The 112,813-nt window shown below is 65.9% G+C and carries 100 protein-coding genes, 6 tRNA genes and 3 pseudogenes (2 of these 109 only partly in view); 62 read left to right on the top strand and 47 right to left on the bottom strand.

Features of this window, described 5'->3' with window-relative positions; all coding sequences use genetic code 11:
* From H7A87_RS11350 to cysS, 3 genes are all read right to left on the bottom strand, one after another.
* Positions 1-695: the 5' portion of an MFS transporter gene (locus tag H7A87_RS11350; RefSeq protein ID WP_104586172.1), read on the bottom strand. It extends 556 nt beyond the left edge of the window; only the first 695 of its 1,251 coding nucleotides appear in the window; its start codon is at positions 693-695; its stop codon lies off the left edge, out of view.
* Positions 692-1,129 carry a SufE family protein gene (locus H7A87_RS11345; protein ID WP_016903219.1) on the bottom strand — a complete coding sequence of 146 codons (438 nt, stop codon included), beginning with the start codon at positions 1,127-1,129 and terminating at the stop codon, positions 692-694. Before H7A87_RS11345 ends, H7A87_RS11350 begins: the two co-directional genes overlap by 4 nt.
* Before the next feature lie 298 nt (positions 1,130-1,427).
* Positions 1,428-2,852, bottom strand: coding sequence for a cysteine--tRNA ligase (gene cysS, locus H7A87_RS11340; protein ID WP_180496637.1), 1,425 nt, complete (start codon positions 2,850-2,852; stop codon positions 1,428-1,430).
* Between the two features lie 186 nt (positions 2,853-3,038).
* On the opposite strand from cysS, the gene H7A87_RS11335 reads away from it, so the two are divergent.
* The 13 genes from H7A87_RS11335 (at position 3,039) to H7A87_RS11275 (ending at position 15,333) form a co-directional block, all read left to right on the top strand.
* A complete protein-coding gene (locus H7A87_RS11335) occupies positions 3,039-3,530 on the top strand; it encodes a hypothetical protein (protein WP_180497017.1) in 492 nt (163 codons plus the stop codon).
* Positions 3,531-3,842: 312 nt separating this feature from the next.
* Entirely contained in the window at positions 3,843-4,862 is a 1,020-nt protein-coding gene (locus tag H7A87_RS11330) for an N-acetylornithine carbamoyltransferase (RefSeq protein WP_119128678.1), read from the top strand.
* The gene (locus tag H7A87_RS11325) at positions 4,859-5,329 is read left to right on the top strand and encodes an OsmC family protein (protein ID WP_119128679.1); all 471 of its coding nucleotides are present in this window, start codon (positions 4,859-4,861) and stop codon (positions 5,327-5,329) included. The genes H7A87_RS11330 and H7A87_RS11325 overlap by 4 nt, the downstream gene beginning before the upstream one ends.
* A gap of 35 nt (positions 5,330-5,364) precedes the next feature.
* Positions 5,365-6,558, top strand: coding sequence for an argininosuccinate synthase (locus H7A87_RS11320; protein ID WP_119128680.1), 1,194 nt, complete (start codon positions 5,365-5,367; stop codon positions 6,556-6,558).
* Positions 6,559-6,754: 196 nt separating this feature from the next.
* Positions 6,755-7,855 (top strand): acetylornithine deacetylase, encoded by a 1,101-nt coding sequence (locus H7A87_RS11315; RefSeq protein ID WP_119128681.1) that lies wholly within the window; start codon positions 6,755-6,757, stop codon positions 7,853-7,855.
* Between the two features lie 48 nt (positions 7,856-7,903).
* Positions 7,904-9,247, top strand: coding sequence for an acetylglutamate kinase (locus H7A87_RS11310; protein WP_119128682.1), 1,344 nt, complete (start codon positions 7,904-7,906; stop codon positions 9,245-9,247).
* Between the two features lie 5 nt (positions 9,248-9,252).
* Positions 9,253-9,864, top strand: a complete 612-nt coding sequence (locus tag H7A87_RS11305; protein WP_119128864.1) for a GNAT family N-acetyltransferase — start codon at positions 9,253-9,255, stop codon at positions 9,862-9,864.
* Positions 9,861-10,811 carry an N-acetyl-gamma-glutamyl-phosphate reductase gene (gene argC / locus H7A87_RS11300; RefSeq protein WP_119128683.1) on the top strand — a complete coding sequence of 317 codons (951 nt, stop codon included), beginning with the start codon at positions 9,861-9,863 and terminating at the stop codon, positions 10,809-10,811. The genes H7A87_RS11305 and argC overlap by 4 nt, the downstream gene beginning before the upstream one ends.
* A 77-nt stretch (positions 10,812-10,888) precedes the next feature.
* Positions 10,889-12,184: an argininosuccinate lyase gene (locus H7A87_RS11295; protein ID WP_119128684.1), complete on the top strand. Its 1,296-nt coding sequence runs from the start codon at positions 10,889-10,891 to the stop codon at positions 12,182-12,184.
* Positions 12,184-12,537 carry a cupin domain-containing protein gene (locus H7A87_RS11290; protein WP_180496635.1) on the top strand — a complete coding sequence of 118 codons (354 nt, stop codon included), beginning with the start codon at positions 12,184-12,186 and terminating at the stop codon, positions 12,535-12,537. Before H7A87_RS11295 ends, H7A87_RS11290 begins: the two co-directional genes overlap by 1 nt.
* Entirely contained in the window at positions 12,537-12,797 is a 261-nt protein-coding gene (locus H7A87_RS11285) for a YciI family protein (RefSeq protein ID WP_115676911.1), read from the top strand. The genes H7A87_RS11290 and H7A87_RS11285 overlap by 1 nt, the downstream gene beginning before the upstream one ends.
* Before the next feature lie 13 nt (positions 12,798-12,810).
* Positions 12,811-13,965, top strand: coding sequence for a glutamate 5-kinase (gene proB, locus H7A87_RS11280; RefSeq protein ID WP_119128685.1), 1,155 nt, complete (start codon positions 12,811-12,813; stop codon positions 13,963-13,965).
* A gap of 123 nt (positions 13,966-14,088) precedes the next feature.
* On the top strand, positions 14,089-15,333 hold the full coding sequence (locus tag H7A87_RS11275) for a glutamate-5-semialdehyde dehydrogenase (protein ID WP_119128686.1): 1,245 nt from the start codon (positions 14,089-14,091) through the stop codon (positions 15,331-15,333).
* Between the two features lie 70 nt (positions 15,334-15,403).
* On the opposite strand, the gene H7A87_RS11270 is transcribed toward H7A87_RS11275, so the two are convergent.
* Complete coding sequence (locus H7A87_RS11270) at positions 15,404-15,904, bottom strand: hypothetical protein (protein ID WP_232087845.1); 501 nt, start codon at positions 15,902-15,904, stop codon at positions 15,404-15,406.
* Between the two features lie 37 nt (positions 15,905-15,941).
* Here H7A87_RS11270 and H7A87_RS11265 point away from each other — a divergent pair, with 37 nt between their 5' ends.
* Positions 15,942-16,331: a hypothetical protein gene (locus tag H7A87_RS11265; protein ID WP_147421086.1), complete on the top strand. Its 390-nt coding sequence runs from the start codon at positions 15,942-15,944 to the stop codon at positions 16,329-16,331.
* 236 nt (positions 16,332-16,567) lie between these two features.
* A complete protein-coding gene (locus H7A87_RS11260) occupies positions 16,568-18,481 on the top strand; it encodes a CocE/NonD family hydrolase (protein ID WP_119128688.1) in 1,914 nt (637 codons plus the stop codon).
* Here H7A87_RS11260 and H7A87_RS11255 read toward each other — a convergent pair.
* The 5 genes from H7A87_RS11255 to H7A87_RS11235 all read right to left on the bottom strand — a co-directional run bounded on the left by H7A87_RS11255 (position 18,462) and on the right by H7A87_RS11235 (position 22,953).
* The gene (locus H7A87_RS11255) at positions 18,462-19,688 is read right to left on the bottom strand and encodes an MFS transporter (protein WP_164740047.1); all 1,227 of its coding nucleotides are present in this window, start codon (positions 19,686-19,688) and stop codon (positions 18,462-18,464) included. The two genes, H7A87_RS11260 and H7A87_RS11255, sit on opposite strands and share 20 nt — an antisense overlap.
* Positions 19,689-19,811: 123 nt before the next feature.
* Positions 19,812-19,888: transfer RNA gene (locus H7A87_RS11250), tRNA-Pro, on the bottom strand.
* A gap of 61 nt (positions 19,889-19,949) precedes the next feature.
* The gene (gene cydX, locus H7A87_RS11245; RefSeq protein WP_016903201.1) at positions 19,950-20,060 is read right to left on the bottom strand and encodes a cytochrome bd-I oxidase subunit CydX; all 111 of its coding nucleotides are present in this window, start codon (positions 20,058-20,060) and stop codon (positions 19,950-19,952) included.
* Between the two features lie 103 nt (positions 20,061-20,163).
* Positions 20,164-21,315 carry a cytochrome d ubiquinol oxidase subunit II gene (cydB, locus tag H7A87_RS11240; protein ID WP_119128690.1) on the bottom strand — a complete coding sequence of 384 codons (1,152 nt, stop codon included), beginning with the start codon at positions 21,313-21,315 and terminating at the stop codon, positions 20,164-20,166.
* 15 nt (positions 21,316-21,330) lie between these two features.
* Positions 21,331-22,953, bottom strand: a complete 1,623-nt coding sequence (locus H7A87_RS11235; RefSeq protein ID WP_104586081.1) for a cytochrome ubiquinol oxidase subunit I — start codon at positions 22,951-22,953, stop codon at positions 21,331-21,333.
* 109 nt (positions 22,954-23,062) lie between these two features.
* Here H7A87_RS11235 and cydD point away from each other — a divergent pair, with 109 nt between their 5' ends.
* The 3 genes from cydD to H7A87_RS11220 all read left to right on the top strand — a co-directional run bounded on the left by cydD (position 23,063) and on the right by H7A87_RS11220 (position 27,351).
* Positions 23,063-24,847 carry a thiol reductant ABC exporter subunit CydD gene (gene cydD / locus H7A87_RS11230; RefSeq protein WP_104649006.1) on the top strand — a complete coding sequence of 595 codons (1,785 nt, stop codon included), beginning with the start codon at positions 23,063-23,065 and terminating at the stop codon, positions 24,845-24,847.
* Positions 24,844-26,520 carry a thiol reductant ABC exporter subunit CydC gene (gene cydC, locus H7A87_RS11225; protein WP_115676918.1) on the top strand — a complete coding sequence of 559 codons (1,677 nt, stop codon included), beginning with the start codon at positions 24,844-24,846 and terminating at the stop codon, positions 26,518-26,520. The genes cydD and cydC overlap by 4 nt, the downstream gene beginning before the upstream one ends.
* 63 nt (positions 26,521-26,583) lie before the next feature.
* A complete protein-coding gene (locus H7A87_RS11220) occupies positions 26,584-27,351 on the top strand; it encodes a hypothetical protein (RefSeq protein WP_126941834.1) in 768 nt (255 codons plus the stop codon).
* Between the two features lie 66 nt (positions 27,352-27,417).
* Here the strand turns inward: H7A87_RS11220 and H7A87_RS11215 are convergent, their stop codons facing one another.
* The 11 genes from H7A87_RS11215 to ccmA all read right to left on the bottom strand — a co-directional run bounded on the left by H7A87_RS11215 (position 27,418) and on the right by ccmA (position 36,978).
* Positions 27,418-27,858, bottom strand: a complete 441-nt coding sequence (locus H7A87_RS11215) for a DUF1294 domain-containing protein (protein ID WP_232087844.1) — start codon at positions 27,856-27,858, stop codon at positions 27,418-27,420.
* Complete coding sequence (locus H7A87_RS11210) at positions 27,852-29,054, bottom strand: homoserine O-acetyltransferase (RefSeq protein ID WP_119128692.1); 1,203 nt, start codon at positions 29,052-29,054, stop codon at positions 27,852-27,854. The genes H7A87_RS11215 and H7A87_RS11210 overlap by 7 nt, the downstream gene beginning before the upstream one ends.
* 949 nt (positions 29,055-30,003) lie before the next feature.
* On the bottom strand, positions 30,004-31,026 hold the full coding sequence (locus H7A87_RS11205; RefSeq protein WP_180496633.1) for a tetratricopeptide repeat protein: 1,023 nt from the start codon (positions 31,024-31,026) through the stop codon (positions 30,004-30,006).
* On the bottom strand, positions 31,026-31,460 hold the full coding sequence (locus tag H7A87_RS11200) for a cytochrome c-type biogenesis protein (RefSeq protein ID WP_166762114.1): 435 nt from the start codon (positions 31,458-31,460) through the stop codon (positions 31,026-31,028). The genes H7A87_RS11205 and H7A87_RS11200 overlap by 1 nt, the downstream gene beginning before the upstream one ends.
* Complete coding sequence (locus H7A87_RS11195; protein ID WP_104582503.1) at positions 31,457-32,059, bottom strand: DsbE family thiol:disulfide interchange protein; 603 nt, start codon at positions 32,057-32,059, stop codon at positions 31,457-31,459. Before H7A87_RS11195 ends, H7A87_RS11200 begins: the two co-directional genes overlap by 4 nt.
* Entirely contained in the window at positions 32,052-33,989 is a 1,938-nt protein-coding gene (locus tag H7A87_RS11190) for a heme lyase CcmF/NrfE family subunit (RefSeq protein WP_119128695.1), read from the bottom strand. The genes H7A87_RS11195 and H7A87_RS11190 overlap by 8 nt, the downstream gene beginning before the upstream one ends.
* A 171-nt stretch (positions 33,990-34,160) precedes the next feature.
* Positions 34,161-34,631 (bottom strand): cytochrome c maturation protein CcmE, encoded by a 471-nt coding sequence (gene ccmE, locus H7A87_RS11185; protein WP_104582505.1) that lies wholly within the window; start codon positions 34,629-34,631, stop codon positions 34,161-34,163.
* Positions 34,628-34,798 carry a heme exporter protein CcmD gene (gene ccmD, locus H7A87_RS11180; RefSeq protein WP_119128696.1) on the bottom strand — a complete coding sequence of 57 codons (171 nt, stop codon included), beginning with the start codon at positions 34,796-34,798 and terminating at the stop codon, positions 34,628-34,630. Before ccmD ends, ccmE begins: the two co-directional genes overlap by 4 nt.
* Positions 34,795-35,547, bottom strand: coding sequence for a heme ABC transporter permease CcmC (gene ccmC / locus H7A87_RS11175; RefSeq protein ID WP_104648998.1), 753 nt, complete (start codon positions 35,545-35,547; stop codon positions 34,795-34,797). Before ccmC ends, ccmD begins: the two co-directional genes overlap by 4 nt.
* Positions 35,548-35,641: 94 nt before the next feature.
* The gene (gene ccmB, locus H7A87_RS11170) at positions 35,642-36,337 is read right to left on the bottom strand and encodes a heme exporter protein CcmB (RefSeq protein ID WP_006452115.1); all 696 of its coding nucleotides are present in this window, start codon (positions 36,335-36,337) and stop codon (positions 35,642-35,644) included.
* Positions 36,334-36,978 carry a heme ABC exporter ATP-binding protein CcmA gene (gene ccmA / locus H7A87_RS11165; protein WP_104582508.1) on the bottom strand — a complete coding sequence of 215 codons (645 nt, stop codon included), beginning with the start codon at positions 36,976-36,978 and terminating at the stop codon, positions 36,334-36,336. Before ccmA ends, ccmB begins: the two co-directional genes overlap by 4 nt.
* A 245-nt stretch (positions 36,979-37,223) precedes the next feature.
* Here ccmA and H7A87_RS11160 point away from each other — a divergent pair, with 245 nt between their 5' ends.
* Together H7A87_RS11160 and H7A87_RS11155 are read left to right on the top strand one after the other, a co-directional pair.
* Positions 37,224-38,372: a pyridoxal phosphate-dependent aminotransferase gene (locus H7A87_RS11160; protein ID WP_119128697.1), complete on the top strand. Its 1,149-nt coding sequence runs from the start codon at positions 37,224-37,226 to the stop codon at positions 38,370-38,372.
* Positions 38,373-38,520: 148 nt separating this feature from the next.
* Complete coding sequence (locus H7A87_RS11155) at positions 38,521-39,321, top strand: amidohydrolase (protein ID WP_119128698.1); 801 nt, start codon at positions 38,521-38,523, stop codon at positions 39,319-39,321.
* 85 nt (positions 39,322-39,406) lie between these two features.
* Here H7A87_RS11155 and H7A87_RS11150 read toward each other — a convergent pair whose 3' ends face one another.
* Complete coding sequence (locus tag H7A87_RS11150; protein ID WP_119128699.1) at positions 39,407-40,177, bottom strand: glutaminyl-peptide cyclotransferase; 771 nt, start codon at positions 40,175-40,177, stop codon at positions 39,407-39,409.
* A 163-nt stretch (positions 40,178-40,340) separates the two neighbouring features.
* Between H7A87_RS11150 and H7A87_RS11145 the strand changes: the two genes are divergently transcribed.
* On the top strand, positions 40,341-40,778 hold the full coding sequence (locus H7A87_RS11145) for a hypothetical protein (protein WP_119128700.1): 438 nt from the start codon (positions 40,341-40,343) through the stop codon (positions 40,776-40,778).
* A 171-nt stretch (positions 40,779-40,949) separates the two neighbouring features.
* Here H7A87_RS11145 and H7A87_RS11140 read toward each other — a convergent pair whose 3' ends face one another.
* Genes H7A87_RS11140 through H7A87_RS11130 form a run of 3 tightly spaced genes read right to left on the bottom strand, consistent with a single transcriptional unit; the run spans position 40,950 to position 44,665 of the window.
* Positions 40,950-42,587 carry a pseudouridine synthase gene (locus H7A87_RS11140; protein WP_119128701.1) on the bottom strand — a complete coding sequence of 546 codons (1,638 nt, stop codon included), beginning with the start codon at positions 42,585-42,587 and terminating at the stop codon, positions 40,950-40,952.
* Positions 42,580-43,782 (bottom strand): SMC-Scp complex subunit ScpB, encoded by a 1,203-nt coding sequence (scpB, locus tag H7A87_RS11135; RefSeq protein ID WP_232087843.1) that lies wholly within the window; start codon positions 43,780-43,782, stop codon positions 42,580-42,582. Before scpB ends, H7A87_RS11140 begins: the two co-directional genes overlap by 8 nt.
* Positions 43,760-44,665 carry a ScpA family protein gene (locus H7A87_RS11130; RefSeq protein ID WP_104582515.1) on the bottom strand — a complete coding sequence of 302 codons (906 nt, stop codon included), beginning with the start codon at positions 44,663-44,665 and terminating at the stop codon, positions 43,760-43,762. Before H7A87_RS11130 ends, scpB begins: the two co-directional genes overlap by 23 nt.
* Before the next feature lie 351 nt (positions 44,666-45,016).
* On the opposite strand from H7A87_RS11130, the gene H7A87_RS11125 reads away from it, so the two are divergent.
* The 10 genes from H7A87_RS11125 to H7A87_RS11080 all read left to right on the top strand — a co-directional run bounded on the left by H7A87_RS11125 (position 45,017) and on the right by H7A87_RS11080 (position 59,213).
* Positions 45,017-45,316, top strand: coding sequence for a YciI family protein (locus tag H7A87_RS11125; protein WP_119128703.1), 300 nt, complete (start codon positions 45,017-45,019; stop codon positions 45,314-45,316).
* A complete protein-coding gene (locus H7A87_RS11120; protein WP_104648990.1) occupies positions 45,313-45,582 on the top strand; it encodes a BolA family protein in 270 nt (89 codons plus the stop codon). Before H7A87_RS11125 ends, H7A87_RS11120 begins: the two co-directional genes overlap by 4 nt.
* A gap of 563 nt (positions 45,583-46,145) precedes the next feature.
* Positions 46,146-47,168, top strand: coding sequence for a LacI family DNA-binding transcriptional regulator (locus tag H7A87_RS11115; protein WP_104648989.1), 1,023 nt, complete (start codon positions 46,146-46,148; stop codon positions 47,166-47,168).
* 119 nt (positions 47,169-47,287) lie between these two features.
* Positions 47,288-50,266: a TonB-dependent receptor gene (locus tag H7A87_RS11110; protein ID WP_104582519.1), complete on the top strand. Its 2,979-nt coding sequence runs from the start codon at positions 47,288-47,290 to the stop codon at positions 50,264-50,266.
* A 101-nt stretch (positions 50,267-50,367) separates the two neighbouring features.
* Positions 50,368-52,005 (top strand): glucoamylase family protein, encoded by a 1,638-nt coding sequence (locus H7A87_RS11105; protein ID WP_119128704.1) that lies wholly within the window; start codon positions 50,368-50,370, stop codon positions 52,003-52,005.
* A gap of 3 nt (positions 52,006-52,008) precedes the next feature.
* Positions 52,009-53,361 carry a sugar ABC transporter substrate-binding protein gene (locus H7A87_RS11100; RefSeq protein ID WP_119128705.1) on the top strand — a complete coding sequence of 451 codons (1,353 nt, stop codon included), beginning with the start codon at positions 52,009-52,011 and terminating at the stop codon, positions 53,359-53,361.
* Positions 53,358-54,242, top strand: a complete 885-nt coding sequence (locus H7A87_RS11095) for a sugar ABC transporter permease (RefSeq protein ID WP_024940601.1) — start codon at positions 53,358-53,360, stop codon at positions 54,240-54,242. The genes H7A87_RS11100 and H7A87_RS11095 overlap by 4 nt, the downstream gene beginning before the upstream one ends.
* The gene (locus H7A87_RS11090) at positions 54,239-55,075 is read left to right on the top strand and encodes a carbohydrate ABC transporter permease (RefSeq protein ID WP_104582522.1); all 837 of its coding nucleotides are present in this window, start codon (positions 54,239-54,241) and stop codon (positions 55,073-55,075) included. The genes H7A87_RS11095 and H7A87_RS11090 overlap by 4 nt, the downstream gene beginning before the upstream one ends.
* A 26-nt stretch (positions 55,076-55,101) precedes the next feature.
* On the top strand, positions 55,102-58,239 hold the full coding sequence (locus H7A87_RS11085; protein ID WP_180496631.1) for a discoidin domain-containing protein: 3,138 nt from the start codon (positions 55,102-55,104) through the stop codon (positions 58,237-58,239).
* 62 nt (positions 58,240-58,301) lie between these two features.
* Positions 58,302-59,213, top strand: coding sequence for an endonuclease/exonuclease/phosphatase family protein (locus H7A87_RS11080; protein ID WP_180497016.1), 912 nt, complete (start codon positions 58,302-58,304; stop codon positions 59,211-59,213).
* 115 nt (positions 59,214-59,328) lie between these two features.
* On the opposite strand, the gene H7A87_RS11075 is transcribed toward H7A87_RS11080, so the two are convergent.
* From H7A87_RS11075 to ykgO, 6 genes and pseudogenes are all read right to left on the bottom strand, one after another.
* A complete protein-coding gene (locus H7A87_RS11075) occupies positions 59,329-60,549 on the bottom strand; it encodes a TraB/GumN family protein (protein ID WP_180496629.1) in 1,221 nt (406 codons plus the stop codon).
* Between the two features lie 4 nt (positions 60,550-60,553).
* Positions 60,554-60,790 (bottom strand): annotated as a pseudogene (locus H7A87_RS11070) (phosphinothricin acetyltransferase); the annotation flags it as partial.
* 40 nt (positions 60,791-60,830) lie between these two features.
* A complete protein-coding gene (locus tag H7A87_RS11065; RefSeq protein ID WP_104582525.1) occupies positions 60,831-61,715 on the bottom strand; it encodes a carbon-nitrogen hydrolase in 885 nt (294 codons plus the stop codon).
* An 80-nt stretch (positions 61,716-61,795) separates the two neighbouring features.
* Positions 61,796-62,830, bottom strand: coding sequence for an agmatine deiminase family protein (locus H7A87_RS11060; protein WP_119128707.1), 1,035 nt, complete (start codon positions 62,828-62,830; stop codon positions 61,796-61,798).
* 261 nt (positions 62,831-63,091) lie between these two features.
* Positions 63,092-63,421: a hypothetical protein gene (locus tag H7A87_RS11055; RefSeq protein ID WP_119128708.1), complete on the bottom strand. Its 330-nt coding sequence runs from the start codon at positions 63,419-63,421 to the stop codon at positions 63,092-63,094.
* Between the two features lie 241 nt (positions 63,422-63,662).
* Positions 63,663-63,788: a type B 50S ribosomal protein L36 gene (gene ykgO, locus H7A87_RS11050; protein WP_005913193.1), complete on the bottom strand. Its 126-nt coding sequence runs from the start codon at positions 63,786-63,788 to the stop codon at positions 63,663-63,665.
* Between the two features lie 172 nt (positions 63,789-63,960).
* Here ykgO and cmk point away from each other — a divergent pair, with 172 nt between their 5' ends.
* The 9 genes and pseudogenes from cmk to H7A87_RS20840 form a co-directional block, all read left to right on the top strand.
* A complete protein-coding gene (gene cmk / locus H7A87_RS11045) occupies positions 63,961-64,644 on the top strand; it encodes a (d)CMP kinase (protein WP_104582528.1) in 684 nt (227 codons plus the stop codon).
* Positions 64,645-64,827: 183 nt separating this feature from the next.
* Positions 64,828-66,513, top strand: coding sequence for a 30S ribosomal protein S1 (rpsA, locus tag H7A87_RS11040; RefSeq protein WP_016903550.1), 1,686 nt, complete (start codon positions 64,828-64,830; stop codon positions 66,511-66,513).
* 87 nt (positions 66,514-66,600) lie between these two features.
* Entirely contained in the window at positions 66,601-66,912 is a 312-nt protein-coding gene (locus H7A87_RS11035; protein WP_104582529.1) for an integration host factor subunit beta, read from the top strand.
* 66 nt (positions 66,913-66,978) lie between these two features.
* The gene (locus H7A87_RS11030) at positions 66,979-67,284 is read left to right on the top strand and encodes a LapA family protein (RefSeq protein WP_104533506.1); all 306 of its coding nucleotides are present in this window, start codon (positions 66,979-66,981) and stop codon (positions 67,282-67,284) included.
* A gap of 6 nt (positions 67,285-67,290) precedes the next feature.
* Positions 67,291-68,469 (top strand): lipopolysaccharide assembly protein LapB, encoded by a 1,179-nt coding sequence (lapB, locus tag H7A87_RS11025; RefSeq protein ID WP_104582530.1) that lies wholly within the window; start codon positions 67,291-67,293, stop codon positions 68,467-68,469.
* The gene (locus H7A87_RS11020) at positions 68,469-69,446 is read left to right on the top strand and encodes a glycosyltransferase family 4 protein (RefSeq protein ID WP_119128709.1); all 978 of its coding nucleotides are present in this window, start codon (positions 68,469-68,471) and stop codon (positions 69,444-69,446) included. Before lapB ends, H7A87_RS11020 begins: the two co-directional genes overlap by 1 nt.
* Positions 69,447-69,459: 13 nt before the next feature.
* Positions 69,460-71,367, top strand: coding sequence for a nucleoside-diphosphate sugar epimerase/dehydratase (locus tag H7A87_RS11015; protein WP_164739802.1), 1,908 nt, complete (start codon positions 69,460-69,462; stop codon positions 71,365-71,367).
* On the top strand, positions 71,367-72,260 hold the full coding sequence (gene galU, locus H7A87_RS11010; RefSeq protein WP_016903544.1) for a UTP--glucose-1-phosphate uridylyltransferase GalU: 894 nt from the start codon (positions 71,367-71,369) through the stop codon (positions 72,258-72,260). Before H7A87_RS11015 ends, galU begins: the two co-directional genes overlap by 1 nt.
* 104 nt (positions 72,261-72,364) lie before the next feature.
* Positions 72,365-72,544 (top strand): annotated as a pseudogene (locus tag H7A87_RS20840) (hypothetical protein); the annotation flags it as partial.
* A gap of 81 nt (positions 72,545-72,625) precedes the next feature.
* On the opposite strand, the gene H7A87_RS11005 reads toward H7A87_RS20840, so the two are convergent.
* Positions 72,626-72,946, bottom strand: coding sequence for a DUF1244 domain-containing protein (locus H7A87_RS11005; protein WP_104582532.1), 321 nt, complete (start codon positions 72,944-72,946; stop codon positions 72,626-72,628).
* A gap of 49 nt (positions 72,947-72,995) precedes the next feature.
* Between H7A87_RS11005 and folD the strand changes: the two genes are divergently transcribed.
* The 3 genes from folD to guaA all read left to right on the top strand — a co-directional run bounded on the left by folD (position 72,996) and on the right by guaA (position 77,127).
* Positions 72,996-73,880, top strand: a complete 885-nt coding sequence (gene folD / locus H7A87_RS11000) for a bifunctional methylenetetrahydrofolate dehydrogenase/methenyltetrahydrofolate cyclohydrolase FolD (protein ID WP_104582533.1) — start codon at positions 72,996-72,998, stop codon at positions 73,878-73,880.
* A 92-nt stretch (positions 73,881-73,972) separates the two neighbouring features.
* Positions 73,973-75,430, top strand: coding sequence for an IMP dehydrogenase (guaB, locus tag H7A87_RS10995; protein ID WP_016903541.1), 1,458 nt, complete (start codon positions 73,973-73,975; stop codon positions 75,428-75,430).
* Positions 75,431-75,561: 131 nt separating this feature from the next.
* Positions 75,562-77,127, top strand: a complete 1,566-nt coding sequence (guaA, locus tag H7A87_RS10990) for a glutamine-hydrolyzing GMP synthase (protein ID WP_119128710.1) — start codon at positions 75,562-75,564, stop codon at positions 77,125-77,127.
* Between the two features lie 168 nt (positions 77,128-77,295).
* Here the strand turns inward: guaA and H7A87_RS10985 are convergent, their stop codons facing one another.
* The 4 genes from H7A87_RS10985 to H7A87_RS10970 form a co-directional block, all read right to left on the bottom strand.
* Positions 77,296-77,937 (bottom strand): hypothetical protein, encoded by a 642-nt coding sequence (locus tag H7A87_RS10985; protein WP_115676937.1) that lies wholly within the window; start codon positions 77,935-77,937, stop codon positions 77,296-77,298.
* 44 nt (positions 77,938-77,981) lie between these two features.
* Complete coding sequence (locus H7A87_RS10980; RefSeq protein WP_104582536.1) at positions 77,982-79,109, bottom strand: Cache 3/Cache 2 fusion domain-containing protein; 1,128 nt, start codon at positions 79,107-79,109, stop codon at positions 77,982-77,984.
* Positions 79,110-79,456: 347 nt separating this feature from the next.
* Positions 79,457-80,281 carry an alpha/beta hydrolase gene (locus H7A87_RS10975; RefSeq protein WP_119128711.1) on the bottom strand — a complete coding sequence of 275 codons (825 nt, stop codon included), beginning with the start codon at positions 80,279-80,281 and terminating at the stop codon, positions 79,457-79,459.
* 226 nt (positions 80,282-80,507) lie between these two features.
* Positions 80,508-81,854, bottom strand: coding sequence for an Nramp family divalent metal transporter (locus H7A87_RS10970; protein WP_119128712.1), 1,347 nt, complete (start codon positions 81,852-81,854; stop codon positions 80,508-80,510).
* A 143-nt stretch (positions 81,855-81,997) separates the two neighbouring features.
* On the opposite strand from H7A87_RS10970, the gene mntR reads away from it, so the two are divergent.
* The 3 genes from mntR (at position 81,998) to orn (ending at position 83,632) form a co-directional block, all read left to right on the top strand.
* Positions 81,998-82,465: a manganese-binding transcriptional regulator MntR gene (gene mntR / locus H7A87_RS10965; RefSeq protein WP_024939187.1), complete on the top strand. Its 468-nt coding sequence runs from the start codon at positions 81,998-82,000 to the stop codon at positions 82,463-82,465.
* 2 nt (positions 82,466-82,467) lie between these two features.
* A complete protein-coding gene (tadA, locus tag H7A87_RS10960; protein WP_119128713.1) occupies positions 82,468-82,977 on the top strand; it encodes a tRNA adenosine(34) deaminase TadA in 510 nt (169 codons plus the stop codon).
* 70 nt (positions 82,978-83,047) lie between these two features.
* A complete protein-coding gene (orn, locus tag H7A87_RS10955) occupies positions 83,048-83,632 on the top strand; it encodes an oligoribonuclease (protein ID WP_104582713.1) in 585 nt (194 codons plus the stop codon).
* A gap of 191 nt (positions 83,633-83,823) precedes the next feature.
* Here the strand turns inward: orn and H7A87_RS10950 are convergent, their stop codons facing one another.
* Positions 83,824-84,786, bottom strand: coding sequence for a mechanosensitive ion channel family protein (locus H7A87_RS10950; RefSeq protein ID WP_119128714.1), 963 nt, complete (start codon positions 84,784-84,786; stop codon positions 83,824-83,826).
* Positions 84,786-87,164, bottom strand: coding sequence for a phosphoenolpyruvate synthase (ppsA, locus tag H7A87_RS10945; protein ID WP_119128715.1), 2,379 nt, complete (start codon positions 87,162-87,164; stop codon positions 84,786-84,788). The genes H7A87_RS10950 and ppsA overlap by 1 nt, the downstream gene beginning before the upstream one ends.
* A gap of 142 nt (positions 87,165-87,306) precedes the next feature.
* Here ppsA and H7A87_RS10940 point away from each other — a divergent pair, with 142 nt between their 5' ends.
* The 3 genes from H7A87_RS10940 to H7A87_RS10930 all read left to right on the top strand — a co-directional run bounded on the left by H7A87_RS10940 (position 87,307) and on the right by H7A87_RS10930 (position 89,390).
* Entirely contained in the window at positions 87,307-88,128 is an 822-nt protein-coding gene (locus tag H7A87_RS10940) for a pyruvate, water dikinase regulatory protein (RefSeq protein WP_024939184.1), read from the top strand.
* A 199-nt stretch (positions 88,129-88,327) separates the two neighbouring features.
* Positions 88,328-88,837 (top strand): DUF1249 domain-containing protein, encoded by a 510-nt coding sequence (locus H7A87_RS10935; protein WP_119128716.1) that lies wholly within the window; start codon positions 88,328-88,330, stop codon positions 88,835-88,837.
* Between the two features lie 64 nt (positions 88,838-88,901).
* Positions 88,902-89,390 carry an 8-oxo-dGTP diphosphatase gene (locus tag H7A87_RS10930; RefSeq protein WP_104582543.1) on the top strand — a complete coding sequence of 163 codons (489 nt, stop codon included), beginning with the start codon at positions 88,902-88,904 and terminating at the stop codon, positions 89,388-89,390.
* Positions 89,391-89,712: 322 nt separating this feature from the next.
* Here H7A87_RS10930 and H7A87_RS10925 read toward each other — a convergent pair whose 3' ends face one another.
* A complete protein-coding gene (locus tag H7A87_RS10925; protein WP_119128868.1) occupies positions 89,713-90,474 on the bottom strand; it encodes a 3-hydroxybutyrate dehydrogenase in 762 nt (253 codons plus the stop codon).
* 82 nt (positions 90,475-90,556) lie between these two features.
* Between H7A87_RS10925 and H7A87_RS10920 the strand changes: the two genes are divergently transcribed.
* From H7A87_RS10920 to H7A87_RS10900, 5 genes are all read left to right on the top strand, one after another.
* Positions 90,557-91,219, top strand: a complete 663-nt coding sequence (locus H7A87_RS10920) for a CDP-alcohol phosphatidyltransferase family protein (RefSeq protein WP_180497015.1) — start codon at positions 90,557-90,559, stop codon at positions 91,217-91,219.
* Positions 91,220-91,273: 54 nt separating this feature from the next.
* A complete protein-coding gene (gene phaE / locus H7A87_RS10915) occupies positions 91,274-92,440 on the top strand; it encodes a class III poly(R)-hydroxyalkanoic acid synthase subunit PhaE (RefSeq protein ID WP_119128869.1) in 1,167 nt (388 codons plus the stop codon).
* The gene (locus H7A87_RS10910; protein WP_119128717.1) at positions 92,437-93,513 is read left to right on the top strand and encodes a class III poly(R)-hydroxyalkanoic acid synthase subunit PhaC; all 1,077 of its coding nucleotides are present in this window, start codon (positions 92,437-92,439) and stop codon (positions 93,511-93,513) included. Before phaE ends, H7A87_RS10910 begins: the two co-directional genes overlap by 4 nt.
* Before the next feature lie 103 nt (positions 93,514-93,616).
* Entirely contained in the window at positions 93,617-93,817 is a 201-nt protein-coding gene (locus H7A87_RS10905; RefSeq protein WP_016904409.1) for a PspC domain-containing protein, read from the top strand.
* Complete coding sequence (locus H7A87_RS10900) at positions 93,814-94,302, top strand: hypothetical protein (RefSeq protein WP_180497014.1); 489 nt, start codon at positions 93,814-93,816, stop codon at positions 94,300-94,302. Before H7A87_RS10905 ends, H7A87_RS10900 begins: the two co-directional genes overlap by 4 nt.
* On the opposite strand, the pseudogene H7A87_RS10895 reads toward H7A87_RS10900, so the two are convergent.
* Positions 94,260-95,422: pseudogene (locus tag H7A87_RS10895) on the bottom strand (FAD-dependent oxidoreductase). The gene H7A87_RS10900 and the pseudogene H7A87_RS10895 sit on opposite strands and share 43 nt — an antisense overlap.
* 240 nt (positions 95,423-95,662) lie before the next feature.
* On the opposite strand from H7A87_RS10895, the gene H7A87_RS10890 reads away from it, so the two are divergent.
* Positions 95,663-95,890 carry a hypothetical protein gene (locus H7A87_RS10890; protein WP_016904406.1) on the top strand — a complete coding sequence of 76 codons (228 nt, stop codon included), beginning with the start codon at positions 95,663-95,665 and terminating at the stop codon, positions 95,888-95,890.
* Between the two features lie 257 nt (positions 95,891-96,147).
* Entirely contained in the window at positions 96,148-98,514 is a 2,367-nt protein-coding gene (locus H7A87_RS10885; RefSeq protein ID WP_119128719.1) for a Tex family protein, read from the top strand.
* Between the two features lie 389 nt (positions 98,515-98,903).
* On the opposite strand, the gene H7A87_RS10880 is transcribed toward H7A87_RS10885, so the two are convergent.
* Positions 98,904-102,674 carry a PAS domain S-box protein gene (locus H7A87_RS10880; RefSeq protein ID WP_119128720.1) on the bottom strand — a complete coding sequence of 1,257 codons (3,771 nt, stop codon included), beginning with the start codon at positions 102,672-102,674 and terminating at the stop codon, positions 98,904-98,906.
* Positions 102,675-102,861: 187 nt separating this feature from the next.
* Entirely contained in the window at positions 102,862-103,242 is a 381-nt protein-coding gene (locus tag H7A87_RS10875; RefSeq protein ID WP_104582548.1) for a response regulator, read from the bottom strand.
* 139 nt (positions 103,243-103,381) lie between these two features.
* On the opposite strand from H7A87_RS10875, the gene H7A87_RS10870 reads away from it, so the two are divergent.
* Together H7A87_RS10870 and H7A87_RS10865 are read left to right on the top strand one after the other, a co-directional pair.
* Positions 103,382-103,468 (top strand) — tRNA-Leu (locus H7A87_RS10870).
* Between the two features lie 333 nt (positions 103,469-103,801).
* Positions 103,802-103,978, top strand: a complete 177-nt coding sequence (locus tag H7A87_RS10865) for a hypothetical protein (protein WP_104582549.1) — start codon at positions 103,802-103,804, stop codon at positions 103,976-103,978.
* Positions 103,979-104,233: 255 nt separating this feature from the next.
* Here H7A87_RS10865 and H7A87_RS10860 read toward each other — a convergent pair.
* A tRNA-Glu gene (locus H7A87_RS10860) sits at positions 104,234-104,309 on the bottom strand.
* 49 nt (positions 104,310-104,358) lie between these two features.
* Positions 104,359-104,434, bottom strand: a tRNA-Ala gene (locus H7A87_RS10855).
* On the opposite strand from H7A87_RS10855, the gene H7A87_RS10850 reads away from it, so the two are divergent.
* Positions 104,402-104,830 carry a hypothetical protein gene (locus H7A87_RS10850; RefSeq protein WP_119128721.1) on the top strand — a complete coding sequence of 143 codons (429 nt, stop codon included), beginning with the start codon at positions 104,402-104,404 and terminating at the stop codon, positions 104,828-104,830. The genes H7A87_RS10855 and H7A87_RS10850 overlap by 33 nt on opposite strands.
* 103 nt (positions 104,831-104,933) lie before the next feature.
* Here H7A87_RS10850 and H7A87_RS10845 read toward each other — a convergent pair.
* The 4 genes from H7A87_RS10845 to H7A87_RS10830 form a co-directional block, all read right to left on the bottom strand.
* Positions 104,934-105,009 (bottom strand) — tRNA-Glu (locus tag H7A87_RS10845).
* A 46-nt stretch (positions 105,010-105,055) separates the two neighbouring features.
* Positions 105,056-105,131: transfer RNA gene (locus H7A87_RS10840), tRNA-Ala, on the bottom strand.
* Positions 105,132-105,235: 104 nt separating this feature from the next.
* Positions 105,236-105,697, bottom strand: a complete 462-nt coding sequence (locus H7A87_RS10835) for a cytochrome c (protein WP_164739041.1) — start codon at positions 105,695-105,697, stop codon at positions 105,236-105,238.
* An 8-nt stretch (positions 105,698-105,705) separates the two neighbouring features.
* On the bottom strand, positions 105,706-106,098 hold the full coding sequence (locus tag H7A87_RS10830) for a cytochrome c (protein ID WP_119128722.1): 393 nt from the start codon (positions 106,096-106,098) through the stop codon (positions 105,706-105,708).
* A 204-nt stretch (positions 106,099-106,302) separates the two neighbouring features.
* On the opposite strand from H7A87_RS10830, the gene H7A87_RS10825 reads away from it, so the two are divergent.
* The 3 genes in view from H7A87_RS10825 to H7A87_RS10815 are tightly spaced (each overlapping or abutting the next) and all read left to right on the top strand, a layout consistent with a single transcriptional unit that may run on beyond the window.
* A complete protein-coding gene (locus H7A87_RS10825; RefSeq protein WP_164739042.1) occupies positions 106,303-107,436 on the top strand; it encodes an efflux RND transporter periplasmic adaptor subunit in 1,134 nt (377 codons plus the stop codon).
* Complete coding sequence (locus H7A87_RS10820; RefSeq protein WP_119128723.1) at positions 107,433-110,942, top strand: efflux RND transporter permease subunit; 3,510 nt, start codon at positions 107,433-107,435, stop codon at positions 110,940-110,942. Before H7A87_RS10825 ends, H7A87_RS10820 begins: the two co-directional genes overlap by 4 nt.
* Positions 110,939-112,813, top strand: the 5' portion of a protein-coding gene (locus H7A87_RS10815) for an efflux RND transporter permease subunit (RefSeq protein WP_115676950.1). 1,212 nt of this gene lie beyond the right edge of the window; only the first 1,875 of its 3,087 coding nucleotides appear in the window; its start codon is at positions 110,939-110,941; the stop codon falls past the right edge of the window. Before H7A87_RS10820 ends, H7A87_RS10815 begins: the two co-directional genes overlap by 4 nt.

The raw sequence follows: 112,813 nt of genomic DNA, 5'->3' as shown, positions 1-112,813 counted from the left end.
AGCATGATCTGGTTGGACAGCACGAACTGCGCCCCTTCGGCGATGCTGCGGAAGATCGGCGCGCGCGGGCCTGTGTTGACCGGCTCGCTGACCCGCAACAGCGCCAGTGCCAGGATCGCCACCAACGCCACGCTGGCGGCCACGCCATAGGCCAACCCCTTGCCGCCCCAGCCGACCAGCACGCCGCCCAGCGCCGGGCCGATCACCATGCCGGCCTGGAAGGTGACGCTGCCGATGCTGGCGCCACGGGCGAAGGCCTCGCGCGGCAGCGCACGTGCGAACAGCGCGTTATAGACCGGCGACAGGAACGAGCGTGCCGCACCGGTCAGTGCGATGGCTGCATAGATCGGCCACACGCCTTGCACCGGCAGCCAGCCATGGGTGATGGCCAGCAACAGCAGCGCGGTGGCGACCAGGCCCAGCACCGCGATCGTGCCCAGGCGGCGGCGCGGCAGGTGATCGACCAGATAGCCGGCAAACGGCGCGATGCAGAAGAACGGCAGGATCTCCGCCAGGCCGATCAAGCCGAGCGAGAGCGGATTGCGGGTGATCTCGTAGATATGCCAGCCGACCGTGACCGCGACGATCTGGTACGACAGCATCGCCGCCACGCGATACAGCAGCACCAGGCCGAAGCCGGGGTGGGCGAGCAGCGTACGCAGCGAGGCGGCGGGCGAGGGCGTCGGCGTACTCACTGCTGCGCGCGGGCGGTGTCGCGGATGAAGGCCAGCATGGCCGCCACGCCGTTGCTGCGGGTCGGCGACAGATGCTTGGCCAGCCCGATTCCGGCGATGTAGTCCGGCTCGGTGGCCAGGATCTCCTGCGCGCTACGCCCGGAGTACACGCGCAAGGCCAGATAGATCAGCCCGGACACGATCGCCGAGTCGCTGACGGCGTGGAAGTCCAGCCGCTCGGCATTGCCCTCCGGCACGATCCACACCATCGACTGGCAGCCATGCAGGCGGTGTTCTTCGGTCTTCCACTGTTCGGGGAAGCTGGGCAGCTTGCGGCCCAGGTCGATCAGGTACTGGTAGCGCTCGGACCAGTCGCCGAAGAAGGAGAACTCCTCGGCGATGGCGGCCTGTGCGTCGACGGCGGTGGGTTCGAGCGGGAAGGGGGTGGTGGTCATCAAAAATCCAGAGTCGGTCGGTGATCGCGCTGCCCGGCGACACCGCAAGGGTGCCCCTCTCCCGCCGGGGCGAGAAGGCGCGGTTTGCGCGCCATGGGCGCGCGTGCCTTGGAGCGCCCGCGCCGCCAGCACGGGCCGGGGCGCGGAGCGGGGGTTGGGGGTGAGGGTAGGGGTGACGCCTCGCTGGAATTCGATGCGGGTGGCGTCGCCCTTACCTCAAGGAAGATGCATGTGGCTTCGCTCGCAGCCTCATCCGCCCCGGCGGGGCACCTTCTCCCGACGGGAGAAGGAAAGAGGGTCATGCGCGCTTCCAACGCACGCCTTGCGGGGTGTCTTCCAGCACGATGCCTTCGTCGGCCAGCTGCGTACGGATGGCATCGGCGCGGGCAAAATCCCTGGCCTTCTTCGCGGCATTGCGTTCTTCGACCAGCGCAGTGATGCGCGCATCGTCGCCGGCGTCGGTGCCGCGCGAGAACCAGGCGGCCGGATCCTGCTGCAGCAATCCCAGTGCCAGGCCTGCGCCGAGCAGCCGGGACTTCAGCGCGGACAGCGCGGCAACACCTGCCGGTGCGTCGCCGCCCTGCGCGAGTTGGGTGCGCAGCGCGCGGGCCTCGGAGGCGATGCTGGCGATGACCGACAGCGCAAGCGGGGTGTTGAGGTCGTCGTCGAGCGCGGCCTCCACCTCGTCGGGAATCGCGGCCGGCGGCGCGGGGGCGATCCCTGCGGCGTGCTCGGCCGCGGCCAGGTCGCGCACGGTGCCGTACAGCCGATCCAGCGTGTTCTTGGCCTGTTCGATCAAACCATCGGACCAGTCCAGCGGCTGCCGGTAATGCGCGCTCAGCAGCGCGTAGCGCAGCGCCTCGGGCGGGTGCCTGGCGATCAGGTCGTGCACGGTCTCGATGTTGCCCAGCGACTTGCTCATCTTGGCGCCGCTGAAATTGAGCATGCCGTTGTGCAGCCAGAAGCGGGCGAAGGTGGCGCCGCCATGCGCACATTCGCTCTGCGCAATCTCGTTCTCGTGATGCGGGAACTGCAGGTCCACGCCACCGGCATGGATGTCGATGGTCGGGCCCAGGTGCGCGGCGGCCATCGCCGAGCATTCGATATGCCAGCCCGGGCGGCCGCGGCCCCAGGGCGAGTCCCAGCCGGGCAGCTCGTCGCTGGACGGCTTCCACAGCACGAAGTCGCCCGGGTCGCGCTTGTACGGCGCCACGTCCACGCGCGCGCCGGCCAGCATCTCGTCCGGATCGCGGCGCGAGAGCTTGCCGTAGTGCGCGAAGCTGGCCACCGCGAACAGCACATGGCCCTCGGCGGCATAGGCATGCCCATTGGTGATCAGCTGCTCGATCATCGCCACGATCTGCGGGATATGCGCGGTGGCTTCCGGTTCGATGTCCGGCGGCAGCACGCCGAGCGCGGCCATGTCCTGGCGATAGATCGCCGCGAAGCGGTCGGTGATGGTCGAGATCGGCACGCCCTGCGCCTGCGCAGCGGCATTGATCTTGTCGTCCACGTCGGTGATGTTGCGCGCGTAGCGCAGCGCCCCGAAGCGCCGCCGCAGCAGTGCGGCCAGCACATCGAACACGACCGGGCCGCGGGCGTTGCCGATATGCGCGTAGTTGTAGACGGTGGGGCCGCACACATACAGGGTGGGGCTGGACGGATCGAGCGGTGCGAACGGCTCGACCCGCCGCGTCAGGTTGTTGTGCAGGCGCAGGCTCATCGGCATCTGGAAAAGGATAACCGGGCGATTCTAGCCGGTCGCGGCGGGATGGCGAACCAGCCGTCTGCCTTCCATGATGCCGGTGACCGGATGGGCTGCGTTCAGCCCAAGGGGTCGCAAGCTCCATACACTTACGTATTGCTTCGCTCCGCCCCCCTGGTACTGATGCGACCTTCCCCGTTCTTCCTGCTGCTGTGTGTGTTCGCCGGGCAGGCACCGTCAGCGCATGCGGCAGAGACCGATCCCAAGAACAGGGTGGTGGTGATCGAGAACGTGAAGCTGGATTACGCGCAGGTGCTCAACGTCGAGCCGGTCTACCAGACCTTGCGTGCCACCCGCATCGAGGAGCAGTGCGAGGCCGAGCCGGTCGCGCCGGCGGTGCCGGCCGAGGACGAAGGCCGCATCAACCGGATGGTGGATTCGGTCAAGGAGATGTTCTCGCGGCGCCCCGAGCCGGCCGCCGTGCCGATGGCAGTGCCACCGACCAGCACGCGGCGCAACTGCCGGGTGGTGGAAGTGCCGCGCGAGTTCCGGCGGCCGATCGCCTTCGACGTGGACTACGTCTACAAGGGCACCAAGTACCGCTCGCGGCTGCCAGAGGACCCGGGCAACCGGCTGCGCATCCGTGTGTCGGTCACCCCCTACATCCCCGACGCCATCGTCGCGCCGCCGCGTTGAGCTGCGCAGCGGTTGCGCCGTACCCGCATGCATGCGAGGATTCGCGCCCTATGCACGCAAACGCCTTTCAGCACGACACCAGCGCCGCCCGGATGGCCTCCGGCATGACCTCGCGTGCCCGCCGACCGGAATCCCACATTTTCGCTGGGTAACCGGAGCGTTTGGCTGTTCCGCTGTTGAAAACCCAGCCCTGAGGCTGGGTTTTTTCGTTTTGACGTCACAAAAGTTTCAACCGCAAGAAACGCGCATGTCGCGCACCCCGTCGCTCCTGGCGGACCACGCAGCAGAAGCACGCAGCACAAGGACCGATCGATGTCACTGAAGCACTTCTTGAACACCCAGGACTGGAGCCGCGCCGAACTGGACGCGCTGTTGACCCAGGCCGCGTTGTTCAAACGCAACAAGCTGGGAAGCGAGCTGAAGGGCAAGTCGATCGCGCTGGTGTTCTTCAACCCGTCCATGCGCACGCGGACCAGCTTCGAGCTGGGCGCGTTCCAGCTGGGCGGGCATGCAGTGGTGCTGCAGCCGGGCAAGGATGCCTGGCCGATCGAGTTCAATCTGGGCACGGTGATGGATGGCGACACCGAGGAGCACATCGCCGAAGTGGCGCGCGTGCTGGGCCGCTATGTCGACCTGATCGGCGTGCGCGCGTTCCCGAAGTTCGTCGACTGGTCCAAGGACCGCGAGGACCAGGTGCTCAGGAGCTTCGCCAAGTACTCGCCGGTGCCGGTGATCAACATGGAGACGATCACCCACCCGTGCCAGGAGCTGGCGCACGCGCTGGCCTTGCAGGAACACTTCGGCACCCAGGATCTGCGCGGCAAGAAGTACGTGCTGACCTGGACCTATCACCCCAAGCCGTTGAACACCGCGGTGGCCAATTCCGCGCTGACCATCGCCACCCGCATGGGCATGGACGTGACCCTGCTGTGCCCGACGCCGGACTACATCCTGGACGAGCGCTACATGGACTGGGCGGCGCAGAACGTGGCCGAAAGCGGCGGCTCGCTACAGGTCAGCCACGACATCGACAGCGCCTATGCCGGCGCCGACGTGGTGTATGCCAAGAGCTGGGGCGCACTGCCGTTCTTCGGTAACTGGGAGCCGGAAAAGCCGATCCGCGACCAGTACCAGCACTTCATCGTCGACGAACGCAAGATGGCGCTGACCAACAACGGCGTGTTCTCGCACTGCCTGCCGCTGCGTCGCAACGTCAAGGCCACCGACGCGGTGATGGATTCGCCCAACTGCATCGCCATCGACGAGGCCGAGAACCGCCTGCATGTCCAGAAGGCGATCATGGCGGCGCTGGTCGGCCAAGGCCGGGCATGAGCGGCCACACCCATCACTACACCGCGCAGGTTACCTGGACCGGCGATCGCGGCGAGGGCACTGGGAGCTACCGCGGCTATGGCCGCGAGCACGAGATCGCCATCGCCGGCAAGCCGACGCTGGCCGGTTCGGCCGACCCGGCGTTCCGCGGCGACGCCTCGCGGCACAACCCCGAGGATCTGCTCGTGGCCTCGCTGTCGGCCTGCCACATGCTCTGGTACCTGCATCTGGCCGCCGAGGCCGGCGTGGTGGTGCGCGGCTACGTCGACGAGGCCGGCGGCACGATGCTGACCGACGCCGGCGGCGGCCAGTTCCGCGAGGTGGTGCTGCATCCGGTCGTCACGATTTCCGCCGGTGATCCGGCGGCCGCGCAGGCGCTGCACCATGCCGCGCACGCGGCCTGTTTCATCGCCCGTTCGGTCAACTTCCCGGTGCGCTGCGAGCCGCGCGTCGTGGTTGTCGAGTAGGTTCCCTTTTCTACCTTCCCCCCAGGATCTTCGTCATGAGCAGCAAAGATATCGTTCTCGCCTTCTCCGGCGGCCTCGACACCAGCTTCTGCATTCCGTATCTGCAGGCGCAGGGCTATGCGGTGCACACCGTGTTCGCCGATACCGGCGGCGTGGATGCGGAGGAACGCGACTTCATCGAGAAGCGCGCCGCCGAGCTGGGCGCGGCCAGCCATGTCACCGTCGATGGCGGTCCGGCCATCTGGCAGGGCTTCGTCAAGCCGTTCGTGTGGGCCGGCGAGGGCTACCAGGGCCAGTACCCGTTGCTGGTGTCCGACCGTTACCTGATCGTCGATGCCGCGCTCAAGCGCGCCGGGGAACTGGGCACGCGCAGCATCGCCCACGGCTGCACCGGCATGGGCAACGACCAGGTGCGCTTCGATCTGGCGGTCAAGGCGCTGGGCGACTACCAGATCGTGGCGCCGATCCGCGAGATCCAGAAGGAGCACACCCAGACCCGCGCCTACGAGCAGAAGTATCTGGAAGAGCGCGGCTTCGGCGTGCGCGCCAAGCAGCAGGCCTACACCATCAACGAGAACCTGCTCGGGCTGACCATGTCCGGCGGCGAGATCGACCGTTGGGAAGCGCCGGGTGAAGGTGCGCGTGGCTGGTGCGCGCCGCGCAGCGAGTGGCCGGTCGAAGCGCTGACCGTCACCCTGACGTTCGTCGAAGGCGAGGCGGTCGCGCTCAACGGCAAGACGCTGCCCGGCGAGCAGATCCTGGCCCAGCTCAACAAGCTGTTTGCACCCTACGGCGTGGGCCGTGGCGTGTATACCGGCGACACCGTGATCGGTTTGAAGGGCCGCATCGTCTTCGAAGCACCGGGTCTGATCTCGCTGCTGACCGCGCACCGCGCGCTGGAAGATGCGGTGCTGACCAAGCAGCAGAACCGCTTCAAGCCGGATGTGGCGCGCAAGTGGGTGGAGCTGGTGTACGAAGGCTTCTATCACGATCCGCTCAAGACCGACATCGAGGCGTTTTTGAAGTCGTCGCAGTCCAAGGTCAACGGCGAGGTCACGCTGGAAACCCGCGGTGGCCGCGTCGATGCGGTGGCGGTGCGTTCGCCGCATCTGCTCAACACCAAGGGCGCGACCTACGCGCAGTCGGCCGACTGGGGCGTGGAAGAGGCGGAAGGCTTCATCAAGCTGTTCGGGATGAGCTCGACGCTGTACGCCCAGGTGAATCGCTGAGGCGACCGCTCCGCAGGCAGCCGGCATCTTGCTTCTCCCGCGTGCGGGAGAAGCTGGCGCATCGCGCCGGATGAGGGCGACCTGCCGCATGCCCCCATCCGCCCTGTCGGGCACCTTCCCCCGCAGGCGGGGGATGGGCCAGAGGGGCGTTAGAAAGACCGACCACCCTCTGGCCGACGCAATCAAGACGCGATCAATGACCACACTGCTCGACAACACACTGACGCATCTGCAAAAGCTGGTGTCCTTCGACACCCGCAACCCGCCGCGGGCGATCGCTGCCGAGGGCGGCATCTTCGATTATCTGCGCGCGCAGCTGCCCGGGTTCCAGGTCGAGGTGATCGACCACGGTGCGGGTGCGGTGAGCCTGTATGCGGTGCGCGGTGCGCCCAAGTACCTGTTCAACGTGCATCTGGATACGGTGCCGGATTCGCCGCACTGGAGTGCCGATCCGCACGTGATGCGGCGTACCGACGATCGCGTGATCGGTCTGGGCGTCTGCGACATCAAGGGGGCGGCAGCGGCGCTGGTGGCGGCGGCCAATGCCGGGCAGGGCGATGCGGCATTCCTGTTTTCCTCCGACGAGGAAGCCAACGACCCGCGCTGCATCGCCGCGTTCCTGGCGCGCGGCGTGCCGTATGAGGCGGTGCTGGTCGCCGAGCCGACCATGAGCGAGGCGGTGCTGGCGCATCGCGGGATCAGCTCGGTGCTGATGCGCTTTGCCGGGCGTGCCGGGCATGCGTCGGGCAAGCAGGATCCATCCGCCAGTGCGCTGCACCAGGCGATGCGCTGGGGCGGCAGGGCACTGGAGCATATCGAGTCGCTGGCGCATGCGCGCTTCGGCGGCCTGACCGGCCTGCGTTTCAACATCGGCCGCGTCGAGGGTGGCATCAAGGCCAACATGATCGCCCCGGCAGCCGAGCTGCGTTTCGGCTTTCGTCCGCTGCCGTCGATGGACGTGGACGGCTTGCTGGCCACGTTTGCTGGCTTCGCCGATCCTGCGGCAGCGCAGTTCGAAGAAACCTTTCGCGGGCCGAGCCTGCCGTCGGGTGACATCGCGCGTGCAGAAGAGCGCCGCCTGGCCGCACGCGATGTCGCCGATGCGCTGGACCTGCCGATCGGCAATGCAGTGGATTTCTGGACCGAGGCCTCGCTGTTCTCGGCCGGTGGCTATACCGCACTGGTGTACGGACCGGGCGACATCGCCCAGGCGCACACCGCCGACGAGTTCGTGACGCTTGCGCAGTTGCAGCGTTACGCCGAGTCGGTCCATCGCATCATCAACGGCTGCAACTGAAGCCGCGTTCCGCGCCTGGCGCGGCCATTCCTCTCTTCGATCACGGCAATGTCCCTCTCCGCACAGCCCCACAAACAGACCCGTCAGACCATCGTGCGCCTGCTTTCGAGCATGGCCAGCGCCAAGGAAATCAGCCAGTACCTCAAGCGTTTCTCGCAGCTGGATGCCAAACGCTTTGCGGTGGTCAAGGTGGGCGGCGCGGTGCTGCGCGACGACCTGGACGCGCTGACCTCCTCGCTGTCGTTCCTGCAGGAAGTGGGCCTGACCCCGATCGTGCTGCATGGCGCCGGCCCGCAGCTGGATGCGGAGCTGTCTGCAGCGGGCATCGAAAAACAGACCGTCAACGGCTTGCGGGTGACTTCGCCGGAAGCGCTGGCGATCGTGCGCAAGGTGTTCCAGGCCTCCAACCTCAAGCTGGTCGAAGCGCTGCAGCAGAATGGCGCGCGTGCGACCTCGATCACCGGCGGCGTGTTCGAAGCGCAGTATCTGGATCGCGACACCTATGGCCTGGTCGGCGAGGTCAAGGCGGTGAACCTGGCGCCGATCGAAGCCAGCCTGCAGGCCGGCTCGATTCCGGTCATCACCAGCCTGGGCGAGACGCCGAGCGGGCAGATCCTTAACATCAACGCGGATTTTGCCGCCAATGAACTGGTGCAGGAGCTGCAGCCATACAAGATCATCTTCCTCACCGGCACCGGCGGTCTGCTGGATGCCGATGGCAAGGTGATCGATTCGATCAACCTGTCCACCGAGTTCGATCACCTGATGCAGCAGCCGTGGATCAACGGCGGGATGCGGGTCAAGATCGAACAGATCAAGGACCTGCTCGATCGCCTGCCGCTGGAATCGTCGGTATCGATCACCCGGCCGGCGGATCTGGCCAAGGAGCTGTTCACGCACAAGGGCTCGGGCACGCTGGTGCGGCGCGGCGAGCGCGTGTTGCGCGCGACCTCCTGGGACGAACTGGACCTGCCACGGCTCAAGACCCTGATCGAATCCAGCTTCGGCCGCACGCTGGTGCCCGAGTACTTCAGCAACACCAGGTTGCTGCGTGCCTATGTCAGCGAGAACTATCGCGCGGCGGTGATCCTCACCGATGAGGGCATGCTGGGTGCAAGTGCGTTGATCTACCTGGACAAGTTCGCGGTGCTCGACGATGCGCAGGGCGAAGGCCTGGGCCGTGCGGTGTGGAACGTGATGCGCGAGGAGACTCCGCAGCTGTTCTGGCGCTCGCGGCACAACAACCAGGTCAACATCTTCTACTACGCCGAGTCCGACGGCTGCATCAAGCAGGAGAAGTGGAAGGTGTTCTGGTACGGGCTGGAGAGCTTCGAGCAGATCCAGCATTGCGTGGCGCATTGCGCGACGCGCCAGCCGACGCTGCTGGGCTGAGTACGATGGCGCCCGTCGCATTGCCATCGCTTTGGCGCGAGCTGCCCACGTTGCGCGGGCAACACGCAACACTGGAACCATTGCAGGCTGCGCATGCCGATGGTCTGCGCGCTGCGCTGGGCGATGGGGCCTTGTCGCGGCTGTGGTACACCGGCGTGCCGGCACCGGCGCAGGTGGACGACTACGTGGGCGCGGCCTTGGATGCGCAAGCCGACGGGCGGGTGCTGCCTTACGTGGTGCGCGATGCGGCCGGCGAGGTCGTCGGCTGCACACGCTATTACGGGCTGGATGCGACAGTGCCCAAGCTGTCGATCGGCTACACCTGGTACGCGCCGCGCGTGCAGCGCAGCGGCGTCAATACCGACACCAAGCGGATGCTGCTGCAGCACGCCTTCGAGACGCTGGGCTGCCTGAGCGTGGTGTTCGAGACCAGCTGGTTCAATCACACCTCGCGCGCGGCGATTGCGCGGCTTGGTGCAAAGCAGGACGGCGTGCTGCGCAATTACACCCGTCACCCTGACGGCACACCGCGCGATACCGTGCTGTTCTCCATCATCGATACGGAATGGGCCGGGGTCAAACGCCACCTGCAGTTCCGCCTGGAAGCAAACGCATGACTGTTCAAGCAACGACCATCGGCATCGTCGGTGCCCGCGGGCATACCGGATCGGAATTGATCAAGCTGGTGGTGGCACACCCGCATCTGCAGCTGCTGTTCGTGTCCTCGCGCGAACTGGCCGGGCAGCCGGTGGCCGACCACAACGCTGCGTATCGTGGCGAATTGCGCTACGAGAGCCTGGATGCCGACGCGGTGGCCGCCAAGGCCGCCGACGTGGTGATCCTGGCATTGCCCAACGGCAAGGCCGAACCCTTCGTCGCGGCGATCGATGCGGCCAGGCCGCAGACACTGCTGATCGATCTGTCGGCCGATTACCGCTTCGATCCGGCCTGGTATTACGGGCTGCCCGAGCTGACGCGCGGCAGCTACGCCGGGCAGAAGCGCATCAGCAACCCGGGTTGCTATGCCACCGCGATGCAGCTGACGATCGCGCCCTTGCTCGACCAACTGGCCGGCCCGCCGCAGTGTTTCGGCGTGTCCGGCTATTCCGGTGCGGGCACCACGCCGTCGGACAAGAACAACCCCGAGCTGCTGGCCGATAACCTGATGCCGTATGCGCTGACCAACCACATGCATGAGCGCGAAGTCTCTGCGCAGCTCGGGGTGCCGGTGGAGTTCATGCCGCATGTGGCGCCGCATTTCCGTGGTATCACCATGACCGTCAACCTGTGGCTGCAGCAAGCGCTGACACGCGAGCAGATCCAGGCGCGCTACACGCAGCGTTACGCCGACGAGCCGCTGATCGAGATCGTCGATGAAGCGCCGTGGGTCAGCCGCATTGCCGGCAGGCATGGCGTGCAGATCGGCGGCGTGACGCTGGCGCCGGGCAACAAGCGGGTGGTGGTGGTGGCCACGCTGGACAACCTGCTCAAGGGCGCGGCGACACAGGCGATGCAGAATCTCAACCTGGCGTTGGGCTGGGACGAATTGACCGCGATTGGCTGATGATGCGAGTCCCTCGCAAGAGCCCGCACCTCCATGTGCGTTGATTTAACTGGACGACTTACTCGAGACGCTTTCCGATGACCAATCTGTTGTGGCAAAAACCCGGCGTGGCGGTGGACGCCAAGATCCAGAGTTTCCTGGCCGGCGACGACGTCATCCTGGACCGCGAGTTCTTCCTGTACGACATCGCCGCCAGCAAGGCGCATGCGCAGGGGCTGCAGCACATCGGCATCCTGTCGCTGCAGGAGCTGGGCGGGCTGAGCGAGCAACTGGATCTGCTGGCTGCCGATTTCCGCAGCGGCGCGTTCGTGCTGGACGAGCGCTACGAGGACTGCCATTCGGCGATCGAAGCGCGCCTGACCGAGCGGCTGGGCGATGCCGGTCGCAAGATCCACACCGGGCGCAGCCGTAACGACCAGATCCTGGTCGCCACCCGCCTGTGGTTGAAGGGCAAGCTGCAGCGCGTGGCCGAGCTTGGCGCGGAGATCGCCAAGGTGGCGCTGGATCGCGCGCAGGCAGAAGCCGCGTTGCCGGTGCCGGGCTATACGCATATCCAGCGCGCGGTGGTGTCTTCGGCCGGCATGTGGTGGGCAGGCTGGGCCGAGGCCTTTATCGACAATGCGGTGCGTGCGGCCGACACCCTGCGTCTGGTGGACAGCAATCCGCTCGGTACCGCGGCCGGTTACGGTGTCAACCTGCCGCTGGACCGTGCACACACCACTGCCGAGCTGGGCTTTGCACGGCTGCAGGTGTCGCCGATCTATGCGCAGCTCTCGCGTGGCAAGTACGAACTGGCCGCGCTCGAGGCGCTTGGCAGCGCAACGCTGGACCTGCGCCGGATTGCCTGGGACCTGTCGTTGTTCACCAGCGGCGAGTTCGCCTTCGTCGCGCTGCCGGCGCAGTACACCACCGGCAGCTCGATCATGCCGAACAAGCGCAACCCCGACGTGATCGAGCTGATGCGCGCCACCCACGCCAGCGTGGCCGCCGCGCGCACCGAGATCGAACAGCTGCTGTCGCTGCCGTCGGGCTATCACCGCGACCTGCAGAGCAGCAAGGGCGCCATCGTGCACGGCTTCGGGCGCGGCATGGCGGCGCTGGAACTGCTGCCGGCCCTGCTGGCCAACCTGGAATGGCGCCCGGACAAGCTGCGTGCGGCGATCGATTCGGGCATGTACGCCACCGACGTGGCGGTGGAAGCGGCCGTTGCCGGTGTGCCGTTCCGCGAGGCCTACAAGGCCGCGGCGGAATCGGCCGATACCGCCGGGCAGGGCCGCACGCCGGAAGGCAGCCTGGCCGCGCGCGTCTCGCCAGGCGCCGCCGCGGACCTGCAGCTGGACGTGCTGCGTGCCCGCTGGGAGGCGCTGGTCTGATGGCCGTGATCAGTACCGACAGCGCAGAACATTATCCCTGGGGCGAGGCCAGCGATGGCTGGCACCTGCTGCGCGACCCCAACCTGAGCGTGCTGGAAGAACGCATGCCGCCGGGCGCTGCCGAACTGCGCCATCGGCACAGCCGCGCACGGCATTTCTTCTATGTGCTGGCCGGCGAGGTGATGCTGCAGCTGGACGGCGAGCAGCATGTGCTGCGCGCGGGTCAGGGCCTGCATGTGCCGCCCGGTTCCACCCACCAGATGCACAACCTGTCCGAGAGGGAAGCGCGCTTTCTGGTGATTTCCACGCCGTTCGGCCGTAGCGAAGCAGCACCCGACAAGGAGGCCGGCTGATGGCGACGCGCTATCTGGTATTGGCGATGCGCAAGCCGGATTTCCCGGCCGATGTGGTGCAGCCGCATCGTGCATTTCTCGACACGCTTCGCGCGGCCGGGCAGCTGGAGCTGACCGGCGGCTTCAGCGATGGCAGTGGTGGCGCCTACGTGCTGGTCAACGTGGACAGCCTGCAGCAGGCGCAGCAGATCGTGGCACGTGATCCGCTGGTACTGCGCGATGCCTCCACGCTGACCGTCCATGAGTGGAACACGCACTGAGCAGATCGTCGCCATGAGCACGCCCATCGCCACTGCTGCGTCGTTTACCGAGCAGGCGCTGCCGCCGTGGCGACGCGCAGTGCTCAAGGTCGGCAGCAGCCTGCTGGCCGCCGATGGCGGTGGCTTGTCGCCACGATTCGCATTGGGCCTGGCGCAATTCGTGTCGGCCAATCTGGCGGCCGGGCGCGAGCTGGTGATCGTGTCGTCGGGCGCGGTGGCAGCCGGCCGCGCGATCCTGCCGAAGGCTGCCGAGGCCGGTGCGCCGATCGCCGCGCGCCAGGCGCTGGCTGCGCTCGGGCAGGCGCAGTTGATCGCGCTCTGGCAGCGCTTTTTCGAGCGCCCGGTGGCGCAGGTGTTGCTCACCCACGACGACCTGCGTAACCGCCGCCGCTATCTCAATGCACGCGCCACCCTGGGCGAGTTGTTGCGGCTGGGCGCGTTGCCGGTGATCAACGAAAACGACACCGTGTCGGTGGACGAGCTCAAGCTGGGCGACAACGACAACCTGGCCGCGATCGTCGCCGCCCTGGTCGATGCCGATGCCTTGTTCATCGCCACCGATATCGACGGGCTGTACAGCGCCGACCCGCGCAGCAATCCGCTGGCGCGGCCGCTCGACGAGGTGCCCGAGCTCACTGCCGAGGTGCTGGCGATGGCCGGCGGCAGCGGCAGCAGCGTGGGCACCGGCGGCATGCGCACCAAGCTGGAGGCCGCTGCCAAGGCCGGTGCGGCCGGCATCGAAACCTATCTGTTCAACGGCCGCAATGGCGATGTGGTGCGCGCCCTGGCGCAGGATCGCCTGCATGGCACGCGGATCCATGCCGCGCGCACGCGCATTGCCGCCCGCAAGTACTGGCTGCGCCACGCACCGGTGGAGGCGGGCGCGATCCTGATCGATGCCGGTGCCGCCGCCGCGCTGACCGACAAGGGCGCCTCGCTGCTGCCGGGCGGGGTGGCCAGTGCGCACGGCGACTTCCGGCGTGGCGACATGGTGGAGATCCGCCTGCGCGACGACGCCGGCGAGCGCTGCCTGGCACGCGGCGTCAGCCAGTATTCGGCCGTGGATATCCGCCGCATCGCGCGCCGCCACTCGCGCGAGATCGATAGCGTGCTCGGGTATAGCTATGGCGAGAACGTGGTGCATCGCGATGATCTGGTGCTTTTGTAGCGGGGAATCGGGAATCGGGAATCGCAAGAGCGTTTCCAGCCAACTTTCCCGCTGCCGATTCTGTCGCAGTAAAGTGATGGCGCGTGCTTTTACCATTCCTGATTCCCCACTCCCGATTCCACAATGACCATCAAATCCCTCGCCCTGCAATGCCGTGATGCGGCGCAAGTACTGTCGCAACTTTCCGCGCAGGCCAAGCAGGCCTTGTTGGAGGCGATGGCTGCCGCGCTGGAAGCTGATGCCGCATCGATCCTTGCCGCCAACGCGCGCGATCTTGAAGCCGCCCGCGCCAAGGGCACCGGCACGGCCATGCTCGACCGGCTGGCGCTGGACGACAGGCGCCTGGCCGGCATCGCCGCGGCCTTGCGCGAGGTTGCGCAATTGCCCGATCCGGTTGGGCAGGTCACGCGCGAGGATGTTCGCCCCAATGGCATCGTCGTGCAGAAGGTGCGCGTGCCGCTGGGGGTGATCGCGATGATCTACGAAGCACGCCCGAATGTGACTGCCGATGCGGCCGCGCTGTGCATCAAGGCCGGCAACGGCGTGATCCTGCGGGGCGGTTCGGAAGCGATCCACTCCAATACCGCGATTGCGCGCGCCCTGCAGCGCGCCTTGCGCGAGGCCGGCGTGCCGGAAGCGGCGCTGACGCTGGTCGAGGATCTACGCCGCGAGACCATGCTGGAGCTGCTGCAACTCAGCGATATCGTCGATCTGGCGATTCCGCGTGGTGGCGAAGGACTGATCCGCTTCGTCGCCGAGTATGCGCGCGTGCCGGTGATCAAGCATTACAAGGGCGTATGCCATCTGTTCGTGGATGCGTCGGCGGACGTGGATCTGGCCGTGCGCTTGCTGGTCGATGGCAAGGCCAGCCGGCCATCGGCCTGCAATGCGCTGGAGACCTTGCTGGTGCATGCCGACATCGCCGCGCGTTTCCTGCCGGCGGCCGCGCAGGCCCTGCGCGACCGTAACGTGGAGGTGCGTGGCGATGCGGCAACGCGCGCACTGTTGCCGGATATTGGCGCCGCCAGCGACGAGGATTACGCCGCCGAATTCCTCGACCTGATCCTGGCCATCCGCGTGGTGCCGGATCTGGACACCGCGCTGGCGCATATCCGCCAGTACGGCTCGGACCACACCGAGGTGATCGCCACGCGGGACGCCGCCAATGCCGAGCAGTTCGTGCAGTCGCTGCGCTCGGCCGTGGTGATGGTCAATGCGTCCTCGCGCTTCTCCGACGGCGGCGAGCTCGGCCTGGGTGCGGAGATCGGCATCTCCACCACGCGCCTGCATTCCTACGGCCCGATGGGCCTGGAAGCGCTCACCGTGGAGCGCTTCGTGGTGCGTGGCGAAGGCCAGGTACGCCATTGAAGTGGCATGCGTTGCCGGCTCAGTCCTGTGGCGCTGTGCATTGCAGCGCCACTGGCCGACATCGACTCGATCACGTGGCCCGCTTTTCTCCTCCAAGCACCGTGCTCATCCATTCATCGCTTGTTGGGGGAACGAAGCCAGTTCCTGACAGCCACACCTGTTTCCCGGCGCGGTCCCACTTTTCCATCTTTTCTTTGAATTCGGCGGGATAGTCGTTTGCCCTGCAGGCGATATTGCACCAGGGGTCGCAGACATAGATGTCCGCGTCCCAATCTGTCATGTCCGAAGGCAAGGTGCCTGCGCGCGGCACTGGGCCGACGATCGCGGCGGTGTGCGCTGTTCCATTGAAGAAAGCAAGGCGTGCGATCTGGTTGTGATCTTGCTGCAAATAGTGGACGGCCAGGGTAGCCAGCTCACCGCAGTTGTGCGCGTTCCCATCCATGGCCGCCGACACCACGTCCTCTTCCAGGTTATCCACCTGCTGTCGCATCCGGGCGATCTCTGCAGTCGCATTGTGGATTCGAACGGCCTCCTCAAAGCCAGCGTTTCTCTTTTTGTTGCTCGATTTCAAGCGGGGCGCCTTGTAGTACTCGGCCCTGACGGACTGCATGACCTCGCTGACAGCCCTAAGGCTCGGCGAGAGGGAGCGCTGTCTTGAAGACGATCTGCTCGCACTCCTGCGATGGCTCGCGCTGCTCAGTCCTGCCAGCACGCCACCTGTGTGGGCGGGGCTGTTGACACGCTGCGAAGTGCTGCCCGCTGGCGGCTGCTGGGCCGGAGAACTTTCGGTATATGTGAATCTTCCCGACTGGACACGATCGACGGAACCGCAAATACCCATGGATGAGCACCTGATTGGTAAAGGCCGCTCCATCATGTGCGGGAACATTCCTTTCGAAAAATGGAAGCGCGAAGCGATCGACTTGCGTGCGAATCGTGGATATCAGCATCGCCTCCAGCACGCGATGCGCGAGCAATGGAAAATAATTCGCTGCTGATCGTTGGGTGTGATCGCGCGCGACTTGGCGGCAGTGATGCGCTGGTCATTGTTCTCGCCAGGCCTTCGCGGCCGCCAGCTGAGCGATACATGGACTCCGTTGGTTCAGATGCCGGGGCCGCGCCTTGCGGTTGGCCCGCGTGTTCCCATCCCGCCAACCACGACCTTTGACACTCCCCCGGCAGGCCGCGTCCTGCCTACAGTCGAGGACTGCCCCCGCACGTTCCGGAGTCGTCGATGCGCCGTTTTGCCGCCTGCCTGCTCGCCACCGCCATTGCCGCCGCCACCGGCGGCGCGCTGGCGCAAACCTCGCCGATGACGCCGGACATCACCGGCAAGCCGTTCGTGGCCAGCGACGCCGCCAACGACTACATCAAGCGCGAGGTCATGATCCCGATGCGCGACGGGGTCAAGCTGCATACGGTGATCGTGCTGCCCAAGGGCGCACGCAACGCACCGATGGTGCTGACGCGCACCCCGTACAACGCCAGCGGGCGCACCGAGCGCATGGCCTCGCCGCATATGAAGGACCTGCTCGCACAGGGCGATGACGTGTTCGTGGAAGGCGGCTATATCCGCGTGATCCAGGACGTGCGCGGCAAGTACGGCTCGGAAGGCGATTACGTGATGACCCGGCCGCTGCGCGGTGCGCTCAATCCCAGCGAGGTGGACCATGCCACCGATGCCTGGGACACCATCGACTGGCTGGTGAAGAACGTGAAGGAGTCCAACGGCAAGGTCGGCATGATCGGCTCGTCCTACGAAGGTTTCACCGTGGTGATGGCGTTGACCAACCCGCATCCGGCGCTCAAGGTCGCAGTGCCGGAAAGCCCGATGATCGACGGCTGGATGGGCGACGACTGGTTCAACTATGGTGCGTTCCGCCAGGTCAACTTCGACTATTTCACCGGCCAGCTCACCCAGCGCGGCAAGGGCATCGGCATCGCGCGCCAGGGCCATGACGACTACAGCAACCTGCTGCGTGCCGGCTCGGCGGGGGATTTCGCCAAGGCCGCCGGCCTGGAGCAGCTGCCGTGGTGGCACAAGCTCACCGAACACGCCGCCTACGACACGTTCTGGCAGGAGCAGGCGCTGGACAAGGTGATGGCGCGCACGCCGCTCAAGGTGCCGACCATGTGGCTGCAGGGGCTGTGGGACCAGGAGGACATGTGGGGCGCGATCCATAGCTACGCGGCGATGGAGCCGCGCGACAAGGGCAATACGCTCAACTACCTGGTGATGGGCCCGTGGCGGCACAGCCAGGTCAACTACGACGGCAGCGCGCTGGGCGCATTGAATTTCGACGGCGATACCGCGCGCCAGTTCCGTCACGACGTGCTGCGCCCGTTCTTCGACCAATACCTGGTCGATGGCGCGCCCAAGGCGAGCACGCCGCCGGTGTTCATCTACAACACCGGAGAGAATCACTGGGACCGTCTGCAGGCCTGGCCGCGCAGCTGCGCCAAGGGCTGTGCCGCGGCCAGCAAACCGCTGTACCTGCAGGCCGGCGGCAAGCTGTCGTTCCAGCGGCCGGCGGCGGGGCAGCCGGGCTTCGAGGAGTACGTGGCCGACCCGGCCAAGCCGGTGCCGTTCGTGCCGCGCCCGGTGGACTTCGGCGATCGCAGCATGTGGACCACCTGGCTGGTGCAGGACCAGCGCTTCGTCGACGGCCGCCCGGACGTGCTGACCTTCGTCACCGAGCCGCTGACCGAACCCCTGCAGATCGCCGGCGCACCGGAAGTGCACCTGCAGGCCTCCACCAGCGGCAGCGACAGCGACTGGGTGGTGAAACTGATCGATGTCTATCCGGACGAGATGGCGTCCAGTCCGAAGATGGGCGGTTACGAATTGCCGGTGTCGCTGGCGATCTTCCGCGGCCGCTATCGCGAGAGTTTCAGCACGCCCAAGCCGCTGGCGTCCAATCAGCCGCTGGCGTTCCAGTTCGGCCTGCCGACTGCCAACCACACCTTCCAGCCGGGGCACCGGGTGATGGTGCAGGTGCAGTCCAGCCTGTTTCCGCTGTACGACCGCAACCCGCAGACCTACGTGGACAACATCTTCTTCGCCAGGCCCGGCGATTATCAAAAGGCCACCCAGCGCGTCTACGTGACTCCGGAGCAGCCCAGCTACATCAGTCTGCCGGTACGTTGACCACGCCGGCGCCGCGCGGCGCCGGTGCCCAGACGTCTTCCAGCAGCTGCGGGCGGCAGGCCACCCAGGCTGCCGCCAGTTGCAGCAGGATGCAGATCACCAGGAAGGCGAATGGCGAGGTCCAGCCGCCGTGGTGGGCGTGCAGCCAGCCGAACAGGAACGGTCCCAGGCAGCTCATCGCATAGCCCATGCCCTGCGAAAACCCGGACAGGGCGGCCGAGCCGGCCGCGGTGCGGCTACGCTGGTTGACCAGCACCAATGCCAGCGGAAACGTGCTCGGCCCCAGGCCGAGCAGGGTCACCCACAGGATCGGCGCGGCCAATGGCGCCCACCACAGCCCGGCGAACGCGACCAGATGGCAGGCCGCGCACAGCAGCACGATCGGAAACGGGTTGCGCATGCGCACTGCCAGCGCCGGCATGGTCAAGGCACCGACCATGCCCAGTGCGGCGAACAACGCCACCATGGTGCCGCCGAACGCGGGCGAGGCGCCGGCTTCGCGCAGCAGGGTCGGCAACCAGGTGAACATCGAATAGGTGACCAGCGAGGTCATGCCGAAGGTCACCGCCATGCTCCAGCCCAGGGCGGTGCGTGCCACGCGGCCCTCGGCTTCGGGCGTGGGCGTGACCGGTGCCGGTCCGGTCGCGCGGAGACGGCGGTGGTTGGTGTGCACCATGGCCCAGGCCACCAGTGCCAGCAGCGCCGGCAACACCCACACCACCATCGAGCTGCGCCAGCCCAGCGCATCGGCCACCGGTACCGCCAGCAGTGCCGGCAGCAGGGTGCCGACCTGCAGCACGGTGATGTAGAGCGTGCTGACGCCGCCGACGCGATCGCCGAAATAGCGCTTCACCAGCGGCGGCAGCACCACGTTGCCCATGCCCATGCCGGCCAGCGCCACCAGCGATCCGATGAACAGTCCGGTGGTCTGCGGCAACAGCGGGCGCAACACCAGGCCGAGGGTGGCCAATGCCATCGACAGCAGCGCCGTGCGCAGCAGGCCGAAGCGGCGCAGCAACGCCGGCGTGGCGACCCCGGTGAGCGCGAATGCCGCGGTCGGCAACATGCCGAGCGCGCCCATGGTGGGCGCGCCGAATGCGTACTCGTCGGCAATGCGTTCCAGCAGCGGCGTCAACGAGGTCACCGCGGTCCGCAGATTGAACGCGGACAACAAAATGGCAGCCAGCACCAGGCCGCGACCACGCAACCGGGCGGACGGGGAGGCAGCGGCAATGACAACAGACATGACAGACCATCCGCACTGCGCACCTGCATGCGCCAGCGCCTGAAAACACAAAACCGGCACGAGGCCGGTTTTGTGTTTTGAAACTGGTCGGGGAGACAGGATTCGAACCTGCGACCTCTACGTCCCGAACGTAGCGCTCTACCAGACTGAGCTACACCCCGAAGGAGCCGCGTATGTTACATAGGGAATGCCAGATCGGCAAGCATCTATCGAAAATATTTTTTACCGATGCGGCTGGCCACGCTCGGGCTCGCGTGCTTCGAACCACATGCCGTTGAGCACCGCAGCCAGTGCGGCCAGACCGGTGCCGAGGATCCAGGCGAAATACCACATTGTCATTCTCCTTGAGTCGTTGAAATGCGTGAGACGTTGAAATACGTGAGACGTTGAAGGCCCGCCGCGGGCGCCATGTGCGCAGCAGCGCAGCGGGGCTTGCTCAGTAGGCGTTTGGATTGGCCGACAGTTCGTCGGCGGTGACCTTGCCCTTGAGCACGCGATAGACCCAGCTCGTATAGGCCAGCACGATCGGCATGAACAGCGTGGTCGCCAGCAGCATGATCCACAGCGTCAGGCGGCTGCTGGAGGCATCCCACAGCGTCAGGCTTGCGCTCGGTGCGGTGGACGAGGGCAGCAGGAACGGGAACAACGCAAAGCCGACGGTGAAGACGATGCCGACGATGGCGCAACCCGACGCGATGAATGCCAGGCCGCCGCGACGTACGCGCAACAGCAGCGCATTCATCGCAAGCCCGATCAGGCCGACCAGCGGTGCGATCAAGGTGGCCGGCATGCTGCTGTAGTTGTGCAGCCAGCCGCCGGCCGCGGTGAGTGCGGCGGTCTTGGCCAGTGGATTGGTCGGCGCATCGGTGGCCAGCACAGAGGCCACTGCATACCCCGGCAGACCCAGCGCCACCCACGCACCGGCGGCCGCAAACAACGCCACCGCGCCGAGCGCGGCGATGCTGCCGAAACGCGCGGCGCGCGCGGCGACCGGTCCGTCGGTCTTGAGCACCAGCATCGCTGCGCCGTGCGCCATCAGCATGGCCACGCTGAGCAGGCCGGCGAGCAGCGCGAACGGTGTCAGCAGTCCGAACAGGTTGCCGGTGTAGAAGATGCGCATGCTGTCGTCGAAGTGGAACGGCACACCGAGCAGCACGTTGCCGACCGCCACGCCCATGATCAGCGCCGGAATGCAGCCGCCGACGAACAACGCCCAGTCCCAGTTGTTGCGCCAGCGCTGATCGACCAGCTTGCCGCGGAACTTGAAGCCGACCGGGCGCAGGATCAGTGCGAACAGGATCAGGAACATCGCCAGGTAGAACCCGGAAAAACTCACCGCATACAGCGGCGGGAATGCGGCGAAGATCGCGCCGCCGCCCAGGATCAGCCACACCTGGTTGCCTTCCCAGACCGGGCCGATGGTGTTGATCACCAGCCGCCGTTCGGCATCGTTGCGGGCAACCAGCGGCAGCAAGGTGCTGACGCCCAGGTCGAAGCCGCCCATCACCGCGTAGCCGGACAGCAATACGCCAAGCAACAGCCACCAGATCACGCGCAGTGTGGTGTAGTCGAGCAAGATGAAATCCATGGTGTCTCTCCTGGCTTACGGTGCGCCGCCGGCCAGCGCGCCGGTGCTCAGTGGGGCGTTGGGTGAGGACGCGTGGGGCGAGTCGTTGTGCGGTGCCGGGGTGCGGTGCGTCGGCGGGAACAGCGCATCCGGGCCCTTGCGGATCGTCTTCAGCGACAGCTTGATCGCGATCACCAGCAGCGTGGTGTACAGCGCGGTGAAGCCGACCAGGGTCAACACGATCTCGTACAGGTCCAGTCCCGAGGCGGCATAGAAGGTCGGCAATACGCCTTCCACCGCCCACGGCTGGCGGCCGTATTCGGCCACGAACCAGCCGCACTCGATCGCGATCCACGGCAGCGGCAAGGTCCACAGCGCCACCGTCAGGAACCAGCGTTTGTCCTGGAAGTTGTGCTTGCAGGCGAACCAGAACGCGATGGCGAAGAACGCAATCAGGTAGATGCCGATGGCGGCCATGATGCGGAAGGTCCAGAACAACGGCAGTACCCGCGGCACCGTGTCCATGGCGGCCTGGGCGATCTGCTGCGGCGTGGCATTGCCGATGTCGTCGCGATAGCGCTTGAGCAGCAGGCCGTGGCCCAGATCCTGCCAATGCGCATTGAAGACCTGGCGTGCCTGGGCATCGTCCTTGTTGGCACGGATGCGCTCCAGTGCGCCGTAGGCGATCTGGCCCCCGCGGATACGGTGTTCGGCACGGCCGACCAGTTCCAGGATGCCGGGGATCGGCTGGTCCAGCGAACGTGTGGCGATCAACCCCATCAGATACGGAATCTTGATCGCGTAGTCGTTGCGATGGGTCTGCTGGTTGGGAATGCCGAACGCGGTGAAGTCGGCCGGCGCGGCTTCGGTCTCCCACATGGCCTCGATCGCGGCCAGCTTCATCTTCTGATGTTCGTTGGCGGCATAGCCGCTCTCATCGCCGAGCACCACCACCGACAGCGACGACAACAGGCCGAACGCGGCAGCCACCGCGAACGAACGTCGTGCCATCTCCACATGCTTGCCGCGCAGCAGGTAGAACGCGCTGATGGACATCACGAACACCGCACCTAGCACGTAGCCGGCGCTGACGGTGTGCACGAACTTGGCCTGCGCCACCGGGTTGAACAGCACCGCCATGAAATCGACCACTTCCATGCGCATGGTGTCCGGGTTGAACACTGCGCCGGTCGGGTTCTGCATCCAGCCGTTGGCGATCAGGATCCACAACGCGGAGAAGTTGCTGCCGAGTGCCACCAGCCAGGTGGTGGCCAGATGCTGCACCTTGCTCAGCCGGTTCCAGCCGAGAAAGAACAGGCCCAGGAAGGTCGCTTCCAGGAAGAACGCCATCAGGCCCTCGATCGCCAGCGGTGCGCCGAAGATGTCGCCGACGTAATGGCTGTAGTACGACCAGTTCATGCCGAACTCGAACTCCATCACGATGCCGGTACCCACGCCCATGGCGAAGTTGATGCCGAACAGCACGCCCCAGAACATGGTCATGCGCCGCCAGATCTCCTTGCCGGTCATCACATAGACGCTCTCCATGATGCCGAGCAGGAACGACAGGCCCATGGTCAGCGGCGGAAAGATGAAGTGGTACATCGCGGTGACTGCGAACTGCAGCCGCGACAGTTCAACAACTGTCGAGTCGATCATGGCGGGTGGGCCTGGTTGGGTGTCGATGAAGGAATGCAGCCGATCATCTGCGCTTGCCGCGACATGCGCGTTGATCCAGATCAATGCCGCGGCGGACGGGTGCGGCACAATGCGCAGCCCGGAGCGGGAGGTGGCGCCTTACAATCGCCTGCAACACGATGTCTTCCCAGAGAGCGATGTGAGCCAGCCCAGCGTGCGAGCCAGCGAAACGCCAGCCCAGCGCCGCCAACGCGGCCGGTGGCTGGATGCACTGGCAGCCCCGGCCACGCGTGCGCGGCGCCTGGCCGGCGTGGCGGTGGCGGTGTCCGGCGTGCTGCTGCTGGCGCAGGCGGCGGCGATCGCCTGGTTGCTGCAGGCCGTGCTGGTGCAGCATCTGGCGCTGACGCAGCTGCGCGACGTGGGCGCGGGACTGGTCTGTGCGCTGGTGGGGCGGGCGATGCTCAATGCCTGGGCGCAGTCGCTGACCGGCGAGGTGGCCGATGTGGCCAAGCGCGAGCTGCGCGCCCGCATCGCGCGGCGCCTGGTGCAGCACGGGCCGGTGTGGTTGCGCCGGCAACGCAGCGGCGAACTGGGCGAGCTGAGCCTGGCGCACACCGATGCGTTGGAGGGCTACTTCGTCGGCTACCAGCTCGCGCGCACCGAAATGACGCTGGTGCCGCCGCTGATCCTGCTCGCGGTGTTCTCGGTCGATTGGGTGGTGGGCCTGGTGTTGCTGCTGACCGCGCCGCTGATTCCGTTTTTCATGATGCTGGTGGGCTGGGGCGCCGAAGCCGCCGGGCGCGAGCAGTTGGGCGAACTGGCACGCATGGGCGGGCACTTCGCCGATCGCCTCAAAGGCTTGGGCTTGCTGCGCGTGTATGGCCGCGGCGACGCCGAGTTGAGCGGCATTGCCGCCGCGGCAGAAGGCGTGCGCGAGCGCTCGCTCAAGGTGCTGCGCATCGCCTTCCTGTCGTCCACGGTGCTGGAGTTCTTCGCCTCGGTGAGCGTGGCGATCGTGGCGCTGTACTTCGGCCTGACCTATCTGGGCATGTTGAATCTGCACGGCTTGCCGACGCTGGGCGCGGGCATGTTCTGCCTGCTGCTGGCGCCGGAATTCTTTGCGCCATTGCGGCGGCTGGCCGCGCATTACCACGACCGCGCCAATGCCTTGGCGGCGGTGGCCGAAGCCGAGCGTCTGCTGGAAGGATTCGAGCCACCGTCGGCAACGGTGCGGGTGCCGGTGCCCCCGTTGCGCGTGATGGAACCTGCCCAAGCGCAGGCCCCGTTGCTGCAGGCGCATGATCTTGCGCTGCGGCCGCCGGGCGCGCCACACAGCGTGGTCGCGCATTTTTCGCTGACCTTGCAGCCTGGCCAGCGCGTGGCGGTGATCGGTGCCAGCGGTAGCGGCAAGAGCACCTTGCTCGAGGGGCTGGCCGGCTGGCTTGCGCCGGAGGCAGGCAGCGTGGTGCTGCGTCCGGATGCCCGCATCGGCTATGCCACGCAGCGGCCGTACCTGTTTCACGGCAGCATCGCCGACAACCTGCGCCTGGCCGACCCACAGGCCGGCGCGGCGCGCCTGCATGCGGTGGCCGATGCCGCGCAGGTGCTGCGCTTTGCTGCGCAGTTGCCTGCGGGCCTGGACACGGTGATCGGCGAACGCGGTTTCGGGCTGTCCGGCGGCGAGGCGCGACGCGTGGCCCTGGCACGGCTGTTGCTGCGTGAGCCGGACCTGTTGCTGCTGGACGAACCCACCGCCTTTCTCGACCCGGACACCGAAGCGGAGTTGCTGCGCACGCTGGGTGTGTTCGCACGCGGCCGCGCGGTGGTGGTGGCCACGCACAGCGCTGCGGTGATGCAGTGGGCCGATACGGTGATCGACCTGCGCGGCGCCACCGTGGTATCGGAGCAGCCATGAACCCCGCACAGCCCGATCGTCTGCGCACCGTGTTTCGCCGGCATGCCTGGCGCCTGCTGCTGTCGGCCCTGCTGGTACTGGTCACCATGCTGGCCGGCGTGGGCCTGCTCGGCCTGTCCGGCAGCTTTCTGACCGCCGCTGCCCTGGCCGGTGTCGCGGGCATGGGCGCCGGTTTCAATTTCTTCTCGCCTTCGGCCGGCATCCGTGCGCTGACCTTCGCTCGCATCTTTTCGCGCTATGGCGAAAAATTGATCGGCCACGACGCCACGCTGCGCATCGCCCGCGATCTGCGCGTATGGTTCTTCCGCCGCGCGTTGCCGCTCGCGCCGGGGCGCCTGTCGGCCACGCGCACCGGCGATCTGCTGGCGCGGCTGATGTCCGACATCGGCGAGGTCGATGGCGTGAGCGTGCGCGCGCTGGCACCGTTGAGCGCATTGCTCGGCATCTGGCTTGCCGGTGTGGTTGCCGCGGCGCTGATCCACCCGCCGGCTGGCCTGTTGCTGGTGGTGCTTGGCGTGGTCATCGGTGGTGTGGTGCCGTGGCAGGTGGCGCGCGGCGGGGCGCAGCGCGAACAGCTGCGCGCCCGGCAACGCACGGCATTGCGCACGCATGCATTCGAGGGCCTGGAAGGTGCGGCCGATCTCGCCGCGGTGGATGCGCAAGGTGCCTGGCTGCATCAGGTCGATGCGGCGGCGGCGGCAGTGGTCGACGGCGATCGCCTGCAGCGCCGCCGGCTGATCGGCGGCAATCTGCTACATGCAATCTGCGGCGGTCTCGGCCTGGCCGGCATGCTGTGGCTGGCACTGGGCGCGGCCGAACGCGGATCGATTGCGGCGGGCATGGCGGCCGGGCTGGTGTTCCTGACCATGGCGCTGCTGGAAGTCTGGGCCGGCGCCGGGCTCGCCTTGCAGGCGCTGCAGAGCGCACGCGTTGCAGCCAGGCGCCTGCAGTCCATCGTCGATCAGGCGCCATCGGTGCTCGATCCCCCGCAGCCGGTGGAGGTGCCACGCAGCGGCACGCTGCAGCTGGATCAGGTCGGCTTTGCATGGCCGGGCAGCGCACGTCCGGTGCTGCAGGCGCTCGATCTGACGCTGGCGCCCGGCGAACGCATCGCCATCAGCGGCGACAGCGGCAGCGGCAAGAGCACCTTGTCCGCAGTGCTGCTGCGGCTGTGGGACCCGCAGGCCGGGCAGGTGCGCTACGCCGGTATCGACCTGCGCCACGTGGCGCAGACGCACTGGCATCGCCGCATCGCCTGGCTGCCGCAGAATGCCCCGGTGTTTGCCGGCACGGTGCGCGATAACCTGGCCATCGGCGATGCGGACGCAAGCGATGCGGCGATGTGGAGCGTGCTGGACCAGGTGCGTCTGCGCGCCTGGGCCAGCGCGCAGAACGGCCTGGACACCTGGGTCGGTGAAAACGGCGCCACGCTCTCGGCCGGCCAGGCGCGCCGGCTGGCGCTGGCGCGAGCCTTGCTGCGCGATGCAGCGATCCTGTTGCTGGACGAACCCACCGACGGCCTGGACGTGGATACCGCGCACGCCTTGCTGCTGGATCTATCGGCGGCACTGGGCGAACGCAGCCTGGTGATGATCACCCACGACAGCGTGCCCGAGGGTGTAGTGCAGCGGCGCTACCGCATGCGCGCCGGTGCACTGGAGCCGTTGGTCTAGGGGTCCTTGCACAGGCGGCTGCCATCAGCGAGGATCGGGTAACCACTTCGACAGGAATCGATGATGCAGCACATGCAAGGATGGATGAAGGCAGTGCTCTGTGCGGCTGCGTGCATGACGCAGGCCGCAGTGGCCGAGGTCTCCAAGCCTTCGGCGTTCATGACACAGGTCAGGGTCGAGGTCGGTCCCGATGGTTCCATCGTTTCGGCGCAGGCCGATCAAGGCCTGCACGAAAAAGTGCGGGAATCCATCGAGCGTCGCGTAAGCGCCTGGAGGTTCGCACCGCCAACCGAGCAAGGCAGGCCGGTCTCGGCGGTCACTTATGTGCAGGTCGCAGCATGTCTGGTGTCGAAACAGGATGCAGTCGGTCTGGCGATCGCCAATGCGGGCAATGGTCCTTACCGGCCGCCGCGTGTTGAGTTCCAGCCCAGATCGGCGCCACCTCCGGGCCTGCTGTCCGCCACGGCGTTGCAGCTGACAATTGACTACAACGTGCTGGCGAACGGGCGCGCAACGTTCGAGCAGGTGCACATCAACAGCCCGACCGACGCACGCGGAGCGCGCTGGTTGGAGGGAATGGCTGCGCAATGGGTCAAGGCGCAGCGTTTCAAACCCGAGCAGTTGAACAATGTGCCGGTGTCCACCCGCATGCAGACGAATATCACGCTGTCGGGCGGCCCGACCACTAAGCGCGATCTCGACAACCAGCGCTCGTTGGAGTTGCCGCGGCAGGCATTGTCGCGGGAATGCCTCCAGGCGCTTGGAGACACCGTAGACCAGACCGTGGTGGTGGACTCGCCGGTAAAGCTGCTGTCCAGGGGCGAGTCGTAGCCCGCTGACCAAAGCACCGCGCATGCATGCGGGCAACGCTCGGTCGCAGTGAGTGCGTGCGTTGCCTCAACCAGGCAATGTGTCCAACGCAGCCATCATCGTGGGGTGTTGCCATGCCCAACACAAGGCAGCGACGTTCACCACGACGGTGATCCAGAACCGTAGCTGGAAGGCCGCCTTGCTGGATTTGTGCCGGAACAGTTGCTGCGCCAGCAACGCGCCCGGCCAGCCGCCGAGCAGCGCGATGAGGTGCAGGGTCGCTTCCGGTGTGCGTTGCCCGCCGCGTTGGGCCGCGCGCTTGTCGCGCCAGTAGGCGAGCATCGCCACGATGCTGGTGGCCGCGTACCACAGCGCCAGCAGCATTGGCAGGCGACCTGCAAACGCCATCGCGGCCATGCCGACCAGAAACAGCAGCGCCAGCGTCTTGCGCGGCAGGCCATGCGGGTGCGACGGGCCACGCGGGTGCGACGAGCCACGCCGCCGTTGCGCAGGTCTGGAAATCAGCAAGCGTCCAGGAAGTTGCGTACCGCCGGCCCGAAGCGCGCGAAGTCGACCAGGAAGGCATCGTGGCCTTGTGGCGAATCCAGCCCGATGAAGCGTGCATCGGCACCGCCGGCGCGCAGGCCTTCGGCGATCTGTTCTTGTTGCTGCACCGGGAACAGGATGTCGGTATTGGCACCGATCGCCAGCGCACGCGCGATGCGGATCTGCGCCAGGCCGGCCAGTACCGTGGCGTCGGTCGAGGCGCCCATGTCCGGCTTGGCGGCGACAGCAGCGCCGCCAGCTTGCGTGCCATCAGAACGTGTGTCGATGGCCGGTGTGTCATCGACATACTCGGCCAGGTCGAACCAGTCCATCGAGCGGCTCAGATACAGATAGCAGTTGGGATCGAAGAAGCGCACGAAGCGGCGCGCATGGCCTTCCAGATAACTTTCGACCTGGAATTCCAGCCCGAACGGATCATCGGCAGCTTGCTCGGAATCCAGCCGCACCCGGCCAAAACGGCCGTCCCATTCCAGCGCCGAGCGATAGGTGATCACGCCAAGCTTGCGCGCCATGCGCATGCCCGATTCCGGGTAACGGGTATCGTCGTAATGGCCGCCGTTCCAGTGCGGATCCAGACGGATGGCTTCGCGCTGCAGCGAGCGGATCGCGATCGAGAACGGCAATGCCTGCGCACTGCCGGAGATATTGATATGGCTGCGCGCGATACCCGGGTGCCGCAGCAGCAACGCCAACGCGGTCATGCCGCCCATCGAATTACCGATCAGGCAGGCGAGTTGTGCGATGCCCAATGCGCGCACCACGTCGGCGGCGGCATCGGCCACATCTTCGATCGACAATTCCGGGAAGCTCAGGCGATACGGCGCGCCGGTGGCAGGGTTGATCGATGCCGGACCGGTCGAGCCCTTGCAGCTGCCCAGGGAATTGACGCAGACCACGAACCAGCGCCCGGTATCGATCGGCTTGCCTGGCCCCAGCATCGCCTCCCACCAGCCCGGCTCGGCATTGGCCTGATTTGCCGCAGCATGGGCGTTCGGCGACAGGCCGGTGACGATCAACACCGCGTTGCTGCGATCGGCTGCCAGCGTGCCCCAGGTTTCGTAGGCCACGTGCGCCTGGTGCAACACGCCGCCGCGCTTCATCGGAAACGGCGAGGGCAGCGCGTGGAACAGCGTGCCGGGAGGTATGAATTCGGTCATGCGGCAATTCTATCTGCCATGGCATGCGCCGGGGTGCAGGATGGGAATGGGGAATGGGGAATGGGGAATGGGGAGTCGGGAGTCGGGAGTCGGGAGTCGGTTTGAGGCCTTGCGCTGTGCGATGCCATTCTCCAGAGCGGCGGACCTGTGGCCTGGCTGCAAGGCCCTTGCCCGCCCACCATCGCAGGACACGCCGCAAGTACGTCCATGTAGGCTCCGGCGCGGCATCCATGCCGCTCAGGGTCCCGCGACGGTGAGCGGGCAAGGACCAGTCGAGACGGTCGGTGTGCATGGTTTTCAATAAAGCAGCCGACCAACTGTCTGGTGCGGTGAGGGCGCCGCGCCCTCGACACTGCGAGTTTTGCTGCAGGGCCCTTGCCCGCCCACCATCGCAGGACACGCTGCAAGTACGTCCGTGTAGGCTCTGGCGCGGCATCCATGCCGCTCAAGGTCCCGCGACGGTGAGCGGGCAAGGACCAGTCGAGATGGTCGGTACGCATAGGTAAGAGCAGCGCCTGATGCGCCTTGTTCGATCGTGAAGCATCGTGTCCACGTCTGATGCGCACCGCGAGACAAACAGCTCTTCAAACAAAGAGCCGATCAATTGTCTGGTGCGGTGTCCTTGCCGGTTGCGGGACCGTGTGGCGGCATGGATGCCGCCACCGAGCCCCCAGGGACGGGTTCACGGCGTGTCCCGCAAGCGGTGAGGGCATCGCGCCCTCTACGCTGCGGGTTTGCTGCAAGGCCCTTGCCCGCCCACCCTCGCGGGACACGCCGCAAGTACGTCCTTGTAGGCTCTGGCGCGGCATCCATGCCGCTCAAGGTCCCGCGACGGTGAGCGGGCAAGGACCAGTCGAGATGGTCGGTGTGCGTGGGTTTCAACGGTGCAATCGACGCACTCCGGTGCAGTGTCATCGTTGATTGCGTCGCAACGACATGCGGCGAGCAATCAGCGGCCGATCACCAATTCCACTGGCGCGGCGGCGGGCAGTTCCACCATCACCGGCGCGCTCTCGACATCATCGGCCTGGCGCATTGCATTGCCGCTGCGCGACAGTCGGGCCAGCACCTGCACGGTGTCCAGCGACGACAGCGTGCGCGTCGGCATCGGGCTGTCGCCATCGTCCAGGGTGATGGTCAACGGCAGCTCGCTCAGCGTGTGTCTTTCCACTGCTACCGGCATCGGGGTGTCTGCAGCGCGTGCGATGACGAAGACGCTGGTATCGCCGGGCATTTCGGCGCGTTTGGCGAACTCTGCATCCAGCGTCACCCGCACCTTGATGCGTTTTCCGCTGGCTGCATTGGTGGTAGAGGTGGCAGGCGCCGCCGGTGCCTTGATCGGCGCCAGCCTGGCTTCCTGGCGCGCGGCGTTGATCTGTTCGAGCAGGCCGGGGCGGGTCGCGGCATCGACCACACGCAGCAACGGCTCCCAGGTCTCGCTGGCCTTGGCCGGCTGACCGGCCTGTCGTTGCACCACACCCAGGAACCAGCGTGCACGTTGATGGTCCGGTTGCACGCTGAGCGCGTGTTCCAGCAGACGCATGGCCTGCGGATCCGGGCGCCCGCTGTCGTCGGCGAGCATGCGCGACTGCGCGGCAGCCACCAGTACGTCCGGCTCGTCCGGACGCAGTGCGACCGCGCGTGCAAACGCATCGCGCGCTTCGGCAAATTTCTGTTGGCTGGACAGCGAGCGCCCCAGCAACACCCAGCCTTCGGCCTGGTCGGGATCGCGCGCCAGTGCCGCGCGCAGCTGCATGATGGCTTCATCCAGCGAGCGTGGCGTGGCCGGTCGCTCGGCGGGCGCCTGGATCGCGCCAGGCGTGCCGACCTGCCAATACAGCGCCGCGCTCGCCGCCAGCAGCAACACCGCGATGCCGGCAGTCAGCCCGCGCGCATCGCGCCACAGCGGCCGCAGCGCCACGCCGAAGACGACCAGGGCCAGCACCACCACCGCAATGACGAAGCCGACCATCACCACTCCTGCTCATCGGCGGGCAAGGCGGGCGCAGCCACGCTGCGTCGACGCACCACCAACGCGACGGCGCCACCGCCGATCAACAGCGCCAGCAGCGGACCGAACCACAACAGCCAGGTCCGCGATTCCACACGCGGGCGGTACAGCACGAACTCGCCATAGCGCGCCACCAGGAATTGGCGGATCTGCGCATCGCTGCGCCCTTCGTGCATCAACGCCAGCACTTCGCGGCGCAGGTCCTGGGCGATCTGCGCATTGGAATCGGCCAGTGACTGGTTCTGGCACTGCACGCAGCGCAGCTCGGCGGTGAGCGCATGGAAGCGCGCCTCTTCGTCGGCCGAGCCATAGCGCAGCGGCGCCGGGTCGCCGGCCGGCTGGGCCAGGGCCAGCCAGGGCAACAGCAGCAGCGTCAGCAGCCAGGCTCGCATCATTGTTTGGCGTGCAGGTCCGGTGCGGCACTGGGCGAGCGCTCGATCTTGCGCAGCACCGGAATCAGCTGGGTGTCGATGACGGACTGGGTAAGCATGCCGCTGTACTTCCAGCGCACCACGCCGCGCCCGTCGACCAGAAAGGTCTCCGGCGCCGCGGCGATGCCGAAGTCGATCGCGGTGCGGCCATCCTTGTCGGCCACCACCAGCAGGTACGGGTTGCCCAGTTGTTCGAGCCAGCGCAGTGCATCGGTGCGCTCGTCCTTCCAGTTGTAGCCGATCACGCGCACGCGCTTGGTCAGCGCAAAGCGGCTCAATACCGGATGCTCCTCGCGGCAGGCCGGGCACCAGCTGCCCCACACATTGATGATGTACGGTGCGCCGCGTAGTTCGCGCGCGTGCACCACGATGCTGGGGTCGTGCAGCAGCGGCAGCGCGAACTCCGGCGCGGGCTTGCCGATCAGCGCAGAGGGCAGGGCATCGCGATCGTCCTGACCGGAGCGCACCACCGCATAGACCAGCAGCGCTGCCAGTGCGAGCAGCAGCACGATGGCACCCACCAGAACCGCAGTGGGCAGGCGGGGTGAACGTGACTCAACCATCTTGGATCTCCGGAGAACGACGAAAACGCCGGTCGGCCGCGGTAACCAGGCCGCCGAGCGCCATCAGCAGCGCTCCCAGCCAGATCCAGCGGACGAACGGTTTGAGGTGGACGCGGACCGCCCAGGCCTGATTGCCCAGCGGTTCGCCAAGGGCGACATACAGGTCGCCGAACGGGCCGGGGCGGATCGCCGCCTCGGTCAGGGTCTGCCCGCCGCTGGCGTAGCGGCGTTTTTCCGCATGCAGCAGGCCGACCGGCACATCATCCTCGAACACCTGCAGGTTGGCACGGTCGGAGACGTAATTGGGCCCGCGCAGTTCTTCGACGTCATCAAAGTGCAGCGCATAGCGGCCGATCTGCATCTGCTGCCCGGGCGCCAACGCGACCTCGCGCTGCAGGCTCAGCGATTCCACCAGCAACGCACCGGCCAGGAAGACCGCCACGCCCAGGTGGGCCAGCACCATGCCCAGCATTTCGGCGGTGAATTGACGGCCCTTGGCGGCGCGCCGTGTCCACAAAAAGCGCAGCGTGCCCAACAGCACCCAGGCCGCGCCGGCCACGCCGATCGCCGCCTTCCACTGCCCCTGCGGCGCGGCGAACCAGGCCAGCACGCCTGCGGCAACCGCCAGTCCGGCCCAGGGCCCGAGCATCGCCACCGGGCGCGAGGCCTGCTCGCGCTGCCAGCGGGTCAGCGGGCCGAACGGCAGCAGCGCCACCAACGGCGCCATCAGCACCACGAACAAGGTGCCGAAGTAGGGCGGGCCGACCGACAACTTGCCCAGGCCCAAGGCGTCGGCGAGCAACGGATACAGCGTGCCCAGCAATACCATCGCGCAGGCGCAGGTGAGCAACAGGTTGTTCAACAGCAACAAGGTTTCGCGCGAGCTGCCGGCAAAGGCGCGGCGCGGATCATCGACCAGCGACAGGCGGGGCGCGCGGATCGCGTACAGCACCAGCGAGCCACCCACCACCGCCAGCAGGAACACCAGGATGAACAGGCCGCGCGAGGGATCGGCCGCAAACGCATGCACGCTGGTCAGCACGCCCGAGCGCACCAGGAAGGTGCCCAGCAGCGATAGCGAAAACGCGGCGATCGCCAGCAGCAAGGTCCAGCTGGCGAAGCTGCCGCGCTTTTCGGTGACCGCCTGCGAATGCAGCAACGCGGTGCCCACCAGCCACGGCATGAAACTGGCGTTTTCGACCGGGTCCCAGAACCACCAGCCACCCCAGCCCAGCTCGTAATACGCCCACCAGCTGCCGAGCGCGATGCCGACGGTGAGCATCGCCCAGGCCACATTGGTCCATGGCCGCGTCCAGCGCAGCCAGCGCGCATCCATGCGGCCTTCCAGCAGCGCGGCGATGGCGAAGGCGAACGGCACCGCAAAGCCGACATAGCCGCAGTACAACATCGGCGGATGGATGATCAGCCCCGGGTCCTGCAACAGCGGATTGAGGTCGGCGCCTTCCAGCGGCACCGGCGACAAGCGCGCGAACGGATTGGAGGTGAACAGCAAAAAGGCCAGGAAGCCGATGCTGACCAGGGCCATCACCCCGAGCACGCGCGCGATGACGTGTGCGGGCAGCTGCCGCGACCACAACGCCACCGCACCAGTCCACAGCGCCAGCACCAGCGTCCACAGCAGCAATGAACCTTCGTGCGCGCCCCACACCGCCGAATAGCGATACATCACCGGCAGCAGGCTGTTGGAATTCTCGGCGACGTAGCGCACCGAAAAATCCTGCACCAGGAATGCATGCGTCAACAGCGCGAAGGCCGCCGCGATCAGGCCCAACTGCACCAACGCGGCTGGCCGCGCCACGGCCATCCAGCTGCTGCGTCCGCGCTGCGCACCGGCCAGCGGCAACGCGGCCTGCAGCAGGGCCACCAGCAACGCCAGAATCAGCAGGAAGGTACCGAGCTCAGGCAGCATCGGGTCGGCGCATTGGTGAGCATGCAGTGGGGCAACGAGTGCGGGCGCAAGGCAGAGGCGGCATCCATGCAGCATCTGCCTGCGCCTGCCTACGCGCAGCGACGGCGTCGGCCGCGCAAGCACCTTGCACGCCAACACCGTGCAGCATCACGAACGTCGTGATGCCTGACATCAGCGCAGCGCTCCGGCCTGGTCCGCGGCCGCCGGCACATCGTGCTTGCGGTGCGCGCTGCCCATCTTGTCGGCGACTTCCTTCGGCATATAGGTCTCGTCGTGCTTGGCCAGGATCTCTTCGGCCACGAACACGCCGTGCTGCATGCGACCGGTCGCCACCACCGCCTGTCCCTCGCGAAACAGGTCCGGCAGGATGCGGTCGTAGCGGACCGGCAACTGCGCATCGCCATCGGTGACGCGGAACTGCGCTTCCAACGAACCGGAGGCGCGCTGGAACGAGCCTTTCTCCACCATGCCGCCGAGCCGGAAGCGCGCGTGCTCGCCGGCGTCGCCGCGCAGCACTTCCGACGGTGTGTACAGATAGGCCACGTTGCGCTGCAGTGCCATTGCCACCAGCGTGGTCGCCAGGCCGCCGGCCAGTACCAGCGCAATCACCAGCCAGATCCGGCGGCGCCGTTGCGGGTTCACCGGATCAGCTCCGCATCGCTGGGCACCGCGCGCTTGCGCTCGCGCAGGCGCCGCGCCTGCGCGCTCTTCAACGCGCGACGCACCTGCCAGCGGCCGGCGATCAGGTCCCACAGCAGCACCAGCACGAACACCGCGTAGGCGGCGATGACGTAGGGCAGGTAGCTCATGCCACGCCCTCCGGCGCATCGCGCACGATCCAGGCCTTGCCGGCCTCGCGGCGCAGGTTGTCGGCGCGCGCACGCGTCAGCAGCGAACCGGCGAACCAGAACTTGGTGCCGATCACCATCAGCCACAGCGGCAGCAGCATGCTCGCATCGATGGTGGAGGGGCCGAGCAGGCGAATGCTCTGGCCCTGATGCAGCGAGTTCCACCACACCACCGAATAGCGGATCACCGGCAGCAGCGCCACGCCGACGATCGCCAGCAAGGCGGCCGCGCGTGCGGCCTGACGGCGATCGTCGATGGCCTGGTACAGGCCGATCACGCCCAGATACAGGAACAGCAGGATCAGCTCGGTGGTCAGGCGCGGGTCCCAATCCCACCAGGCGCCCCACATCGGCTTGCCCCAGATGCTGCCGGTCAGCAGGGTGATCACGGTGAACGCCGCGCCGATCGGCGCGCAGGCCATTGCCAGGATCTCGCAGATCTTGATGCGCCAGATCAGCGCGATCGCCGCGTATACCGCCATCAACCCGAACACGAACAGGCTCATCCACGCGCTCGGCACATGGATATACAGAATGCGAAAGCTGTCGCCCTGCTGGTAGTCGGCCGGCACCGCAAACAAGGCCTGCCAGATGCCCGCGCCCAGCAACACCGCGGCCAGCGCGTGGCACCACGGCGCCCAGCGCGCGGTGAAACGGTCGAAGATCGGGGGCGAGGCGAGTTGATGGAACCAGCGGACGACGACGTTCATGCGATGGCAACGGCCTTTGGAATGGCATTGGCTCTCGAAACAGCAACAACGCAGTGAGTGGAGCGTCTTATCGACAGCGCATCGACTGCACGGCTCAACTCAACGAAATCCGGATCGCGGCAGCCGCAGCCAGCGGTGCCAAGACCACGCCGATCACCAACCCGGCGCCCAGCAACAACAACGCACCCACCGCATCCTGGCCCTGGCCGCTGGCCGCCACGCTGCCGGCACCGAACACCAGCACCGGTACGTACAACGGCAACGCCAGCAACGCCACGAGAATACCAGAGCGTTTCATCGTCACCGTCAGCGCCGCGACCACGGCGCCGAGCAGACTCAGAAGCGGTGTACCCAGCGCCAACGATGCCAGCAGTACCGGGAGTTGGTCATGTGGCAGGTGCAGCAATTCGCCCAGCAGCGGGGTCACCGCGATCAACGGCAGCGCGCTGGTGGCCCAGTGCAGCAGCACGCGCACCGCGATCAGCCACGCCAATGGCACCGGCGCCAGCAGCCATTGCTCCATCGAGCCGTCTTCCACGTCGCTGCGGAACAGCGCATCCAGCGACAGCAGGCCGGCCAGCAGCACCGACAGCCACAGCACCGCCGGCGCGGCCTGCGCCAGCAGGTCGGGGCGCCCGCCCAGGCCCAGCGCGAACAACACCACGATCAGCAGGGCGAACAACGCCGGCTGCAAGGCATCGCTGCGACGGCGCCACAGCAGCTGCAGGTCGCGGCTGAGCAGTGCACGCGCGGCCTGCCACAGCGACGGTTGTGGCGAATGCAGGCTCATGCCGCCGTCTCCAGCGTGAGCATGCGCGTGCGCACCGGCGGCGCCGCGTAGGCGCCGTGGGTGGTGACCAGCGCCGCGCCGCCGCCGCGCAGGTGCGCGGAGATCATCCGGTTGACCAGGGTGATGCCGTCCAGGTCCAGGTTGGCATAGGGCTCGTCCAGCAGCCACAGCGGGGCCGGCGACAACCACAGCCGCGCCAGCGCCAGGCGTTTGCGCTGGCCGGCCGACAGCTGCCGCACCAATGCATCTTCGTAGCCGGCCAGGCCGACGATGGCCAGCGCGCTGCCAGGCATCTGCTTGGCGCGTCGGCCATGCAGGCCGCACAGGAAGTGCAGGTTCTCCAGCGTGCTGAGATCGGCCTTCAGGCCCGGCAAATGGCCCAGATAGGCCATGAAGCGGCTGCGATCGCCACGCCGTGCAGTCTTGCCGTCGATCTGGATCTGCCCACGCTCCACATGCAGCAGCCCGGCCAGCACCCGCAGCAGCGTGGTCTTGCCGGCGCCGTTGTCGCCCTGCACCAGCAGCGCCTCGCCGGCATCGACATGGAAATCCAGCGGGCCGAACACCGGCTCCTCGTTGCGGCTGAAAGCCAGCGCGCGCGCCGCCAGCAGCGGTGGCGCAGTGTGCAGCGGTTCGATCATCGGCGCAGCGGGCTCCCGTCGCAGGACGGCATGGGGTGGGCGAGCGGGTGTCGTGCCATGGCGGGGAAGCAGCTGGCACGACACGCTGTGAGGCAGGGCGCGCATTGTAGCGACGATGGCGCGCTGCCGGGGGCGCATCGGGCGGCGTGATGTGTCCGGGAACGCTGTTTTGCACCGCCCGGACGCAACCGCCTGGCGGCTTTGCGTACACTCGCGGTCCCCCGTTTGCTGCCCGGACAGGCCCGATGCCCCTCACGACCAAGCTGCCCAAGGTGGGCACCACCATCTTCACCGTCATGTCGCAGTTGGCGGCCGAACACGGCGCGGTGAATCTGGGCCAGGGTTTTCCCGATTTCGCGGTGCCGTCGCGGCTGGTCGATGAACTGACCAGGGCCATGGCGGCCGGCCACAACCAGTACCCGCCGATGACTGGCGTGGCGGTCCTGCGCCAGGCCATTGCCGGCAAGGCGCAGCGCTGCTACGGCGCGCAGGTCGATGCCGACAGCGAGATCACCGTCACCAGCGGTGCCACCGAGGCGATCTTCAACGCCATCCACGCGGTGGTGCGTGCCGGCGAGGAGGTCATCGTGCTGGACCCGGCCTACGACTGCTACGAGCCGGCGATCGACCTGGCCGGCGCGCGCGCGGTGCACGTGGCGCTGGACCCGCAGACCTTCGCCGTCGACTGGCCGGCGCTACGCGCGGCGATCACGCCGAAGACGCGCCTGCTGATGATCAACTCGCCGCACAATCCCTCCGGCGCGATGCTGTCTGCCGACGACATGCAGATCCTGACCGAGCTGCTGCGCGGCAGCGACATCTTCCTGCTCTCGGACGAGGTGTACGAACACATCGTGTTCGATGGCCGCCGCCACGAATCGGTGCTGCGCTGGCCGGAATTGCGCGAGCGTGCGTTTGTGATTTCCAGCTTCGGCAAGACCTATCACTGCACCGGCTGGAAGATCGGCTACGCCATCGCGCCGCCGGCATTGAGCGCCGAGTTCCGCAAGGTGCACCAGTACAACACCTTCACCAGCTTCGGGCCGGCCCAGCATGCATTTGCCGCGATGATCCGCGACGAACCCGAACACGACGAGCAACTCGGCGCGTTCTATCAGGCCAAGCGCGACCGTTTCCGCGAGCAGTTGCTGACCACGCGCCTGCAGCCGTTGCCGGTGCCCGGCGGCTATTTCCAGCTGGTGGACTATTCGGCGGTCAGCGACCTGCCTGACACCGAATTCGTGAAGTGGCTGACGGTGGAGAAGGGCGTGGCCGCAATTCCGCTGTCGCCGTTCTACCAGACGGCGCCGCAAGGACAACGGCTGGCCCGGCTATGCTTTGCCAAGAACGATGCAACGCTGGATGCGGCGATCGCGCGGTTGCAGCAGCTTTGACGAGCCGGGATTCGGGAATGGGGATTCGGGAATCGTAAGAGCGGTTGGTCGCTCTCGATCTGAATCTGCACTTGGCCCGATGCCGTAACGCCCTCACCAAACCGCTGTCCGATTCCCTATTCCCAATTCTCCATTCCCGAGCCTCAGCATGCACGACCTCCGCATCTCGCTTGTCCAAGGCGATACCCGCTGGCATGACCCGGCCGGCAATCGCGACTATTACGGTGCCTTGCTGGAGCCCTTGGCCGGGCAGACCGATCTGGTGATCCTGCCGGAGACCTTCACCAGCGGGTTCTCCAACGATGCCATCGACAAGGCCGAGGACATGGACGGGCCGACCGTGGCCTGGCTGCGTGCGCAGGCTGCGCGGCTGGGGGCGGCGGTCACCGGCAGCGTGCAGCTACGCACCGGGCAGGGCGTGTTCAACCGGCTGCTGTGGGCCACGCCCGACGGGGCGCTGCAGTCCTACGACAAGCGCCATCTGTTCCGCTTCGGCAACGAGCATCTGCGCTACGCGGCCGGGCGCGATCGCCTGACGGTGGAGTGGAAGGGCTGGCGGATCAATCCGCAGGTCTGCTACGACCTGCGCTTTCCGGTGTTCTGCCGCAATCGCTTCGATGTCGAGCGGCCGGGCCAGCTGGATTTCGATCTGCAGCTGTTCGTTGCCAACTGGCCATCCGCGCGCGCCTATGCCTGGAAGACGCTGCTGCGCGCACGTGCGATCGAGAACCTGTGCTTCGTGGCGGCGGTCAACCGCGTCGGCGTCGATGGCAATCAGCTGCACTACGCCGGCGACAGCGCGGTGATCGATTTCCTCGGCCAGCCGCAGGTGGAAATCCGCGAGCAGCCGCAAGTGGTCACCACCACCCTCAGCGCCGCCGCCCTGGCCGACCATCGCGCACGCTTTCCTGCGATGCTGGATGCCGATGAATTTGTGATTCGGGATTAGGGATTGGGGATTGGTGCAAGCAGGCAAGGCACAGCTATCCGTTTGCCCGCTGTTGCGAACCCCAATCCCAAATCCCCAATCCCGGCTACTCACCCAGCTTGATCTCGTAGATCTTCGGCCACCGCTTGCCGGTGACGAACAGGCGATCGTGCCCGGCGTCGTAGGCGATGCCGTTGAGCACATCGTTGCCGGGGTCGGTCAGGGTGTCGGCGTCCGGTATCAGCGCCTGCAAGTCGATCCAGGCGATCACCTTGCCGCTGGCCGGGTCGATGCGCGCGATGCGGGTGGTCAACCAGACGTTCGCCAACAGCTCGCCTTTCACCCATTCCAGCTCGTTGAGATTGTCCAGCGCCTTGCCGCCGGCAGTGACCTTGATGCTGCCGACCTGCTGCAGCGTCTGCGGATCCAGCCGCCGAATGCGGGCAGTGCCATCGCTCATGTACAGGCTGCTGGCGTCGCGGGTCAGCGCCCACCCCTCGCCGGAATAGCTGAACTGCGTGCGCGGCGTCAGCGTGGCCAGGTCGTAGACAAACCCGCGCTGGTTGCGCCAGGTCAGCTGGATCAGGCGGTCGTGCCAGGCCACGATGCCTTCGCCGAAAAAGGGCGCCGGTGTCGCGACCTGCTGCAGGACGCGGCCGGTCTCCAGCTCGACCTTGCGCACGCTGGAGCGGCCCAACTCACCGGTGCTCTCGTACAGGAACCCGTCGAGATAGAACAGGCCTTCGGTAAAGGCGGCGGTGTCGTGTGGATAGGTGCGCACGACGGTATAGCCCTGGGTCGGGATGGCGTCGCTGCAATGGGCGAGCGGAGGCAGTAGCAGGGCGGCGAGGAGCAGGCTGTAGGCAATTGGTGGCATGTGGCGATCATCCCACGCCGCGGTTGCAGACCGTCATGGCGCAGGCAGCCAGCGGCGAATAATCATTCGCTGAACGGTCGCCTGCGCGGTGCCGGCATGTTGTCGCGGCTGCCACATCGGCGCTGCTAGGCTCGGCGCCACGTTCACCAACCGGAATGCCCGCATGATCAAGTCACTTTCCCTTCTCGCGCTGCTGGGCGCCGCCACGCTGACACCGCAGGCGCAGGCCGCCGGCAACATCGACTGCCAGCTGTCGTTCAACCTGTCGGGCTGGTCGGTGTTCTACAAGACCGCCAGCGGCACCGGCACCATCACCTGCGACAACGGCGCGGTGATCCCGGTCAAGATCTCCAGCAAGGGCGGTGGCCTGACCGTCGGCAAGTCCAAGATCGTTGGTGGCCGCGGCAGCTTCTCCGGCGCCTACAGCCTCAATGATCTGTTCGGCACCTATGCAGCGGCCGAAGCGCATGCCGGCATCGTCAAGTCCAGCACCGCACAGGTGGTCACCAAGGGCGACATTTCGCTGGCACTGGCCGGAACCGGCGAGGGCGTGGATCTGGGTGTCAATGTCGGCAACTTCGTGATCGAGCGCCGCAAGTAATTCGCCGGTCGAGCGCGCGGTGCCCCGCCGCTCGCGCGGCCCGCGGTGACTTCATCGAGCGGGGCAGATCACACCGACCCATCCGCGCTTTGACCTAGACGTCAGGCGTGCCCTGAGCAGCAACGAAAAACGGCCCTTCGCAGGGCCGTTTTTCATGTGCGTCTTGCCAGCTTAGCGTCCGCGATTACCGCCGCCTGGCGGGCGACGATTGCCGCCACCCGGCGGACGACCACCCGGACCGCCGGGGCCACGCGACGCGCCGCCGGGACCACCGGGGCCGCGATTGCCGCCCGGACCACGGTTGCCACCGGGGCCGCCTGCACGTGCGCCGCTCGGGCGGCCGGCTGCCGGACGTGCCGCGCCATACGGGCTGAAGCCCGGGTTGGCGTGGTCGGACGGAAAGCTCGGCGCATTGCCCGGATGACCATAGGGATGCTTGCGCTGGCCTTGGCCCTGCGACTGGCCCTGTCCGCCACCGGCGCCGCCACGCCCCTGGCCAGCTGCGCCGGAACGTGCATTGCCCGGGCCGCCGCCTGGACGCGCGCCACCCGGACCCTTCTTCGCATACGGGCGCGCCTGGCCGGTGCCGGGGCCACTGGGACCGGCATTGCGGTGACCGCTGGGGCCGGTACTGACGCCATCGGGCACGTACCAGCTGCGGAACGCGGCCGGGTTGCCGTCCGGCAGGGCACGGTCGCCCTTGCCGGGAGCGCGCTGCTTGAACGGGCGCTGCTGCGACTGCTTGGCCGCCGCTTCGCCGCTGACGGTGAGGCCGCCGCGGAAACCGCCCGGCTTGCCACGGCCACGGCCGCCGCGATCCTCGCGCAGATTGTCGAAGCGACGCAGCTCACGGCCTTCGTCGGCGCCGGAGGTCTGGCCGTTGACGTAGGCATTGCTGCGGCCATCGCGCGAGACGTGCACGGTGGACTTGGCGGCGCGGCGCTGGCCGATCACCGGCTGCAGCGTCAATGCCGAGGGCGCGCCTTCTTCCAGCTTGAGTTCGGCGCGCAGGGCATCGACCTTGTCCTGCGCCACTTCGATCGACTGCCCACGCAGCAGCTCGCGCGGCAGCGAGATCTTGCCGTAGCGGCTGCGCTTGAGGCGACTGACCTGGCAGCCCTGCGACTCCCACAGCCGGCGCACTTCGCGGTTGCGGCCTTCCTTGACCACCACGCGGAACCAGTCGTGCGAGTCGGTGCCGCCGATGCGTTCGATCTCGTCGAACTTGGCGCCGCCGTCTTCCAGCAGCACGCCGCGCGATAGGCGCTCGATGATCGCGTCGGAGACCTTGTCCTCGCCTTCCGGCGCACGCACGCGCACCACGTATTCGCGCTCGACCTCGTAGGAGGGATGCATCATCGCGTTGGCCAGCTCACCGTCGGTGGTCAGCAGCAGCAGGCCGGTGGTGTTGATGTCCAGGCGGCCGATCGCGATCCAGCGCGAACCCTTCAATACCGGCAGCGACTCGAACACGGTCGGGCGGCCTTCGGGATCTTCGCGCGTGGTCACTTCGCCTTCGGGCTTGTTGTAGATCAGCACGCGGGCCGGTTCGGTCAGCGCGCTGGCCACGAAACTGCGGCCATCGAGCTCGATCTTGTCGCCGCTGCGCACCGACATGCCGGTCTGCGCGACGGCGCCATTGACCTTGATCAGGCCATCGGCAATGCGCTGTTCCAGCGCGCGGCGCGACCCCAGGCCGGCCTGGGCCAGCACCTTGTGCAGGCGCTCTTCCAGCTTGGGCGCTTCGGGCGCGCTGTCGCGCTTGAGGGAAAGCTTGTTCAACGACAGCTTGCGGGGGGTGTCACTCATGTGTCTGGCTCCGGCCGACGCGTTGCGGGTCGGCCTCTGGGTCGGAATCGGCTTCGTCAACAGCCACGGTCGTCGTCGCGACGGCGTTGTCTTCGTCTTCGTTCACTGCTTCCGCACGCGTTCCCGGCGCGGTGTCGGGGTCGCCCTCACGGGCGTCATCTGGGTCCAACGGGTTCGTGTCCTGCGCCGAGGCATGCCCGGCGCGTTGCGCTGTCTGGTCACTCGCCTCATCGGTGCTGGCGCGGTCATCGACCGCGTCGGCGTGGTATTCATTTTCTTCGTCGACGGCAGTTGCGGTGCCGGCAGTCTGATCCTCGACATCGCCATCGACGTGCATTGCGTCATCGGTGTCGCCGGTTGCGTCGGCCGTGCTGTCCGCTGCCTGCAGACCGTCCGCATCGCCGTGTTCCGGCGCAGCGTCGCTCGGGCCGGCATCGGCGTCAGCGCCACCCTCCGACTCCACGCCAGCCGCAGCGGTGGTCGCCGCACCGGCGCCGTCAGCACCTGCCATCTGCGCATCGGCGTCCGCAGCCGGACCTGCTTCGGCAAGCTCGGCATCCATTGCTGCCGACGCCGGGACCGCGCCATCCAGTTGCCCGTCGCGGTCCAGCGGCAGCTGCGGTTCCAGCTCGGCGATGTCCTTCAACTCAGACAATGGCGGCAGCTCGTCCAATCGCTTGAGCCCGAAGTAATCCAGGAAGCCCTTGGTGGTGCCGAACAGGGCCGGCTTGCCGGGCACGTCGCGGTGGCCCACCACGCGGATCCACTCGCGTTCTTCCAGCGCCTGGATGATGTTGCTGCTGACCGCCACGCCGCGTACCTGTTCGATCTCGCCGCGGGTGATCGGCTGGCGGTAGGCGATCAGTGCCAGGGTTTCCAGCGTGGCGCGGGTGTACTTGGTGCGGCGCTCGGTCCACAGCCGGGCAACCCAGCCATGCACCTCGGCCTTGACCTGGAAGCGGAAGCCCGAGGCCACCTCGACCAGTTCCACGCCGCGCTCGGCGCAGCCCTCGCGCAGCAGTTCCAGCGCGCGCTCGACGCTGCCGGGCGGCGCCGGCTCTTCTTCGGGAAACAGTCCCTGCAGCTGCGCCAGCGTCAGCGGCTGGCTGCTCGCCAGCAGGGCGGCTTCGATAATGCGGGTGATCAACGCTTGATCCATTCGGTGATCGGCTTCAGATAGGTTCGTTGGCGGCATCGCTGTCATCGAATTCGCTGGAGAATTGCAACGGCGCATTGGTGTTGCCCAAGGCCAGCGACTTCACGTAGATCGGCGCCAGCGGCGCTTCCTGCACGATGTCCAGCAATTGCTCCTTGGCCAGTTCGAGCAGCGCCAGGAAGGTGACCAGCACGCCGAGCTTGCCTTCCTCGGCCGTGAACAGCGATTCGAAGCGATAGAACCTGCCATCGTCCAGGCGGCTCAGTACATCGCCCATGCGCTGGCGCACACTCAGCGCCTCGCGCTTGATCGCATGGCCGGTGAACAGTTCGGCGCGCTTGAGCACGTCGTACAGCGCCATCAGCATTTCTTTCAGTTCCACCGGCGGCGGCAGCTTGACCGCGGCGCGCTCGGGCAGATGCGCCTGCACCGGCGCACTGTCGCGGCCCATGCGCGGCAGGGTGTCCAGATCCTCGGCGGCCTGCTTGAAGCGTTCGTATTCCTGCAGGCGGCGTACCAGCTCGGCGCGCGGATCGTTTTCCTCGCCTTCCTGGCTGGGCGGGCGGGGCAGCAGCATGCGCGACTTGATCTCGGCCAGGATCGCGGCCATCACCAGATATTCGGCCGCCAGTTCGAAGCGCAGCTCCTGCATCACGTTGATGTAGGCCACGTACTGCCGGGTGATCTCGGCGACGGGGATATCCAGGATGTCCAGGTTCTGGCGGCGGATCAGGTACAGCAGCAGGTCCAGCGGACCTTCGAAGGCATCCAGGATGACTTCCAGCGCGTCCGGCGGAATATACAGATCCTGCGGGATCTGCAGCACCGGTTGCCCATGCACCACCGCCAGCGGCATTTCCTGCTGCTGTGGCGGCGCGCTCGTGGCTGGCGGATTCGCGTCGTGCGCGAGTTCGGAATTCATCAGGTCGACATCGGGTCTTACGGTCGCCGGCCGCGGTCTGGGCCGCGCCTGCAGGGCTTTGCCTTGAGTTATTGCAATCAATGTCGTGCCCGTGCCGGCACGATCCTACAAATCCACATACAACGTGCGCCGCGTGGCATGCGGCGACGGGACAGCGAGGAGGTCGTCTACGCGGGTCGGCGGTGGGCAGCGAATCGGTCGTCGAGTGAGGCGTGGGGCCTGGGCCGACGGGCCGCTGCGTCCGATTGCGTGTGCAGTGGTGTCAAGGGTAATGCGTGCGCAGGGCCGGTGTCCAGCGCCGAGGCGGCTAGAATCCCACGGCTGATCTTCAGGTTCTTGGCGAGGTGGTCGATGTGGTACGTAATCGAAGGGTATGACCGGGACGACGCACTGGCGGCCCGGCAGCAGGCGCGACCGGCGCACCTGGCCCGTTTGCAGGCGCTGGCGGCGGCAGGTCGCTTGCTGGTGGCGGGCCCGTGCCCGGCGATCGATGCCGAGGATCCGGGCCCGGCCGGTTTCAGCGGCAGCGTGGTCATCGCCGAATTCGACGCGCTGGACGACGCGCGCGCCTGGGCCGATGCCGATCCGTATGTGGAGGCGGGCGTGTATGTGCGCACCGAAATCCGCCCGTTCCGCCGGGTGCTGCCATGAGCCGGGTCGAGCGGATCCGCGCCGCGCTGCAGTCGGCCCTGGCGCCGACCGAGCTGGAGGTGGTGGACGACAGCCATCGCCATGCCGGGCATGCCGGTGCGCGCGACGGGCGGGGGCATTTCAATGTGCGCGTGGTCAGCGCCGCCTTCGCCGGCAAGCCGCCGTTGGCACGTCACCGCGCGGTCTATGCCGCGGTCGGCGAGATGATGCAGACCGATATCCACGCGCTGTCGATCGAGGCCTTCGCACCAGGCGAGGCGAGGTAACCAGGCCGATCAAGCCGCCGCCGTAGGAGCGCACCGGGGCGCGACGCAGGTTACCGGTAAGGCCCGTCGCGCCCGGATGCGCTCCTACGGGCAGGCATTGCCGGGGTGGACATCCGACAATCGGGCGCGATGGCTGAAGAAGGCTGGCTTTCTTGCAGGGGCGCGCCCGAGCGAAACCGCGTCACTGGCAATCCGATTGGCGCTCGCACTCGCAATATCGATACGCCAGGCGAGGCCGATGACTGAATCCGCCAACTGCCCGTAGTAGGAGCGCACCCGGGCGCGACGCAGGTTACCGCTAAGGCCCATCGCGCCCGGGTGCGCTCCTACGGGGACCATGCGCAGCGGACCAAACCACCCCAACCGTGATCGCCGTCGGCCTTCATCCGTGGACATATGGGCAGTATTTGTTGCGTCGCAACACATTGTTTCACGTATTCATCACTTGCAGATGCTTGATCTGTAAGCGTTTTCACGGGCGTGAAGACAGGGGTTTACGCCCTTGTATGAAAACGCTTACAGTCCGCGCCAGTTTTGGGACTCGGTCGCGGAGGGCGACACGAATGGCCAAGGGTGCGGTCACCATCAAAGATGTCGCTCGGGAAGCACAGGTCTCCGTTGCAACGGTGTCGCGTGCGCTCAATGGGCACGACAACGTCGCCGGGCCGGTGCGCCAGCTGGTGCAGGACGTGGCCGCACGCTTGCGCTACAGCCCGCATGCGGCGGCGCGCAGCCTGAGCAGCCGGCGCACCCAGACCCTGGGCGTGGTACTGCCGGATCTGTACGGCGAATTCTTTTCCGAGCTGATCCGCGGGATCGACGGCGCGGCGCGTGCTGCCGGCCAGCATCTGCTGGTGTCTAGTTACCACGGCGACCCGGAAGCGCAGGGCAGGGCGTTGCAGTCCATGCGCGGGCGGGTGGATGGCCTGCTGGTGCTGTCGCCGTATGCCGAGCAGCCCGGGTTCCTGACCGACAACCTGCCGCAGGCGCTGCCCACGGTGCTGATCAACGCGCACGTCCCGGGCGACGCCTATCCGGTGCTGAGCATCGATGACCATGCCGGCGCGATGGCGATGACCGAACACCTGCTCTCGGCCGGGCATCGGCGCATCGCCTTCATCGGCGGGCCGGCGCTTAACTTCGATGCGCGCGAACGCCTGCGCGGCTTCCGCGATGCGATTGCTGCACACGGCGACACCGCGCAGGGCATCGAATTTCCTGGCGACTTCGACGAGGCCTCCGGCCACCGTGCCGGGCAGGCGATGCTGGCCGACGGCGCGCTGCCCGACGCGGTATTCGCCGCCAACGACATGACCGCGCTGGGCTGCCTGTACGCCTTTGCCCAGGCCGATGTCTCGGTACCCGGCGACGTGGCACTGGCCGGCTTCGACGACATTCCGCTGGCCCGTTTCGTCCATCCGGCGCTGACCACGATGCGGGTCAGCATCGCGCGCCTGGGCGAACAGGCGATGAGCCGGCTGATGCGGCTGGTGGACCAGCCCGGCCACGACGACGGCATCCGCCAACTGCTCACGCCCGAGCTGGTGGTCCGCGCCTCCTGCGGCGCCGGCGAGCCCGGCCTCTGACGTTTCCAGCCCCTGACCCTTTCGCGGACGTCCTGTCCGCTCCCGCTGCCCCCCGCAGCGGTCGTTCCTGCAAGCCGCAACGCCACAACAACATTCTGTACCGATCCCTGGAGGGACCAATGCGCCACCACTACCCCCATTCCGCCAGTCCGGCGCGCAAGCTGCTCAGCTGCGCCCTGGCCAGTTGCCTGCTGCTGGGCGCCGCCCCGGCCTTCGCGCAGAGTGCTGCCGCGACGATCCGCGGCCAGGTCACCGTCGACTCGGCACCTGCCAGCCAGGCCCAGGTCACCGCGACCAACCTCGCCACCGGCCTGACCCGCACCGTACAGGTCAGCAACGGCGGCTACTCGCTTGGCGGCCTGCCGCCGGGTTCGTACCGCCTGGACGTCACCGCCAACGGCCAGACCACCTCGCAGAACGTCACCGTGCAGGTCGGCCAGACCGCGACCCTGAACCTGGGCGTCGGCGGCGAACCGGCCACGGCCGAAGGTGGTAACGCCACCACGCTGGACGCGGTGCAGGTCAAGGCGCCGCCGGTACTGGTGGAAACCCGTACCTCCGAGAACGCCACCTATATCTCCAACGTGCAGATCCAGAACCTGCCGCGTGCCACGCGCAACTTCCTGGAACTGGCCGACACCGTGCCGAACGTGCAGTTCACCCGCGATGCCAACGGCACCACCAAGGTCCGTTCGGGCGCCACCTCGGCCGAAGGCACCAACGTCTATATCGACGGCGTCAGCCAGAAGAACTACGTGCTCACCGGCGGCGTCAGCGGCCAGGACTCCAGCCGCGGCAATCCGTTCCCGCAGTCGGCGATCGGCGAATACAAGGTCATCACCTCCAACTACAAGGCCGAGTTCGACCAGGTCAGCGGCGCGGCCATCGTCGCCTCGTCCAAGTCCGGTACCAACGATTTCCACGGCAGCTTCTTCTGGGACACCAGCAACGACAGCTGGCGTGAAGAGAGCCCGCTGGAAAAGCGCGCCGGCGTGCGTGACGACTTCGAGGAGACCCAGTACGGCGCGACCTTCAGCGGCCCGATCCTCAAGGACAAGGCACATTTCTTCGTCGCCTATGAAGCCAAGGAATACACCACCCCGAACGTGGTGATCCCCGGTTCGATCTATTCGGACCGCGTCGATCAGCTGCCTGCGCAGTTGCAGCCGCTGGTCGCCACCTACAGCACGCCGTTCAAGGAAGACCTGTACTTCGCCAAGATCGACTGGACCATCGGCGACAACAGCCTGTTCGAGCTGAGCGGCAAGTACCGCAAGGAAGACGAGCTCAACGACGTCGGCGGCACCTCGACCCTTGAGCACGGCAGCATCAACGGCCAGGAAGAAAAGCGCGCCAACCTGCGTTGGCAGTACAGCGGCGCCAACTTCCTCAACGAGGCCAACCTCAGCTACGAGAGCGCGTTCTGGAACCAGGCGCCGATCAACAACGGCAACGGTTACATCCTCAGCTACACGCCCAACCGCGGCAACGAGACCGATGTGCTTGCCGCAGGCGCCGGCAGCAGCTTCCAGCGCAAGGGGCAGAAGGGCTGGACCTTCCAGGACGACCTGACCTTGAACAGCCTGGAATGGCACGGTGCGCACACCGTCAAGATGGGCGTGAAGTTCAAGAGCATCGATCTGGATTCCACCCAGTTCAACCCGGCCAACCCGCAGTACTACTACAACATCCTCAGCGATGTGGAAACGCCGTACCGGGTGCGCTTCGGTGCGCCGCTGGTCGAAGGTGGCGGCTCGGTGGTGTCCGAGAACAAGCAGTACGGCATCTATCTGCAGGACGACTGGGAGGTCAACGAGCACTGGACCCTGAACCTGGGCGTGCGCTACGACTACGAAGAAACCCCGGCGTTCCTGGACTTCGTCACCCCGTCCGACGTCGCCGGTGCCTTGCAGAACTGGACCAACCTGCGCAACGCCAACTACGACATCAACAACTTCATCAGCACCGGCAACAACCGCAAGGCGTTCAAGAATGCCTGGCAGCCGCGCCTGGGTGCCTCCTATGACCTGTTCGGCGATCAGGCCCACGTGATCTACGGCGGTGCCGGCCGCGCCTACGACCGCAACATCTTCGACTACCTGGCGCTCGAGCAGCTCAACAACTCGTTCAATTCCTACAGCTACTACTTCACCAGCGCCAACAACCAGGCCTGCCTGGGTGACCCATGCACAGCATGGAATCCGGCCTACGGCACGCAGGAGGGGCTGAACACCCTGACCGGCAGCAGCACCGGCGGCGGTGGGCGCGAGGTCTACCTGATCGACAACAACATCAAGACCCCGTACTCGGACCAGTTCAGCATCGGCATGCGCAACATGGTGCCGCTGTGGGGCCAGGACTGGTTCACCGACGTGACCCTGAGCCGTATCGAAAGCCATGACGGCTTCGCGTTCGTGCGCGGCAACCGCCTGCCGGACGGTTCCTTCTTCCAGCCAGGCACCACCTCCGGCTCGCCGACCGACGGCCCGGACGGCTACAGCGCCATCGTGCTCGGGACCAACGGCGTGGAAACCCGCAACAACCAGCTCGCCCTGCAGGTCGAAAAGCCGTTCGACGAGGAATCGGGCTGGGGCCTGACCGTGGCCTACACCTATTCCGATGCCAAGGAGAACCGCCAGTTCGGCGAGCACTACGCACTGGATCGCGAACGCATCGAGGACTATGGCTGGCGCGAGGCCGGCGGCATTCCGAAGAACCGCCTGGTGGTCACCGGCATCTACGAGCTGCCCTACGAGGTCAAACTGTCCGGCAAGCTGTCGCTGGCCAGCCAGACCGCGCGTTACGGACAGAATTGCCTGGCCGGCAACGACCAGTGCTACATCGTCCAGTTCAAGCCGGACGGCACGCTGGGCTACAAGGAGTTCAGCATCGCCGCCAATAAAGAATGGGATACCGGCGGCGGTGTCAAATTCAACGTGCGTGCGGATATCCTCAACGTGTTCAATTGGGTGAACTACGCCAACTTTAACGGCGAGACCGGGACACTCGGAGACTTGAACACGGCTTACGGCACCCCGACCGGTGTGCTGGCGTCGCCGATGCGTACCTTCCGTCTGGCCTTCGGCCTGAACTGGTGAGGTACCCGACCGCCCCGGCAGTTGCCGGGGCGGTCGAACTCGGCGCTTGGATAGGGTAGGTTGGCGTGCGAGATGTAATCGATTACACGAGTGGGGGGCGGATGAACAGGGGCAGGACTTCGTATTGGTTGACGATTCCACTATTGCTGGGCGTGCTGGTGCTGGCGTCCTGCAAACAGGCAGAGGAGCCCAAGGTGGCCGAAAAGAAGGCACCGGTGAAAGTCATCCTGGTGGAAGCACAGCTGCCACCCAAGCCGGTCAAACCGGCGCTTCCGCCGCTGTTCTCGGACATCGAGCGTCGCACCTTCCAGTTTTTCTGGGACACCACCAACGAACTCAATGGGTTGTCGCCGGACCGGTTTCCGTCGCGCCCGTTCGCCAGCATTGCCTCGGTGGGGTTCGCGCTGACCGCGTATCCGATCGGGATCGAGAATGGCTGGGTCAGTCGCAATCAGGCGATCGACCGCACCTTGACCACACTGAAATTCTTCCGTGATGCGCCGATGGGGCCGCAGCGGACCGGTAGGGCCGGGTACAAGGGCTTCTACTACCACTTTCTGGACATGCAGCAGGGCAACCGCTACGACAGCTGGGTCGAGCTGTCGAGCGTGGATACCGCGCTGCTGATGATGGGCGTGCTGTTCACCCAGTCGTACTACGACGGCGACGACCCGCGCGAAAAAGAGATCCGCCAGATCGCCGATACGCTGTACAAGCGCGTGGACTGGCGCTGGCTGCAGCAACGCGCACCGCTGATCTCGATGGGCTGGTTCCCCGAGAGCGGCTTCATCGACCACGACTGGATGGGCTACAACGAGGCGATGATGCTGTACATCCTCGCGCTCGGCTCGCCGACCCACGGCGTGGATGTGGATGCGTGGACCAGCTGGACCCGCACCTACAACAACGACTGGGGCGTCTACCAGGGCCAGGAATACCTGTCCTTCGGCCCGCTGTTCGGTCACCAATACAGCCATGTCTGGATCGATTTCCGCGATATCCAGGACCAGTACATGCGCGAACGCGGCATCGACTATTTCCTCAACAGCCGCCGCGCCACCCTGGCCCAGCGCGACTACGCCATCGACAACCCGATGAAGTGGAAGGACTACGGCGAGAACGTCTGGGGTTTGACCGCCGGCGACGGGCCGCAGAACACCAGCCAGGAATACCGCGGCGAGCAACGCCAGTTCCGCCATTACTCCTCGCGCGGCGCCGGCCTGCGCGAGAACTTCGACGACGGCACCATCGTGCCGTCGGCGGCGATTTCCTCGATCGTGTTCGCCCCGGAAGTGGTGATCCCGGCCACCGAGGAGATGCACAAGCGCTATGGCGACTTCCTGTACTCGAGCTACGGCTTTCTGGATTCGTTCAATCCCAGCTTCAACTACGACATCCCGCTCAAGACCGGGCGCATGGTGCCCGATCGCGGCTGGGTGGCCAGCGACTACATCGCCATCGACCAGGGCCCGATCCTGGCGATGATCGCCAATTACCAGAACGAATTCGTCTGGACCGTGATGAAGAAGAACCCCTACATCCGGGCCGGTCTGGAACGCGCCGGTTTCACCGGCGGCTGGCTCACCCCCGAAGGCGAGCCGCAGCCGGCGCCGCAGAAGGACGAGCAGAAGGCCGCCGCGCGTTCGCTGGGCATGGCCGAGTCGCGTGCCGCCGCTGCCCAGGCCCAGCAAGACCCCTCGCAACGCCAAAACTCCACGCAACGCCCCAAACCCGAGTAATCCGTGCGCCTTTTGAAACTGTTGATACTGTCCGCCACACTCTGTCTGGGTGTGGCCGGATGCGAACGCTCCGATCCAGGCAAGACCACCGTGCGCTTCTGGGCCATGGGCAAGGAGGCCGAAGTGGTCGCCGAGCTGGTGACCGACTTCGAGAAGCAGAACCCGGGCATCCACGTGGATGTGCAGAACATCCCGATGACGGCGGCGCACGAAAAGCTGCTGACCGCCTTTGCCGCAGACGGCTTGCCGGACGTGTGCCAACTCGGCAACACCTGGCTGCCGGAGTTCGCCCTGCTGGACACGCTGGAACCGATGCAGCCGTATGTGGCGCGTTCCAGGATCGTCGACCCGCAGGATTATTTCCCCGGCGTGTGGGACACCAATCTGGTCGACGGCACCCTGTATGGCGTGCCGTGGTATGTGGACACCCGGCTGCTGTTCTATCGCAAGGACCTGCTGCGCGAGGCCGGCTATAGCGAGATGCCCAAGACCTGGGCCGAGATGGAACAGGTGATGGCGGCGATCAAGCGCAAGGTCGGCCCGGACCGCTACGCCATCCTGATGCCGCTCAACGAGTTCGAGCAGCAGCTGTCGTTCGCGCTGCAGCAGGACGACCGCCTGCTGCGCGACCACGACAACTACGGCAACTTTCGCGGCGAGGGCTTCCGCAAGGCGCTGGGCTTCTACGACACCATGTATCAGAAAGGCTGGGCGCCGAAGGTCTCCGAGACCCAGGTCTCCAACGTCTGGTACGAGTTCTTCAACGGCTATTACGCGTTCTATCTGTCCGGCCCGTGGAACGTGCGCGAGTTCAAGCTGCGCCAGCCGCCGGGCATGGAAGGCAAGTGGGGCACTGCGCCGCTGCCGGGGCCCAACGGCCTGGGCGCGGGCATTGCCGGCGGTTCCAGCCTGGTGATCTTCAAGTCGTCGCAGCACAAGGACGCCAGCTGGAAGCTGATCGAATACCTGTCGCAGCCGCAGGTGCAGGCGCGCTTCCACGCCATCATCGGCGACCTGCCGCCGCGTCGCAGCACCTGGAAGTTGCCCTCGCTGGCCAACGACGAACTGGCGCATGCCTTCGGCGACCAGCTGGAGCGGGTCAAGGCCACGCCCAAGGTGCTGGAGTGGGAGCGCATCGTGCAGGAAATGCGCCTGGTGACCGAGCGCGTGGTGCGTGGCGGCCAATCACATGAGGCCGCCGTGCAGGAACTGGATAAACGCGTGGACGAGATCCTGGCCAAGCGCCGCTGGATCTTCGAACAGGAGGGCGGGCATGTCGGTCCGGCCGGTGCACCGGCAACGCCTGCGGCGACACCTGCCGCAGCGCCTGCAGCGGGCGAGGGGGCGGCACGATGATGAAGCGTAATTCCGTCGCCGGCTGGGTGTTCGCCGCGCCGTCGATCCTGGTGCTGGGCATGTTCTTCGGCGTGCCGGTGTTTGCCGCGCTGGTGCTCAGCGTCACCGACTTCGATCTGTACGCACTGGCCGACAGCGGCCATCTGCGCTTCGTCGGCCTGGGCAACTACATCGACCTGCTGCAGACCCCGCTGTTCTGGAAGTCGTTGTGGAACACCACGTATTTCGTGCTGCTGGGCGTGCCGATGTCGATCGGCGTGTCGCTGGGCGCGGCATTGCTGCTCAATGCCAAGGCCTCGCGCTTCAAGGCGTTGTTCCGTACCGCCTTGTTCGCCCCGGTGGTGACCACGCTGGTGGCGGTGGCGGTGATCTGGCGCTATCTGTTCCACATCAAGTACGGCCTGGTGAACTTCGGCCTGAGCCATCTGGGCATCGCCCCGATCGACTGGCTGGGCGACCCGCGCTGGGCGATGCCGACCATCATGCTGTTCGCGGTGTGGAAGAACTTCGGCTACAACATGGTGATCTTCCTGGCCGGGCTGCAGGCGATCCCGCAGGACCTGTATGAGGCCGCGCGCATCGATGGCGCCTCGCGCTGGAAGCAGTTCCTGCATATCACCCTGCCGATGCTCGGCCCGGTGCTGATGGTGGTCGGGGTGATCACCATTTCCGGCTATTTCCAGCTGTTCGCCGAACCCTATGTGATGACCCGCGGCGACCCATTGCAGAGCACCGTGAGCGTGCTGTACTTCATGTTCGAGGAAGGCTTCAAGTGGTGGAACCTCGGCCGCGCGTCGGCGGTGGCGTTCCTGCTGTTCCTGATCATTCTGGCGGTGACCACCGTGATGCTGCGCTTTGGCCGCAAGAGGGATTTGATATGAGTCGTGATGTCGGCCAATCGCGCTGGAATGCCGTGCTGATCAACGGTGGCCTGCTGATGCTGGCGCTGGTCAGCCTGGCGCCGCTGCTGTGGATGCTGTCGGTGTCGTTCATGCCCACCGGCGAGGCCAGCCGCTTCCCGCCGCCGATGCTGCCCTCGGCGTTCACCACTGCCAACTACCACGAGCTGTTCGCGCGCACCGGCATGGCGCGCAACTTCGCCAACAGCCTGATGGTGTCCGGGCTGATCACGCTCGGCTCGCTGCTGATCAACACCATGGCCGGCTATGCGTTCGCCAAGCTGCAATTCGTCGGCCGCGAGCGCATCTTCAAGATCCTGATGGCCGCGCTGGTGATCCCTGCGCAGGTGGCGATGCTGCCGCTGTTCCTGTTGATGAAGCAGCTGCATCTGGTCAACAACATCGGCGGGGTGGTGGTGCCGGCATTGGCGACGGTGTTCGGCATCTTCCTGGTGCGCCAGTACGCGCGCAGCATTCCCGACGAGCTGATCGAAGCCGCCCGCATCGATGGCGCCAGCGAGATGCGGATCTTCTTCCAGATCGTGCTGCCGATGCTCAAGCCGGTGCTGGTCACCTTGACCATCTTCACCTTCATGGGCTCGTGGAACGACTTCATGTGGCCGCTGATCGTGCTGACCGACCAGGAGCAGTACACCTTGCCGGTGGCATTGGCGGCGCTGTCGCGCGAGCACATCATGGACGTGGAGCTGATGATGGCCGGCGCGGTGGTGACGGTGATTCCGGTGCTGCTATTGTTCGTGGCGCTGCAGCGTTACTACATCCAAGGTCTTCTGCTGGGGAGTGTGAAGGGGTGAAACCAGTGTTCCTGCGACTGTTTGCCATGACCGCTGTTGCGACGTTTGCGGGCACGGCGCAGGCGCAGGAGCGCGTGCTCGACGGCTTCAACGACATCGGCGCCTGGCGCCTGGTGGTGTCCAACCAGGTCAGTGGTTCGCTGCGGCCGGTAGCCACCAGTTCCGGCGGCCACGCCCTGTGCCTGGATTACAACTTCAATGGCGTGTCCGGCTATGTCGGCATCCGCCGCAACCTGCCGATCACCTATCCGGAGAATTACCGCATCGGCTTTTCGCTGCGCGGCGATTCGCCGTCCAACGACCTGCAGGTCAAGCTGATCGATGCCAGCGGCGACAACGTGTGGTGGGTCAACCGGCCCGGCTTCAATTTCCCGAAGAACTGGACCACCGTCGGCTATCGCAAGCGCAACATCGAAAAGGCCTGGGGCCCGGGCCAGGAAAAGCAACTGCGCAGCAGCGCAGATGTCGAGTTCACCATCTACAACAAGGTCGGCGGCAAGGGCACGGTGTGCTTCGACCGTCTGACGCTCACGCCGCTGCCGCCGGAAGACACCTCGCCGTTGAAGGCCGAGGCCATCACCGACACCGCGCCCGCGCTGGAACAACGCCTGGCCGACGGCAAGCCGGAGACCTTCTGGCTCAGTGGCGCGGTCAAGCAGCAGACCGTCACGCTGGATCTGGGCAAGGTGCGCGAATTCGGCGGCGCGGTGGTGCAGTGGGTTCCTGGCCTGCAGGCCTCGCAATACGTGGTGCGCGCGTCCAGCGATGGGCGCGGCTGGCGTGATCTGCGCACCGTCACCGCCGGTGCCGGCGGCACCGACTGGCTGGCCTTGCCCGATACCGAGGCACGTTACCTGCGCTTCGATCTCAAGGACGGCCCCAACTGGCGCTACGGCATCAAGGAAGTCCAGCTGCAGCCGCTGGCCTTCGCCGCCACACCGAACGATTTCATCAAATCGCTGGCCGCGCAGGCGCCGCGCGGCAGCTATCCACGCGGTTTCTCCGGCGAGCAGCCGTACTGGACCATCCTGGGCCTGGATGGTGGTACCGAGCAGGGCCTGATCGGCGAGGACGGCGCGGTGGAAGTGGGCAAGGGCGGCTTCAGTATCGAGCCGTTCGTGGTCACCGGCGGCAAGCTGCTGCATTGGTCCGACGTCAGCAGCGAGCAGAGCCTGCAGGACGACTACCTGCCGATTCCCAGCGTCGACTGGCATCACGACCTGATGAACCTGCGCGTCACCGCGTTCGTGCAGGGCACGCCCGATCAGGCGCAACTGGTCGCGCGCTATCAGCTGCACAACACCGGCAAGGACGCGCGTGAGTTCACCCTGGCCTTGGCGGTGCGTCCGTTCCAGGTCAATCCGCCGACCCAGTTCCTCAACACCCTGGGCGGTGTCAGCCGGATCGACCAGCTGGCCGTGCAGGGCGCACAGGTCAGCGTCAACGGCAAGCCGCGCGTATTCGCCGCGCAACCTCCGGATGCCGGCTTTGCCAGTGCCTTCGACAGTGGCATGGACGTCAGCCATCTCACCGCCGCCACGCCGCCGGCGATCACCCAGGTCAAGGACGAGACCGGCCTGGCCTCGGGCATGCTGCTGTATCGCTGGAAGCTGGAGCCTGGTCAACGGCGCGAGGTGGCGCTGGTGATTCCGCAGACCGGCACCGCGCAGCTGCCGGCCGGCTTCGATGCCGACAAGGCACAACAGCAGGTGGCCCAGCAGTGGCGCAGCAAGCTCGATCGCGTGCGCATCAGCGTGCCGGCCGAAGGCAAGCCGGTGATCGACACCTTGCGCACCGCGCTGGCGCATATGCTGATCTCGCGCATCGGCCCGCGTCTGCAGCCGGGGACGCGTTCCTACTCGCGCAGCTGGATCCGCGACGGCGCGATGATTTCCGAAGGCCTGCTGCGACTCGGCCGCGAGGACGTGGTGCGCGAATACGTCGACTGGTTCGCGCCATACCAGTTCGCCGACGGCATGGTGCCGTGCTGCGTGGACGACCGCGGCAGCGATCCGGTGCCGGAGAACGACAGCCACGGCGAGCTGATCTTCAACATCGCCGAGTATTACCGCTACACCGGCGACAAGGCATTCCTGGAAAGGATGTGGCCGCACGTGACCGGTGCGTACGACTACATGGAAACGCTGCGTGCCAGCGAGCGCACCGAAGACAACTTCATGCGCAACCCGGCCTTCTACGGAATGATGCCGGTGTCGATCAGCCACGAAGGCTATTCGGCCAAGCCGGTGCATTCGTACTGGGACAACTTCTGGGCGCTGCGCGGCTACAAGGACGCGGTGATGCTGGCCGGCGCGCTCGACAAGCCCGACGAGGTCGCCCGCTTCAGCACTGCACGCGACGAATTCAGTGGCGACCTGATCGCCTCGCTGGGTGCGACGGTGCGCCAGCACTCCCTGGATTTCCTGCCCGGCTCGGCCGAGCTGGGCGACTTCGATGCGACCTCGACCACCATCGCACTGGCACCGGGGGGCGAGCAGCAACGCCTACCGCAGGACCTGTTGAGCAATACCTTCGAGCGCTACTGGAAGGAGTTTTCCGACCGCCGCGACGGCAAGCGCGAATGGAAGGACTACACACCCTACGAATGGCGCAACGTGGCCGCATTCGTGCGCCTGGGCTGGCGCGAACGCGCCTGGGATGCCACCGCGTTCTTCTTCAAGGACCGCGCGCCGCAACCATGGAACCAGTGGGCCGAGGTGGTCTCGCGTACGCCGCGTACGCCGTTCTTCGTCGGCGACCTGCCGCATGCCTGGGTCGCCTCCGATTTCGTGCGCTCGGTGCTGGACATGTTCGCCTACGGGCGCGAATCCGACGCCAGCCTGGTCATCGCTGCCGGCACGCCGACGCGCTGGTTCGAGGGCAAGGGCATCGGCATCGCCGAATTGCGCACCCCGTATGGACGCCTCAATTACACCTTGCAGCGCACTGACAAACAGCTGGTGCTGCAACTGCAGCCGGGGCTGATCCTGCCGCCGGGCGGGGTGGTGTTGCCATGGCCGTACCAGGGCACGCCGGGCAAGGCCAGCATCAATGGCGAATCGGCCGAGTGGCAGAACGGCGAATTGCGGATTCAACAGCTGCCGGCCAACGTGCAGATCGATGTGCCCAGCGCGGTGCGGCGGGCCGAGCGCGCCACGCAATGACTGACGCACCCCGACCGGCCTGGGCAGCGCCGGCGCGGCGACGTGCCGGATGGCCGGTCGTGTTGGCGGCGCTGCTGCCGTGCTCTGTTGCCGTACAAGCCACGCAGGCGACCCAGGCCGTGCAGGCCGCGCAACCTGTGCAGGTCGACAGGCCCGATCGCGCAGAACCTGCATCCCGGGCAGTGCCATCGACCAGCGCAGTGCAGCGCGAGATGACCCTGGTCACGCTCAACCTGCATCACGACCGCGAAGACTGGCCGGCGCGTCGTGCCCATATCGCCAAGGAACTCAGGCAACTGGCGCCAGACGTGATCGCGCTGCAGGAAGTGATCGAACGCCGCGGCAGCGTGCAGAACCAGGCCGCTTGGCTGGCGCGCAAGCTGGGGTACGCCTACAGCTTTGTCTCTGTCGACCCGGTCGATGCGCCCAAGCGCTACGGCAACGCATTGCTGAGCCGGCGCAAGGTGCTGGCCCGGCATCAGCGCCTGCTTCAGCCGCTGGACGATTACCGCGTTGCCGCGCATCTGCAGGTCGACATCGACGGCCAGCCGATCAACGTCTACGTCACCCATCTCAACGAGCGTGCCGATGCACGCGGCACGGCCACGCGCACGCGCCAGGTCGCGGACCTGCTGGATTTCATTTCCTCCACCAGCGATCAGGCACCGGTCGTGATTGCCGGCGACTTCAACACCGCTGCCGATGCCCTGGATCTGGAGGCGCTACGCAAGGGTTATGGCGACAGCTACGGCAGCGTGCATCGCAACAGCGACGCCACCGTGAGCACCTTGAACCTGCATGTCTTCGACAAACCGGCGCGTATCGACCATGTGTTCTTCCAGCAGAAGCGCCTGCTCGCCCGCGAAGCACGCATCCTGTTCGACACGCCGTATGCCGAGGGGCGCTGGGCCTCGGACCACTACGGCGTCTGGGTACGCCTGCAGCTCGCACCCGATCAGCCAGCTACTCCGTAACTCGACCACACGTAGGAGCGCACCTGGGCGCGACGGCATTACCGATAACGCCCGTCGCGCCCAGGTGCGCTCCTACAAGGCGTCGATAGACCACAGGTCGTGACGGCTTTTTTAATCACCCGTGCAAGCGATTGAAGATCTGCACGCCCGCCAGCCATACACCGGCCATGCTGCCGACGTTGGTCAGCAGGAACGTCAGCACCACGCGCGAGACGCGATTGCGGTACCAGCCACGCAAGGTCTGCGCATCGTCGCGTAGCGACAGGAAATCGCCATAGGCCGGTTTGCGCATGTGCACCTCGACCAGCGCGGCAAACGCGCCGGTCGGCACGCTCAGGCGGAACGGCTTGAACGGCGCCACGACCGCCGCGGTGAGGATGCTCAGCGGGTGGCTGCCGGCCAGCAGGCAGCCCAGCGCGGCCAGGCCGCCGGTATACATCGCCCATTGCAATAACAGGTCCGCGCCCATGCTCAGGCCGCCGCGCCAGAACCCGATGCCGATGCCGGTGATGATGACCGCCAGAATGCCCAGCGTGATCCACGGAATGCGCTTGCGCTGCTGCACGTACTCCAGCGACTCGCGCAATGGGCCGGGCGCGGCGGTGTCCTGTTCCAGGTGGCGCGCAAGACCGGCCAGGTGTCCTGCGCCGACCACCGCCAGTATCTCGCGCTGGTCCGTCCTGGCTTCCTCGCGCAGGCGCGTGGCCATGTACTGGTCGCGCTCGGCAATCACGGTTTCGTACAGCTCCGGGCTTTCGCTGGCGAAATCGCCGAAGCTTGCCTCCAGCATGTCGCCTTGCTTGAGCTTCTCGATTTCCTCTTCGCCCACCTCGTCGGCCGCGAACAGCCCACCGAGCAGGCCACCGGCCAGTTTCATCTTGCCGAAGAATCCCAGCCGCCCGGACGCGCGCTTGAAGGTCAGGCCGACCTCGCGATCGATCAGGTGCACCGGCAGACCTTGCGCGCGTGCCAGGTTCACCGCTTCCTTCAACTCCGCGCCCGGTTCGATGCCGAGCTGCTTGGCCAGGCGGCGCTGGTAGGCGGCCAGGGCGAGATTCGCCGCAAACAAGGCCACCCGTCCCTTGCGAATCACCTGCACCAGGTCCAGCCGGGCGAGGGCATCCGGGTCGCTGAGCGCCTGCAGGCGCTGTGCGTCCAGTTCCACTGCCACCGCGTCATAGCGGCCGCTGCCGATCGCCCGCTGCACCGCAGCCACGCTGGCGAGTGACACGTGCGCGGTGCCGAGCAAGGTATAGCGCACGCCATCGCGTTCGACGATGCGATGCGGCTGGCCGGACAGCGCATCGTCCAGAACGTGGGTGGTTTGCTCAGTCATGGGGTCATTCATCAGAAGGAGGGGCGGTGTCACCGGAGCCGAGTGCGCGTTGCAGCTGCACACCGTCCAGCCGGCGACCATGCGTGCGGCCGTTACCGGTGAACACTCCGACCGTGCGAAAACCAAAACGTTCATGCAGCCGTCGCGATGCCAGGGTGTCGGCATCGCCGATCACCGCAATCATCGGTCGACCGCTGCGTTGTTTGCCGCCTGCGATCAGCTCGCCAAGCACGGCTTTGCCGCGGACAGCGCTAACCTCGCGCAACTCGACTGGCATGCGGTCAGTCGATGTAGCGCTTGAGCAGATCGCCATACGCATCGATGCGGCGATCGCGTAGGAACGGCCAGATACGGCGCACGTGTTCGCTGCGCTGCAGATCGACGTCGCACACCAGCACGGTCGGGTCCTGGCCGGCTTCGGCGATGAATTCGCCCTGCGGCCCCAGCACATGGCTGTTGCCCCAGAACTGGATGCCCGACGCACCCAGCGGCGAGGGCTCATGGCCGACGCGGTTGCACGACAGCACCGGCACCCCGTTGGCGACCGCATGGCCGCGATGGCTGAGCACCCAGGCATCGCGCTGGCGCTCCTGCTCGGGTTGCTGGTCGTCCGGATCCCAGCCGATCGCGGTGGGGTAGAGCAGCAGTTCCGCACCGGCCAGCGCCATCAGGCGCGCGGCCTCGGGGTACCACTGGTCCCAGCACACCAGCACGCCAAGCCGGCCGACCGAGGTATCGATCGGCGCAAAGCCCAGATCGCCCGGAGTGAAGTAGAACTTCTCATAGAAGCCCGGATCGTCCGGGATATGCATCTTGCGGTACTTGCCGAGCAGGCGGCCGTCCTTTTCGAACACCACCGCGGTGTTGTGATACAGCCCGGCCGCGCGGCGCTCGAACAACGAAGCCACCAGCACCACGCCATGCTGCCTGGCCAGCGCGCCCAGACGCTCGGTGCTGGGGCCGGGAATCGGCTCGGCCAGGTCAAATTCGTCCACCGACTCGTGCTGGCAGAAATACGCACCGTTGTGCAGTTCCTGCAGCAGCACCAGCTTGGCGCCCTGCGCGGCGGCTTCGGCCACGCGCGATTCGATGATGGCCAGATTGGCCTCGGCGTCGCCGTGGTTGCGCTCCTGGATCAGCGCGACGGGAAGGAGATGACGGGTCATGGCGATTGGTCCAGCGAAGTGGCGCACTAAGGTAGCGCGCGATGGCGTAACACCGGCCTGCCGGCCGGAACAGGAATGGATCAGCCCGCCAGCAAACCGGCGGGCAGCTGCATGGTCAGGCAGTGCAGGCTGCCGTTCTGCCAGATCAACGGGCGGCACGGCACCGGCACGATGGTGTGCTGCGGAAACGCTTCGGCCAGCACCGCCTGCGCGCTCGCATCGGCCTTGTCGCCGTAGGCCGGCATCAGCACCGCCCCGTTGACGATCAGGAAATTGGCGTACGAGGCGGCCAGGCGCCGGCCCTGATCCAGGATCGGCTCGGCCCATGGCAACACGAACAGGCGATACGGCTGCCCGTCGGCGGTGCGCAACGCCGCCAGTTCGGCGCCCATCGCCTGCAGTTCGGTGTAGTGCGAATCGGTAGGCACATCGCAGCCCTGGTAGACGATCGCATCCGGGCCGGCAAAGCGTGCCAGCGTGTCGATATGCGCGTCGGTGTCGTCGCCTTCCAGGTAGCCATGATCCAGCCACAGCACGCGGTCCTGCGCCAGCCACGCGGCAAGGTCGGCACTCAGCGAATCGCGCGTGCGCTGCGGATGCCGCTCGTGCAGGCACGTCCAGGTGGTCAGCAGTGTGCCGGCACCATCGGTCTCGATCGCGCCGCCTTCCAGCGCAAAGTCGACCGTCTGCACCTGCGAGGGCACGAACACCTGCGCCGCATCCAGCGAAGTGACCAGTTGATCGTCCAGGCTCGCCTCGAACTTGCCGCCCCAGCCGGTGAAACGGAAATCCATCAGGCGGAAGCCGCCATCCTGGCGCAGCGTGATCGGGCCGGAATCGCGCAGCCAGGTGTCGTTGTAGGCCGCAACCACGAAACGCACCCGCGCCATGTCCACCCGCGCCGAGCGCAGCCGCGCTTCCGCGTAGATCTGCAGATCGTCATCGGCCACGCACACGATCACCGGTTCGAAGCGGGAAATCGCCGTGACCAGCGCGATGTAGGTCTCTTCCACCTCGGCAAGGCGCTCGGCCCAATCGGTGCCCGCATGCGGCCAGGCAATCAACACGGCGGATTGAGGTTCCCACTCGGCGGGAAAGCGGACGCTATCGGTCATACCTGAAAATTATCCATCAATGCCCAGGCAAGCCCAGGCTGTTAATTCAAATCCCCGCACAGGGATGTGCGGGCGCTTGCGAGGGACTCGCCTCAAATCGGCGCGTGCGAGTAACTCGCATCGACGCTCGCGATCTGCCTGCATCCGGGGTGTGCTGCACGACATCGCCGTTGCATGAAGCGCGCAGTGATCGTATCCCGCGCAACATTGGATCAGACCAGCGTTGCAGCCACCATCAGATGGCGCTCGAACGCCACCCGATCACCTGATCGGTGGCTTGGGACCGATCTCGTTGGCATCGGCCTGATTGGCCACCACGTCGATCACCCGGCTCTTTTCGAAGTACACGGTGAAGGCCGGATACACCCAGCGGTGGATCGTCGGCCACTGGCGCTTCTGGCCGCCGCGCGGTTCCAGCTTTTCCTGCGGCGCACCGTAACGGCCTTCGACCTGGCTCATGCTGTCGCCGCGCAGGGGCAGGGCAGCGGCAGGCTTGTGCTGTACCCGGTCCACCAGCAGCGTATCGGCCGACGCGACGGCGCTGATCCCCATCAGTGCGATCAGCGGCAGGACAAACAAACGGTTGCGCATGTCATCTACTCCCCAGTGGACAAGATTCGGATGGTGATTACAGCAAAAACCAGGACGGGCGTGCCTGCAGGGCGGTGTTACCCAACGCCGCGCCGGATGTCGGTCGGCTTGAATGCCGCGCCAAGCCCGCCATGCCCCCGACACACTCCAGCCTGCATGTAGCCATCGCCGGCGTGAAGCATCGGCCAAGAAAAAACCGCCCGGAGGCGGCTTTCTCGGGTCTTGCACGCGCGGCGAAGGCTTAGCGCTGACGCGCCTTGAAACGCGGGTTCGACTTGCAGATCACGAAGACCTTGCCGCGGCGGCGGACCACCTTGCAGTCGCGGTGACGGGTCTTCGCAGACTTCAGGGAGGACAGGACTTTCATGGCACACCTCGGCGTAAACGGTTGGATTCGATGGAAGAGTGCCCGCAATCGAGGGCGCACCCGGAATTAAGCCGGCAATTCTAACCGGCTTTTCGTCGTGCTTTCAAGTGGTTGCATCGCAATCGCTGCGAGCGGCGCTACACTACCGGCTGATGACCTTCCGGAAACCTGAATGACCGACCTTTCGCCCGTCCTTACCATCGATGGTCCCTCCGGCGCCGGCAAGGGCACCGTGAGCCGGATCGTGGCCGCCCGGCTGGGCTGGCATTACCTCGATTCGGGCGCACTGTATCGCGCCGTGGGCGTGGCGGCGAGCTGGGCCGATCTGGACGTGTCCGACCCGGCCGCGCTGGTGCGCTGCACGTTCGATACCAAGGTAGAGTTCGACGACGCGGGCGAGGCGGGGCTGCGGGTACTGGTCAACGGCGCCGATGCCACTGGCGAGCTGCGCCTGGAAACCACCGGGGCGCTGGCTTCGGCAATTGCCGCTATTCCCGAGGTGCGCAGCGCGCTGAAAGAGCGCCAGCGCGCATTCAGGCGCGCGCCCGGCCTGGTCGCAGACGGGCGCGACATGGGCACGGTGATCTTCCCCGATGCCGCCTTCAAGGTGTTTCTGACCGCCAGTGCCGAAGAACGTGCGGGCCGTCGCCATAAACAGTTGATGGAAAAGGGTGTTTCGGTTATCTTTGACGACCTGCTGCGCGAGATCATGGCTCGAGATGCCCGTGATGCGCAGCGGGTGGTGGCGCCATTGCGGCCGGCCGAAGACGCCGTGCTGATCGATACCAGCGGAATAGGGATCGAGGATGTCGTCCAGCGTGTGGTCGGGGTGTTAGCCGCCCGCACGTCGTCGTAAGCGTTCCGCAAGCGGGCATGTCCCGCCGACCGTAAGGCGTTCCAAGGCTCCGTCGCACATCCCGTGTGGCGGTTCTATGACTACTTAACCGACTCGCTGTCCGGAGTCGACCAACAGGCTGGGCGCTTGGCATCTGTCGCATTCGACGATCAACGCCCGTGTGTTCAACTGAGTAAAATTCAAATGACAGAATCTTTTGCTGAACTGTTCGAAGCCAGTCAAGCCAATCTGGCGAAGCTGAAGCCGGGCTCGATCGTCACCGGTACCGTCGTGGAAGTGCGCGGCGACGTGGTGGTGATCAACGCTGGCCTGAAGTCCGAAGGCATCGTGCCGATCGAGCAGTTCCGTAATGACGCTGGCGAGATCGATGTCGGCGTAGGCGACCAGGTCAAGGTTGCCCTCGATTCCATCGAGAACGGCTTCGGTGAGACCGTGCTGTCGCGCGAGAAGGCCAAGCGCGCAATGGTGTGGGACGAGCTGGAAGAGGCGTTGGAAAAGAACGAAACCATCACCGGCCGCATCAGCGGCAAGGTCAAGGGTGGTTTCACCGTGGACATCAAGGATGTCCGCGCCTTCCTGCCTGGTTCGCTGGTGGATGTGCGCCCGGTGCGCGACCCGGCCTACCTGGAAGGCAAGGAACTCGAGTTCAAGCTGATCAAGCTGGACCGCAAGCGCAACAACGTCGTGGTTTCGCGTCGTGCCGTGGTCGAGAGCGAGCACTCGGAAGAGCGCGAGCAGCTGATGGACAAGCTGCAGGAAGGCGCGATCCTGAAGGGTGTCGTCAAGAACCTGACCGATTACGGCGCGTTCGTGGACCTGGGCGGTATCGACGGCCTGCTGCACATCACCGACATGGCCTGGAAGCGCGTGCGCCATCCGTCCGAAGTCGTCAACGTCGGCGACGAGCTGGACGTGCGCGTGCTGAAGTTCGATCGCGAGCGTAACCGCGTCAGCCTCGGCCTGAAGCAGCTGGGCGAAGATCCGTGGGACAACATCGCCCGTCGTTACCCGGCCAACAGCCGCGTGTTCGGCAAGGTCTCCAACGTCACCGATTACGGCGCATTCGTCGAGATCGAGCCGGGCGTCGAAGGCCTGGTGCACGTCTCCGAGATGGATTGGACCAACAAGAACGTCAACCCGTCCAAGGTTGTGCAGGTTGGTGACGAAGTCGAAGTGATGGTGCTGGATGTCGACGAGGAGCGTCGCCGCATCTCGCTGGGCATGAAGCAGGTTGCCGCCAATCCGTGGGAAACCTTTGCTGCCACCCACAAGAAGAACGACAAGGTGTCCGGCCAGATCAAGTCGATCACCGACTTCGGCATCTTCATCGGTCTGGACGGCGGCATCGACGGCCTGGTCCACCTGTCCGACATCAGCTGGAACACCACCGGCGAAGACGTCGTGCGCAACTACAAGAAGGGCGACACGCTGGAAGCCGTCGTGCTGGCAGTCGATCCGGAACGTGAGCGCATCAGCCTGGGCGTCAAGCAGCTGGAGCAGGATCCGTTCGGCCAGTACATGGCGTCCAACCCGAAGGGTTCGAAGGTCGAAGGCGTGGTGCGTGAAGTGGATGCCAAGGGCGCCACGATCGACCTGGCCGATGGCATCGAAGGCTACGTCGCTGCACGCGACATCGCCAACGAGCGCGTGGACGATGCGACCCAGCACCTGAAGGTCGGCGACAAGATCGAAGCCAAGTTCGTGGGCATGGACCGCAAGGGCCGCACCCTGCAGCTGTCGATCAAGGCCAAGGACGATGCCGAAATGCGCGAAACGCTGGAGGAATACCAGTCCTCCGCTGCGTCGGGCGGCATGACTCAGCTGGGCGCGCTGCTGCGTGCACAGTTGAACAGCAACAAGTCCGAGTAAGCGCGTAGCGCTCGCAAGAGCGTGATGGATCGGCCCGGGCTTGCCCGGGCCGATTCCGATGTGTCAGTCGAAAAAGCAAGTCTTCCCATGACCAAGTCCGAATTGATTGAAATCCTGGCGCGACGTCAAGCGCATCTGAAGGCGGACGACGTGGATCTGGCAGTCAAATCGCTGCTGGAAATGATGGGGCAGGCGCTCTCCGATGGTGATCGGATCGAAATCCGCGGGTTCGGCAGCTTCTCGTTGCACTACCGCCCGCCACGTCTGGGCCGTAATCCGAAGACCGGTGAGTCGGTCGCGTTGCCGGGCAAGCATGTTCCGCACTTCAAGCCTGGCAAGGAATTGCGTGAGCGTGTCAGCTCCGTGGTCCCGGTCGATCTGCTTGATGCGACCGACTGACGCTCGTTCTGCCGCTGCGTTTATGTCGGCTCGGTTAAGCTAAGCCTCTTTCGACGGAGTCCGGCCATGAAGGTGTTTCGTTTGCTGGTGATGTTGGCCTTCCTGCTGGTCGGTCTGATCATCGGCGCGGTCAATTCCCAGGACGTCACTCTCGACTTCCTTTTCTCCAGTGTGCATACGACCTCCGGGATCGCGATCATCGTCGCGCTGCTGGTCGGTGTGTTGATCGGTGCCGGCATGGTGCTGGTCAGTGTGGTGATTCCCCTCTATTCCAAACTGCGCCAGGCCAACAAGGCCGTTGCAGTCAGTCGCACCGATGCCAGGCCGATTGCGCCTGCCGCAGTCGAGCCGCGCCCCTTTGATGGACTGTAAGCGCGTATGGACTTTCTGACCGAGTGGATCTGGTTCTTCCTGTTCGTGCCGTTGGCAGCGCTGGGGGGCTGGGTCGTTGGCCGCCGCGGTGGCCAGCGCCATGGCGATACCCAGGTCAGTCGCTTGTCCAGCACCTATTTTCGCGGGCTGAACTATCTGCTCAACGAGCAGCCGGACAAGGCGATCGAGCTGTTTCTGCACATCGCCGAACTGGACAAGGAAACCTTCGAGACCCAGGTCGCGTTGGGACATCTGTTCCGCCGTCGCGGCGAGGTCGATCGCGCGATCCGGCTGCACCAGGGCCTGGTGCAACGCGCCGACCTGACCGACCAACAGCGCGTGCAGGCCTTGCTGGCGCTGGGCGAGGACTACATGAAGTCCGGCCTGCTGGATCGTGCCGAGACCGTATTCACCGAGCTGGCGCAACTGGATCAGCGTGCGCCGCAGGCGTTGCGTCATCTGATCGGCATCTATCAGGCCGAGCGTGATTGGGAAAAGGCGATCGACAATGCCACCCGTTACGAGGAAGTCACCGGCGAGCCGATGGGCAAGCTGATTTCGCAATTCGAGTGCGAGCTTGCCGATCGCTACCGCGGCTTGAGCAAGCCCGACGAAGCGCTGCAGGCGGTCGCGCGCGCCTACCAGGCCGATGGCACCTCGGTGCGTGCGGGCATTCTGGAAGGACGCATCGAAGCCGAGCGCGGACACGACGAAGCGGCCGTCCGTGCGTTCGAACGTGCGGCGCGGCACGATCCGGAATACCTGCCTGAAATCATCCCTGCACTGATGGCGGCCTATCGCCGGGTGGGTGATATCGCAGGTGCGCGTAATTTCCTGTCGGAGATGACCGAGCACTATCGCGGCATCGCGCCGGTGCTGGCGTTGACGCAGCTGATGGAAGCGCAGGATGGCGTAGCGCCGGCGCTGGCCTACCTGGGGCGTCAGCTCAAGGATCGGCCATCGGTCCGCGGCGAATCGGCATTGATCGACCTGACCCTGGCCGAAGGCAGCGACCCGGTCGGCACCTTGCAGGATCTCAAGCACATCACCGACCAGTTGCTGGTGCGCAACCCGAGCTACCGCTGTACCCGCTGCGGTTTCGGTGCCAAGACGCACCACTGGCAGTGCCCGAGCTGCAAGGAATGGGGCACGGTCAAGCCGCTGTTGAACTACGCGGTGGTCTGATGCCGCAGGCCTGGCTGTGGTGGTGTCTGTTGCACCTGACGGTCGCGGCACTGGGGACCTGGGTGTTGCGGCGCTATGCGTTGCATCGGCGCCTGCTCGATCATCCGGGCGAACGCCGCAGCCATGTGGTCGCCACGCCACGGGGCGGTGGCATGGCAATCGTGGCGGCGATGCTGGTGGGGTGCGTGGCGGCAGGCGTGTTGTGGCCGGCGGCAGGCCTGGTCATCAACTGGTTCGCCGCAGGTCTGGTGCTGGTGGCCGGGGTCGGTTGGTGGGACGACCATCGTCCGCTCTCGGCCAGGTTGCGTTTTGCGATCCATCTGCTGGCGTCGGTCCTGCTGGGCTGGCTGGTCAGCCATCACACCGGCAAGCTCTGGGATGGCGTGCTCACCGCGATGGCGTCGGTGGTGTTGATCAACGTCTGGAATTTCATGGACGGCATCAACGGCCTGGCCAGCAGCCAGGCGGCGCTGGCTGCCCTGGCGTTTGCCGCGGTCGTGCCGGGCGCCTGGGCGTGGGCCGGTCTTGCCGTCGCCGCATCCTGCCTGGGATTCTTGCCGTTCAACTTTCCACGTGCGCGCATCTTTTTGGGCGACGGCGGCAGTGGTGCCTTGGGCTATGTGCTGGCGGCGTTGCTAGCGCTGACAGTGGCGAGCGGGCAGGTGAGCTGGTGGATCAGCTGGCTGCCGCTGACCGCATTTCTTGTAGACGCCGGCTTCACGCTGCTGTCTCGCATGCTCGACGGACAACGTTGGTGGGAGCCACACGCCCAACATCTCTATCAGCAGCTGGCGCGCAGGCTTGAGGCACACGTTCCGGTAACCGGGATTTATTTCGCTTTCAGCGTCGCTGCCGTCTGCTTGTATGTGTTACTTCATCATGATGCAAATTGGCTGCGAGTGTCCGGAGCCCTGGTATGGGGCCTGGGTGCCACCGCAATCTGGTTTTTTCTGCGCGATGGAGTGCGCAATTCGTGAGTAATGGACTCTTATGATTTCCTGGCGTGATCGTTTGACCAAGGCCCTGCCGCAAGCAGCGGTGGTGCTGCACGACCTGTTGATGGTGTGGGTGTGCTGGCAGCTGCTGCACGCCGGCCGCTACTCGATGCTGCGCGACGCCCCCGATCTGCCGCTATGGGATTGGCGCACAGGTGTCGTCCTGGTCGCGCAAGGCCTGGTGTTCTGGAAGATGGGCCTGTATCGCGGGCTGTGGCGGTTCGCGTCGGTGCCGGACCTGTGGAACATCTTCAAGTCGAGCTTCCTCGGCCTGGTCGCGATCGTGCTGGCGCTGTCCTATGACCGCCTGGACGGGGTGCCGCTGTCGGTGCTGGTCGTCTACCCGTTCGCCCTGTCGGCACTGCTGGGCACGCCACGGTTGCTGTATCGCGCCTGGAAGGATTATCAGATTGCACACTCCGGCGACGCCGCGCAGCGCGTATTGATCCTGGGCGCAGGTCGCGCTGCCGAGGGTCTTGTCCGCGACCTGCGCCGCACCGGTGCATTTGTGCCGGTCGGGTATCTGGACGATGCCAACAACCTGCATGGCGCCAAGATCCAGGGTCTCAACGTGCTGGGCAGCCTGGATCAGGCGGCAGCCATCGCCAAGGAGACGGCTGCCAAGCTGCTGGTCATTGCGATTCCGTCGCTGGATGCCTCCGGCATGCAGCGCGTGGTGGCCATCTGCGAAAGCACCGGGCTGCCGTTCCGCATGGTGCCCAAGTTGATCAACGTGCTGGAAGGGCGCTCGTTGCCTGGCGAGTTGAAGGAGGTCGCGATCGAGGACCTGCTCAATCGCAAGCCGGTCACCCCGGACTGGCGCCTGATACGCGACTGGTTGACCAACAAGACGGTGATGGTGACCGGCGCGGGTGGCTCGATCGGTTCGGAAGTCTGCCGCCAGTGCGCCCGTCATGGCGCACGCCGCATCGTGCTGCTGGAGATCGACGAGCTGGCATTGCTGACCGTCGATTCGGACCTGCGCCGCTTGTTCCCCGATATCGAAGTGGTGCGCGTGCTGGGCGACTGCGGCGACCCGGCGGTGGTCGCGCATGCCTTGAACACCGCACCGCCGGATGCGGTGTTCCATGCCGCCGCCTACAAGCAGGTGCCGTTGCTGGAAGAGCAACTGCGCGAGGCGGTACGCAACAACGTGCTGGCCACCGAAAACGTGGCGCGCGCCTGCCAGCGTGCACGCATCGAGACCTTCGTCTTCATCTCCACCGATAAGGCGGTCGAGCCGGTCAACGTGCTGGGCGCGAGCAAGCGCTACGCCGAGATGATCTGCCAGAGTCTTGACGCGCGCGATGCGCCGACGCGCTTCATCACCGTGCGCTTCGGCAACGTGCTGGATTCGGCTGGCAGCGTGGTGCCGTTGTTCCGCGAACAGATCCGCCAGGGCGGCCCGGTCACGGTGACGCACCCGGATGTGACACGTTACTTCATGACCATTCCGGAAGCCTGCCAGCTCGTGGTGCAGGCCGCCGCCTCTGCCTCGCATGGGGCGATCTATACACTGGACATGGGCGAGCCGGTGCCGATTCGCCTGCTCGCCGAGCAGATGATCCGTCTCGCCGGCAAGCAGCCCGGCAAGGACGTGGCGATCCTCTATACCGGCTTGCGTCCAGGCGAGAAGCTGCACGAAACCCTGTTCTATTCCGACGAAGACTATCGCCCCACCGCGCATCCCAAGATTCTGGAGGCCGGCGTGCGCGAGTTCTCGCACGAGCAGGTGTTGCAGCTGGTGACACGCCTGCGTGAGGCGGTTAACCGCTATGACATCAAGGCGATGGAGACTGTGCTGGGCAGCCTGATGCCGGATTTTGCGGCGGCTCGACGGAAAGTCGACGCGCGATCTGATACGGTCGTTCCATTCCCCGCACGTGAGGTCAGAAGACTTTAATGAGCAAGCGTATTCGCAAGGCCGTATTCCCCGTCGCAGGTCTTGGGACCCGCTTTCTTCCGGCAACTAAAACGGTTCCGAAGGAAATGCTGCCAATCATCGACAAACCGCTGATCCAGTACGCCGTCGACGAAGCCATCCAGGCTGGTTGCGACACGCTGATCTTCGTGACCAATCGCTACAAGCACTCCATCGCCGACTACTTCGACAAGGCCTACGAGCTGGAGCAGAAGCTCGAGCGTGCCGGCAAGCTCGAGCAGCTGGAGCTGGTGCGGCATGCCCTGCCGGAAGGCGTGCGCGCCATTTTCGTGACGCAGGCCGAAGCCCTTGGCCTGGGCCATGCCGTGCTGTGTGCCAAGGCCGTCGTCGGCGATGAGCCGTTCGCGGTGTTGCTGCCGGACGACCTGATCTGGAACCGCGGCGCCGGTGCACTGACCCAGATGGCCGATGTGGCCGAGGCCTCCGGTGGCAGCGTCATTGCCGTCGAGGATGTGCCGCACGACAAGACCGCCAGCTACGGCATCGTGGCCACCGATGCGTTCGATGGCCGCAAGGGCCGCATCAACGCCATCGTCGAAAAGCCCAAGCCGGAAGTGGCACCGAGCAATCTGGCCGTGGTCGGCCGCTATGTGCTCAACCCGAAGATCTTCGAGCTGCTCGAAGAGACCGGCGCCGGCGCTGGCGGCGAAATCCAGTTGACCGATGCGATTGCCGGGCTGCTGCAGCAGGAAACCGTCGATGCCTACCGCTTCGAAGGCCGCCGTTTCGATTGCGGTGCGCATATCGGCCTGATCGAAGCCACCGTGCATTTCGCGCTCGAGCACGAGAAGCATGGCGGGCCGGCCAAGGAAATCCTGCGCACCGCATTGGCCGAGGCCGACGCGCGCGGCTGATTGCCTGGCCATCGCCTGCATCCACGAACGACGCCATCTGGCGTCGTTCGTCGTTTGGGCCCTTGCTGGCCAGAACGCCGTGCCGTTGGTGATCGACACGGCGGGCCAACGTGCTGGTGCGCGCCTGCGGCCGTGAGCACGCAGTGCAGTTGGTCGCCGCCGGGATGGATTGCCAGGGTCGCGAAACCTTCGCGTCGGCGCTGGCGTCCCGGCAGGCGGCGCTGGTCGAGCTGGGCGTGGACGAGGCCGCCGCCATTGCCCGCGAGATCCGGCGTCGCGATGCAGTTGTCGTAGCCGGTCGAGAACGCCTCGGGGAATTGAGCGACCGGCGCCGAGGTGCCGGCCTGGGGGACAGACCGATTGACTCAGCCGTGCCGGCGTTGAGCGGCCGCGAAGGCGTCCAGCTGTTCGGGCGTGGCGTCTTTCTGATGCCGCTGCTTCCAGTCGGCAAACGGCATGCCGTACACCGCTTCGCGCGCCTGCTCCTTGCTCATTGGCTGGCCCTGCGCTTCGGCGGCTTCGCGGTACCAGTCACCCAGGCAGTTGCGGCAGAAGCCGGCCAGGATCATCAGGTCGATGTTCTGCACATCCGGGCGCTGCTGGTTGAGATGCTGCAACAGACGGCGAAATGCGGCCGCTTCGATGGATGTGGTGGTGGAATCGGGTGTCGAGGTGGTGTCGGTCATGGCGGAATCGGGGACAATAGACGGCCTTCGACTCTACACCTGACGCCCCATGACCGTTTCCGCGCCAGCTGCCTCTGCTCCGGCCCGCCTTCTCGATGGTCGCCGCATCGCCGAGGAACTGCTCGACGGGTTGAAGCTGCGCGTGGATGCGCGTCTGGCCGCCGGCAGGACACGCCCCGGGCTGGCGGTGGTACTGGTCGGTGGCGATCCGGCCTCGTCGGTATATGTGCGCAACAAGCGGCGTGCGGCGGAAAAGGTCGGTATCGAGGCCTTCGACTACGACTTGCCGCAAGGCACCAGCGAGGCCGAGCTGGCGCGGCTGATCGACCAGCTCAATGCCGACCCCAAGATTCACGGCATCCTGATCCAGCTGCCGTTGCCCGGCATCCCCGATGCCAACCGCCTGATCCAGCGTATCGATCCGCGCAAGGACGTCGATGGGTTCCATCCGCAGAATGTCGGGCATCTGGCGCTACGCGAATTCGGCCTGCGTCCGTGCACGCCGCGCGGCATCGTGACCTTGCTGGCGCACACAGATCAGCCGGTGCGCGGCCGCAATGCGACCATCGTGGGCGTGAGCAATCACGTCGGCCGGCCGATGGGGCTGGAACTGCTGATCGCCGGTTGCACGGTCACCAGCTGCCACAAGTTCACCCCGCCCGCAGTGCTGGAAGCCAGCGTGCGCAATGCCGATATCCTGGTGGTGGCGGTGGGGCGACCGGGCCTGATTCCGGGCGAATGGGTCAAGCCGGGCGCGGTGGTGATCGATGTCGGCATCAATCGATTGGATGATGGCCGCCTGGTCGGCGATGTGGGGTTCGAGGCGGCCGTGCAACGTGCGGCCTGGATCACGCCGGTGCCGGGCGGGGTGGGGCCGATGACAGTTGCCACCTTGATGCAGAACACGCTGGAAGCGGCCGACGCGGCTGGCTGAGGCGCGCGCGTAACGCTGCATTGCAGTCGCGTTGTGTCTTCGTGAAGGCTTTCAGGGTAAAATGCCGCGCTTCCCCAAACTCGGGTCCGCCGATGCTCCGCATCCAGGCTGAAGCTCTCACCTACGACGACGTTTCCCTCGTCCCCGCCCATTCGATCGTCCTGCCCAAGGACGTCAGCCTGGAAACCCGGCTGACGCGCGATCTGCGCCTGAAACTGCCGATTCTCTCGGCCGCGATGGACACAGTGACCGAACACCGCCTGGCGGTGGCCATGGCCCAGCTGGGCGGCATCGGCATCATCCACAAGAACCTGACTCCTGCGCAGCAGGCCGGCGAAGTCGCCCGGGTCAAGAAGTTCGAATCCGGCGTGATCACCGAGCCGTTCACGGTGAGCCCGGACACGACCATCGGCGAGGTGCTCAAGCTGACCCGCGCGCGCAACATCTCCGGCGTGCCGGTGGTGGATGGCAGCGAACTGGTCGGCATCGTCACCAGCCGCGACATGCGCTTCGAGAAGAAGCTCGACGATCCGGTCCGCCACATCATGACCAAGAAGGATCGCCTGATCACCGTGCGCGAAGGCGCCAGTGACGAGGAAGTGCTGGAGCTGCTGCACCGCAACCGCATCGAAAAGATCCTGGTGGTCAACGACAGCTTCGAGCTGCGCGGCCTGATCACGGTCAAGGACATCCAGAAGAAGACCGACAACCCCAACGCCGCCAAGGACGGGTCCACGCGCCTGCTGGTCGGCGCGGCGGTCGGCGTGGGCGGCGATACCGAGCAGCGCATCGAACTGCTGGCTGCGGCGGGCGTGGACGTGGTGATCGTCGATACCGCGCACGGTCATTCGCAGGGCGTGATCGATCGCGTGGCCTGGGTCAAGAAGGCGTATCCGCAGCTGCAGGTGATCGGCGGCAACATCGTCACCGGCGATGCCGCGCTGGCGCTGATGGACGCCGGTGCCGACGCGGTCAAGGTCGGCGTGGGTCCGGGCTCGATCTGCACCACGCGCGTGGTCGCCGGTGTCGGCGTGCCGCAGATCACCGCGGTGGACATGGTCGCCGAGGCGCTGCAGGACCGCATTCCGTTGATCGCCGATGGCGGCATCCGCTATTCCGGCGACATCGGCAAGGCACTGGTCGCCGGCGCCTCCACGGTGATGGTCGGCGGCCTGTTCGCCGGCACCGAGGAGGCCCCCGGCGAGGTCGAACTGTTCCAGGGCCGCAGCTACAAGAGCTACCGCGGCATGGGCAGCCTGGGCGCGATGGAGAAGGGGTCCAAGGACCGCTATTTCCAGGATTCCAGCGATGCCGACAAGCTGGTGCCGGAAGGCATCGAAGGGCGCGTGCCGTATCGCGGCCCGGTCGGCGGCATCGTCCATCAGTTGATCGGCGGCCTGCGCGCCACGATGGGCTACGTGGGTTGCGCGACCATCGAGGAAATGCGCACCAAGCCGAAGTTCGTCACCATCACCGGTGCCGGCCAGCGCGAGAGCCATGTCCACGACGTGCAGATCACCAAGGAACCGCCGAATTACCGGATGGGCTGATGCCCATCCGCGGGATTGGGGATTCGGGATTGGGGATTCGTAATAGCCCGCCGCATCTCCTTCGGCAGGGTGCACCGCTGCCATTCCGCTGTTGCAAATCCCCAATCCCGAATTCCCAATTCCGGCTCTCAATGACCAACATCCATAGCGACAAGATCCTCATCCTCGATTTCGGCGCGCAGTACACCCAGCTGATTGCGCGGCGCATCCGCGAGATCGGGGTGTATTGCGAGATCTGGGCATGGGATCACGACCCGTCGGAGATTGCCGGCTTCGGTGCCAAGGGCATCATCCTGTCCGGTGGTCCCGAGTCGACCACCTTGCCGGGTGCGCCGGTCGCGCCGCAGGAAGTGTTCGACAGCGGCCTGCCGGTGTTCGGCATCTGCTACGGCATGCAGACGCTGGCGGCGCAGCTGGGCGGTGCCACCGAGGCCGCCGATCAGCGCGAATTCGGCCATGCCGAAGTCGATGTGGTAGCGGCCGATGCCTTGTTCGCCGGCCTGACCGACCATGCCGGCGCGTCGCGTTTGAACGTATGGATGAGCCACGGTGACCATGTCTCGCAGGTGCCGCCGGGCTTCACCGTTACCGCAGTGACCGACCGCATTCCGGTGGCGGCGATGTCCAACGAGGACAAGCGCTGGTACGGCGTGCAGTTCCACCCGGAAGTGACGCACACGCTGCAGGGCCAGACCTTGCTGCGCCGCTTCGTGGTCGATGTCTGCGGCTGCCAGACGCTGTGGACGGCGGCCAACATCATCGACGACCAGATCGCGCGCGTGCGCGAGCAGGTGGGCGATGACGAAGTGATTCTCGGCCTGTCCGGCGGCGTGGATTCATCGGTGGTGGCCGCGCTGTTGCACGAGGCGATCGGCGACAAGCTGACCTGCGTGTTCGTCGATACCGGCCTGCTGCGCTGGCAGGAAGGCGACCAGGTGATGGCGATGTTCGCCGAGCACATGGGTGTGAAGGTGGTCCGCGTCAACGCGGCTGACCGCTACTTCGCCAAGCTGGAAGGCGTCAGCGACCCGGAAGCCAAACGCAAGATCATCGGCAACCTGTTCGTGGAGATCTTCGACGAAGAGTCCAACAAGCTGGCCAATGCCAAGTGGCTGGCGCAGGGCACGATCTATCCGGATGTGATCGAGTCGGCCGGCAGCAAGACCGGCAAGGCGCACGTGATCAAGAGCCACCACAACGTCGGTGGCCTGCCCGAGCACATGAAGCTGGGCCTGGTCGAACCGCTGCGCGAGCTGTTCAAGGACGAAGTGCGCCGCCTCGGTGTCGAACTCGGCCTGCCGCGTACGATGGTGTATCGCCATCCGTTCCCGGGCCCGGGCCTGGGCGTGCGCATCCTGGGCGAAGTGAAGCGCGAATACGCCGAACTGCTGGCCAAGGCCGATGCGATCTTCATCGATGAACTGCGCAAGGCCGATCTGTATGACAAGACCAGCCAGGCATTTGCGGTGTTCCTGCCGGTCAAGTCGGTGGGTGTGGTCGGCGATGCACGCGCCTACGAATGGGTGATCGCGCTGCGCGCTGTGGAAACCATCGACTTCATGACCGCGCATTGGGCGCACCTGCCGTACGACTTCCTTGGCACGGTCAGCAACCGCATCATCAACGAACTGCGCGGCGTCTCGCGCGTTGTCTACGACATCTCCGGCAAGCCGCCGGCGACGATCGAGTGGGAATGAGTTGAACGACAAAGGCGCCGTGAGGCGCCTTTTCGTCAGGGCGTGCAGTTAGCCGACAGGTTTGCGTTCAGTGGTACATCGCCAGTTGCGCGCCGTACTGGAAAGCAGTGCGTAGCGCTTGAAGATGTCGACGTCGATTGTGCTGCGCCGCGCCGCCGCCGATCTTCTTCAGCGCACCTTGGCCAGCGCCACACGGGCATCGGCCATGAACTTCTGCGTTTCCTGCGGCGTGGAGAGGTTGGCGCCCAGCTGGTTGAGCACCTGCTCGATGTCGCTCGATGCGTCCCAGGCTTCGTCGCAGAGCATGCCGGCGATCGGGCCAAGATAATTCAGCGCGACCTTTTCCAGCGCATCGCGCACCCGCTCGTCGGGTGCCAAGCCCGCTCCCGCGGATGCAGATGTTGCGCTCGGTGCGGCGACCTGCGTTGCGGCGACCTGCGTTGCAGCGACCGGTGCCGGCGCCGATGCAACCGGTGCGCGCGGCGGTGTCGGCGCACCACCCAGATCCTGTTCGAAACCGCCCATCAACCACTGCCGCGCGTCGTCGCTCAGCAGCGACGGCTTGCCCATGCCGGCACCGGGGTCGGCCTGGAAGCGGGCCTTGGCCGCGTTGACCATGGTAAGGCGCTGTACCGCCTCGTCATTGCGCAACATGCGGAACACCACTTCTTCGATCTGCCCGGCGTTGAGGCGGACGATGCAGGAGTGGTTCTCCTCGGTGACGACGAACAGAAAGCCGGACGCCTTCTTCAGTGCCAGCGCCTTGAGCTCGCGCAGCACGTCGATCAGCGGACGGAATTCAGTGGACATGGCGTCTTCCTTGCATCATCTGGTACGAAGTGGGTGCGCGGGGCTCAGCGTTTGCTGAGCCGTTCCATCGCCAGCCGCACGCTGTTGGACAGGCGGGAAATGGCGCGCGCCAGGGTACCAATTTCATCCTTGAGGTTGACCTCGTCGATGGTGTGGTTCCACTTGCCCAGGCTCAGCTCTTCGGCCACGGTGGTCAGGTGCTGGATCGGGCGCAGCACGCGGCTCCAGATCAACGCCCATTGCAGGCCGAGCAGCAAGGCGCAGACCAGCAGGCCGATGCCGGCGATCCACAGCGACTGGCGCACGATCACGTCATTGACGTCGCTCTTGGGGTAGGCCGAGACCAGGGTGAAGCCCCAGTCCGGCACTTCCTGCTTGGTCACGACCCAGTCGTCCGGCGTGTCCTTGACGATCCGTTCGATGGTGGCGGTGTCGGTGGTGGCACCGGTGGTGGACTGGAAGCGCAGCGTGTTCTTGCTGTCGAACACGGCGATGAAGCCGGAGTCGAGCACGCGACGGCTGCTGACCACGTTTTCCAGCGCCTGCGTGTCGGCCTTGTAGCCAACGTACCAGGCACCAATTACGCGCTTGTCGTTGCCGGCAAAGATCGGCTCGTAGCCGGTGACGTACGGGTTGCCGAGGATGTCGACCACGCCGTAGAAGCTTTCGCCGTTGCGCAGCTTGGCGGCGGCCTGGCCGTTGGGATCGAGCACGGTGCCGATGGCGCGGCTGCCGTCGTCCTTCTTGACGTTGGTGGAGATGCGCACGAAGTCATCGCCGGTACGCGAGAACAGCGTGGCGGTGCCTTCGTGGATGGCGGTGACATCGTCGAGCATGTCGAAGTCGTTGGCCTGCGCCTTCTGGCCCAGCAGCAGGTCGTTGGCATTGCGCTCGCCCACGCGCACTTCGTTGCCGATGCTTGCAGCGCCGTGTGCGTTGGCTTCCTTGCGCAGCTGGCGCATGGAGGAGTTGACGCGGTCCAGCATCATCGCGCGGGTGACCGAGAACAAGGTCTGCAGGGACACCGACTGGCGCTCGATCGCGTCGCCGGCCTCGAACCTGACCCGGTTCGCTTCGGTAATGGCCAGAATGACCGTCAGTGCCGCCACCACGACCAGCACCAAGGCCAGCACCGGCAACAGCAGGCGCACCCGCAAAGAGTGACGAAGCATCGCAATTCCCCTGAACGCGTTTAGTGATTGGATCGAGTGCGCCGCAGCCCCCCGGCAGCGGTCGGGCCTAGCCGTTATCGGCGGTTGTACACGATGCTGAAGCGGCCCCCACGCCGCTGGCGGTGCATACGATAGCTCAAGGCGATCGATTTGGCAGCGCGGCAGGTGTGGCATGTGGCCGGGCGTTCAAGCAGGCTCGACCTTGTTGCAGGTCGCGGCGGAATGGGCGTGAGCAGGGAAAAAAACGGCGTAGTGGATCTTGCGCACTTCGAACGGGCGATGCGAAGCAGGAGCGCACGAAAAAGCCGACTCTCGCGAGTCGGCTCAGTAACCCGAATCGAACCAGGTCAGGCGTTTGCAAACGCGAGCAGATCCTGGTTGAACTGATCGGCGTGGGTCACGGTGAGGCCATGCGGAGCGCCGGCGTAGATCTTCAGTTCGGCGTTCTTGATGATCTTGGCCGACAGCTTGCCGGATGCGTCGATCGGCACGATCTGGTCGTCGTCGCCATGCACCACCAGTGCGGGCACGTCGATCTTCTCCAGGTCCGGGGTGTAGTCCACTTCGGAGAACTGCTGGATGCAGTCGTACTGGCCCTTGTGGCCGCCCAGCATGCCCTGCATCCAGAACGCGTCGCGCATGCCCTGGGTGACCTTGTGGCCATCGCGGTTGGCGCCGAAGAACGGCGTGGTCAGGTCCTGATAGAACTGCGAGCGGTCCTTGGCCACGCCGTCGCGGATGCCGTCGAACACGCTCATCGGCAGGCCGCCGGGATTGGTCGGGCTCTTGACCATTTGCGGTGGCACCGCGCCGACCAGCACCACCCTGGCCACGCGCTTGCTGCCATGGCGGCCGACGTAATGCGCCACTTCGCCGCCGCCGGTGGAATGGCCGACCAGGATCGCGTCTTGCAGATCCAGCGTTTCGATCACCGCCGCGAGGTCGTCGGCGTAGGTGTCCATGTCGTTGCCGTCCCAGGTCTGCGACGAACGGCCATGACTGCGGCGGTCATGCGCGATCACGCGGAAGCCCTGTTGGCCCATGAACAGCATCTGCGCATCCCAGGCATCGGCGCTGAGCGGCCAGCCGTGCGAGAACACGACCGGCTGGCCCTTGCCCCAGTCCTTGTAAAAAATGGTGGCGCCGTCGGGGCGGGTGACGAAATTGGACATCGGCTTGACTCCGTTGTTGGTCGGTTGGGGCGGTGGGGTGAGTGCGTCACGCCGGGGCAGCACTGGCCAAGCCCGGCAGCGGCAACGCTGCCACGGTGGCCGTGCCGGAGATGAGAAAGCTGCGGCGTCCGGCGTCGGCTGTTGTGCATTCGGTATCTGCGAGGCGCCGCCAGCGCATCAGCCTCGACCGCACGGGCGGATCACCGCGGCGGGTCGCTAGGATGGATCACTGCAGCGCGGTATCCCAGAGCAGTTTCAGGTTCAGGCCGACGATCACCGTCGCAATGACCCAGGCGATGCGCACCAGCCAGGGCGGTGCCACCAGCGCGCCCATCAACGCACGGTCGGACACGAAGCGCACCAGCGGGATCACCGCAAACGGCAGCTGCATCGACAACACCACCTGGCTCAGCACCAATAGCCGCGCGGTGCCGGCCTCGCCATACAGCCAGGTCACGATCACCACCGGCACGATGGCGATGCCACGCGTCAGCAGACGGCGCAGCCACGGCGGCAAGCGCAATTGCAGGAAGCCTTCCATCACGATCTGCCCGGCCAGCGTGGCAGTGACGGTGGAATTGACGCCGGAAGCCAGCAGCGCGACGGCAAACAGCGTCGAGGCCAGGCCCACGCCGAGCATCGGTGCGAGCAGGGCATGGGCCTGTTCGATCTCCTGCACATCGGTACGGCCCTGCGCATGAAACACCGCCGCCGCCAGGATCAGGATCGAGGCATTGATGAACAGCGCGAACATCAACGCCACGGTGCTGTCGGTCACCGCCCAGCGCAGCGCCGACTTGCGGCCCACATCGGTACGCGGGTACGCACGCGTCTGCACGATCGACGAATGCAGGTACAGGTTATGCGGCATCACCGTCGCACCGATGATGCCGATCGCCAGATACAGCGCATGCGGGTCGGTGACCACTCGCGCACGCGGAATGAAGCCGCCCAGCACGGCTGCGATCGGTGGTGCCGCCAGCGCGATCTGGATGCCGAAGCACACGAAGATGATCAACAGCAGCGCGATCACGAACGCTTCCAGCGCGCGGAAACCGCGATTCATCAGCAGCAGCACCAGCACCACGTCCACCGCGGTGATGATGGCGCCCACGGTCAGCGGAATGCCGAACAACAGCTTCAACGCGATGGCGGTGCCGATCACCTCGGCCAGGTCGCAGGCGATGATCGCCAGTTCGCAGATGCCCCACAGTGCCAGGTTCACCCCGCGCGGATAACGCGCCCGGCAGGCCTGCGCCAGATCCAGCCCGGTGGCGATGCCCAGCCGTGCCGACAGGCTCTGCAGCACGATCGCCATCAGGTTGGACAACAGGATCACCGACAGCAGCAGATAGCCGAACTGCGAGCCACCGGCCAGGTCGGTGGCCCAGTTGCCCGGGTCCATGTACCCGACCGACACCATGTAGCCCGGGCCCAGAAACGCCAGCAGCCGGAACCACCAGTGGCCTCCTTTGGGTACGGCGACGCTGGCGTGGTGGTCGCCCAGCCCGCCATTGGCCGCTGCCGGCGAGGGGAGGGGCAGGGCTGCGTTGGGACGGAGATCGGCGGACATGCGGGGCAGGCTGGCTAGGGTCATATGGATGATATAGCAACTGCTATGCTGTTGAGCATTGGCAATTTAAATCGTAATGATCGGCTGCGTGCTTCAAACTACGCATCCCGGCACTGGCGCCGGACGTGATGACGGGGATGAGGGTGGGCAAGAGCGAAAAGCTGGAAGCAGCCGCGCCGGCGCTGATCGACGCGCAGGTGCACATGGAGAGCTTCCGTCAGGTGCGCGAGGCGCGCCGCGCCGAGCTGGTCGAGGACTACGTGGAGCTGATCTCCGATCTGCTGGTCGACGGCGGTGAGGCGCGTCAGGTCGATATCGCCGCGCGCCTGGGCGTGGCCCAGCCGACCGTGGCCAAGATGCTCAAGCGGCTGGTGCGCGACGGCTGGGTGGTGCAGCGCCCGTATCGTGGTGTGTTCCTGACCCCGGCCGGCGAGGCGCTGGCGGCGTCCAGCCGGCAGCGCCATCAGATCGTCGAACGCTTCCTGCTCGCGCTGGGCATCGACGAGGCCACCGCGCGGCGCGATGCCGAAGGCATCGAGCACCATGTCAGCGAAGCCACCGTGGCCGCGTTCGCCGCCTTCCTGGATCGCCAGGGCGGCAGCGCCGCGTGAGCATGCGGGTGGAGACGTCGGTCGACGCGGCGCAGGCGCTTATCGACCGACAGTGGATGCAACGCGCCCTGCAGCTGGCCGAGCGTGCCGAACGCGACTTTGACGAGATCCCGGTCGGCGCGCTGCTGATCGATGCGCAGGGCAACGTGCTGGGCGAAGGCTGGAACTTCAATATCGCCAGCCACGATCCCAGCGCGCATGCCGAGATCATGGCCATGCGCGAAGGCGGCCGCCGCCTGGCCAACCATCGGCTGATCGGCTGCACGCTGTACGTCACGCTGGAGCCGTGCGCGATGTGCGCAATGGCGATGATCCATGCGCGTATCGCCCGGGTGGTATTCGCTGCCAGCGACCCCAAGACCGGCGCCTGCGGCAGCGTGTTCGACCTGCCCGCCGACCCGCGCCACAACCACCGCGTGCAGGTCAGTGGTGGCGTCCTGGCCGCCGAGGCGGGGCTGCGGCTGACCAATTACTTCAGGGCCAAGCGTGGCAAGCCGCCCCTCGCGCCCTGAGCGGCGCGGCCGCGGTATGATGCGCGCCCTTCAGCATCTGGCCGGCGACGGCCCTCCACAGGACGGCGACATGGCAGACACCCTTGCAGGCAACGACCGACTGATCTGGATCGATCTGGAAATGACCGGCCTGGATACCGATCGCGATTCCATCATCGAGATCGCCACCATCGTGACCGATGCGCAGTTGAACGTGCTTGCCGAAGGGCCGGAACTGGCCATCGCCCATCCGCTGGCAACGCTGGAAGCCATGGACGAATGGAACCGCAACCAGCACCGCCGTTCGGGCCTGTGGCAGCGTGTGCTCGACAGCCAGGTCACCCATGCCCAGGCTGAAGCGCAGACGGTGGCCTTCCTGAGCGAGTGGATCCGCGCCGGCGCCTCGCCGATGTGCGGCAACTCGATCTGCCAGGATCGCCGCTTCCTGCACCGCCAGATGTCGCGCCTGGAGCGCTACTTCCATTACCGCAACCTGGACGTGTCCACCATCAAGGAACTGGCACGGCGGTGGGCGCCGACGGTGGCCAATGGGGTTGCCAAGAGCTCGGCCCACACCGCCTTGAGCGATGTGCGCGATTCGATCGACGAGCTGCGTCACTACCGCCAGTTCATGGGCGCGTTGGGTGGCGATTCCCAGGCAAAGGCGCAGGGCTGAGCGCTAGCTGCGGTGTTGCACGCGGTGGGCGTGGCGTGTTGACGGTGTCCAGTTGCGACCTGCGTGCGCCGAGCAGCGCGCAGGGTTCGCCGCTGACCGCGTAGCCAGACGCACACGGTGCCAGCGCATCCAGCAAAAAGGCCGCATCCTTCGATGCGGCCTTTTGCTTTTCCATCACGCCATCCAGCGCGTCAGCGTGCCAGCGACGGTCCCTTGCTCAGGTCGCCATCGTCGGCGATGCCCTTCAGCAACAGGTCGGAGATCGGCTTGCCGTCGGCATCGTGGTGGTACACGTGCAGGTCGCGCTGCGGATACGGGATATTGAGCCCGTTCTCCAGCAGCTGGTTGCGGATCTGTTCCAGCGTGGTGCTCTTGGCGGCGCCGAAATTGCCATTGGTCGCATAGGCGAACAACATCAGGTCCACCGTGCTTTCGCCAAGATTCGTGACCTGCACGAACGGTGCCGGCGACTCCAGGAGGTTCGGGTTGTCCTTGGCAATCTGCAGCAACAGCTGCTGGGCTTTTTTCAGATCGTCGCCGTAGCCCACGCCCACCGTCACTTCCAGGCGCCGGTTGGGCAGGGTGCTGTAGTTGACGATCGGCGAGGTGGTGATCGTGCTGTTGGGCAGGGTAATCATGCGCTCGTCGAACGAACGGATCCGCGTCTGGAAGATCCTGATCTCGTCGACGATGCCCTCCTGGCCGGCAATCACCACGTGGTCGCCATCGCGCATCGGGCGCAGCACGATCAGCATCACGCCTGCAGCGATATTGGACAGCGAATCCTTCAACGCCAGACCAACCGCCAGGCCGGCTGCACCCAGCACTGCGATCAGCGAGGTCGGCGGTACACCGATCTTGCTCAACGCAGTGACGAAGACCAGCACCAGCAGCAACGCATACAACACATTGCGCAGGAAGTTGGTCAGCGTGATCTCTACGCGCGCGCGGGTCAGCGCACGGTGCAGCCACTGGCTGAGTTGCTTGGCCAGCCACATGCCGACCACCACGATCAGCAGGGCCAGTCCCCAGTTGAGCACGTACTGCGCCCACGGGATGTTTGCCCAGTTGAACGCCGGCTCCGCCGCCTTGGCCGCCACCGGCCTTGCGGCGACGGCTCCAGCCGCCGCCGCCACTGCACCCAGCATACCCATCAGCTCTCGCTCTTCAGCTTGGCCAGTCGCAGCCAGGTATCGACCACGGTGTCAGGATTCAGCGACACCGACTCGATGCCTTCCTGCATCAGCCACTCGGCCAGCTCCGGGTGATCCGACGGCCCCTGGCCGCAGATGCCCACGTACTTGCCCTTGGCGCGCGCTGACTTGATCGCCATCGACAGCAGCTTCTTGACCGCCGGATTCCGCTCGTCGAACAGATGCGCCACGATCGACGAATCGCGGTCCAGGCCCAGGGTCAGCTGGGTCAGGTCGTTGGAGCCGATCGAGAAACCGTCGAAGATCTCCAGGAATTCATCGGCCAACAGTGCGTTGGACGGCAGCTCGCACATCATGATGATCTTCAGGCCGTTCTCGCCCTGCTTGAGCCCGTTCTGCTCCAGCACCTCGATCACCTTGCGGCCTTCTTCCAGCGTACGCACGAACGGGATCATCACCCAGAGGTTGTCCAGGCCCATCTTGTTGCGCACCTTCAGCACCGCCTTGCACTCCAGCGAGAAGGCCTTGGTGAAGGACGGGTCGACGTAGCGGCTGGCGCCACGGAAGCCGATCATCGGGTTCTCTTCATGCGGCTCGTAGCGCGTGCCGCCGATCAGGTTGGCGTACTCGTTGGACTTGAAGTCCGACAGGCGCACGATCACCGTGTTCGGCGCCACCGAGGCGGTCAGCGTCGCGATGCCCTCGGCCAGGCGGTTGACGTAGAAGCTCACCGGATCGCCGTAGCCGGCAGTCTTGGCGTCGATCTTCTTGCGGACGTCGGCGTCCTGCTTGTCGTACTCCAGCAGCGCGTTGGGATGGATGCCTATATGCGCGGCAATGATCATTTCCAGGCGTGCCAGGCCGATGCCGGCGTTGGGCAGCTGGCCGAAGTCGAACGCGCGCTCGGGGTTGGCCACGTTCATCATGATCTTGAGCGGGGCAGGCGGCATGTTGCCCAGGTCGGTGGTGGTGCGCTCGAACGGCAGCAGGCCGTCGTAGATGAAGCCGGTATCGCCTTCGGCGCAGCTCACCGTCACTTCCTGACCGTCGCTGATCACGTCGGTGGCGTTGCCCGAGCCGACCACGGCCGGCACGCCGAGTTCGCGCGCGATGATCGCCGCGTGGCAGGTGCGGCCGCCGCGGTTGGTGACGATGGCCGAGGCCCGCTTCATCACCGGCTCCCAATCGGGATCGGTCATGTCGGCGATCAACACATCGCCGGCCTGCACGCGATTCATGTCGTCCAGCGAACGCACCACGCGGGCCACGCCGCTGCCGATCTTGGCGCCCACCGCACGGCCCTCGACCAGGACCTTGGCGTCCTTGGCTTCCAGCGAGAAACGCTCGATCTGGGTGGCATGGCTGCGCGACTTCACGGTTTCCGGGCGCGCCTGCACGATGAACAGCTTGCCGCTGACACCGTCCTTGGCCCACTCGATGTCCATCGGGCGGCCGTAATGCTTTTCGATCACCAGCGCCTGCTTGGAGAGCTCCTGCACGTCTTCGTCGCTGATCGAGAAGGTGCTGCGCAGTTCCACCGGCGTATCTTCGGTACGCACGCGCTCGCCGGGCACGTCCGAATAGACCATGCGGATCGCCTTGCTGCCGAGCGAGCGGCGCAGGATTGCCGGCTTGCCCGCAGTCAGCGTGGGCTTGTAGACATAGAACTCGTCCGGGTTGACCGCGCCCTGCACGACCATCTCGCCCAGGCCGAAGCTGGAGGTGACGAACACCACATCGCGGAAGCCCGATTCGGTGTCCAGGGTGAACAGCACGCCGGCCGCACCGACGCCCGAGCGCACCATCAACTGCACGCCGGCCGATAGGAACACGTCTTCGTGCTTGAAACCATGATGCACGCGATAGGCGATCGCGCGATCGTTGTAGAGGCTGGCGAACACTTCCTTGACCTTGTGCACGACATCGTCGGCGCCGGTGACATTGAGGAAGGTTTCCTGCTGACCGGCGAACGAGGCATCGGGCAGATCTTCGGCGGTGGCCGACGAACGCACCGCCACGGCCACCTCGCCACCGCCGTTTTCCGCGCACAGCTGTGCGTAGGCGGTGCGGATGTCGCGGTCCAGTTCCGGTTGCAGCGGCGCATCGATCACCCAGCCGCGGATTTCCTTGCCGGCGATGGTGAGGGCACCAACATCTTCGACGTCCAGCGTTGCAAGCTTGTCGAAGATGCGCTTGGACAGATCGTTATGCGCGATGAAGTCCTTGAAAGCTTCGGCAGTGGTCGCATATCCACCGGGAACCGAAACGCCAAGCCCGGCCAGGTTGCCGATCATCTCGCCGAGCGAGGAATTCTTACCACCTACGCGGGCCAGGTCGGCCAGGCGTAGCTCATGCAACCACAGGATATTCTCGTTCAAGCGCGATGCTCCGTATGGCCATCGCCCGAGCGGGCTGGATGGCCGCGTCCGTAGGAAGAAGCCGCTATGATGCAGTGCACAGCGGAATCTGCACAAGCATGAACCCGTAAGTTTTGGACACCAGTTCAAAGAGGTGGTCTTGATGTCAACAATTCGGCCGGTGTTCTACGTCTCCGATGGAACCGGTATCACCGCTGAAACGATTGGGCATAGCCTGCTCACGCAGTTCAGCGGATTCAACTTCGTCACCGACCGCATGTCGTTCATTGATGATGCAGAAAAAGCGCGCGATGCGGCGTTGCGCGTGCGCGCGGCAGGCGAGCGGTACCAGGTGCGCCCGGTGGTGGTCAATTCCTGCGTCGACCCCCAACTGAGCATGATCCTGGCCGAAAGCGGCGCCCTGATGCTGGACGTGTTCGCGCCCTTCATCGAACCGCTGGAGCGCGAGCTCAATGCGCCGCGGCATTCGCGGGTGGGGCGTGCGCACGGCATGGTGGATTTTGAGACCTATCACCGCCGCATCAACGCGATGAACTTTGCGCTGAGCCACGATGACGGCATCGCACTCAATTACGACGAGGCCGACGTGATCCTGGTGGCGGTGTCGCGCGCCGGCAAGACGCCGACCTGCATCTACCTGGCATTGCATTACGGCATCCGCGCCGCCAACTATCCGTTGACCGAGGAAGACCTGGAAAACGAGCGCCTGCCGCCTCGCCTGCGCAACTACCGCAGCAAGCTGTTCGGCCTGACCATCGACCCGGAGCGGTTGCAGCAAATCCGCCAGGAGCGGCGTGCCAATTCACGCTACAGCGCGGCAGAGACCTGCCGGCGCGAGGTGGCCACCGCCGAGCGCATGTTCCAGATGGAGCGCATTCCGACCTTGAGCACCACCAATACCTCGATCGAGGAGATTTCCAGCAAGGTGTTGTCCACGCTAGGGCTGCAACGCGAGATGTTTTGAGGCGGGGATGGGTGTGGCGGGATTGGGGATGGGGAAGGCGCGTTGCATCTTCACAACCCGGTCCTGCCGCGACGTATTACGGTCTGTTGGCAAGCGTCAAGGAAACACAGCGGACGGGGCAGTGCTCCGCCAAGGTAGGCCTGCCGGTGGCCGGTCGTCAATGCTGCCCGTGCGGCAGCGCAGCGTGTAGGATCGGTTCATGGCGCAAGCACTGAGTAAACTCGAACGCATCCCCAAGTTGAGCCGGTTCGGCTGGCTGATGGGCTTGTACGCAGAAAACTTCCAGCACCTGACCCGGTTGTTCGCACCGGCCGACCTCGCTCCTGGCTCCTACGTGTCCTCGATCGGCGATGGCCTGGATCTGCGTCTGGACGTGCTCGAATGCCACCGCTACACGGTCGAGCTGCGGCTGACCTACGACCTGTGCGACCCGGTGACCGGCGAGCCGGACCCGTCGGCCTATGTGCGGCTATACCGCGATGCCCGCCAGGCCGAGACCACCCATTGCTATGTCGGCCGTCGCTGGCAGGACGTGATGGGCCTGTTCCCGCCGCCGGCCGAGCTGATCAGCCACCGCATGCGCATGAACACCTTCCTGGGCAAGTGGCTGGATTATCTGGCCGAGCGCGGCCATGGCGTGGCTACCTTGCGCCTGGATGCCGAGTACGTGGCGCCACCGCGCCCTGGTGCGCAGGCCGCGGCCGGCTGAGTCTGCGCCACGCCGCTTGGGCGGCATCGGTCATACTGATGCGCTCGATGTCAGATCGCCCGCCATGCCCTATACGCCCATCGTCGCCACGCTCGGTTACCTGTTGTCGCCGGACGGCACCCAGGTCCTGATGATCCATCGCAATGCCCGCCCCGGCGATCAGCACCTGGGCAAGTACAACGGGCTCGGCGGCAAGGTGGAGCCGGATGAAGACGTGCTGGCCGGCATGCGCCGCGAAATTCGCGAAGAGGCCGGTGTGGAGTGCGGCGACATGCAACTGCGCGGCACCATCAGCTGGCCGGGCTTCGGCAAGCATGGCGAGGACTGGCTGGGCTTCGTGTTCCTGATCCACAGCTTCGAAGGCGAGCCTCAGGCCTCCAACCCGGAAGGCACGCTGGAATGGGTGGCGATCGACCGCATGGACCAGGTGCCGATGTGGGAGGGCGACCGCAATTTCCTGCCGCTGGTCTTCGATGGCGACCCGCGCCCGTTTCATGGCGTGATGCCGTATCGCGACGGACGCATGCAGTCGTGGACGTACTCGCGCGTCTGAGTGGCGATCCGGTCAGGTGCAGTCGTCAGGCGAGCGCGGCCGCAGCCGGATGGCCGCCGGTGTCTTCTTGCGCCTGCGCACTGTTTCTTGTCTTCCCTAGACCGTGTAGTTCGGTCAGTGACGGCAATGCACGCAGGACAAGGTTGGCGAGCGCAAGCGCAAGCGGGCGTTGCACGCTGTGGCCACATGCCGGTCGCATTCGTCTCCACGCATTTCTCCACACCCGCTGTGGATGGATCCTGCGCAAGTCTGTGGACAACTGCGCGCGCGCCTTGCGGCGTAAGGCCGCCACGTCGGCTGGTGAAAATTTCGCCAGCCGTGCTTACTGCGCGGTCCAGCCGCCATCGATGGCGATCGCCTGCCCGGTGATGTTGCGCGCGGCATGCGACATCAGGAACGCGACCGTGCCGGCGAGTTCGTCGTAGTCGATGAAGGCGCCCTTGGGCATCGGCTTGAGCATCACATCGCGGATCACCGCCTCTTCGGCGATGCCGCGCGTGCGCGCCTGGTCGGCGATCTGGCGCTCCACCAGCGGGGTGCGCACGTAGCTCGGGCACAGCGTGTTGACGGTGATGTCGCAGTCGGCGGTCTCCAGGGCGATGACCTTGGCCAGGCCGACCAGGCCGTGCTTGGCGGCGACATACGCACTCTTGTAAGGACTCGCGACCAGCGAGTGGATGCTGCCGATATTGACGATGCGCCCGTAGCCGGCCGCACGCATGCCGGGCAGGACCGCGCGGCCGAGCCGGGCGGCGCCGGTCAGCATCACATCCACCAGCAAGGCCCAGCGCTGCATCGGGAAGTCCTCCAGCGCCGACACCTGCTGCAGCCCGGCGTTGTTGACCAATACCTGTGGCGCACGCGTCGCGCTTGCCAATGCCTGCGCGATGCTGTGCTCGTCGGTGACGTCCAGCGCCAGCGCTTCGGCCGAGCCACCGGTCGCGCGCAGGCCCTGCGCCGTGCGTTCGGCCGCCGCCAGGTCCATGTCGCTGACGATCAGGTGGTGGCCGCCGGCAGCCAGCTCGGTGGCGATACCGGCGCCGATGCCGCTGCCTGCGCCGGTGATCAGGATGCTGCGCTTCATGCTGTCCTCGTCGTTGATCGTGCCCGGCCGGACCGGCCGCGTCGACCGCCAGACTAGCCCATGGCGCGAAACGGTCGCCTGCATGGCGTGCGCGCGTTACCCTTTGCGCCTTGCACTTCTCAGGTTCCGCATGAAACGCCATTTCTCGATGCTGCGCGATTTCCAACTGGCGGACTGGTTCACCCTGGCCAACGCCTTCTGCGGCACCGGCGCGGTGTTTGCGTCGATGCGCTTCCTGCAGGAAGGCCATCGCGGCGACCTGCTGCTGGGCATGGCGCTGATCCCGCTGGCGTTCGTGTTCGATGCGCTGGACGGGCACGTGGCGCGCTGGCGCAAGGCGTCCTCGACCCTGGGCCGCGAGCTGGATTCACTGGCCGACGTGATCTCGTTCGGGGTGGCGCCGGCGGCACTGGGCTATGCCTGCGGCATGCGCGGCGGCTGGGATTGGCTGGTGCTGAGCTATTTCGTCTGCTGCGGCGTGAGCCGGCTTGCGCGCTACAACGTCACCGCCGAAGAGATCGCCGGCGAGGCCGACAAGGTGCCGTACTTCGAAGGCACCCCGATTCCCACCAGCCTGCTGCTTGTGATCCTGCTGGCGGTGGCCGCCAGCAGTGGCCATATCGGCCAGACCTTGTGGTGGGGCCAGTGGCAGCTCGGGCCGTGGCAGTTCCACCCGTTGGTGCTGCTGTTTGCGGTGTCCGGCTCGCTGATGATCAGCAAGACGTTGCGGATCCCCAAACCCTGACCGGTACAGCCGGGCGCACGCGGTAGGATGGCTGGTGGACAGTCACGGGAAGGGATCATGGCAACCAGCGGTTCGGACAACGGCAACTTCGAAGACAAGGCGCGCCAGTACTGGAGCGCCTGGGGAGATGCCATGCGCCACGGCCAGTCCGGCGCCGCTGCGCAGCCCGGCGCCGTTCCCGGCATGGGGCCGGGCACCGAGCCACCGCAGGATTGGCGCAAGGCGATGGACTGGTGGTCGCAGCTGCTGCCCACCCAGGCCGCACCGCAGGCGCAGGAGGCGATCGACCGCTTTCGTCATCAGGCCGGCGACTGGTTCGGCACCATGCAGCAGGTGGCCGCGCAGTTTGCCGGGCGCGACACCTCGGCCACCGAGGTCTCCGAGGCCTGGCGCCGTGCCGTGCAGGGGCGGGGCGAGCAGCTGATGCAATGGACGCTGGGCTCGCTGCGTGGCGGCAGCCCGGGCGGCTTCGACCCGTGGCTGCAGGACGCCGCGCAGGCCCTGGCAAAGTGGCGGGAGGAAAACGCGCCGTGGCTGGACATGCCGGCGTTCGGCCTGAACCGCAATCACCAGGCGCGCCTGCAGACGCTGGCCCGTGCGCAGCAGGAATACCAGGCGCAGTCGCAGGCCTATGGCGAACAACTCAAGTCGGCCATCGAGCAGGCATTCGGGCGGTTTGCCTCCAAGCTGGGCGAGCACGAAAGCAGCGGCAGTCAGCTGACCAGCGCGCGTGCCTTGTTCGACCTGTGGATCGAGGCTGCCGAAGAGTCATATGCCGACGTCGCGCTGTCCGACCAGTTTCGTGAGGTGTACGGCGGCTTTGCCAATGCGCATATGCGCTTGCGCGCCGCGCTGCAGGAAGAAGTGGAGCAGCTGAGCGAACGTTTCGGGATGCCCACGCGTTCGGAGATGGACGCCGCGCACCGCCGCATCGCCGAGCTGGAACGTGCGGTGCGGCGCCTGCTGCGCACCGCGGCCAGCCCGGCCGGCAAGCCCGCTGCAGCGGCGGCTGACCCGGTTGCGCCGGCCACGGCCAAGCGCGCCCCGGCAGCCAGGGCGGACACTGTGCCCCAGCCGCCGGCCGCCAGGAAATCGCCGGCGAAGACCGCCCCAGGCAAAGACACGAAAGACACGAAGGTGTCGAAAAACACCTCCAGGCGTTCCGGCGGCACATCCCCCGGCACGCCGGCCGCACGCAAGCCACGGGGAGCGCAGGCATGAAAGGCCCGTTAGGATTCAGCGCCGAAGACCTGATGCAGGAAACCCTGTCGATGCAGCGCAAGCTGCGCGAGGGGCTCAAGCTGTTGCCCGGCGTGGAAGACGTGGATTACGGCGTGACCGAGCGCGAGGAAATCTGGCGCGACGGCAAGGTGGTGCTGTACCGCTTTGTCGGCGAGCAGGCGCCGGTGGCCAGGACGCCGCTGCTGATCGTCTACGCGCTGGTCAACCGCCCCTACATGGTCGATCTGCAGGCCGACCGCTCGCTGGTCAAGGGCCTGCTGGGCCACGGTCAGGACGTCTACGTGCTGGACTGGGGCTACCCGGACCGCTCCGAGCGTTACCTCACCCTGGAGGACTATCTGCTGCGCTTTATCGACGGCGCGGTGGACCACCTGCGCGCGCAGTCGGGGCTGGAGGCGGTCGATGTGCTCGGCATCTGCCAGGGCGGCACGTTTGCGCTGTGCTACGCGGCGCTGCAGCGGCCGAAGGTGCGCAACCTGATCACCATGGTCACGCCGGTGGATTTCCACACCCCCGACAACATGCTCTCCAACTGGGCGCGCATGGTCGATGTGGATCTGTTCGTGGACACCATGGGCAACGTGCCGGCGGATCTGATGAACGCCAGTTACCTGATGCTCAAGCCGTTCCGGCTGAACCTGCAGAAATACGTCGGCTTGCTCGACATCCTCGACGACAAGCAGGCGCTGGAAGATTTCCTGCGCATGGAGAAGTGGATCTTTGATTCGCCCGACCTGGCCGGCGAGGCCTTCCGCGAGTTCGTCACCCAGTTCTATCAGCGCAATGGCCTGGTGACCGGGCAGGTACGCATCGGCGGGGAAGCGGTCGATCTGCAGGTGGTGGACATGCCGGTGCTCAACATCTATGCCGAGCACGATCATCTGGTGCCGCCGGATGCCTCGCGTGCATTGCGCGGCCTGGTCGGCAGCGACGACTACACCGAGCTGAGTTTCCGTGGCGGGCATATCGGTATCTATGTCTCCGGGCGCGCGCAGCGCGAAGTGCCTGTGGCGATCCACCGTTGGTTGCAGGAGCGGGGCGGCAACGCGTGAGGCGAGTTCGCGTTGCGCTGCACGTGAGACCGGACGCTGCAGCCATCACGACGCGCTGTCGCTGCGCTTTCTAGACTGGGCGCCACGTTCGAAGGAGCCTTCCATGGCCACGACCACCGCATTGTCCCGTTCCCTCAACGATCGCATGATCGCCGGCGTCGTCGGCGGCATCGCCCGCCGGTTCGGCTGGAGTTCCACGCTGCTGCGCGTGCTGTTCGTGATCGTGTCGATCGCTTCGGCCGCGTTTCCCGGCATCCTGGTCTATCTGATCCTGTGGCTGCTGATCCCCAACCAGGCCGACTGACGCCCGGCCGGCGCGGGTGGTCCGCGCTGCATGTGCTCGGCGCGGTGTGGACGCTGCCCAACACCGTGCTCGGTCTTGCGATCGGTGCCACGGGCAGTTGCTTCGGCGCGCGTCCGCGCTGGTCCGGTGCGGAACTCGCAGTCGTGTTCCATGCCTGGCCATGGGGGCCGGGCGGGGCGATGACGCTGGGCAATGTGATCCTGCTCAAGGGCGCCTCGCTCGACCTGCAATGCAGCACCTATGCGCATGCCGCCGGGCATTGCCGGCACCCGCCGGTACGCCTGGGCGATCATGAGCGGGCCCATGTCTATCAGTACATGCTGCTCGGCCCGCTGTTTCTGCCGGTGTATTTCCTGTGCGGCGGCATCCACGTACGCAATCCGCTGGAACGGGCAGCCGACGGATATGCGCTGCATGGCCACGGCTGGTGGCCATGGGCGGCTCAGCGCAAGCGCGAGAAACCGAACAGGTCCGACAACGGGTGAGGCCTGCCTTCCAATTGTGCGCGCAGTAACCCCGCACCGATGGCGCTATAGGTGATGCCGTTGCCGCCATAGGCCATGGCGAACGACACCCGCGGCCCATGTTCGGGATGCGTGCCGAAGAACGGCAATCCATCGGCGGTTTCGGCAAAGGTGCCGCCCCAGGCAAATACCGGGCGCAAGGTGATATCCGGCATCGTCTGGTGGATTTTCTTCAGCAGCGTTTTCAGCTTGCTCATGACACGCGCATCGCGACGCGCGGGAAGATCGACGCTGTCGTCTTCGCCGCCGGCCACCACGCGTCCATCCGGCGTGCTGCGCAGGTAGAGATAGGGCCGCGCGGTTTCCCACATCATGGTGTGCTTGAGCGCGCCCATGTCGCTGTCGTGCAGGGGTCGGTCACGAATTCGTAGCTGCTGCGGTTGCGTGCCACGCGCTGCGACAGCCACTGCTGGTTTCCATAACCCGCGGCCAGGATGACGTGCCGGGCGCGCAGCGTGACCCCCTCCTGGGTGCGCAATTGAACATGCTGGTCATAGGGTGTGATGGCGGCAATCGTGGTGCGGTCGTAGATGCGCGCGCCGTAGTGCTCGCCTTCTGCAAACAGGCGGTAGCACAGCCGGTACGGGTCGACGCCGGCGGCCAGGCGGCTGAGGATGGCGCCCTCCGAGCGCACGCCGTAGTTGTGCCACAAGGGTGCGCGCTCGATCCATTCCACCGGAAGCTTGTGGGTTCTTCGCGTATCCAGTTCGCTGCGCAGGTCGTTGAGATCCCGTGACCGGCTCGCATAGTAGAGACTGTCCTGACGGCTGAAGTCGCAGCCGCCCAACGTATTGCAAAGGCCTTGCAGGTCGAGGATGGCTCGCGCGCATGCCCCGTATGCCAGCGCGGCGGCCGGCATGCCGTAGTGGTTGGCCAGCGCGATCATCGGCGTATCGATTTCGTACTGCAGCAAGGCAGTGCTGGCCGACGTACTGCCCCAGCCGATCTCGCGCTGCTCGACCACCACCACTTCGTGCCCGTGCTTGAGCAGTTCGTGTGCGATCAAGGCGGCGGTGACACCGCCACCGACGATGGCGACTTCGCACTGGATGTCCTGCTCCAGACGCGGGTAGGCGCGCATCAGCCCGTTGCGGATCGACCAGAACGGGTAGCCACTTTTGAGGTCCATGCGGTGTCGTACGTGCGGGCGGAGCGCAATTGGACGGGCAGGCCGGGTGAAGCGGTCGTGCAGGCGCAGGCCTGGGTGCGGCGGTCACCAAACCGCAAACAGCCGGCGTTAACCTGCGTGGAAAGCTCCTCACGGCACGGTCGTTATGCTCGCGCCACTAACGTAGTCACAGTTGTTAACGAGGGTGTGGGCATGTCGATCGTTCTGTATGTCGGTGGCAGCAAAGATGGCGACAAGGGTGTTGTGCCTTACGGGTTCAGCAAGTCGCGTGCAATGACCGACGCCGGGCCGGAGATCTATGTCGAGCGCATGGTGCCGCTGAAGGACGTCGGCAAGATCCGCGTGATGGCGCTGGAGTCGCTGCACGAGAGCATCCTGGTCGAGCGCGCTGCCACCCACTACGCCGGACGCGCCAGCTGAGCGCGGCCAACCGGGCGCCGCCGCGTACAGGCTGACGGGCGTACCGGGAGCCCTGCACCAGCAGGTATCGCTCCGGGCTGCAGCATGCAGCCACGTCCGCGCGGAGACGTCGTGACATCAAGCCAGCTACTTCAAGCCTGGGCAGTCACTTCAGTGTGCGCCGGCACAGGTTTACGGTGATCCTGTCAACGGGTTCCCGCGGCGGGCCAGCACTGCGAAAATGCTTTTTTCAGTGAAGCGGCTTTGGCCGCGCCGCCATGCACGATAGCCAGCTTGCCCAGCAGATCGCTCGCACCATCGCCGACGAGATCGGTGCCCAACCCGCCCAGGCGCGCGCCGCCATCGCCCTTCTCGACGAAGGCGCCAGCGTTCCGTTCATTGCCCGCTACCGCAAGGAAGTCACCGGTGGGCTGGACGATACGCAACTGCGCAATCTGGAAACGCGCCTGACCTATCTGCGCGAGCTGGAAGAACGGCGCGCGGCGATCCTGGCCAGCATTGGCGAGCAGGGCAAGCTCAGCGACGAATTGCGTGGTGAGATCGTGGCGGCCGACACCAAGTCGCGGCTGGAAGATCTGTACCTGCCTTACAAGCCCAAGCGCCGCACGCGTGCGCAGATCGCGCGCGAAGCCGGCCTGGAACCGCTGGCCGATGGCCTGCTGGCCGACCCGAACCAGGCGCCGGAAGTCGCTGCTGCTGCGTTCATCGACGCAGACAAGGGCGTGGCCGATATCAAGGCGGCGCTGGAAGGCGCACGCGCCATCCTGATGGAGCGCTGGGGCGAAGATGCCGCCCTGGTGGGCGAGCTGCGCAGTTGGTTGAACGACAACGGCGTGATCCGCGCGCGCGTTGCCGAGGGCAAGGAAGAGGCCGGCGCCAAGTATCGCGATTACTTCGATCACGCCGAAGCGCTGTCCAGGATTCCCTCGCACCGCCTGTTGGCGCTGTTTCGCGCGCGCCGCGAGGAGTTCCTGTACCTGGACCTGGAGCCGGGCAACGATGCCGAGGCCGGCCATCAGTACGCCGAAGGGCGTGTGGCGCGCAACGCCGGCATCTCCAACCAGAACCGCCCGGCCGACCGCTGGCTGCTGGATGCCTGCCGGCTGACCTGGCGCGCCAAGCTGCACATGCATCTGCTGCTGGACCTGTTCAACCAGGCGCGCGAAAAGGCCGAGGCCGAGGCGATCGCCGTGTTCGGCGACAATCTCAAGGACCTGATGCTGGCCGCGCCGGCCGGCCCGCGCGTGGTGCTGGGGCTGGACCCCGGTATCCGCACCGGCTGCAAGATCGCCGTGGTCGATGCCACCGGCAAGCTGGTGGCCACCGAGACGATCTATCCGCATGAGCCCAAGCGGCAATGGGACCAGTCGCTGCAGACGATCAAGAAGCTGTGCCTGCAGCACAACGTGGAGCTGATCGCGATCGGCAACGGCACTGCCAGCCGCGAAACCGACAAGCTGGCCGGTGAGGCGATCGCGCTGTGCGGGGCGAGCAAGCTGCAGAAGATCGTGGTCAGCGAAGCGGGGGCGTCGGTGTATTCGGCGTCCGAATTTGCGGCCAAGGAGTTCCCCACCCTGGACGTGTCGCTGCGCGGCGCGGTGTCGATCGCGCGACGCCTGCAGGACCCGCTGGCCGAGCTGGTCAAGATCGAACCCAAGGCGATCGGCGTGGGCCAGTACCAGCACGACGTGGACCAGTATCGCTTGGCCAAGGCGCTGGAAGCGCGCGTGGAAGACTGCGTCAACGCGGTCGGCGTGTACGTCAACACCGCTTCGGCGGCGTTGCTGTCGCGGGTGTCCGGGCTGTCGAGCACGGTGGCGGAAAACATCGTGCGCCATCGCGACGACAACGGCCCGTTCAAGCGCCGCAAGGACCTGCTCAAGGTGCCGCGTCTGGGCGAGAAGACCTTCGAACAATGCGCCGGCTTCCTGCGCATCGCCGATGGCGACGAGCCGCTGGACGTCTCGGCGGTGCACCCGGAAGCCTATCCGGTGGTCGAGCGCATCGTCGGCAGCACCGGCAAGCCGATCAAGGCCTTGCTGGGCGACGGCAGCTTTCTGCGCGGACTCAAGCCGGAGCTGTTCACCGACGAACAGTTCGGTGTACCGACCGTGCGCGACATCCTCAAGGAGCTGGAAAAACCCGGCCGTGATCCGCGTCCCGAGTTCAAGGCCGCGCAGTTCGCCGAAGGCATCGAGGACATCAAGCACCTCAAGCCCGGCATGGTGCTCGAAGGCGTGGTCAGCAACGTGGCCGCATTCGGTGCGTTCGTCGATATCGGCGTGCACCAGGACGGCTTGGTGCACATCTCCGCGTTGTCGGACACCTTCGTCAAGGATCCGCGCGATGTGGTCAAGGCCGGCGACATCGTCAAGGTCAAGGTGCTGGAAGTGGACGTGGCGCGCAAACGCATCGCACTGACCTGCCGTCTGTCCGACACGCCTCCACCGGCCGATGGCGCAGCCCAATCGCGCGATCAGCGCGGCAGCGGCGGCCCGGGGCAGGGCAGGCGCGACGGTGGCGGTGGACGTGGCCCGGCACAGGGCAACAACAAGCCACGCATCACTGCACCGCCGGCCGACAACGCGCTGGCCGCCGCATTCGCACGCGCCAAGCGCAGCTGACCCGGCGTGCCCGGCGGCTGTGCTGGCATGGCTGGGCAGTGTAGATAGAACCGCTCGCAAGGCGGTGGGTCTGCTGCTGCGATTGGAGCGTGCGTGGGCAGGCTGATCTGCAACTGGCTGCTGGGTCCGTGGCCTCCGACCACCGCGGTGCGCCCATGCAGATACGATCAGTCGTAAGGCGACTGATCCGGGGCCTTGCTGCAGGGCCCTTGCCCGCCCACCCCCGCAGGACACGCCGCAAGGACGTCCTTGTAGGCTCTTACGCGGCATCCATGCCGCGTGAGGTCCCGCGACGGCGGGCGGGCAAGGACCTGTCGGGATGGTCGATGTGTTTTGTTGCAAACAGCGCTGGTTGACCACGCTGTTTTATTAGCCGTTTCCAGGCGACCTCACGCCTCGCTGCGTACCGCGCGCGTCGGCAAGATCAGGCGTTCGATCAGGTCGACCAAGCCGGGCGGCTCCACCGGCTTGCCCATATGCGCATCGAATCCGGCCACTACGGCGCGGTCGCGGTCTTCTTCGCGCACATAGGCGGTGAGGGCGATCGCGGGGATATGCCGTGGCAGGTCGGTGCGACCGGAGCGCACCGTGCGGATCAGGTCGTAGCCGTCGCGCATCGGCATGGCGATATCGCTGACCAGCACGTCGAAGGGTGCCTCTGCCAGGCATTGTTCGGCTGCCTCCACCGAGCCGGCCGCTTGCACCTGCGCGCCGGCCAGCATCAGGAACTGCACCACTGCCTCGCGCGAATCTTGGTCGTCGTCGACCAGCAACAGGCGCACCCCATCCAGGCGCCCGAGGCAGTCGCTCGGCAACGGGCCGACCTGCAGCGACCCGGACGCCGCCGGCCGCAGATCGCTGACCCCGTGCTGGAACGGCAACACGATGGTGAAGGTCGCCCCCTTGCCTTCGCCCGCACTGGATGCCCCCAGGCTGCCGCCGTGCAGATCGACCAACTGACGCGAGATCGACAAGCCCAGCCCCAGCCCACCGACGCGGCGCGTGGTACCGGCATCGGCCTGCCGAAAACGGTCGAACACGTGCGGCAGGAAGTCGGCTGCAATCCCGATGCCGGTGTCCTGCACGCATAGCCGCAGCCGCTCGTCCTCGATGTCCAGCGCCACCCGCACCGTGCCACCGGGCGAGGTGAACTTGAGTGCGTTGCTGAGCAGATTGGTCAGCACCTGCTGCAGGCGCCCGGCATCGCCGAAGAACCACAGTTCGCCTGCATCGGGCGCATCCAGTTCCAGCGCGATGTCGCGCGCCAGTGCGGACGGCTGCATCAGTTCCACCGTGCTGCGCATCAGTCCTGCGATATCGAAGTGCTCTGCCTGCAGGCGGATCTTGCCGGACAGGATCGCGCTCATGTCGAGCAGGTCGTCGATGATCTGCGTCTGTGCACGCGCACTGCGCTCGATGATGATCAGGCCTTTGCCCACATTGGCCGGATCGAACACCTCTGACTGCATCAACCGCGACCAGCCGAGGATGGCGTTGAGCGGCGTGCGCAATTCGTGGCTGAGCGTGGCCAAAAACTCGTCCTTGACCCGGCTGGCATGCTCGGCCTGGCTGCGTGCGGCGGTCTCGGCTTGCAGCGATTGCTTGAGCTTGGCGTCCACGCGCGTGCGCTCGATGACGATGCCGGCCAGATGCGATGCAGAGCGTGCCATTGCCTGTTCGCGCAGCGAGGGCAGGTGAGCACGATCGTAGTAGATGTTGAGCGTGCCCAGCACCTGACCGTTGCTGTCCAGGATGGGCGTCACGCAGCAGGCGACGATGCCCAGTGCCGACGACACCGCATGATGGTCGCTGAAGCTGGGGTCGGCCTGGATGTCCTCGCAGATCACCTGCTGCCCGAGGTAGGCAGAGCGCGCGCAGGGCGGCCCGTTCAGCCCGATCGGCGAGGCTTCGAAATGCCCGCGGTACTCGATCGGAAAATGCGGCGCCGAGCCGAAGCTCAGCGTTTTTCGTACCTCATCGAGCACCATCACCGCGCAATACAACGTCGTCTCGCCACGCGCTTCCACACTCGATGCGATGGCATCCAGCACCACCGGCAGCGGTGCGCCGGTGGTGATCAGGCTCAGGATGGCGCGGTCGGAGGCGGTGGCATCTTCGATGTGCTTGCGTTCGGAGATATCGGTCAGCGAACCGATGTGGCCGAGAAAACGTCCATCGCTGGCGAAGTGCGGCGATGCGGTATCGATGCACCAGCGATACTGCCCATCGTGACGACGCACCCGGTACTCGGCCAGGAACTCGCCACGTTGCGCCAATGCCTGCCCGAACGCATGGCGTACGCGCTCGGCATCGTCGGGATGCATCACATCCCACCAGCCCTGATTCATCGCCTGGTCTTCGGCCTGCCCGGTGAAGTGGTACCAGCGCGGATTCCAGTACACGCAGTCACCCTGCGCATCGGCCATCCAGATCATTGCCGGCACCGTCTCGCACAAGGCGCGGAAGCGCACTTCGCTTTCGCGCAGCTGTTGCTCGAACGCACGACGGTCATGGATGTCGGTGTAGGTGCCGATCCACTCGCCGATGCTGCCGTCGTCGCCGCGCACGGGCAGGGCGCGCGCCAGGTGCCAGCGCCTCTGGCCATCGTGGCGTTGCAGTTCGCACTCCATTTCATAGGCGCGCTCGCCATCGACTGCCAGCGCCCAGGCCTGCGAAGACACCCGCAGGCCATCGGCGGTATGCGCCCGATGCCATGCAGCGGTCTGGTTGTCTGAAGGATCCAGTCCGGTGTATTCGTACCAGCGCCGATTGAAGTAATGCGGCTGACCCTCCCGGTCGGCGATGAAGATGATCTGCGGCAGCGTGTCGGCCAGTCGGCGCAGCCGCGCTTCGTTGGCGGCCAGTTGCTGCTGTGCCTTGGCGCGTTGCATGGACTCCCAGCAGCGTGCAGCGACCAGGCGGACCAGTTCGATCTCGGTGGACAACCATCGCCGCGGTGCGCGCTGATGCACGCCGATGGCCGCGACCAGGCGGCCGTGTTTGTGCAGCGGAATCGCCAGTGATGCGCGCAGGCCTGAGCGGCGGTACTGCTGGGACACATAGTCCGGTGCACCGGGCGCCATCGCATCGGTGGTGAACCAGGGGCGGTTTTCCAGCAAGGCGTCGCGCAAGCCCTGTGCCACTTCCAGCGGAAAATCGCCCTGCAGGCTCGGCATGTCCTGCACATGGTCGCTGATCACGTGCATGGTCCTGCCGTCGGCCGCCGCCAGGCCAAACGCGCAGCGATTGACCTGCAGATGTTCGCCCAGCAATCGCACACTGGTATCGATGATCTGGCGCGGATCGGAGACGTTCTGCAGCGCGTCTTCGAGCATCAGCAAGAAGCTGTCGCGACTGGCCACGCTGCGTTGCTCGGTGACATCGAATCCGTGCACCAGGATCGCGTCGATGCGGCCATCGCGCTCGCGCATGGGCTGATACAGGAAATCCACGAAGGTCTGATCCAGCACGTTGCCGGGCCTGCGCTGCAGATAGGCCGCCATCGATTCGCCGATGAAAGGACGGCCGCTGCGTCGCACCTCATCGAGCAGCTCGACATAGCCCTGGTCGGCGAGTTCCGGCATCGCCTCGAGCAATGGACGGCCAAGCAACGGACGGTGGCCGACCAGGTCGTGGAAGCGTTGATTCGCGTTTTCGACGATATAACCGGGGCCACGCAGCACCGCCATGAAGGCCGGCGACTGATCGAGCGCGGTGGACACCGCTGCAGGCTCGGCCTCGCTACGGATCCGTGTCGCAACAGGGGCGGGCGTGCCGGCGACATACAACATGCCCAGACGTTCGCCGGCCTGCAGGATCGGGCTGCACGACCACGCCGACAGCGGCAATGCCGCATGCGGATGCGCACCGTGGTGGTCGGCTTCAGCGGTGTCTGCAAGTTCCGCCAATGGCTGGCCGAATGCTGCCGGGTGGCGCTCGCCCAGCAGCGCGATGCAGGCATCGTTGTAGATGCAGCGTGCCTGGTCGCCCCAGACCAGCAGCATCGGAACCTGCGCGTGCAGGCACACCGAGAGGGTCGTCCGCAGCGCCTGGCTGTCGCGCAGCAGCGGATCGGCGGCGCATGCGGACGACGACAATAATCCGGCGATCTCGCACGTTTCCGGCAGCAGACCGGCAAACGGCGACACGACGCTATCCATTGGGTGACCTGCCCATCATGCCTGGATGCACGATTCTAGTGGCAAGCGGGCTGTAGGCGAGGGGTTTGCGACAACCGGCACGGCAGCGCGAACGGCCTGCATTAAGCGCAGCAGCGCGATTGGTTACCGAAGAGTACCAACTATCGACCGCGACACGTGCTGGCGACACACCGGTAAGCGGTTGCGCTCAGCTGGCGGCACCGCTCAGCTGCCGTGCCCTGGACAGCGCGCTGATCAGCTCTTCGGACAAGTAAGGCTTGGTCAGGATTACGCCGCGTTCGAAGCCGCCGGGGATGGTTCCACTGGCAACACCGGTGGCCAGCACGAACGGAATCCCCAGTTCCGACAACAGTCGGGCGACCGGCTCGCTGGTCTCGCCGTTGCCAAGACGGTAATCGAGCACCGCGATTTCCGGCGCATCGGCCTTGATCAGCGTCAGCGCCTGTGCAACCTCTCCGACCGGACCCAGCACGACGGCACCGGCCTGGACGAGCTGCAGGTCGAGCAGCATGGCATTCATCTGGTCGTTCTCAACCACCAGCACCCGAACTCCACGCAACACCGACATTGCTTACTCCTTCACCTAAGTCGGCCAGTATATCGACACTGCTTCGCCGCGGTGCTGATGACTCCGCTTGCACCTGAATTCGTCAGGCGCGTTCTGACACTGTTCGTTTCATGTACAACTCGCTATACTGCGCGACCACGCCGAAGTGGCGGAATCGGTAGACGCAGCGGACTCAAAATCCGCCGCCCTTAAAAGCGTGTGGGTTCGAGTCCCACCTTCGGCACCAGGATGTAGCGGTACAAGCAGAGCCCTTCTGGCGACAGTCAGAGGGGCTTTTCTTTTTGGCGCTCGATAGCCGTGCCGGAGCAGGCTGGTGATTGCATCGCCACGCTCGCGCAGTGCCGTCGGGCGTGGAGCGAGGAGGTGTCGATGGTGTGCGCCAGGTGGCGCAGCGTCGTGCCGTGCTTGCATGGCAGCGTGTTCGCTGGCCCGCATCGCTGCCGCGTAGCTGCTGAAGAATGCCGTCGAGATGAGACTGCGCTGCCACCTTGCGCCTGCAGGCACGCAACCATCACGCGCGGTGCGTACCTTGGATAGCTCTTTCAAGCAGGTGGCTTCCATGGATTTTGATTCTTCGCAGCAGCTGCGCATTTTGCGCGACATCCACGACACCAAGCCGGTGACCGACGAAGAGGCCAACTGGGCGGTGCGCGCCGGCTATGCGACACAGGCCGAAGACGGCGATATCGATCTCACCCACGAAGGCCGCAAGGCGCTGGATGTCGGCCAGACCTGATCTGGCATTGTGCGGACGTTGCTCGATGCGCAAGCCGGTTGGTGCGTCATCGAGTGCACACGTTCCACAGTTGATCGGCGGTGCGTGCGTGTGGATGCAGCGACACCGCCCCGCGCCCGTAGTCGATGGGCTCGTCAAACTGGCAGCTCAACGATATGTGGTCGCGTCGCTACCGATCGCGTGCGGTGAAGCAGAGGGCTGCTGAGCAGTATCAGGCAAAAAAAAGCCCCGGCAATGCCGAGGCTTTCTGATGATTGGCGTCCCCACGGGGATTCGAACCCCGGTGTCCACCGTGAAAGGGTGGTGTCCTAGGCCTCTAGACGATGGGGACGCGTATCAAAACCTGGTTGTAGATTCCAGACGGCCTATGTCGGGAATATTGGTGGAGCCAGGCGGGATCGAACCGCCGACCTCCTGCATGCCATGCAGGCGCTCTCCCAGCTGAGCTATGGCCCCACGATGCTGCGAGCCGGCAATCATAGCGACATCGATGACGCTTGGGAAGTGGTGCGTGCAAAAAAAGATGTGCTGAGCGATTTGCCGGTGGCAGGGTCAGCATGGCGCGTGCAGATGCAGGCATGTGATGCGTTCCAGCATCGCCGATTGATGGAGCTGGATGTCGCTGTGCGGGGATTGGCTGATTGGGTAGAGCGCAACGATGCAGTGGCCGTGTTTATCCGCAGGCTGGGCATGTGCAGCAGTCCTTGCGCAAGTGATCGACCCGCGTTGCAAGGGGTGCACGTTCGCGGTCATCGGCATGCGTGCAGTTGCGCTGCAGCCGACGGCGGATCAGCAAAGGGGCCGCTTGCATTGCGGCAACACGCTGCCGCTGCATCTTCAATATCTGCATGACGACATGCCGCACCAGGTGGGTCGCGTGCAGATCCACGACACACGAGCGATGCCGAAAAACACGCAAAAAAAAGCCCCGGCGATGCCGAGGCTTTCTGATGATTGGCGTCCCCACGGGGATTCGAACCCCGGTGTCCACCGTGAAAGGGTGGTGTCCTAGGCCTCTAGACGATGGGGACGCATATCAAAACCTGAGTTTGTCTACCTGGCGGCCTAAGCCAGGATTGGTGGAGCCAGGCGGGATCGAACCGCCGACCTCCTGCATGCCATGCAGGCGCTCTCCCAGCTGAGCTATGGCCCCACGAAACTGAGAACGAAATGATAGCGGCCTGTTAATGTTCGCGCAAGTGCTTTTTCATCTCGAATGAGACGCAACGTGCGCGGGGCACCCGACGCGTCTGCAACTCAGTTGACGCCGTGTAGATCGCGCAGCTGCGTCTGCCGCGCACCAAAGTAGGCGGCCAGGTCGGCAATGTCCTGATCGCTCAGCGCGGTGGCCTGTGCGGTCATCAGCGGGTGCTGGCGATCGCCGCTGCGGTAGGCCTGCAAGGCGTGCGCAAGGTAGTCGCCGTACTGGCCGCCGAGCTTGGGATAGCTGGGGTCGATGGGAGCATTGCCGTCGGCGCCATGGCAATCGATGCAGCTCTGGCCGGTGGCCTTGCCCTTCGCATGCGCCAGCTTGTCGCCGGCCTCGGCGCGCCCGGTCGGCAGCCCGGCAGACGAACCGGAGCCATGTTCGCCGCTGGCGTGGCCGGCATCGCCGGCGGAATGATCGGTGGACTCCACCTGGGATTGGGAGCAGGCCGCCACCATCAGGGCAGCGACCAGGACGATGGCTAGACGCGGAGCGTGCAGGGCGTTCGGCATGTGTGCGCTTATTTGAGGGTGGACAGGTAGGCGGAGATATCGGCGATGTCCTGCTCGGAAAAGCTCTGCGCCTGCGCTTGCATGGTGGGATGCTTGCGTTTGCCCTGGCGGTACTCGGTCAGCGCCTGGGTCAGATACTGACTGGACTGCCCGCCGATCTTGGGCACGCGATAACTCGGATAGGCGTTCTTGTACCCGGTGACCCCGTGGCACCCCTGACAGGTATAGGCCAGCAAGCGGCCGTTGGACGGGTTGCCGGTGGGCGTTGCGGGGGTGGCCGCCGCCGCAGCGGGCGCAGGCGTGGCGGGTGCGGCTGGCGGGACTGATGGTGTCGCTGATGCGCCCCCAAACGGCAGGAAGACGACCAGAGCGAGACAAGCGGCGAGCGGCTGCGGGCGCATGGTTTCGTATCCGGAAGACTGATTGAACGTCCGCACGTGGGGGCATGACGGAACCGGTCCGAGTATGCCTGCGATTTGGCCCCGCGCAAACGGGGTGAATAGGCGAACTTGAACAGACCATGACCTTTGGCGCATTGGCGACATCATCGTTCGGGTGGTCTACTTGCCTACAACACCTGTTCACGCATCCACTAGGACACGACGATGTCGCCACGCTCTTTCTTGCCCGGCCGCAGCGGAACCTGCGCCGCCGCATTGTTGATCACCACGAGCCTGTTGTTGGGCGGTTGCAAGGCCGGAGATGGCGCGGCCAAGGCGGCTGAGGAAAAGAAGAGCGTCGACGCGGTGCCGGTGGAAATTGCCAAGGCCGCACGCCGTGCGGTGGCGGCCAGCTATACCGGCACCGCCGCACTGGAGCCGCGTGCCGAAGCACAGGTGGTGGCAAAGACCTCCGGCGTGGCGCTGGCGGTGATGGTGGAAGAGGGGCAGAAGGTGTCCGCGGGCCAGGCGCTGGTCCGCCTGGATCCGGACCGCGCGCATCTGGCGGTGGCGCAAAGCGAGGCGCAGCTGCGCAAGCTGGAGAACAGCTACCGCCGCGCCACCCAGTTGGTGGGGCAGCAACTGGTCAGTGCCGCCGATGTCGACCAGCTCAAGTTCGATGTCGAAAACAGCCGCGCGCAGCACCGCCTGGCATCGCTGGAACTGTCCTACACCACGGTGCAGGCGCCGATTTCCGGGGTGATCGCCTCGCGCTCGATCAAGACCGGCAACTTCGTGCAGATCAATACGCCGATCTTCCGCATCGTCGACGACTCGCAGCTGGAGGCCACGCTCAACGTGCCCGAGCGCGAACTGGCCACGCTCAAATCCGGCCAGCCGGTGACCTTGCTGGCCGATGCCTTGCCCGGCCAGCAGTTCATCGGCAAGGTCGATCGCATTGCGCCGGTGGTGGATTCGGGCAGCGGCACCTTCCGGGTGATCTGTGCGTTTGGCCAGGGCGCCGAAGCGCTGCAGCCGGGCATGTTCGGGCGCATCCGCATCGACTACGACCAGCGCAAGGATGCATTGGTGATTCCGCGCCTGGCACTGCTGGACGATGGCGAGCCGGCGGTATTCGTGGTGCGCAACGGCAAGGCCAGCCGGGTGCCGGTGAAACTCGGCTATGCCGAAGGCCCATGGCTGGAAGTGCGGCAAGGCCTGAAGGAAGGCGACCAGGTGGTGACCGCCGGCAAGGTGGCGCTACGCGATGGCACTGCGGTGCAGGTGATCGGCCAGCCCGATCGCAAGCCGGTTGCGGCTGCGGCGCCGGCAACCGGCAGCGACGGGAAGCGCTCATGAGCGATCACGGCAACCCGCACGGACCCGTGCACGACCCGCATGCGTCCTTGTCCGGCGGTGGCGGTCTGGTGGCCTTCGCCACGCGGCGGCGGGTGACCATCGCGATGATCACCGTGACCATGCTGCTGTTCGGGCTGATCGCCTTGCGCAGCCTCAAGGTCAATCTGCTGCCGGATCTGAGCTATCCCACGCTGACCGTGCGCACCGAATACACCGGCGCGGCGCCGGCGGAAATCGAAACGCTGGTGACCGAGCCGGTGGAAGAAGCGGTCGGCGTGGTCAAGAACCTGCGCAAGCTCAAGTCGATCTCGCGCACCGGGCAGAGCGATGTGGTGCTGGAATTCGCCTGGGGCACCAACATGGACCAGGCCAGCCTGGAGGTGCGCGACAAGATGGAAGCCTTGTCGCTGCCGCTGGAAACCAAGCCGCCGGTGTTGCTGCGCTTCAATCCATCGACCGAGCCGATCATGCGGCTGGCGTTGTCGCCGAAGCAGGCACCGTCCTCCGACAGCGATGCGATCCGCCAGCTCACCGGCTTGCGTCGGTATGCCGACGAGGATCTAAAAAAGAAGCTCGAACCGGTGGCCGGCGTGGCCGCAGTCAAGGTCGGCGGCGGGCTGGAGGACGAGATCCAGGTCGATATCGATCAGCAGAAGCTGGCCCAGCTCAACCTGCCGATCGACAACGTGATCACCCGGCTCAAGGAGGAGAACGTCAACATCTCCGGCGGCCGGCTGGAAGAAGGCTCGCAGCGGTACCTGGTGCGCACGGTCAACCAGTTCGTGGATCTGGACGAGATCCGCAACATGCTGGTGACCACGCAGAGCAGCAGCGGCAGCGCCGCGGAAGCGGCGATGCAGCAGATGTATGCGATCGCCGCGTCCACCGGCTCGCAGGCGGCGCTGGCGGCGGCGGCCGAGGTGCAGAGCACGTCCTCGTCGTCGACCAGCAGTATTGCCGGTGGCATGCCGGTGCGATTGAAGGATGTGGCGCAGGTGCGCCAGGGCTACAAGGAGCGCGAGGCGATCATCCGCCTGGGCGGCAAGGAAGCGGTGGAGCTGGCGATCTACAAGGAAGGCGACGCCAACACCGTGTCCACCGCCGCAGCGCTGCGCAAGCGGCTGGAGCAGTTGAAGGCGACCGTGCCCGGCGATGTCGAAATCACCACCATCGAGGACCAGTCGCACTTCATCGAGCACGCGATCAGCGACGTCAAGAAGGATGCGGTGATCGGCGGCGTGCTGGCGATCCTGATCATCTTCCTGTTCCTGCGCGATGGCTGGAGCACCTTCGTGATCAGCCTGTCGCTGCCGGTGTCGATCATCACCACGTTCTTCTTCATGGGCCAGCTGGGCCTGAGCCTCAACGTGATGTCGCTGGGCGGTCTGGCGCTGGCCACCGGCCTGGTGGTGGACGATTCGATCGTGGTGCTGGAAAGCATCGCCAAGGCGCGCGAGCGCGGCCTGAGCGTGCTGGATGCCGCAATCGCCGGCACCCGTGAAGTGAGCATGGCAGTGATGGCGTCCACGCTGACCACGATCGCGGTGTTCCTGCCGTTGGTGTTCGTCGAAGGCATCGCCGGGCAGCTGTTCCGCGACCAGGCGATGACCGTGGCGATCGCGATCGCGATCTCGCTGGTGGTGTCGATGACGCTGATCCCGATGCTGAGTTCGCTCAAGGGCGCGCCACCGATGGCGTTCCCGGACGAGCCGAGCCACCCGCAGTGGCAGCCGCAGCAGCGCTGGCTCAAGCCGGTGGCCGCCGGCCGGCGCGGAGCCGGGGCGAGCGTGCGCTACACGTTCTTCGCTGTGGCGTGGGCGGTGGTCCGGCTGTGGCGCGGCATCGCGCGGGTGGTGTCGCCGGTGATGCGCAAGGCCAGCGATCTGGCGATGGCGCCGTATGGCCGCGCCGAGCGTGGCTATCTGGCGATGCTGCCGGCGGCGTTACGGCGGCCCGGGTTGGTGCTGGGACTGGCGGCTGCCGCGTTTGTCGGCACCGTGTTGCTGGTGCCGATGCTGGGGGCGGACCTGATTCCGCAGCTGGCGCAGGACCGCTTCGAAATGACCGTGAAGCTGCCTTCCGGTACGCCGTTGGCGCAGACCGACGCGCTGGTGCGCGAGTTGCAGCTGGCGCACGACAAGGACCCGGGCATCGCCTCGTTGTATGGCGTCAGCGGCAGCGGCACGCGGCTGGACGCCAATCCCACCGAAAGCGGCGAGAACATCGGCAAGCTCACCGTGGTGATGGCCGGTGGCGGCAGCCCGGCAGTGGAAGCGGCGGCCACCACGCGGCTGCGCAACAGCATGGCCGGGCACCCGGGGGCGCAGGTGGATTTTGCACGGCCGGCGTTGTTCAGTTTTTCCACGCCGCTGGAAGTGGAGCTGCGTGGGCAGGACCTGGGCGAGCTGGAACGTGCCGGGCAGAAGCTGGCGGCGATGCTGCGGGCCAATGGCCACTACGCCGACGTCAAGTCGACGGTGGAGGAGGGCTTCCCGGAAATCCAGATCCGTTTCGACCAGGAGCGCGCCGGTGCGCTGGGCTTGACCACGCGCCAGATCGCCGATGTCATCGTCAAGAAGGTGCGCGGGGACGTGGCCACGCGTTACAGCTTTCGCGATCGCAAGATCGACGTGCTGGTGCGCGCGCAGCACAGCGACCGCGCCAGCGTGGACGCGATCCGGCAGCTGATCGTCAACCCCGGCAGTAGCCGGCCGGTGCGTCTGGCGGCGGTGGCCGAGGTGGTGGCGACGACCGGGCCGAGCGAGATCCATCGCGCCGACCAGACCCGCGTGGCGATCGTCTCGGCCAGCCTGCATGACATGGATCTGGGCGGTGCGGTGCGTGAGGTCGAGTCGATGGTGCGCAACGATCCGCTGGCCGCTGGCGTGGGCATGCATATCGGCGGGCAGGGCGAGGAGCTGGCGCAATCGGTGAAGTCGCTGCTGTTCGCGTTCGGCCTGGCGATCTTCCTGGTCTACCTGGTGATGGCCTCGCAGTTCGAATCGCTGCTGCATCCGTTCGTCATCCTGTTCACCATCCCGCTGGCGATGGTCGGCGCGGTGCTGGCCTTGCTGATGACCGGCAAGCCGGTGTCGGTGGTGGTGTTCATCGGCTTGATCCTGCTGGTGGGGCTGGTGACCAAGAACGCGATCATCCTGATCGACAAGGTCAACCAGTTGCGCGAGGACGGCGTGCCCAAGCGCGAGGCCTTGATCGAAGGTGCGCGTTCGCGCTTGCGGCCGATCGTGATGACCACGCTGTGCACCTTGTTCGGTTTCCTGCCGCTGGCGGTGGCGATGGGTGAGGGTGCCGAGGTGCGCGCGCCGATGGCGATCACCGTGATCGGCGGGTTGCTGGTGTCCACGCTGCTGACCCTGCTGGTGATCCCGGTGGTTTACGACCTGCTGGATCGACGCGCCGATGCGTACTACCTGGAGCGTGGCCGACGCATGGCCGGGCAGCGTGCGCAGGCACCCGGGAACTCCGACGGGCTGGAGGCGCTATGAGCGTTGCCGCCTTCAGCATCCGTCGCCCGGTCACCACCATCATGTGCTTCGTCTCGCTGGTGGTGGTGGGGCTGATTGCCGCATTCCGGCTGCCACTGGAGGCGCTGCCGGACATTTCCGCACCGTTCCTGTTCGTGCAACTGCCGTACACCGGCTCCACCCCGGACGAGGTGGAACGCAACCTGGTGCGGCCGGCCGAAGAGGCGCTGGCGACGATGACCGGCATCAAGCGCATGCGCTCGACCGCCACCGCCGATGGCGCCAACATCTTCATCGAGTTCTCCGACTGGGATCGCGACATCGCCATCGCCGCATCGGATGCGCGCGAGCGGCTGGATGCCATCCGTGACGATTTTCCGGAAGATCTGCAGCGTTTCCACATCTACAAATGGTCCAGCAGCGACGAGCCGGTGCTCAAGGTGCGCCTGGCCAGCCAGACCGACCTGACCGGCGCGTACGACATGCTCGACCGCGAATTCAAGCGGCGCATCGAACGGATTCCCGGCGTGGCCAAGGTGGAGATCTCCGGCGCCCCGCCGAACGAGGTGGAGATCGCGATCGCGCCAGACCGGCTCACTGCGCACGACCTGAGCCTCAATGAGTTGAGCGAGCGCCTGGGCAAGCTCAACTTCTCGGTGTCCGCCGGCCAGATCGATGACAACGGCCAGCGCATTCGGGTCCAGCCGATCGGCGAATTGCGCGACCTGCAGGAGTTGCGCGAGCTGGTGCTCAACGCAAAAGGGCTGCGTCTTGGCGATATTGCGCAGGTGCGGCTGAAGCCGACGCGGATGAATTACGGACGCCGCCTGGATGGACGGCCGGCGATCGGGCTGGATATCTACAAGGAGCGCAGCGCCAACCTGGTGGATGTGTCCAGGGCGGCGTTGAAGGAGGTCGAAGACATTCGCGCCGAACCTGCGATGCGCGATGTGCAGATCAAGGTGATCGACAACCAGGGCAAGGCGGTGACCTCGTCGCTGGCGGAGCTGGCAGAAGCCGGCGCGGTGGGCTTGCTGTTGTCGATCACGGTGCTGTTCTTCTTCCTGCGCCACTGGCCATCGACGCTGATGGTGACGCTGGCGATTCCGATCTGCTTTGCGATCACGCTGGGCTTCATGTATTTCGTCGGCGTCACGCTCAACATCCTGACCATGATGGGCCTGTTGCTGGCGGTCGGCATGCTGGTCGACAACGCGGTGGTGGTGGTGGAAAGCATCTACCAGGAACGCGAGCGCATGCCCGGCCAGCCGCAGCTGGCGGCCTTGCTCGGCACGCGCAGCGTGGCGATCGCGCTCAGCGCCGGCACCTTGTGCCATTGCATCGTGTTCGTGCCGAACCTGTTCGGTGAGACCAACAACATCAGCATCTTCATGGCACAGATCGCGATCACCATTTCGGTGTCGCTGCTGGCTTCATGGTTGGTAGCCATCAGCCTGATTCCGATGTTGTCGGCGCGCATGAAGACACCGCCGATGGTGAGCTCCGAGCGCGGCGTGATCGCACGGCTGCAGCGCCGTTACGCCAGGGTGCTGGCGTGGACGCTGGCGCATCGCGGCTGGAGCGTGGCCGGCATCGTGCTGGTCAGCGCGATCAGCCTGGTGCCGATGAAGTTGACCAAGGTCGACATGTTCGGCGGCGACGGCGGCAACGAGGCCTTCATCCAGTACCAGTGGAAAGGCTCGTACACGCATGAGCAGATGGGCGAGGAGGTCGGGCGGGTCGAGCACTACCTGCAGGCCCATCGCGACAAGTACCACATCACCCAGATCTATTCGTGGTTCAGCGAGGCCGAAGGCAGCAGCACCACCGTGACCTTCGACGCGGGCAAGGTCAAGGACCTGCCACCGCTGCTGGAACAGATCCGCAAGGCA

The sequence above is a fragment of the Xanthomonas sp. CPBF 426 genome, assembly GCF_903989465.1.
Taxonomy (GTDB): domain Bacteria; phylum Pseudomonadota; class Gammaproteobacteria; order Xanthomonadales; family Xanthomonadaceae; genus Xanthomonas; species Xanthomonas euroxanthea.
Note: the sequence above shows the minus strand (reverse complement) of the source record. Positions and strands in the feature narration are given on the sequence as shown.

Excerpts from the sequence above, each read along its gene's own strand:
- folD (WP_104582533.1), top strand. The coding sequence starts at position 72,996 with ATGACCGTTTCCGCGCCAGCTGCCTCTGCTCCGGCCCGCCTTCTCGAT.
- ccmB (WP_006452115.1), bottom strand. The coding sequence starts at position 36,337 with ATGAGCCTGCATTCGCCACAACCGTCGCTGTGGCAGGCCGCGCGTGCA.
- H7A87_RS11035 (WP_104582529.1), top strand. The coding sequence starts at position 66,601 with ATGACCAAGTCCGAATTGATTGAAATCCTGGCGCGACGTCAAGCGCAT.
- H7A87_RS10890 (WP_016904406.1), top strand. The coding sequence starts at position 95,663 with ATGTCGATCGTTCTGTATGTCGGTGGCAGCAAAGATGGCGACAAGGGT.
- H7A87_RS11075 (WP_180496629.1), bottom strand. The coding sequence starts at position 60,549 with ATGACTGAGCAAACCACCCACGTTCTGGACGATGCGCTGTCCGGCCAG.
- H7A87_RS10980 (WP_104582536.1), bottom strand. The coding sequence starts at position 79,109 with ATGCTTCGTCACTCTTTGCGGGTGCGCCTGCTGTTGCCGGTGCTGGCC.
- H7A87_RS11285 (WP_115676911.1), top strand. The coding sequence starts at position 12,537 with ATGGCGACGCGCTATCTGGTATTGGCGATGCGCAAGCCGGATTTCCCG.
- H7A87_RS11130 (WP_104582515.1), bottom strand. The coding sequence starts at position 44,665 with ATGAATTCCGAACTCGCGCACGACGCGAATCCGCCAGCCACGAGCGCG.
- H7A87_RS11315 (WP_119128681.1), top strand. The coding sequence starts at position 6,755 with ATGACCACACTGCTCGACAACACACTGACGCATCTGCAAAAGCTGGTG.
- H7A87_RS10935 (WP_119128716.1), top strand. The coding sequence starts at position 88,328 with ATGGCGCAAGCACTGAGTAAACTCGAACGCATCCCCAAGTTGAGCCGG.
- H7A87_RS11140 (WP_119128701.1), bottom strand. The coding sequence starts at position 42,587 with ATGAGTGACACCCCCCGCAAGCTGTCGTTGAACAAGCTTTCCCTCAAG.
- H7A87_RS11265 (WP_147421086.1), top strand. The coding sequence starts at position 15,942 with ATGACCTCGCTGACAGCCCTAAGGCTCGGCGAGAGGGAGCGCTGTCTT.
- H7A87_RS11095 (WP_024940601.1), top strand. The coding sequence starts at position 53,358 with ATGATGAAGCGTAATTCCGTCGCCGGCTGGGTGTTCGCCGCGCCGTCG.
- H7A87_RS10940 (WP_024939184.1), top strand. The coding sequence starts at position 87,307 with ATGTCAACAATTCGGCCGGTGTTCTACGTCTCCGATGGAACCGGTATC.
- H7A87_RS10885 (WP_119128719.1), top strand. The coding sequence starts at position 96,148 with ATGCACGATAGCCAGCTTGCCCAGCAGATCGCTCGCACCATCGCCGAC.
- cydD (WP_104649006.1), top strand. The coding sequence starts at position 23,063 with ATGCGCAGCCCGGAGCGGGAGGTGGCGCCTTACAATCGCCTGCAACAC.
- H7A87_RS10920 (WP_180497015.1), top strand. The coding sequence starts at position 90,557 with ATGGCGTGCGCGCGTTACCCTTTGCGCCTTGCACTTCTCAGGTTCCGC.
- H7A87_RS11005 (WP_104582532.1), bottom strand. The coding sequence starts at position 72,946 with ATGACCGACACCACCTCGACACCCGATTCCACCACCACATCCATCGAA.
- proB (WP_119128685.1), top strand. The coding sequence starts at position 12,811 with ATGAGCACGCCCATCGCCACTGCTGCGTCGTTTACCGAGCAGGCGCTG.
- scpB (WP_232087843.1), bottom strand. The coding sequence starts at position 43,782 with ATGCCGCCAACGAACCTATCTGAAGCCGATCACCGAATGGATCAAGCG.
- H7A87_RS11065 (WP_104582525.1), bottom strand. The coding sequence starts at position 61,715 with ATGACCCGTCATCTCCTTCCCGTCGCGCTGATCCAGGAGCGCAACCAC.
- ykgO (WP_005913193.1), bottom strand. The coding sequence starts at position 63,788 with ATGAAAGTCCTGTCCTCCCTGAAGTCTGCGAAGACCCGTCACCGCGAC.
- H7A87_RS11125 (WP_119128703.1), top strand. The coding sequence starts at position 45,017 with ATGTGGTACGTAATCGAAGGGTATGACCGGGACGACGCACTGGCGGCC.
- lapB (WP_104582530.1), top strand. The coding sequence starts at position 67,291 with ATGGACTTTCTGACCGAGTGGATCTGGTTCTTCCTGTTCGTGCCGTTG.
- H7A87_RS11305 (WP_119128864.1), top strand. The coding sequence starts at position 9,253 with ATGGCGCCCGTCGCATTGCCATCGCTTTGGCGCGAGCTGCCCACGTTG.
- H7A87_RS11160 (WP_119128697.1), top strand. The coding sequence starts at position 37,224 with ATGCCCCTCACGACCAAGCTGCCCAAGGTGGGCACCACCATCTTCACC.
- guaA (WP_119128710.1), top strand. The coding sequence starts at position 75,562 with ATGACCAACATCCATAGCGACAAGATCCTCATCCTCGATTTCGGCGCG.
- H7A87_RS10875 (WP_104582548.1), bottom strand. The coding sequence starts at position 103,242 with ATGTCGGTGTTGCGTGGAGTTCGGGTGCTGGTGGTTGAGAACGACCAG.
- H7A87_RS11105 (WP_119128704.1), top strand. The coding sequence starts at position 50,368 with ATGAACAGGGGCAGGACTTCGTATTGGTTGACGATTCCACTATTGCTG.
- H7A87_RS11060 (WP_119128707.1), bottom strand. The coding sequence starts at position 62,830 with ATGACCGATAGCGTCCGCTTTCCCGCCGAGTGGGAACCTCAATCCGCC.
- galU (WP_016903544.1), top strand. The coding sequence starts at position 71,367 with ATGAGCAAGCGTATTCGCAAGGCCGTATTCCCCGTCGCAGGTCTTGGG.
- H7A87_RS11120 (WP_104648990.1), top strand. The coding sequence starts at position 45,313 with ATGAGCCGGGTCGAGCGGATCCGCGCCGCGCTGCAGTCGGCCCTGGCG.
- ccmA (WP_104582508.1), bottom strand. The coding sequence starts at position 36,978 with ATGATCGAACCGCTGCACACTGCGCCACCGCTGCTGGCGGCGCGCGCG.
- cmk (WP_104582528.1), top strand. The coding sequence starts at position 63,961 with ATGACCGACCTTTCGCCCGTCCTTACCATCGATGGTCCCTCCGGCGCC.
- H7A87_RS10880 (WP_119128720.1), bottom strand. The coding sequence starts at position 102,674 with ATGGATAGCGTCGTGTCGCCGTTTGCCGGTCTGCTGCCGGAAACGTGC.
- H7A87_RS10930 (WP_104582543.1), top strand. The coding sequence starts at position 88,902 with ATGCCCTATACGCCCATCGTCGCCACGCTCGGTTACCTGTTGTCGCCG.
- H7A87_RS11190 (WP_119128695.1), bottom strand. The coding sequence starts at position 33,989 with ATGCTGCCTGAGCTCGGTACCTTCCTGCTGATTCTGGCGTTGCTGGTG.
- H7A87_RS11055 (WP_119128708.1), bottom strand. The coding sequence starts at position 63,421 with ATGCGCAACCGTTTGTTTGTCCTGCCGCTGATCGCACTGATGGGGATC.
- H7A87_RS11345 (WP_016903219.1), bottom strand. The coding sequence starts at position 1,129 with ATGACCACCACCCCCTTCCCGCTCGAACCCACCGCCGTCGACGCACAG.
- H7A87_RS10850 (WP_119128721.1), top strand. The coding sequence starts at position 104,402 with ATGCAGGCGCTCTCCCAGCTGAGCTATGGCCCCACGATGCTGCGAGCC.
- H7A87_RS11030 (WP_104533506.1), top strand. The coding sequence starts at position 66,979 with ATGAAGGTGTTTCGTTTGCTGGTGATGTTGGCCTTCCTGCTGGTCGGT.
- H7A87_RS11090 (WP_104582522.1), top strand. The coding sequence starts at position 54,239 with ATGAGTCGTGATGTCGGCCAATCGCGCTGGAATGCCGTGCTGATCAAC.
- H7A87_RS10825 (WP_164739042.1), top strand. The coding sequence starts at position 106,303 with ATGTCGCCACGCTCTTTCTTGCCCGGCCGCAGCGGAACCTGCGCCGCC.
- H7A87_RS11295 (WP_119128684.1), top strand. The coding sequence starts at position 10,889 with ATGACCAATCTGTTGTGGCAAAAACCCGGCGTGGCGGTGGACGCCAAG.
- H7A87_RS11320 (WP_119128680.1), top strand. The coding sequence starts at position 5,365 with ATGAGCAGCAAAGATATCGTTCTCGCCTTCTCCGGCGGCCTCGACACC.
- cydC (WP_115676918.1), top strand. The coding sequence starts at position 24,844 with ATGAACCCCGCACAGCCCGATCGTCTGCGCACCGTGTTTCGCCGGCAT.
- cydB (WP_119128690.1), bottom strand. The coding sequence starts at position 21,315 with ATGGATTTCATCTTGCTCGACTACACCACACTGCGCGTGATCTGGTGG.
- H7A87_RS11290 (WP_180496635.1), top strand. The coding sequence starts at position 12,184 with ATGGCCGTGATCAGTACCGACAGCGCAGAACATTATCCCTGGGGCGAG.
- ccmD (WP_119128696.1), bottom strand. The coding sequence starts at position 34,798 with ATGAGCTACCTGCCCTACGTCATCGCCGCCTACGCGGTGTTCGTGCTG.
- guaB (WP_016903541.1), top strand. The coding sequence starts at position 73,973 with ATGCTCCGCATCCAGGCTGAAGCTCTCACCTACGACGACGTTTCCCTC.
- H7A87_RS11085 (WP_180496631.1), top strand. The coding sequence starts at position 55,102 with ATGACCGCTGTTGCGACGTTTGCGGGCACGGCGCAGGCGCAGGAGCGC.
- H7A87_RS10835 (WP_164739041.1), bottom strand. The coding sequence starts at position 105,697 with ATGCCGAACGCCCTGCACGCTCCGCGTCTAGCCATCGTCCTGGTCGCT.
- cysS (WP_180496637.1), bottom strand. The coding sequence starts at position 2,852 with ATGAGCCTGCGCCTGCACAACAACCTGACGCGGCGGGTCGAGCCGTTC.
- ccmC (WP_104648998.1), bottom strand. The coding sequence starts at position 35,547 with ATGAACGTCGTCGTCCGCTGGTTCCATCAACTCGCCTCGCCCCCGATC.
- H7A87_RS11145 (WP_119128700.1), top strand. The coding sequence starts at position 40,341 with ATGATCAAGTCACTTTCCCTTCTCGCGCTGCTGGGCGCCGCCACGCTG.
- H7A87_RS11310 (WP_119128682.1), top strand. The coding sequence starts at position 7,904 with ATGTCCCTCTCCGCACAGCCCCACAAACAGACCCGTCAGACCATCGTG.
- H7A87_RS11200 (WP_166762114.1), bottom strand. The coding sequence starts at position 31,460 with ATGATGCGAGCCTGGCTGCTGACGCTGCTGCTGTTGCCCTGGCTGGCC.
- orn (WP_104582713.1), top strand. The coding sequence starts at position 83,048 with ATGGCAGACACCCTTGCAGGCAACGACCGACTGATCTGGATCGATCTG.
- argC (WP_119128683.1), top strand. The coding sequence starts at position 9,861 with ATGACTGTTCAAGCAACGACCATCGGCATCGTCGGTGCCCGCGGGCAT.
- H7A87_RS10985 (WP_115676937.1), bottom strand. The coding sequence starts at position 77,937 with ATGTCCACTGAATTCCGTCCGCTGATCGACGTGCTGCGCGAGCTCAAG.
- H7A87_RS10830 (WP_119128722.1), bottom strand. The coding sequence starts at position 106,098 with ATGCGCCCGCAGCCGCTCGCCGCTTGTCTCGCTCTGGTCGTCTTCCTG.
- H7A87_RS11275 (WP_119128686.1), top strand. The coding sequence starts at position 14,089 with ATGACCATCAAATCCCTCGCCCTGCAATGCCGTGATGCGGCGCAAGTA.
- H7A87_RS10905 (WP_016904409.1), top strand. The coding sequence starts at position 93,617 with ATGGCCACGACCACCGCATTGTCCCGTTCCCTCAACGATCGCATGATC.
- H7A87_RS11210 (WP_119128692.1), bottom strand. The coding sequence starts at position 29,054 with ATGACCGAATTCATACCTCCCGGCACGCTGTTCCACGCGCTGCCCTCG.
- rpsA (WP_016903550.1), top strand. The coding sequence starts at position 64,828 with ATGACAGAATCTTTTGCTGAACTGTTCGAAGCCAGTCAAGCCAATCTG.
- H7A87_RS11015 (WP_164739802.1), top strand. The coding sequence starts at position 69,460 with ATGATTTCCTGGCGTGATCGTTTGACCAAGGCCCTGCCGCAAGCAGCG.
- H7A87_RS11115 (WP_104648989.1), top strand. The coding sequence starts at position 46,146 with ATGGCCAAGGGTGCGGTCACCATCAAAGATGTCGCTCGGGAAGCACAG.
- H7A87_RS11260 (WP_119128688.1), top strand. The coding sequence starts at position 16,568 with ATGCGCCGTTTTGCCGCCTGCCTGCTCGCCACCGCCATTGCCGCCGCC.
- H7A87_RS11155 (WP_119128698.1), top strand. The coding sequence starts at position 38,521 with ATGCACGACCTCCGCATCTCGCTTGTCCAAGGCGATACCCGCTGGCAT.
- tadA (WP_119128713.1), top strand. The coding sequence starts at position 82,468 with ATGCGGGTGGAGACGTCGGTCGACGCGGCGCAGGCGCTTATCGACCGA.
- H7A87_RS11220 (WP_126941834.1), top strand. The coding sequence starts at position 26,584 with ATGCAGCACATGCAAGGATGGATGAAGGCAGTGCTCTGTGCGGCTGCG.
- H7A87_RS11235 (WP_104586081.1), bottom strand. The coding sequence starts at position 22,953 with ATGATCGACTCGACAGTTGTTGAACTGTCGCGGCTGCAGTTCGCAGTC.
- H7A87_RS11150 (WP_119128699.1), bottom strand. The coding sequence starts at position 40,177 with ATGCCACCAATTGCCTACAGCCTGCTCCTCGCCGCCCTGCTACTGCCT.
- H7A87_RS10970 (WP_119128712.1), bottom strand. The coding sequence starts at position 81,854 with ATGTCCGCCGATCTCCGTCCCAACGCAGCCCTGCCCCTCCCCTCGCCG.
- H7A87_RS10950 (WP_119128714.1), bottom strand. The coding sequence starts at position 84,786 with ATGGGTATGCTGGGTGCAGTGGCGGCGGCGGCTGGAGCCGTCGCCGCA.
- H7A87_RS11110 (WP_104582519.1), top strand. The coding sequence starts at position 47,288 with ATGCGCCACCACTACCCCCATTCCGCCAGTCCGGCGCGCAAGCTGCTC.
- H7A87_RS11330 (WP_119128678.1), top strand. The coding sequence starts at position 3,843 with ATGTCACTGAAGCACTTCTTGAACACCCAGGACTGGAGCCGCGCCGAA.
- H7A87_RS10865 (WP_104582549.1), top strand. The coding sequence starts at position 103,802 with ATGGATTTTGATTCTTCGCAGCAGCTGCGCATTTTGCGCGACATCCAC.
- H7A87_RS10910 (WP_119128717.1), top strand. The coding sequence starts at position 92,437 with ATGAAAGGCCCGTTAGGATTCAGCGCCGAAGACCTGATGCAGGAAACC.
- H7A87_RS10925 (WP_119128868.1), bottom strand. The coding sequence starts at position 90,474 with ATGAAGCGCAGCATCCTGATCACCGGCGCAGGCAGCGGCATCGGCGCC.
- H7A87_RS11325 (WP_119128679.1), top strand. The coding sequence starts at position 4,859 with ATGAGCGGCCACACCCATCACTACACCGCGCAGGTTACCTGGACCGGC.
- H7A87_RS11195 (WP_104582503.1), bottom strand. The coding sequence starts at position 32,059 with ATGGTTGAGTCACGTTCACCCCGCCTGCCCACTGCGGTTCTGGTGGGT.
- H7A87_RS10975 (WP_119128711.1), bottom strand. The coding sequence starts at position 80,281 with ATGTCCAATTTCGTCACCCGCCCCGACGGCGCCACCATTTTTTACAAG.
- H7A87_RS10820 (WP_119128723.1), top strand. The coding sequence starts at position 107,433 with ATGAGCGATCACGGCAACCCGCACGGACCCGTGCACGACCCGCATGCG.
- H7A87_RS11205 (WP_180496633.1), bottom strand. The coding sequence starts at position 31,026 with ATGGTCGGCTTCGTCATTGCGGTGGTGGTGCTGGCCCTGGTCGTCTTC.
- H7A87_RS11020 (WP_119128709.1), top strand. The coding sequence starts at position 68,469 with ATGCCGCAGGCCTGGCTGTGGTGGTGTCTGTTGCACCTGACGGTCGCG.
- cydX (WP_016903201.1), bottom strand. The coding sequence starts at position 20,060 with ATGTGGTATTTCGCCTGGATCCTCGGCACCGGTCTGGCCGCACTGGCT.